115 protein-coding genes, 2 tRNA genes and 1 pseudogene (2 of these 118 cut by a window edge) are annotated in these 112,654 nt (G+C 60.7%); 67 read left to right on the top strand and 51 right to left on the bottom strand.

From position 1 onward, the window contains the following. Window positions 1–969, top strand: partial view of an Eco57I restriction-modification methylase domain-containing protein gene (locus tag B2G88_RS05125; protein ID WP_087714150.1) — the final stretch only. 3,135 nt of this gene lie to the left of the window's left edge; only the last 969 of its 4,104 coding nucleotides appear in the window; the start codon falls outside the window, past its left edge; its stop codon occupies window positions 967–969. Between the two features lie 68 nt (window positions 970–1,037). Here B2G88_RS05125 and B2G88_RS19460 read toward each other — a convergent pair whose 3' ends face one another. From B2G88_RS19460 to B2G88_RS19455, 3 genes are all read right to left on the bottom strand, one after another. Then, window positions 1,038–1,196: a hypothetical protein gene (locus B2G88_RS19460; protein WP_176393179.1), complete on the bottom strand. Its 159-nt coding sequence runs from the start codon at window positions 1,194–1,196 to the stop codon at window positions 1,038–1,040. Window positions 1,197–1,579: 383 nt separating this feature from the next. Continuing rightward, on the bottom strand, window positions 1,580–3,310 hold the full coding sequence (locus B2G88_RS05120; protein ID WP_176393178.1) for a histidine kinase N-terminal 7TM domain-containing protein: 1,731 nt from the start codon (window positions 3,308–3,310) through the stop codon (window positions 1,580–1,582). A 37-nt stretch (window positions 3,311–3,347) separates the two neighbouring features. Beyond that, entirely contained in the window at window positions 3,348–3,557 is a 210-nt protein-coding gene (locus B2G88_RS19455; RefSeq protein ID WP_054863054.1) for a hypothetical protein, read from the bottom strand. Between the two features lie 157 nt (window positions 3,558–3,714). On the opposite strand from B2G88_RS19455, the gene B2G88_RS05115 reads away from it, so the two are divergent. The 6 genes from B2G88_RS05115 (at window position 3,715) to B2G88_RS05090 (ending at window position 7,040) form a co-directional block, all read left to right on the top strand. Then, complete coding sequence (locus B2G88_RS05115) at window positions 3,715–4,041, top strand: DUF5785 family protein (protein WP_054863055.1); 327 nt, start codon at window positions 3,715–3,717, stop codon at window positions 4,039–4,041. A gap of 82 nt (window positions 4,042–4,123) precedes the next feature. Further along, a complete protein-coding gene (locus tag B2G88_RS05110) occupies window positions 4,124–4,891 on the top strand; it encodes a GTP cyclohydrolase III (protein WP_087714148.1) in 768 nt (255 codons plus the stop codon). A 103-nt stretch (window positions 4,892–4,994) separates the two neighbouring features. Further along, a complete protein-coding gene (locus tag B2G88_RS05105; protein ID WP_087714147.1) occupies window positions 4,995–5,609 on the top strand; it encodes a CBS domain-containing protein in 615 nt (204 codons plus the stop codon). Between the two features lie 228 nt (window positions 5,610–5,837). After that, complete coding sequence (locus tag B2G88_RS05100; protein WP_087714299.1) at window positions 5,838–6,341, top strand: GNAT family N-acetyltransferase; 504 nt, start codon at window positions 5,838–5,840, stop codon at window positions 6,339–6,341. 12 nt (window positions 6,342–6,353) lie between these two features. Continuing rightward, window positions 6,354–6,427, top strand: a tRNA-Thr gene (locus B2G88_RS05095). A 331-nt stretch (window positions 6,428–6,758) separates the two neighbouring features. Then, window positions 6,759–7,040: a HalOD1 output domain-containing protein gene (locus B2G88_RS05090; protein WP_054863056.1), complete on the top strand. Its 282-nt coding sequence runs from the start codon at window positions 6,759–6,761 to the stop codon at window positions 7,038–7,040. Window positions 7,041–7,120: 80 nt separating this feature from the next. Here B2G88_RS05090 and B2G88_RS05085 read toward each other — a convergent pair whose 3' ends face one another. The 3 genes from B2G88_RS05085 to B2G88_RS05075 all read right to left on the bottom strand — a co-directional run bounded on the left by B2G88_RS05085 (window position 7,121) and on the right by B2G88_RS05075 (window position 9,083). Further along, window positions 7,121–7,516, bottom strand: a complete 396-nt coding sequence (locus B2G88_RS05085) for an acyl-CoA thioesterase (protein ID WP_245835292.1) — start codon at window positions 7,514–7,516, stop codon at window positions 7,121–7,123. Window positions 7,517–7,598: 82 nt separating this feature from the next. Then, the gene (locus tag B2G88_RS05080) at window positions 7,599–8,357 is read right to left on the bottom strand and encodes a ribonuclease H-like domain-containing protein (RefSeq protein WP_087714146.1); all 759 of its coding nucleotides are present in this window, start codon (window positions 8,355–8,357) and stop codon (window positions 7,599–7,601) included. A gap of 60 nt (window positions 8,358–8,417) precedes the next feature. Continuing rightward, on the bottom strand, window positions 8,418–9,083 hold the full coding sequence (locus B2G88_RS05075; protein WP_054863058.1) for a DUF7504 family protein: 666 nt from the start codon (window positions 9,081–9,083) through the stop codon (window positions 8,418–8,420). 126 nt (window positions 9,084–9,209) lie between these two features. Here B2G88_RS05075 and B2G88_RS05070 point away from each other — a divergent pair, with 126 nt between their 5' ends. Further along, entirely contained in the window at window positions 9,210–10,085 is an 876-nt protein-coding gene (locus B2G88_RS05070; RefSeq protein ID WP_087714145.1) for a DUF7547 family protein, read from the top strand. Here the strand turns inward: B2G88_RS05070 and B2G88_RS05065 are convergent. The 3 genes from B2G88_RS05065 to hflX form a co-directional block, all read right to left on the bottom strand. Next, window positions 10,082–10,441, bottom strand: coding sequence for a PhlB family protein (locus B2G88_RS05065; protein WP_087714144.1), 360 nt, complete (start codon window positions 10,439–10,441; stop codon window positions 10,082–10,084). The genes B2G88_RS05070 and B2G88_RS05065 overlap by 4 nt on opposite strands. Further along, complete coding sequence (locus tag B2G88_RS05060; RefSeq protein WP_054863059.1) at window positions 10,438–11,595, bottom strand: thiolase family protein; 1,158 nt, start codon at window positions 11,593–11,595, stop codon at window positions 10,438–10,440. Before B2G88_RS05060 ends, B2G88_RS05065 begins: the two co-directional genes overlap by 4 nt. 78 nt (window positions 11,596–11,673) lie before the next feature. Continuing rightward, window positions 11,674–12,975, bottom strand: a complete 1,302-nt coding sequence (gene hflX / locus B2G88_RS05055; RefSeq protein WP_087714143.1) for a GTPase HflX — start codon at window positions 12,973–12,975, stop codon at window positions 11,674–11,676. A 461-nt stretch (window positions 12,976–13,436) separates the two neighbouring features. Here hflX and B2G88_RS05050 point away from each other — a divergent pair, with 461 nt between their 5' ends. Then, on the top strand, window positions 13,437–13,757 hold the full coding sequence (locus tag B2G88_RS05050; protein WP_054863060.1) for an FUN14 domain-containing protein: 321 nt from the start codon (window positions 13,437–13,439) through the stop codon (window positions 13,755–13,757). 48 nt (window positions 13,758–13,805) lie between these two features. On the opposite strand, the gene B2G88_RS05045 is transcribed toward B2G88_RS05050, so the two are convergent. The 6 genes from B2G88_RS05045 to tbsP all read right to left on the bottom strand — a co-directional run bounded on the left by B2G88_RS05045 (window position 13,806) and on the right by tbsP (window position 18,403). Further along, window positions 13,806–14,531, bottom strand: a complete 726-nt coding sequence (locus B2G88_RS05045) for a ribosome assembly factor SBDS (RefSeq protein ID WP_054863061.1) — start codon at window positions 14,529–14,531, stop codon at window positions 13,806–13,808. A gap of 177 nt (window positions 14,532–14,708) precedes the next feature. Next, window positions 14,709–15,479, bottom strand: a complete 771-nt coding sequence (gene psmA, locus B2G88_RS05040; protein WP_087714142.1) for an archaeal proteasome endopeptidase complex subunit alpha — start codon at window positions 15,477–15,479, stop codon at window positions 14,709–14,711. A 4-nt stretch (window positions 15,480–15,483) separates the two neighbouring features. After that, window positions 15,484–15,975 carry an Rpp14/Pop5 family protein gene (locus B2G88_RS05035; protein ID WP_054863062.1) on the bottom strand — a complete coding sequence of 164 codons (492 nt, stop codon included), beginning with the start codon at window positions 15,973–15,975 and terminating at the stop codon, window positions 15,484–15,486. 10 nt (window positions 15,976–15,985) lie between these two features. After that, complete coding sequence (locus B2G88_RS05030) at window positions 15,986–16,633, bottom strand: class I SAM-dependent methyltransferase (protein WP_054863063.1); 648 nt, start codon at window positions 16,631–16,633, stop codon at window positions 15,986–15,988. Further along, window positions 16,617–17,321: an RNase P subunit p30 family protein gene (locus tag B2G88_RS05025; RefSeq protein WP_087714141.1), complete on the bottom strand. Its 705-nt coding sequence runs from the start codon at window positions 17,319–17,321 to the stop codon at window positions 16,617–16,619. Before B2G88_RS05025 ends, B2G88_RS05030 begins: the two co-directional genes overlap by 17 nt. 263 nt (window positions 17,322–17,584) lie before the next feature. Then, window positions 17,585–18,403 carry a transcriptional regulator TbsP gene (gene tbsP, locus B2G88_RS05020; RefSeq protein WP_087714140.1) on the bottom strand — a complete coding sequence of 273 codons (819 nt, stop codon included), beginning with the start codon at window positions 18,401–18,403 and terminating at the stop codon, window positions 17,585–17,587. 254 nt (window positions 18,404–18,657) lie between these two features. On the opposite strand from tbsP, the gene B2G88_RS20055 reads away from it, so the two are divergent. After that, window positions 18,658–18,789 carry a hypothetical protein gene (locus B2G88_RS20055; RefSeq protein ID WP_281253838.1) on the top strand — a complete coding sequence of 44 codons (132 nt, stop codon included), beginning with the start codon at window positions 18,658–18,660 and terminating at the stop codon, window positions 18,787–18,789. Window positions 18,790–18,836: 47 nt separating this feature from the next. Here the strand turns inward: B2G88_RS20055 and B2G88_RS05015 are convergent, their stop codons facing one another. Next, window positions 18,837–21,053 carry a hypothetical protein gene (locus B2G88_RS05015; RefSeq protein WP_087714139.1) on the bottom strand — a complete coding sequence of 739 codons (2,217 nt, stop codon included), beginning with the start codon at window positions 21,051–21,053 and terminating at the stop codon, window positions 18,837–18,839. Window positions 21,054–21,301: 248 nt separating this feature from the next. Between B2G88_RS05015 and glyA the strand changes: the two genes are divergently transcribed. Both glyA and B2G88_RS05005 read left to right on the top strand, forming a co-directional pair. After that, window positions 21,302–22,549 (top strand): serine hydroxymethyltransferase, encoded by a 1,248-nt coding sequence (glyA, locus tag B2G88_RS05010; RefSeq protein WP_087714138.1) that lies wholly within the window; start codon window positions 21,302–21,304, stop codon window positions 22,547–22,549. A 178-nt stretch (window positions 22,550–22,727) separates the two neighbouring features. Then, window positions 22,728–24,032 carry a serine hydrolase domain-containing protein gene (locus B2G88_RS05005; protein ID WP_087714137.1) on the top strand — a complete coding sequence of 435 codons (1,305 nt, stop codon included), beginning with the start codon at window positions 22,728–22,730 and terminating at the stop codon, window positions 24,030–24,032. Window positions 24,033–24,062: 30 nt separating this feature from the next. Here B2G88_RS05005 and B2G88_RS05000 read toward each other — a convergent pair whose 3' ends face one another. Further along, window positions 24,063–25,424 carry a cytochrome P450 gene (locus B2G88_RS05000; protein ID WP_087714136.1) on the bottom strand — a complete coding sequence of 454 codons (1,362 nt, stop codon included), beginning with the start codon at window positions 25,422–25,424 and terminating at the stop codon, window positions 24,063–24,065. Window positions 25,425–25,634: 210 nt separating this feature from the next. Here B2G88_RS05000 and B2G88_RS04995 point away from each other — a divergent pair, with 210 nt between their 5' ends. Next, window positions 25,635–26,534 carry a bifunctional methylenetetrahydrofolate dehydrogenase/methenyltetrahydrofolate cyclohydrolase gene (locus B2G88_RS04995; RefSeq protein WP_176393177.1) on the top strand — a complete coding sequence of 300 codons (900 nt, stop codon included), beginning with the start codon at window positions 25,635–25,637 and terminating at the stop codon, window positions 26,532–26,534. On the opposite strand, the gene B2G88_RS04990 is transcribed toward B2G88_RS04995, so the two are convergent. Together B2G88_RS04990 and B2G88_RS04985 are read right to left on the bottom strand one after the other, a co-directional pair. Next, a complete protein-coding gene (locus tag B2G88_RS04990) occupies window positions 26,531–27,256 on the bottom strand; it encodes a DUF7117 family protein (RefSeq protein WP_054863066.1) in 726 nt (241 codons plus the stop codon). The genes B2G88_RS04995 and B2G88_RS04990 overlap by 4 nt on opposite strands. 49 nt (window positions 27,257–27,305) lie before the next feature. Beyond that, window positions 27,306–28,319: a lysylphosphatidylglycerol synthase transmembrane domain-containing protein gene (locus tag B2G88_RS04985; RefSeq protein ID WP_087714134.1), complete on the bottom strand. Its 1,014-nt coding sequence runs from the start codon at window positions 28,317–28,319 to the stop codon at window positions 27,306–27,308. A gap of 218 nt (window positions 28,320–28,537) precedes the next feature. On the opposite strand from B2G88_RS04985, the gene B2G88_RS19025 reads away from it, so the two are divergent. From B2G88_RS19025 to B2G88_RS04965, 5 genes are all read left to right on the top strand, one after another. Beyond that, complete coding sequence (locus tag B2G88_RS19025; protein WP_054863067.1) at window positions 28,538–29,227, top strand: hypothetical protein; 690 nt, start codon at window positions 28,538–28,540, stop codon at window positions 29,225–29,227. Window positions 29,228–29,387: 160 nt separating this feature from the next. After that, a complete protein-coding gene (locus B2G88_RS19450) occupies window positions 29,388–29,534 on the top strand; it encodes a hypothetical protein (RefSeq protein WP_176393176.1) in 147 nt (48 codons plus the stop codon). Window positions 29,535–29,886: 352 nt separating this feature from the next. Continuing rightward, window positions 29,887–31,188, top strand: coding sequence for an MgtC/SapB family protein (locus B2G88_RS04975; protein ID WP_087714133.1), 1,302 nt, complete (start codon window positions 29,887–29,889; stop codon window positions 31,186–31,188). A gap of 116 nt (window positions 31,189–31,304) precedes the next feature. Next, window positions 31,305–32,654 carry an aminotransferase class III-fold pyridoxal phosphate-dependent enzyme gene (locus B2G88_RS04970; protein ID WP_087714132.1) on the top strand — a complete coding sequence of 450 codons (1,350 nt, stop codon included), beginning with the start codon at window positions 31,305–31,307 and terminating at the stop codon, window positions 32,652–32,654. Window positions 32,655–32,872: 218 nt separating this feature from the next. Further along, the gene (locus B2G88_RS04965) at window positions 32,873–33,805 is read left to right on the top strand and encodes a sulfide-dependent adenosine diphosphate thiazole synthase (RefSeq protein ID WP_087714131.1); all 933 of its coding nucleotides are present in this window, start codon (window positions 32,873–32,875) and stop codon (window positions 33,803–33,805) included. A 99-nt stretch (window positions 33,806–33,904) separates the two neighbouring features. Here B2G88_RS04965 and B2G88_RS04960 read toward each other — a convergent pair whose 3' ends face one another. Further along, window positions 33,905–36,091, bottom strand: a complete 2,187-nt coding sequence (locus B2G88_RS04960; RefSeq protein WP_087714130.1) for a histidine kinase N-terminal 7TM domain-containing protein — start codon at window positions 36,089–36,091, stop codon at window positions 33,905–33,907. 57 nt (window positions 36,092–36,148) lie between these two features. Here B2G88_RS04960 and B2G88_RS04955 point away from each other — a divergent pair, with 57 nt between their 5' ends. Both B2G88_RS04955 and B2G88_RS04950 read left to right on the top strand, forming a co-directional pair. Further along, entirely contained in the window at window positions 36,149–36,916 is a 768-nt protein-coding gene (locus B2G88_RS04955) for a DUF7001 family protein (protein ID WP_087714129.1), read from the top strand. A 78-nt stretch (window positions 36,917–36,994) separates the two neighbouring features. Then, window positions 36,995–37,396 carry an acyl-CoA thioesterase gene (locus B2G88_RS04950; protein WP_054863075.1) on the top strand — a complete coding sequence of 134 codons (402 nt, stop codon included), beginning with the start codon at window positions 36,995–36,997 and terminating at the stop codon, window positions 37,394–37,396. A 6-nt stretch (window positions 37,397–37,402) separates the two neighbouring features. Here B2G88_RS04950 and B2G88_RS04945 read toward each other — a convergent pair whose 3' ends face one another. Both B2G88_RS04945 and B2G88_RS04940 read right to left on the bottom strand, forming a co-directional pair. Beyond that, on the bottom strand, window positions 37,403–38,122 hold the full coding sequence (locus B2G88_RS04945) for a class I SAM-dependent methyltransferase (protein WP_087714128.1): 720 nt from the start codon (window positions 38,120–38,122) through the stop codon (window positions 37,403–37,405). A gap of 66 nt (window positions 38,123–38,188) precedes the next feature. Beyond that, window positions 38,189–39,088, bottom strand: a complete 900-nt coding sequence (locus B2G88_RS04940) for a thiamine-phosphate synthase family protein (protein ID WP_054863070.1) — start codon at window positions 39,086–39,088, stop codon at window positions 38,189–38,191. Window positions 39,089–39,217: 129 nt separating this feature from the next. On the opposite strand from B2G88_RS04940, the gene B2G88_RS04935 reads away from it, so the two are divergent. After that, window positions 39,218–39,628 (top strand): hypothetical protein, encoded by a 411-nt coding sequence (locus B2G88_RS04935; protein ID WP_176393175.1) that lies wholly within the window; start codon window positions 39,218–39,220, stop codon window positions 39,626–39,628. A 9-nt stretch (window positions 39,629–39,637) separates the two neighbouring features. Here the strand turns inward: B2G88_RS04935 and dcd are convergent, their stop codons facing one another. Continuing rightward, entirely contained in the window at window positions 39,638–40,243 is a 606-nt protein-coding gene (gene dcd, locus B2G88_RS04930; RefSeq protein ID WP_087714127.1) for a dCTP deaminase, read from the bottom strand. 50 nt (window positions 40,244–40,293) lie between these two features. After that, window positions 40,294–40,845: a YIP1 family protein gene (locus B2G88_RS04925; RefSeq protein ID WP_054863071.1), complete on the bottom strand. Its 552-nt coding sequence runs from the start codon at window positions 40,843–40,845 to the stop codon at window positions 40,294–40,296. Between the two features lie 107 nt (window positions 40,846–40,952). On the opposite strand from B2G88_RS04925, the gene pth2 reads away from it, so the two are divergent. Continuing rightward, the gene (gene pth2, locus B2G88_RS04920; RefSeq protein ID WP_054863076.1) at window positions 40,953–41,291 is read left to right on the top strand and encodes a peptidyl-tRNA hydrolase Pth2; all 339 of its coding nucleotides are present in this window, start codon (window positions 40,953–40,955) and stop codon (window positions 41,289–41,291) included. A 107-nt stretch (window positions 41,292–41,398) separates the two neighbouring features. Further along, window positions 41,399–42,757, top strand: a complete 1,359-nt coding sequence (gene truD, locus B2G88_RS04915) for a tRNA pseudouridine(13) synthase TruD (RefSeq protein ID WP_087714126.1) — start codon at window positions 41,399–41,401, stop codon at window positions 42,755–42,757. 83 nt (window positions 42,758–42,840) lie between these two features. Here truD and B2G88_RS04910 read toward each other — a convergent pair whose 3' ends face one another. The 5 genes from B2G88_RS04910 to B2G88_RS04890 all read right to left on the bottom strand — a co-directional run bounded on the left by B2G88_RS04910 (window position 42,841) and on the right by B2G88_RS04890 (window position 47,143). Next, complete coding sequence (locus tag B2G88_RS04910) at window positions 42,841–44,310, bottom strand: PAS domain-containing protein (RefSeq protein WP_087714125.1); 1,470 nt, start codon at window positions 44,308–44,310, stop codon at window positions 42,841–42,843. A 177-nt stretch (window positions 44,311–44,487) separates the two neighbouring features. Then, window positions 44,488–45,126, bottom strand: a complete 639-nt coding sequence (locus tag B2G88_RS04905) for a 30S ribosomal protein S3ae (RefSeq protein WP_087714124.1) — start codon at window positions 45,124–45,126, stop codon at window positions 44,488–44,490. After that, a complete protein-coding gene (locus B2G88_RS04900) occupies window positions 45,119–45,421 on the bottom strand; it encodes a KEOPS complex subunit Pcc1 (RefSeq protein WP_054863073.1) in 303 nt (100 codons plus the stop codon). The genes B2G88_RS04905 and B2G88_RS04900 overlap by 8 nt, the downstream gene beginning before the upstream one ends. After that, the gene (locus tag B2G88_RS04895; RefSeq protein ID WP_087714123.1) at window positions 45,418–46,665 is read right to left on the bottom strand and encodes an exonuclease; all 1,248 of its coding nucleotides are present in this window, start codon (window positions 46,663–46,665) and stop codon (window positions 45,418–45,420) included. Before B2G88_RS04895 ends, B2G88_RS04900 begins: the two co-directional genes overlap by 4 nt. 7 nt (window positions 46,666–46,672) lie before the next feature. Continuing rightward, window positions 46,673–47,143, bottom strand: coding sequence for a 30S ribosomal protein S15 (locus B2G88_RS04890; protein WP_054863074.1), 471 nt, complete (start codon window positions 47,141–47,143; stop codon window positions 46,673–46,675). Window positions 47,144–47,428: 285 nt separating this feature from the next. Here B2G88_RS04890 and B2G88_RS04885 point away from each other — a divergent pair. Next, a tRNA-Ala gene (locus B2G88_RS04885) sits at window positions 47,429–47,500 on the top strand. 467 nt (window positions 47,501–47,967) lie between these two features. Here the strand turns inward: B2G88_RS04885 and B2G88_RS04880 are convergent. Together B2G88_RS04880 and B2G88_RS04875 are read right to left on the bottom strand one after the other, a co-directional pair. Beyond that, window positions 47,968–48,906, bottom strand: a complete 939-nt coding sequence (locus tag B2G88_RS04880) for a hypothetical protein (RefSeq protein ID WP_087714122.1) — start codon at window positions 48,904–48,906, stop codon at window positions 47,968–47,970. Continuing rightward, complete coding sequence (locus B2G88_RS04875) at window positions 48,893–49,453, bottom strand: hypothetical protein (protein WP_087714121.1); 561 nt, start codon at window positions 49,451–49,453, stop codon at window positions 48,893–48,895. The genes B2G88_RS04880 and B2G88_RS04875 overlap by 14 nt, the downstream gene beginning before the upstream one ends. A gap of 194 nt (window positions 49,454–49,647) precedes the next feature. Here B2G88_RS04875 and B2G88_RS20165 point away from each other — a divergent pair, with 194 nt between their 5' ends. The 6 genes from B2G88_RS20165 (at window position 49,648) to B2G88_RS20050 (ending at window position 55,651) form a co-directional block, all read left to right on the top strand. After that, window positions 49,648–49,947 carry a helix-turn-helix domain-containing protein gene (locus B2G88_RS20165; RefSeq protein ID WP_087714120.1) on the top strand — a complete coding sequence of 100 codons (300 nt, stop codon included), beginning with the start codon at window positions 49,648–49,650 and terminating at the stop codon, window positions 49,945–49,947. Window positions 49,948–50,177: 230 nt separating this feature from the next. After that, the gene (locus tag B2G88_RS19020) at window positions 50,178–51,176 is read left to right on the top strand and encodes a COG1361 family protein (protein WP_140408820.1); all 999 of its coding nucleotides are present in this window, start codon (window positions 50,178–50,180) and stop codon (window positions 51,174–51,176) included. Between the two features lie 162 nt (window positions 51,177–51,338). Next, the gene (locus B2G88_RS04865; RefSeq protein WP_087714119.1) at window positions 51,339–52,652 is read left to right on the top strand and encodes an HNH endonuclease; all 1,314 of its coding nucleotides are present in this window, start codon (window positions 51,339–51,341) and stop codon (window positions 52,650–52,652) included. An 88-nt stretch (window positions 52,653–52,740) separates the two neighbouring features. Next, window positions 52,741–53,736 carry a restriction endonuclease gene (locus B2G88_RS04860; protein ID WP_087714118.1) on the top strand — a complete coding sequence of 332 codons (996 nt, stop codon included), beginning with the start codon at window positions 52,741–52,743 and terminating at the stop codon, window positions 53,734–53,736. Between the two features lie 289 nt (window positions 53,737–54,025). Next, window positions 54,026–55,342 (top strand): glucuronyl esterase domain-containing protein, encoded by a 1,317-nt coding sequence (locus tag B2G88_RS04855; protein ID WP_140408819.1) that lies wholly within the window; start codon window positions 54,026–54,028, stop codon window positions 55,340–55,342. A 183-nt stretch (window positions 55,343–55,525) separates the two neighbouring features. Further along, complete coding sequence (locus B2G88_RS20050) at window positions 55,526–55,651, top strand: hypothetical protein (RefSeq protein WP_281253836.1); 126 nt, start codon at window positions 55,526–55,528, stop codon at window positions 55,649–55,651. A 5-nt stretch (window positions 55,652–55,656) separates the two neighbouring features. On the opposite strand, the gene B2G88_RS04850 is transcribed toward B2G88_RS20050, so the two are convergent. From B2G88_RS04850 to B2G88_RS04825, 6 genes are all read right to left on the bottom strand, one after another. After that, window positions 55,657–55,803 carry a DUF1328 domain-containing protein gene (locus tag B2G88_RS04850; protein WP_087714117.1) on the bottom strand — a complete coding sequence of 49 codons (147 nt, stop codon included), beginning with the start codon at window positions 55,801–55,803 and terminating at the stop codon, window positions 55,657–55,659. Between the two features lie 191 nt (window positions 55,804–55,994). Beyond that, a complete protein-coding gene (locus B2G88_RS04845) occupies window positions 55,995–56,390 on the bottom strand; it encodes a helix-turn-helix transcriptional regulator (protein WP_054862846.1) in 396 nt (131 codons plus the stop codon). A gap of 205 nt (window positions 56,391–56,595) precedes the next feature. Then, the gene (locus B2G88_RS04840) at window positions 56,596–56,826 is read right to left on the bottom strand and encodes a SelT/SelW/SelH family protein (RefSeq protein ID WP_054862845.1); all 231 of its coding nucleotides are present in this window, start codon (window positions 56,824–56,826) and stop codon (window positions 56,596–56,598) included. Window positions 56,827–56,897: 71 nt separating this feature from the next. Further along, window positions 56,898–57,701: a 5'/3'-nucleotidase SurE gene (surE, locus tag B2G88_RS04835; RefSeq protein ID WP_054862844.1), complete on the bottom strand. Its 804-nt coding sequence runs from the start codon at window positions 57,699–57,701 to the stop codon at window positions 56,898–56,900. Between the two features lie 84 nt (window positions 57,702–57,785). Next, window positions 57,786–59,378 (bottom strand): small ribosomal subunit Rsm22 family protein, encoded by a 1,593-nt coding sequence (locus B2G88_RS04830; RefSeq protein WP_087714116.1) that lies wholly within the window; start codon window positions 59,376–59,378, stop codon window positions 57,786–57,788. Beyond that, window positions 59,375–60,157 carry a prephenate dehydrogenase/arogenate dehydrogenase family protein gene (locus B2G88_RS04825; RefSeq protein ID WP_054862843.1) on the bottom strand — a complete coding sequence of 261 codons (783 nt, stop codon included), beginning with the start codon at window positions 60,155–60,157 and terminating at the stop codon, window positions 59,375–59,377. Before B2G88_RS04825 ends, B2G88_RS04830 begins: the two co-directional genes overlap by 4 nt. 146 nt (window positions 60,158–60,303) lie before the next feature. On the opposite strand from B2G88_RS04825, the gene B2G88_RS04820 reads away from it, so the two are divergent. The 3 genes from B2G88_RS04820 (at window position 60,304) to B2G88_RS04810 (ending at window position 64,262) form a co-directional block, all read left to right on the top strand. After that, window positions 60,304–61,035, top strand: a complete 732-nt coding sequence (locus tag B2G88_RS04820; RefSeq protein WP_087714115.1) for a GNAT family N-acetyltransferase — start codon at window positions 60,304–60,306, stop codon at window positions 61,033–61,035. Between the two features lie 63 nt (window positions 61,036–61,098). Next, window positions 61,099–62,163, top strand: a complete 1,065-nt coding sequence (locus tag B2G88_RS04815) for an NAD(P)/FAD-dependent oxidoreductase (protein WP_087714114.1) — start codon at window positions 61,099–61,101, stop codon at window positions 62,161–62,163. 146 nt (window positions 62,164–62,309) lie between these two features. After that, entirely contained in the window at window positions 62,310–64,262 is a 1,953-nt protein-coding gene (locus tag B2G88_RS04810; RefSeq protein ID WP_087714113.1) for an MEDS domain-containing protein, read from the top strand. Between the two features lie 43 nt (window positions 64,263–64,305). Here the strand turns inward: B2G88_RS04810 and B2G88_RS04805 are convergent, their stop codons facing one another. Further along, on the bottom strand, window positions 64,306–65,496 hold the full coding sequence (locus B2G88_RS04805; protein WP_054862842.1) for a M24 family metallopeptidase: 1,191 nt from the start codon (window positions 65,494–65,496) through the stop codon (window positions 64,306–64,308). A gap of 208 nt (window positions 65,497–65,704) precedes the next feature. Between B2G88_RS04805 and B2G88_RS04800 the strand changes: the two genes are divergently transcribed. Further along, window positions 65,705–66,853, top strand: a complete 1,149-nt coding sequence (locus B2G88_RS04800) for a LolA family protein (protein ID WP_087714112.1) — start codon at window positions 65,705–65,707, stop codon at window positions 66,851–66,853. Window positions 66,854–67,197: 344 nt separating this feature from the next. On the opposite strand, the gene B2G88_RS04795 is transcribed toward B2G88_RS04800, so the two are convergent. Continuing rightward, window positions 67,198–67,962: an IclR family transcriptional regulator gene (locus tag B2G88_RS04795; protein ID WP_087714111.1), complete on the bottom strand. Its 765-nt coding sequence runs from the start codon at window positions 67,960–67,962 to the stop codon at window positions 67,198–67,200. Between the two features lie 80 nt (window positions 67,963–68,042). On the opposite strand from B2G88_RS04795, the gene B2G88_RS04790 reads away from it, so the two are divergent. From B2G88_RS04790 to kdgK1, 3 genes are all read left to right on the top strand, one after another. Beyond that, window positions 68,043–68,357, top strand: coding sequence for a TOBE domain-containing protein (locus B2G88_RS04790; protein ID WP_054862840.1), 315 nt, complete (start codon window positions 68,043–68,045; stop codon window positions 68,355–68,357). A 253-nt stretch (window positions 68,358–68,610) separates the two neighbouring features. Then, on the top strand, window positions 68,611–69,765 hold the full coding sequence (gene dgoD / locus B2G88_RS04785; protein WP_087714110.1) for a galactonate dehydratase: 1,155 nt from the start codon (window positions 68,611–68,613) through the stop codon (window positions 69,763–69,765). Window positions 69,766–70,418: 653 nt separating this feature from the next. Continuing rightward, entirely contained in the window at window positions 70,419–71,402 is a 984-nt protein-coding gene (kdgK1, locus tag B2G88_RS04780; RefSeq protein ID WP_054862854.1) for a bifunctional 2-dehydro-3-deoxygluconokinase/2-dehydro-3-deoxygalactonokinase, read from the top strand. 15 nt (window positions 71,403–71,417) lie between these two features. On the opposite strand, the gene B2G88_RS04775 is transcribed toward kdgK1, so the two are convergent. Then, window positions 71,418–72,071: a bifunctional 4-hydroxy-2-oxoglutarate aldolase/2-dehydro-3-deoxy-phosphogluconate aldolase gene (locus tag B2G88_RS04775; RefSeq protein ID WP_087714109.1), complete on the bottom strand. Its 654-nt coding sequence runs from the start codon at window positions 72,069–72,071 to the stop codon at window positions 71,418–71,420. A 129-nt stretch (window positions 72,072–72,200) separates the two neighbouring features. Between B2G88_RS04775 and B2G88_RS04770 the strand changes: the two genes are divergently transcribed. From B2G88_RS04770 to aroA, 3 genes are all read left to right on the top strand, one after another. After that, entirely contained in the window at window positions 72,201–75,392 is a 3,192-nt protein-coding gene (locus B2G88_RS04770; RefSeq protein ID WP_087714108.1) for a glycoside hydrolase family 2 TIM barrel-domain containing protein, read from the top strand. Window positions 75,393–76,066: 674 nt separating this feature from the next. After that, entirely contained in the window at window positions 76,067–77,242 is a 1,176-nt protein-coding gene (locus B2G88_RS04765) for a mandelate racemase family protein (protein ID WP_087714107.1), read from the top strand. Between the two features lie 450 nt (window positions 77,243–77,692). Then, window positions 77,693–78,982, top strand: coding sequence for a 3-phosphoshikimate 1-carboxyvinyltransferase (aroA, locus tag B2G88_RS04760; RefSeq protein ID WP_087714106.1), 1,290 nt, complete (start codon window positions 77,693–77,695; stop codon window positions 78,980–78,982). Between the two features lie 8 nt (window positions 78,983–78,990). Here the strand turns inward: aroA and B2G88_RS04755 are convergent, their stop codons facing one another. Further along, window positions 78,991–79,404, bottom strand: coding sequence for an HIT family protein (locus tag B2G88_RS04755; RefSeq protein ID WP_054862838.1), 414 nt, complete (start codon window positions 79,402–79,404; stop codon window positions 78,991–78,993). Between the two features lie 110 nt (window positions 79,405–79,514). Here B2G88_RS04755 and aroC point away from each other — a divergent pair, with 110 nt between their 5' ends. Then, window positions 79,515–80,666, top strand: a complete 1,152-nt coding sequence (gene aroC / locus B2G88_RS04750; RefSeq protein WP_087714105.1) for a chorismate synthase — start codon at window positions 79,515–79,517, stop codon at window positions 80,664–80,666. Between the two features lie 62 nt (window positions 80,667–80,728). Next, on the top strand, window positions 80,729–81,505 hold the full coding sequence (locus B2G88_RS04745; protein WP_054862837.1) for a PHP domain-containing protein: 777 nt from the start codon (window positions 80,729–80,731) through the stop codon (window positions 81,503–81,505). Here the strand turns inward: B2G88_RS04745 and B2G88_RS04740 are convergent. Beyond that, window positions 81,502–82,230 carry an OsmC family protein gene (locus B2G88_RS04740; RefSeq protein ID WP_054862836.1) on the bottom strand — a complete coding sequence of 243 codons (729 nt, stop codon included), beginning with the start codon at window positions 82,228–82,230 and terminating at the stop codon, window positions 81,502–81,504. The genes B2G88_RS04745 and B2G88_RS04740 overlap by 4 nt on opposite strands. Window positions 82,231–82,518: 288 nt before the next feature. Between B2G88_RS04740 and B2G88_RS04735 the strand changes: the two genes are divergently transcribed. Together B2G88_RS04735 and B2G88_RS04730 are read left to right on the top strand one after the other, a co-directional pair. Continuing rightward, window positions 82,519–84,423 carry a 2-oxoacid:acceptor oxidoreductase subunit alpha gene (locus B2G88_RS04735; protein WP_087714104.1) on the top strand — a complete coding sequence of 635 codons (1,905 nt, stop codon included), beginning with the start codon at window positions 82,519–82,521 and terminating at the stop codon, window positions 84,421–84,423. Between the two features lie 3 nt (window positions 84,424–84,426). Continuing rightward, window positions 84,427–85,362 (top strand): thiamine pyrophosphate-dependent enzyme, encoded by a 936-nt coding sequence (locus tag B2G88_RS04730; protein WP_054862835.1) that lies wholly within the window; start codon window positions 84,427–84,429, stop codon window positions 85,360–85,362. 126 nt (window positions 85,363–85,488) lie between these two features. Here B2G88_RS04730 and B2G88_RS04725 read toward each other — a convergent pair whose 3' ends face one another. Next, complete coding sequence (locus tag B2G88_RS04725) at window positions 85,489–85,815, bottom strand: hypothetical protein (RefSeq protein ID WP_054862853.1); 327 nt, start codon at window positions 85,813–85,815, stop codon at window positions 85,489–85,491. Between the two features lie 120 nt (window positions 85,816–85,935). Between B2G88_RS04725 and lrpA1 the strand changes: the two genes are divergently transcribed. From lrpA1 to B2G88_RS04710, 3 genes are all read left to right on the top strand, one after another. Further along, a complete protein-coding gene (lrpA1, locus tag B2G88_RS04720) occupies window positions 85,936–86,364 on the top strand; it encodes an HTH-type transcriptional regulator LrpA1 (RefSeq protein WP_054862834.1) in 429 nt (142 codons plus the stop codon). A gap of 331 nt (window positions 86,365–86,695) precedes the next feature. Next, a complete protein-coding gene (locus tag B2G88_RS04715; RefSeq protein WP_054862852.1) occupies window positions 86,696–87,172 on the top strand; it encodes an SRPBCC family protein in 477 nt (158 codons plus the stop codon). A gap of 58 nt (window positions 87,173–87,230) precedes the next feature. Next, a complete protein-coding gene (locus B2G88_RS04710) occupies window positions 87,231–88,127 on the top strand; it encodes a DMT family transporter (RefSeq protein WP_087714103.1) in 897 nt (298 codons plus the stop codon). A 47-nt stretch (window positions 88,128–88,174) separates the two neighbouring features. Here B2G88_RS04710 and B2G88_RS04705 read toward each other — a convergent pair whose 3' ends face one another. Both B2G88_RS04705 and B2G88_RS04700 read right to left on the bottom strand, forming a co-directional pair. Continuing rightward, on the bottom strand, window positions 88,175–89,017 hold the full coding sequence (locus tag B2G88_RS04705; RefSeq protein WP_054862833.1) for a BKACE family enzyme: 843 nt from the start codon (window positions 89,015–89,017) through the stop codon (window positions 88,175–88,177). Further along, a complete protein-coding gene (locus B2G88_RS04700; protein ID WP_054862832.1) occupies window positions 89,014–89,232 on the bottom strand; it encodes a hypothetical protein in 219 nt (72 codons plus the stop codon). The genes B2G88_RS04705 and B2G88_RS04700 overlap by 4 nt, the downstream gene beginning before the upstream one ends. Before the next feature lie 337 nt (window positions 89,233–89,569). Here B2G88_RS04700 and B2G88_RS04695 point away from each other — a divergent pair, with 337 nt between their 5' ends. From B2G88_RS04695 to B2G88_RS04655, 9 genes and pseudogenes are all read left to right on the top strand, one after another. Next, a complete protein-coding gene (locus B2G88_RS04695; RefSeq protein WP_087714102.1) occupies window positions 89,570–90,226 on the top strand; it encodes a 2,5-diamino-6-(ribosylamino)-4(3H)-pyrimidinone 5'-phosphate reductase in 657 nt (218 codons plus the stop codon). Between the two features lie 72 nt (window positions 90,227–90,298). Continuing rightward, window positions 90,299–91,210 carry a dihydrodipicolinate synthase family protein gene (locus B2G88_RS04690; protein ID WP_054862831.1) on the top strand — a complete coding sequence of 304 codons (912 nt, stop codon included), beginning with the start codon at window positions 90,299–90,301 and terminating at the stop codon, window positions 91,208–91,210. A gap of 48 nt (window positions 91,211–91,258) precedes the next feature. Continuing rightward, on the top strand, window positions 91,259–91,792 hold the full coding sequence (gene msrA, locus B2G88_RS04685; protein WP_054862830.1) for a peptide-methionine (S)-S-oxide reductase MsrA: 534 nt from the start codon (window positions 91,259–91,261) through the stop codon (window positions 91,790–91,792). Window positions 91,793–91,885: 93 nt separating this feature from the next. Beyond that, a pseudogene (locus B2G88_RS04680) lies at window positions 91,886–92,269 on the top strand (MFS transporter); the annotation flags it as partial. A gap of 223 nt (window positions 92,270–92,492) precedes the next feature. Continuing rightward, complete coding sequence (locus B2G88_RS04675) at window positions 92,493–93,362, top strand: HpcH/HpaI aldolase/citrate lyase family protein (protein ID WP_054862828.1); 870 nt, start codon at window positions 92,493–92,495, stop codon at window positions 93,360–93,362. 121 nt (window positions 93,363–93,483) lie between these two features. Further along, on the top strand, window positions 93,484–94,740 hold the full coding sequence (locus tag B2G88_RS04670; protein WP_054862827.1) for a Glu/Leu/Phe/Val family dehydrogenase: 1,257 nt from the start codon (window positions 93,484–93,486) through the stop codon (window positions 94,738–94,740). A 186-nt stretch (window positions 94,741–94,926) separates the two neighbouring features. Beyond that, a complete protein-coding gene (locus B2G88_RS04665; protein WP_087714101.1) occupies window positions 94,927–97,029 on the top strand; it encodes an ABC transporter ATP-binding protein in 2,103 nt (700 codons plus the stop codon). A 166-nt stretch (window positions 97,030–97,195) separates the two neighbouring features. After that, the gene (locus B2G88_RS04660) at window positions 97,196–97,693 is read left to right on the top strand and encodes a DUF2062 domain-containing protein (RefSeq protein ID WP_054862851.1); all 498 of its coding nucleotides are present in this window, start codon (window positions 97,196–97,198) and stop codon (window positions 97,691–97,693) included. Between the two features lie 73 nt (window positions 97,694–97,766). Further along, on the top strand, window positions 97,767–98,570 hold the full coding sequence (locus tag B2G88_RS04655) for a DUF6517 family protein (RefSeq protein WP_054862826.1): 804 nt from the start codon (window positions 97,767–97,769) through the stop codon (window positions 98,568–98,570). 46 nt (window positions 98,571–98,616) lie between these two features. Here the strand turns inward: B2G88_RS04655 and B2G88_RS04650 are convergent, their stop codons facing one another. The 3 genes from B2G88_RS04650 to B2G88_RS04640 form a co-directional block, all read right to left on the bottom strand. Then, window positions 98,617–98,838, bottom strand: a complete 222-nt coding sequence (locus B2G88_RS04650) for a hypothetical protein (protein ID WP_054862825.1) — start codon at window positions 98,836–98,838, stop codon at window positions 98,617–98,619. A gap of 34 nt (window positions 98,839–98,872) precedes the next feature. Next, a complete protein-coding gene (locus B2G88_RS04645) occupies window positions 98,873–100,054 on the bottom strand; it encodes an acyl-CoA dehydrogenase family protein (protein WP_087714100.1) in 1,182 nt (393 codons plus the stop codon). 80 nt (window positions 100,055–100,134) lie between these two features. Further along, entirely contained in the window at window positions 100,135–101,310 is a 1,176-nt protein-coding gene (locus B2G88_RS04640) for a DUF7544 domain-containing protein (protein ID WP_087714099.1), read from the bottom strand. 156 nt (window positions 101,311–101,466) lie between these two features. Between B2G88_RS04640 and B2G88_RS04635 the strand changes: the two genes are divergently transcribed. The 5 genes from B2G88_RS04635 to B2G88_RS04615 all read left to right on the top strand — a co-directional run bounded on the left by B2G88_RS04635 (window position 101,467) and on the right by B2G88_RS04615 (window position 106,005). Next, a complete protein-coding gene (locus B2G88_RS04635) occupies window positions 101,467–102,273 on the top strand; it encodes an RIO1 family regulatory kinase/ATPase domain-containing protein (protein ID WP_087714098.1) in 807 nt (268 codons plus the stop codon). A 76-nt stretch (window positions 102,274–102,349) separates the two neighbouring features. Next, window positions 102,350–102,805 (top strand): SHOCT domain-containing protein, encoded by a 456-nt coding sequence (locus B2G88_RS04630; protein ID WP_054862824.1) that lies wholly within the window; start codon window positions 102,350–102,352, stop codon window positions 102,803–102,805. Window positions 102,806–102,911: 106 nt separating this feature from the next. Then, window positions 102,912–103,826 carry a phosphatase PAP2 family protein gene (locus tag B2G88_RS04625; protein ID WP_087714097.1) on the top strand — a complete coding sequence of 305 codons (915 nt, stop codon included), beginning with the start codon at window positions 102,912–102,914 and terminating at the stop codon, window positions 103,824–103,826. Between the two features lie 95 nt (window positions 103,827–103,921). Then, window positions 103,922–105,457, top strand: a complete 1,536-nt coding sequence (locus B2G88_RS04620; RefSeq protein ID WP_054862823.1) for an aldehyde dehydrogenase family protein — start codon at window positions 103,922–103,924, stop codon at window positions 105,455–105,457. Between the two features lie 170 nt (window positions 105,458–105,627). Beyond that, on the top strand, window positions 105,628–106,005 hold the full coding sequence (locus B2G88_RS04615; RefSeq protein WP_054862822.1) for a cupin domain-containing protein: 378 nt from the start codon (window positions 105,628–105,630) through the stop codon (window positions 106,003–106,005). An 88-nt stretch (window positions 106,006–106,093) separates the two neighbouring features. Here B2G88_RS04615 and B2G88_RS04610 read toward each other — a convergent pair whose 3' ends face one another. After that, entirely contained in the window at window positions 106,094–106,273 is a 180-nt protein-coding gene (locus B2G88_RS04610) for a hypothetical protein (protein ID WP_054862850.1), read from the bottom strand. A 189-nt stretch (window positions 106,274–106,462) separates the two neighbouring features. On the opposite strand from B2G88_RS04610, the gene B2G88_RS04605 reads away from it, so the two are divergent. The 5 genes from B2G88_RS04605 (at window position 106,463) to B2G88_RS04585 (ending at window position 111,688) form a co-directional block, all read left to right on the top strand. Further along, entirely contained in the window at window positions 106,463–107,776 is a 1,314-nt protein-coding gene (locus B2G88_RS04605) for a cobyrinic acid a,c-diamide synthase (RefSeq protein WP_054862821.1), read from the top strand. Window positions 107,777–107,999: 223 nt separating this feature from the next. Further along, window positions 108,000–109,139: a hypothetical protein gene (locus B2G88_RS04600; RefSeq protein WP_087714096.1), complete on the top strand. Its 1,140-nt coding sequence runs from the start codon at window positions 108,000–108,002 to the stop codon at window positions 109,137–109,139. Beyond that, entirely contained in the window at window positions 109,136–109,759 is a 624-nt protein-coding gene (locus B2G88_RS04595) for a hypothetical protein (RefSeq protein WP_087714095.1), read from the top strand. The genes B2G88_RS04600 and B2G88_RS04595 overlap by 4 nt, the downstream gene beginning before the upstream one ends. Before the next feature lie 56 nt (window positions 109,760–109,815). Next, window positions 109,816–110,688, top strand: coding sequence for a hypothetical protein (locus B2G88_RS04590; RefSeq protein WP_087714298.1), 873 nt, complete (start codon window positions 109,816–109,818; stop codon window positions 110,686–110,688). 106 nt (window positions 110,689–110,794) lie between these two features. Continuing rightward, on the top strand, window positions 110,795–111,688 hold the full coding sequence (locus B2G88_RS04585; protein WP_054862818.1) for a hypothetical protein: 894 nt from the start codon (window positions 110,795–110,797) through the stop codon (window positions 111,686–111,688). A 6-nt stretch (window positions 111,689–111,694) separates the two neighbouring features. Here B2G88_RS04585 and B2G88_RS04580 read toward each other — a convergent pair whose 3' ends face one another. Next, complete coding sequence (locus B2G88_RS04580; protein ID WP_054862817.1) at window positions 111,695–111,910, bottom strand: hypothetical protein; 216 nt, start codon at window positions 111,908–111,910, stop codon at window positions 111,695–111,697. Between the two features lie 212 nt (window positions 111,911–112,122). On the opposite strand from B2G88_RS04580, the gene B2G88_RS04575 reads away from it, so the two are divergent. Next, on the top strand, window positions 112,123–112,548 hold the full coding sequence (locus tag B2G88_RS04575; RefSeq protein ID WP_054862816.1) for a universal stress protein: 426 nt from the start codon (window positions 112,123–112,125) through the stop codon (window positions 112,546–112,548). On the opposite strand, the gene B2G88_RS04570 is transcribed toward B2G88_RS04575, so the two are convergent. Further along, window positions 112,542–112,654 carry the 3' portion of an FAD-dependent oxidoreductase gene (locus tag B2G88_RS04570; protein WP_087714094.1) on the bottom strand. 1,303 nt of this gene lie beyond the right edge of the window, so 113 of the gene's 1,416 nt are visible here — the last part of the coding sequence; its start codon lies beyond the right edge, outside the window; it ends in the stop codon at window positions 112,542–112,544. The genes B2G88_RS04575 and B2G88_RS04570 overlap by 7 nt on opposite strands.

Genomic DNA, 112,654 nt, shown 5'->3' with positions numbered 1-112,654 from the left:
GTTCTCACCGATAAGGACTTCGTCACAAACAAGTCACACCAGAGTATCCTGATAGATAACGATCATTATGGGGCGGGGTATTTGTTGGCAATCCTGAACTCAGCTGCTTTGTCGTATTATCAGGTTCGGAGATCTGCAGTGGCACTGAGAGATGATTTCCCTAAAATTGTTCTATCGGAAACTCGCTCTCTCCCGATTCCGTCGATTGACTTTGAAGAAGAAGAGAACACACCAGATATCGAGTCAATCACACAATACAATAAGAAGTCTTTGAAAAAGAAGTATTCAATCGGGAAAAACCAAGAAACACATGATCTATTGGATGGCCTTGGAAAACACTTAATGGAGAAGTCGAATAGTCGATACGATTTGAATTTAAACATCCATGATCATCTTGGTACATTCGAGGATGGTCATTCACTGAATGAGATTGGCTTAGTGGAACCCCCAAAGGGAGTAGCGAATTCTATCCTCAGCGAGACTACCGAAGAGCGTGAGAACTTGCGGGTTGGTTCCGTTGAGGTTGTACGGAATTCCGAGATTAGTCTTGAGATCCAACTCACCGCGCGCTACAAACCAGAAAACGACGACGAGTATGAAACAGACCGTTGGGGGTACACCGAAACCGAGTTCGAACCCGCACTCCGAATTTCGGACCTCACCGAAACCGAAGCCGACCTGATCGAGGCGTTCGTCCCCGTCGCCGTGGATGAAGCCGGCGGCTTCGCCAACTTCCGCGAAACCGCAACCAAGACCAACTCGCTCGTGGATCGCCTCCAAAAGCTCACCCTGCCCGCCGTCGCAGATGTCGAAGACGGCCTCGAGAGTTACCTCGAGACCAAAGCCCGCGCTGAGGAACTCGAGGCGAAAATCGAGAAAACGGACCAGCTGATAGATGAAATCGTCTACGAGTTGTACGGGCTGACTGAGGAAGAAATAGAGATCGTTGAGGAAGCTGTTGGAGAGTAGCGAACGCAAAAACAACCCGGACAAAAAATAACCGCCACCTCCCAATCCCGAATCCCTAGGGGTCCGCCCTACTCGTCGAACTCGAGGGCGGACGGAATTACCCGACAGCCACACGGGCTGGCGGTGCCAACGGCTGGCTCGGAGACGACGGTGACGACGACGGCTTCGCCGCAGGTGGGACACTCGGGGAACGAGGGGCCTGACTCTGTGTCGTTCTCAGTCGTCATCGCTCCTCGAGCGTGATAGCCGTCGCTGTTGATTCGTGTCGATACGTCACTCGTGCGGGATGTTTATATCCCGGTAGAATGTACGGATTCATGGCTTCAAGCCTCTCGGCTGGAAGCCCGTCTCGGGTGTCTCAGCACCCGGGGCATTTGCGTACCCCCGCGGAGACCGGCTTCCGTGTAATTTGTTGACTGGTTGTGACTTATATCTACTGGTGTGTGGGGTGATTCGGCTCCGTGTGACAGGTCTCGAGATGGGGTTGCTCGAGTCGTGCCGTACTCGAGACGAACAAACGGTCCGGTCGATACCTCGAGCCCGTGTGCTGTCCGGGACTGGTTCCGTGATTGACTCGACGATTTCACAACTGGACACTGCTGACGCCGCCTCAGGCGAGCGACGTCTGCTGGTCGGTCGTCGGCAGCGTGATCGTAAACACCGTCCCGGTGGGCTCGTTGTCCGAGACCTCGACCGAGCCGCCGTACCACCTGATGAACGTCTGGACGAGGTGCAGACCCAACCCGGTGCCACCGCTTTGCTCGCCCGTGACGCCGCGCTCGAACAGATCGTCGCGTATCGACGCCGGGATTCCGGGGCCGTTGTCCGCGATTCGAACGTCGACCTGCCCGTTTGTCGCTTCTACTGAGACATCGACCCGCGGCGTCTCCGCGTCGTTGTGGATCACGGCGTTCCGAAGCAGGTTGCTGACCGCCGACGAGAGCGCGCTGTCGGCCGCGACGTCGACATCCGGCGGGTCGTGCAGTTCGAACGTCGCCTCCGGAAACGCCTCGCTCGCCTTCTGTACTTCCTGGGTCAGCACTCCCTCGAGCGAGATCGACTGCTCCCACTCCTCGGCCGTGGCAACCGGCTGGGAGAGTTCGGTTGCAATCTCAGTGAGATTGACGATGTGGTGAACCGACTCATCGATCCGCTCGAGGATGGGCTCCGCGTCGTCGGCTGCGGGCGTGTCTTCGAGCAGGTCGTCGAGAACCTCTGCCCAGCCGAGGGCGATCATCGTATCGTTGCGGATGTCGTGACGGAGCATCTGGTTTAGCGTCTCGAGTTGCTCGTTGTGTCGCTCCAGGAGCTGGTCGTACTGGACGCGCTTGGTGATGTCCTGGACGACAACGTGCGTGCCGTATCGACCACCTCGAGTGTCGGTAAGCGGCGTCGTTGACACGTCGTAGATGGCGGTGTCGATCTGCAGTGGCGGGTCGCGTTCGCCCGCGATCACGGCGTCGACCTCCGCAGCGGGTTCGGAGAGCGAGGTGAGGGCTCGCCCGACGACCGGTCCCGATACGTCCAAGAAGTCACACGCGACGTCGTTGAACTCGACGACGCACCGGTCGTGGTTGACGACGATCACGCCGTTTGGCGTCGTCTCGAGCAGGAGTTCGAACGGCACGGGCGTCGTCTCGAGCACCTGGTACTTGAACAGCCCCCACGCGAAGACCACGCCGGTGAAGACGTACAGGTACGGCTCGATTTCGACGGTAAACTCGAATAGCGACGGGAGGAGATAGTAGTACACCGGGGGGAGGACGACGAGCGGCGTGAGGCCGACGGCGAGGAGTGCGACCTGGTTGCGCTGGCCGGGCGTCGTGTCGATAAACGTCTTGAACAGAACCAACAATGCGAGAGCGAGAACCAGATAGCTGTAGACGGTATCGACGTGATACCAGATGCCAACCTCGTAATCCAGGTGGGCGATTTCGCCGACGTCAACCATCGTCGGGTTCTGAATAACGAACTCCGGCGTCCAGGGAAACAGGGCGAATACGAGCGTCACTGCCGGCACGACCGCCAGTGCTGCGATCAGCGTGCGCGTTTCCAAATACTCCCGTCGGGTGTACTCCAGCGCGAACAGCAACGCTCCCGGCGGGACGAGGACCCAGCCGAGGTACTGGAGTCGCCACCAGAAGACGCTCCACTCGAGCGAGGTTGTCGCGTACTCGAGGATTTTCGTCCCGGCATAGAGCGCACAGCCGCTCATCATGACCGAGAACGGAACGGCGGCCGGCTGTTCGCGGTAGCGCCACCCGATGGCGGCCAGCACGCTACAGATCACGAACGAGGCGAAAACGAACGGCAAGTACGGTGCCCATTGCAGTGACTCCACCAGAGACCACGGTGACGAGAGAACTCGTTGCATCGGCTTACTCACCCCGCCAAGGGACACCGACGCCGGAAACACACCGACTATCGGGCGGGAACTCGCACGCACCCTGCGGTCGACTTCCACCGGTTTTGATCGCCGTCGCGTCAGCGGTGCCACAGACCCCGACAACGACAACGACGAGCGAGCGTCCGATCTCGAGGGTGACGGATCGCTTCCGCCTCGAGTGCTCGACGGATCGACGCTGCATAGATACCTCATTTACAGTCGGCGTGGGGATAATTCACACGCCTGATGCTGACGCTTCGTCTGTGCCACCGGGCACCGATGGGGCGGTGCCGACCAGTCGCGGCCGACGTGCAACAGTAACCCTTTTGCAAGACCCCTGCACACGTGCGAGTATACCAATGAGCAACGACTGGCCGGTGGACCCGGACGGCGAGGAGGGCAGCGAGGGCGGACGCAAGTACGACATGCGGATCATTGCGGACAAAGTCGACGAAGAAGAGGACTTCCCGCTCGAGCGCGATGCGTTCGTCGAGGAGTACGGCGACTACCCGATCCGAGTCAACTACGAGCGCGTCGTCGCCCTGCGCGAGATCTTCGAGTACGTCGACGAGTCGGAGTTCGAGACGATTCTCGACATGCACAAAGCCGTCGGCAACGCCATGCGCGAGGGTGACTTCTGGGACTACCACCCCAAAGGCGCAAATCCCGAGAAGAAACGCGCCTGAGCCGGCCACTGTCATAGACTCGCGCATCACGAATCTGGATTGCGTATCTCTTATACGATGGGCGTCAAAATGGAGAGCTACAGTGACGAACACGCAGGTTACGCTCGTTCAGATCGACAACTACGGGCCGTGGACGGTGACGCCAGAACCGCGCCGTGAAGCCGACCTGCAGACCCTGCAGTCTCGGCTCTATGCCGATATCTCTCAGTTTGTCGGCAACCGCAACGGCTACACCTTCTTTACGCGCTTTGACAACATGATCGCCGTGACGAACGGCCTCTCGTTCGAGGACCACGCGCTCTTACAGGAGTCCGTCGGAAACCGGTATCCTGTCTCGCTCAGTCTTGGCGTTGCGACCGGCACCACGCCCGCACAGGCGCTGTCGGATGCGACAGAACGGATTCAAGACGCCGGGAGCGCACAGGATAAGGATCGCCGTGAGTGTCTCGAGGGGCGCACAATCGACGACGGCCATCGCACACCGGACGACGTCCAGATTGCTCACTTCGACGTGATCAACGCGACGGGCAACTATACGGACGAACTCAACGCCTTCGATAGCTTCATCGAAATCGAGCAGGGCTACGCCGAACTCATGCGCCACATGCGCCGGGCGCACGATAGCCTCTCGTTTTTCGTTGGCGGCGACAACATCATCGTTACCTGTCCCGATCTCGGCTATGCCGAGTACGAGGAGGCAATCGCCCACGTCGAGGAGGCTGTCGATGTCCGCCTCCAGGTCGGCGTTGGCCGCGGCGAACACGCACACGACGCCGGCTTCGCCGCAAAACACGCCCTCGAGACCTGCCGGGCCGACGGAACGCGAGTCGAACTCGAGTGGGACCACTGACACGATAATAGAGACGCCCGCTGTCGATTCCCCTATCTTCGAGAGCGAGTCGCTTAAGTGTGATGGAGGTAGCTTTTAGCCGTCCTGTGTGTTGTGTTCACACATGGAATCAGAACTGTCGGTGACCGATATTCTGACGAACGACTTCGTCGGTGTCAGTGAATCTGATACCGTGGTCGGTGCAGTGAAACTCATGCGTGAAGAACGCGTGAGTTGTGTTCTGGTCGTCCGCGGTGCAGATCCCGTTGGAATCGTGACTGAGTGGGATATTCTCGAACTCGTCGCGGACGAACGCGACCCCGCTGAGGCGACGATTGGTGACGTGATGACCGCACCCGTAATCACCCTCGCGCCGGATCGCTCGCTCGCCGATGCGGCGACGCTGATGGGACGCGAAGACATCCGAAACGTCGTTATTCAGGGCGAGGGCGACGACGATATTCGCGGCGTCGTCACCCAGCGTGACGTCATCGCTGCGGCTGGCTCGTTCCAGGCCGCCGTCACGCCGAGACGCTCGAGTGTGGAGACGGGCGAGATTGATCCCGGCCAGCCACTCGAGGAGTCTGCTCAGCAAGTCGCTGACGACCGAGCAGAACTGGTTGCAAACGGCGGTGACGAGTACACGACACAGGGCGTCTGTGAGACCTGTGGCTCGCTGGCGGATTCTCTCTGGGAATCGAACGGGCAACTCGTCTGTCCGGACTGCCGAACGGTCTGAGCCACGCCCGCTACACCGCCACGGCTCGAGAACGCGATAGAAAGCCCTTTTGTGACCACTTGCTGATACGGATTATTGTAACGATTTACCGGCGCACCCGCGACCCGGGCGGCGGGTGCGCCGGAAATGACTTACAGTAAACCGTATGAGTGTCGAGACACGGTCCGAACCGAACGCAGCAGGTGCTGACGTGCTGTGACCGACGACGACTCACGCGAGTCGATTCCAATGACTGAGCCAACGATTGCGTATGCGACGAGCGACGATCTCGAGGCGGTCACTGACCGCTGGGTCGACCTCGCGCGCGGCCAGCGAGCGTACGGGTCGTCGATTTATGCCGACGACAATCGCGAGACAATGAGCGAGACGCTTGCGGCCCACCAGTTCACCGATAGCTTACTTGTTGCCCGTCTTGAGGGCAACCTCGTCGGGTTCGCCTCGTTTTCGCTCGAGCAAGGCGCACTCGAACTCGAGACGACACGCGGGATGTTGTCGAATCTCTATGTCGACCCGGCATACCGGGGTCGTGGCATCGGCACGGCACTGCTCGAGGCCGTCGAAGCCGAGGTTGCCGACCGGGGTGCAGATGTCTTGCGTCTCGAGGTGATGGCTGCGAACGAGGATGCGCGTCGGTTCTACCGGAACCACGGATATGATGCGGTCAGAATGACAATGGATCGCACGCTCGGGGCACAATCGGAAAACGATACACACTCAAAGGAGGACACGTAACTAACGGACTGCGCCAGGGGAGCATGGGGGGTTCATGCACTCGACTTGTAATCGAGACTCCCGGGGTTCAAATCCCCGCCCTGGCTTCGTTTTTGCCGTTTGAGGGTGTGTCTCCGTCTATTTCTCCAGTATCTAGTCACGCTGACTGAGACTGATTGCTGTCCCGGTCTCCCGGCACAACGCGATTCGGGGACGGGTGCGCCCGGAATGACAGACAGTATACCGTATGGGGAGTGTGGTATGCATGGATATGTCTCCCTGAAACGTTTCAATGGCAACTATCGTCCTAACATTAGATCTATCCTGACGCCCAAAATATACAGTATTGTCGTATTGCATCCATTGAAGGACGAAATGCTACATTTCGATCTGCGTTCGGACAGCAGATTTATGTCGCATCACAAAAAGAGTCGGCCAATGCTACTCTCAGTCGATGGGTCAGAAGCGAACGCATCCCAGTCGGTAAGCTATGCGGTTATTACTGCGATTGCTGAACGAGAAGGGGTCGATCCGACGGCTATCGAACCGCCCGAGTACGAAGCGCTCTACGATGCGATCAATCCCGAAGCGCTCGATGCACTGTTTGCACCCCGGACAGACGGACAGGTCCGAACCACTGGCCGCGTCGAATTTACGTACTGTGACTATCACGTCATCGTCTCGAGCGACGGCGACGTCGAGGTTCACGACGAGTCCTAATCGGCAGTGTCACACTGACATATACTCACCACGAATAGCGATTAGGTCGATACCGTTGTCCACGAGCGCTGTGTCGGTCGTTAGGTGCCAGTCACATCGATCCGCTCGCGCCACTGCTCGGGAAGCGGTTCCGAGGAGCCGGTCGATTCATCGACCAGCACCTGGACCGTCCGGGCTGTTGCGGCGCGCTCGCCATCCGCTCGGATTTCATACTCGAGTGGGAGACTCGAGGTGCCAAGTTCCGGGACGCCAAGCGCAACAGTGACGTCTGCGTCAGCGCCAATCGGGCGGGTGTAGTCGATCTCGAGACGAGCCAAAACGGTACCGACCTCGGTCAGTGAGACGCCAAGGACATCCTGAAAGTAGGCTTCTCTGGCCTGCTCGAGGTAGGTTGCATACGTTGCGTTGTTGACGTGGCCCATGAAATCGATATCGCGGAGCCGAACGTCGAGATCGACTTCGTAGGGGTACTCCATACACAACATGACGGGCGCATGTACCGTATGTGTGCCGCCTCGCGCAACAGGAAACGAGGGCTGTCGACTGGACCACGCCCAGCTACTGGGACTGCTCGGCACAGGCCGCCTCGAAGACCTCCTCGTGAAGCCGGTCCGTGACAGTCTCGAGCAGTGGCTGCATGTTCTTGGTATCGGCGCGGTTGTACGTGACGAGCGTCTCGAGGGCAGCGTCGTCGCCGCGTTCGTACTCGTGCCAGAGGCGGACGGCGTCGCGGCCGCTGATGTCTGGCATGTCGCGCTCAATTCCGAGGTCGCGTTCGATTGATTTGAGCCCGCCGTCGAGTCCAACCTTCTTACAGGCGTACATGAGATCGAGATGTGGCACGCCGACCTCAAGGTCGTAACACGTCTCGAGGAAGGGAACATCAAAGCGCGCGCCGTTGAAGGTAACGAGCAGTGATGCGTCCGACAGCTCGGCTGCCAGCCGGTCGCTGGTCAGATCGCGGCCGTTGACGAACGTGGTCGTCTCGCCGCCCTGATGGAGACTGACCGTCGTCACGTCGTTGCAGGTCGCATCGAGGCCGGTGGTCTCGATATCCAGAAAACAAGTCTGCTCGCGGACGTTTTCGTACAGCCGCCAGCGACTCGCGGCCGGGAGTTGCGACGCAAACGGTGAAATGTTGCCACGCTCGAGGTGGGTTCGCCCCTCGTCGATGAATCGCTCGATCCGGTCGGCGAGGGTGTCGCCGACGACGCTGCCGTCGAACTCGTCCCAGTGGGTGATCCCGTTTTCCCACAGTCGGCGCTCGGTCGCGTCACCGACGCCCTGGACGGGGATGAAACTGTTCTCGATTCGCACTACCAGTTCCAGGGTACCCAGTGAGTAAAAACGCTTGGATCGCGGGTCGAGACGGTCGTTTTACAGTGGAATCCAGGCTGTCGAGCCCTGCTCGCGGAGGTGCCATCGCTGCTCGTACTGGCCGTCGGCCGCCCTGACTTCGACGACGGCATCGAATAGCGGCTCAAGAAGGCTCACGGCTTCGTGATCGCGGCTGAGTGCGAGATGATAGTGGCCCATTCCGTTGACGTGGGAGACGCCTGAGGTCGTGATGTGCAGCAGTCGAAACACCGTCTCGGCGTCGTGGTCCTGAAAGAGCGTCACAAGCGAGTCGACACAAACGCGAAGTTCTGCCGGCTCGAAGCCATCCGCAGCGGCCTCGAGATCGCTGATCGTGTCGATGATGTCGCTGCCGAGTGACTCAATCGAGACCGTGTCGTCAGCTGCGGCATCTGCAAACTCGATTGCACTGATCGCCTCTGCTGTCTCGGCAAACTCACTCGAGTCCTCAGTGTCCTCGGCTGCGGCGGTTCGCGCTCGGTCTTCGCTTGCAGTCACGTACAGGTGATAGCCATGGCTGTGTTCGCTTTCGTCGTCTGTGCCACAGAGCCGATCACAGAGTTCGTCGTGTGCTCCAGCGGGGGTTGCACCGACGACTAAGACATTGCTCCCCTCCCGTTTGAGTGTCTCGAGTGTGCGTGCAAAGGATGCACCGTCGACTGCGACACTCCCGCGATCACGTTCCATCCATTGTAATGGATATTGGTCGGCGAAATAAAGATTGTGGACGCGTTCGCTGTTTCAAACCGACAATCGTGTGGGACGTTCGCATCCAATCGGCCGACTTTTCATCCTGGCAACCGTATCCCACCCATGGCCGATTCCGACGACGACGAACTCGCCGACGCCGTTCGGGAACTTACACGGACGCTCGAGGCGCTTCGAACCGAACTCGAGGACTCGCACCGACGCCGTGGCCCCCGCTTTCGCCCACCCACGCCACAAGACGTGCTGGCGTTCACAGACAAGGTGGCGATTCCGACCGCCCTCACCGTCCTTAAATCGAGCGTTCGTGCACTCGAGGCCTTCCAACGCGGACTCGACCTCGTGCGAACCGAACGCGAAGTTCGCGACCGAACCACCGACGCGACCGACGTTGCGAGCGAGCGCGCGAACGAGGTCCGCAAAACGACGCTCTCCCGGCTCGATACTGTTCTCTCGGAACTCCAACGAGCGGCCTCGAGCGGCGCGCTTCCGGCTGATGAGGACGCTCGCGACTTGCTCTCCGAAGCGCGCGACCTTCGCGACGACGTCGATGCCCGACTTCGAGACGCGACGAGTGACAGCGAACCGGACGATCTGTCCGCAACAGAATCGTCGTCCGAATCGAATCAGTTCGGCTCCTCACCCGTCGAAATCGATATCGACGACGGATCGCCCGAAGCTGACGACTCGAGTGACGACGAGTCGGACGAATCCACCGACCGCAACCCCGGCTCGGCCGTCGACGTGGATGCCGAACTCGAGACGCTCAAAGATCAGTACAACGAGGACGAATCAGACGTCGACGCCGATGCATCCGACGCTGTAGCCGACGACGAACCGTCTGCTGACGACGAACCCGAGACTGACGACACTGGTGAGTCTGCCACCGGCTCAGACACACCGGACTCGAGTACTGGTGGCGAAACCAAGAGCAACGGCGCTGATGACGACGAAAACGACGAAAACAACACCGGAGACGTCTAAATGGGTTCGAACCGGTAGCCGTCCCACTCCTGACTGTCAGGTTCGCGGATTCCAGCGCCGGGTTCCCGCAGTTCCTCGACGTAGACCGGGCGGACCTCGTCACCGGTTTCGATTTCGTCAGTCGTCGCCTGCCCGATTGCGCGGACTGACTCGCCGTCGACGTCGAACTCGACGATTGCAAGGGTGTTTGGTTCGCGGACCCCGGGTGGCGTCGCCATCGACGTCGTCCAGGTAACGACCTCTGCGGTGTACTCGCTCAAATCAATCGTCTCTTCAGGCACTGTTCCGCCCGGGCCGCGCGGGTGGCCGGGGTAGCTAATCGAGCCGTCTTCGTACCGAATCGCTTCCATCGTCATTGTGCTGCCTCCATGATGGTCGTGATAACGCAGTTGCCGAAGCCGCCGACGTTGCAGGTGAGGCCGACGTCCGCCTCGACCTGTCGCGGTCCAGCCTCGCCGACGAGTTGTTCGTAAATTTCGACGCCCTGTGCGACGCCGCTCGCGCCGAGTGGGTGGCCCTTGGACTTGAGTCCGCCGGACGTGTTGATCGGCAACTCGCCCGTATCACGCTCCGTGTATCCGTCTTCGACGAGTTTCCAGGCCTCACCCTGCTCGGCAAAGCCGAGTCCTTCCATCTGCAGGAACTCGAGAATGGTGAACATATCGTGGAGTTCCGCGACGTCGATGTCGTCGGGGCCGTAGCCACTCATCTCGTAGGCCCCCTTCCCGCTCTCGACGACGCCGCCCATGATCGTCGGGTCCTCGCGTTCGTGGACGACGTGGGTGTCCGTCGCGCCGTCAATACCCGCGATGACAGCGTAGTTGTCCGTATACTCTTTTGCGACGGATTCGGGACAGAGCATCAGCGCCGCCGACCCGTCCGTGATCGGACAGAAGTCATACAGACGTAGCGGGTCCGCGACGATAGGCGACTCGAGGACGGTCTCGAGATCGACTTCCTTCTGGAACTGCGCGTGTGGGTTGTCGACGCCGTTTTTGTGGTTTTTGACGGCGACCTTGCCGAGACTCTCACGGGGTGCATCGAAGCGTTCCAAGTAGTGACGCGCCGTCAGTCCCGCAAAGGACGGAAGCGTGACGCCGGTTTTGTACTCGGCGGGGTGAGTCAGTGAGGCGATTACGTCGGTCGCCTCACCGGTCGTCTTGTGGGTCATCTTCTCGCCGCCGACGAGCAGCGTCATGTCGCTTGCGCCGCTGGCGACGGACTGCCAGGCGGCATAGATGCCAGCCCCGCCGCTGGAACTGGTCTGATCGACGCGCTGAGTGTATGCTGGCACCGCGTCGATATCGTGTGCGAGTGCGTTCACCACGCCGCTTTGTCCCTCGAACTCCCCGCTTGCCATGTTCGAGACGTACAAGTGTTCGACCGCGGCCGCATCGACGCCTGCATCCTCGAGACAGTCGATCCCGGCCTCCGCGAGAAGGTCCAGAACCCACTCGTCGCGTTGCCCGAACTGGGTCATCGACGAGCCGATAATTGCAACACGTTCCATACCCTCCTACACACAGGTCTGTGCTTTATATGGTTGGGATCTGGCACGCATGAACAGACAGGCGACAAAAACACGCCCTCAGGCCGATTCGGCCGACGCAGCCTGCAACTCGCTTGCGCGCGAGCGTGCTTGTGAAATGACTGCGGGTCTGGCTTCGAACGAGACGAGCACGTCCTCGTCGCCGTAGGTGACGTCGTCGACATGTGCGTTGTCGTGAATCCACGACACGACACTCATCGTCTCGTCGGTCATCGGCAGCATGAGCCGTTCTTCCTCCCAGTCTGGGAGTTCTCGGTCGACTCGCTCGAGGAGTTCCTCAACGTTCGTGCCGGTCTTGGCGCTGACGGTGACCGGGGTTGGCGCGAGCGAGGAGAGTGCGGTCTTCTTTTCGGCGAGGTCGTCGTCGCTGACCTGATCGATCTTGTTCAACACCGTCACGATGGGCGCTTCGTTGCGCTCGTAGAGGGTGTCGTGGCAGGTGACGAGTTTTTCGTGAATCTCGTCAACTGGCTCGCTGACGTCGACGACGAGCAAGACGAGATCCGCCCGGTAGACCGAATCGAGCGTCGACTTGAACGACTCGACGAGCCAGTGGGGCAGGTCGCTGACGAACCCAACGGTGTCAGTCACCAGGACGTCCCGCGGGTCGATGTCCGCGCGGCGAGTCGTCGTCCCAAGCGTCGTGAACAGTTTGTCCTGTGACTCAGCCGTCGGATCGAGATCCCGGTGGAGATCCTCGTTTTCGTCGACCGAAAGATCGTCCGCGAGTTGGCGCAACAGCGTCGACTTGCCGGCGTTCGTGTAGCCAGCGAGTGCAACCAGATCGAAGCCCGAATCGCGTCTGCGCTCGCGACGGTGTTCCTCCGTCTGCTCGATGCGCTCGAGTTCGTCGTTGATGCGACTGATCTGGTCTTTGATGTCCCGCTCGCGACTCTCATCGTACTCACCGAGGCCCATGAAGCCGGGGTGTTCGTCGCGTTTTGCGAGGCTCGTTTTGGCCTCCGCGCGCGGAAGTTCATACCGGAGTTCGGCGAGTTCGACCTGCAACTGGGCTTTACGCGTCTGTGCGCGCTGGCCGAAAATCTCGAGAATGAGGGTGAAGCGGTCGATGACCTCGACGCCGTCGGGGAGCAGTTGGCCGAGGTTGTATGTCTGGTATGGCCCGAGTCGATTGTCGAAGATGACGGTCGTCGCGTCGGTTTCGACGGCGCGTTCGGCGAGTTCCTCGGCTTTTCCCTCTCCAAGTTGCAGGGCCGAATCGGCCCGTCTGGACTGCGTGACCTCACCGACGACGGTATAGCCGGCCGCTTCGGCAAGATCACGGATTTCGGTTGTATCTGGCGTTCCGGAGTCGACGCGTTTTGCGATGATCGCGTTCATGCGAAGGTCCTCGTGATGTGCAGGTGCTGGCTTGTGTCGTGTCCGCAGGTCGCTGTCCTCGTGCGCTTGGTCGCGCTATCGTTGCGTCGCCGCCGAAATCGAGTCGTTCCGCTCGAGTCGACCACCGATTCGAGAGCACTGTGTCTCGAGCAACCCCCTCGCGCTCGAAGCACTGCTTGCGCTGGGGCTGGCGTCGAACGCAACGGCTGCTGGCATGGGTGTTGACACGACAACGTATGCCCTGACACGCTAACGATGCCGGCAGTTCACCTCAGTTAGCAGACTGATTGACAGCGTCATGCATACTCGTACGCGGCCAATGCTCTTGAATCCCGTGCTCGCTGCCGTCCGGCGATTGTCGATTGTCGCCGGTGTCCGCTCGGTGTCAGCCGATCCACTCGAGTTACTGGCTAGTCAGCTAATCACAACAGTCATTGGGACCGACTCGAATAGCCAACGTGATGATCGACGTCGATCCGACAACGCTCACTCTCGAGTTCCTTGGCGGTGCGATCCTCGGTGCGCTCGTCGGGTTCGGGACGAAACGAGTTGCAAAGCTTCTCGCAGTCATTATCGGCGTGCAGTTGATGGTCGTGCGCTACCTCGAGTCACAGGAAATCCTCATCATCGACTACGAACGGCTCACGGCGGGACTGATCGGCTCGCAAGAACAGGTCGCGAGTGCCGAGGCCAACGTCCACTGGCTCGAGTCGATTCTGTCGACGATTCCAGTGGGACTTGGCTTCGTCAGTGGTTTTCTGGTCGGCTATCATCGAGGCTGAGAGTCGACTCAGGCCATGCCGGACTGCTAAGCTGAATCGCGTCCGCAGTTACCGGGTCTTCAGATCGTCTTTGTCCTTGATGATCTCCGTTTCTGCGTTCCCACTCGAGTGTTCGTTGACCACGTCGTAGAACTCGTTTTGCATCCCTGCAGGGAACGTGATCGCGCCAACCCACGAACCGTCAGGTTGCCACTCCTCGCGCTCTAAGTCGCCGAACTGGCGAACCTGTGCCTGTGCGCTGCCGGCGTACTCTGCCGGAATCTGGACGGCAATCGTCACTTCCTCGAAGCGGATCGGAATAATCGGCCGCAACTCATCGAGTGCATCGTCGACCTGCGATTCGACCGTCTCCATCGGATCGACGGTAAAGCCCGCCTCCTCGAGGGCGTTCTCGATACGCTCTGGCGGGTGGGGCGCGTTGTCCATCTGCGGGTTGACCGCATTACGTGTGATGGTGTTGATCAACTGCTTGCGCTTTTGCTCTTGCATCTCACGGCGTTGCTCGGCCGTGATCTGAATCTCGCCCTCTTTGATCACTTCCGGGATAATCTCGAGTGGCTCCGTCGTGTCAAAGACCTTCTCGAGGTCGCTTTCGGCCGGTCGGTCACCGCGCGAGGCATCCTCGAAGACGTCTTCAGCGGCGATGACTTCCTCGAGATCACCGTCGAACTCGTCGCGTTTGATCGTCAGTGCTGCATCCGGGTCGACAAGCACCTCAAAGCGCGCGCCATGTGACTCGAGTCGCGCCGTCACTGCCTCGTCGAGTGATATCATACTGATGAGTACCTTCGGCCGGGTAAAAGACCTTTTCCTGCTGGTCGCGAGGTGGAGGGGTGAAGAATCGAACCGCAGTCGGGGACGGCCGTATTCGAATAGGGGTGACCCGTCCCGACTCTTCAACCGCGCCACAGCGCGGCAACCTGTTCGCGTTCGGGTCTCGATTACGGAGCGTTACTCGTCGTCTTCGTCTTCGTCTTCCTCCTCGTCTTCGCTGCCGAGGAGGTCGTTCTCGTCGAGGTGGGTCTCGATTGTCTCGTAGTCGAACTGCTCGAACTGCTCGGTTTCGACGTCAATCGTCGCGAGGCCAACCTCATTTGGGAGCAAAGAGCCGTCGTTGACCGACGCGAGTGCGTCGAGTGCGAGGGCGATGCCGCCGTCTAGGTCTGCCTCGTTGTCGTAGTTCTCCTCGAGGTACTCTTGCAGATCGCCACGGTCGGCACCGACAGCCAGTGCCTTCCACTCGTAGGGCGTCCCCGATGGGTCAGTCTCGAACAGGCGCGGTTCGCCGTTGTCGATGCCGCCGACGATCAGCGCGACGCCGAATGGTCGTGCGCCGCCGACCTGCGTGTACTGCTGGATGTGGTCGGTGACTTCCTTTGTGAGTGTCTCGACGCCGATTGGCTCGCCGTAGCGCAGCTGGTTGACCTGCGTTTGTCGGCGTGCAAAGTCGATCAGCTGGCGCGCGTCGGCCACGTGGCCGGCGCTTGCGATGCCGATGTGGTTGTCTGCTCGGTGAATCTTCTCGACGCTCGAGTCCTCGAGCAGCGGCGATGGGACCCGTTTGTCGACGGCGAGAACGACGCCGTCTTGGGTTCGCACACCGATGCTGGCTGTTCCTCGCTTGACCGCCTCACGGGCGTACTCGACCTGGTAGAGTCGACCATCCGGTGAGAAGATCGTGATGCCGCGGTCGTATGCCTGCTGTTGTTGTTGTCCCTGCATAGTGTCACGCTAAATTTGAATCGTAATCGAGGTCTGTCGCACCCGTGAACGCCTCATCGAGTCGCACGTCTGCGAGATCTTCTCGCACAGCAGCGACTCGCTCCTCGTTCCCGAACACGACGTTTCTCTGTCCAGAAAGTTGCCGGCGGCGTCCTAAATACTTTTCTTCAGCGGCACGTATCGTGCCACTGATACCGCATACCCGAAGGCCGACGGGTACACCGTCAATCTCGCCGATACAGGCGAGTGCCGCTCGAGCAGAGTCCGTCTCGCCGTGTCTGACTTTGACGATGGCTTCACCGACGCCGTCCGTGAATTCGAACTCGACAACCTGTAAGAGCGCGTCGGCACTGCCCGGATCGCCAAGGAGGTTCTGGCCCGCATACCACACTTCTCGCTGGAACGTTCGGCGACTGATCGAGGCATCTGGCCAGGACTCGAGGGCAACGGCAAGATACCGCCAGCGGGGTCGGAGGTGTTTCGGGAGGTGTTTCATCAGTGAGTCCTCACTCGTCCGTTGCCAGACCCGTCTCGGCGTCGGCTGACGGCGCTGGCGTCCGTTCAGCGACGAGGACGCCGACCTGGTCGTGGACGCGTTCGACCGCCGTCAGCGAGAAGCCAGCATCCGTGAAGGCGTCCGCGAGGTCACCGACCGTTGCCGGATCGTCGACCTCGGGCGAGTAAAACGCTGCGTCAGGGTCCGGTTCGCCGAAGAACATCACATCGCCGAGAACGAATTTCTGTGGCTCGAGGCCGGCGATGACGTCGATTGCCTCGCGTTTTTCTGCGTCCGAGAGGTGATGCATCGCGAAGTTCGAGGTGACGACGTCCACCTCGCCGTTGTACTCGGGTTCGCGGAACGTACCGTAGTCGAACTCGAGGTTCTCGAGTCCCTCGGCTGTGGCCTTCTGTTCGGCTTCGTCCATCATCCCCTCACTGATGTCGCGACCGACGACCCGCTCTGCGTCCGGTGCGAGTGCAAGCGCGATGGCACCGGTACCGGTTCCGAGATCGAGCACGATATCGCTCGAGTCGGGCGCGGCGTGTTCGATCACGAGATTCGCACAGGCACGATACTCGTCGGACTTCGACTCGTCGTACTCGCTCGCTTTTTCGTCAAAGCGCGCGGCGTGGTCCTCAAGACTCTTCTTCATATCCTCCTCGTTCGACCCCTGGCTCAATGAACGACTCGGACTGGACGTGCCGGTTGCGCTCGGCGAGTTGTTCCCACTCAGCGAGTCCGTCCTCAACGAACTCACTCGCAAAGCCGATTTCCTCGCCCAGCGCCTGCAGTTCCCGCGGCGCGCGCATCTCGAGGTGTGAACCCGGCCGCGCGCTGACCACGTAGGGCGCGTCGTAGTGGGCGACGATTTCGCGGAGCTTTCGCAGCGATTGGAGCGCTCGCACGCGCCGCCCGCCGTGGGTCCGGAGGACGGGCGAGAGATCAAACTCGAGGCGAACGCCGTTCTCGAGGGCCGCTTTGACGATGACGTGATTGACGTCGCCGTCGCCGGCGAACGGCTGGGCGAGCACGTCGACTTTCTCGTTTTCGACAGCAAAGCGATTGAGTTCCGGAGAGCCGCCGGCAACCGCAACGATGGTGTCGTCGGTTCGGTGGTTCCCGACCGCACCGCTTGCCTGCTCTGGATCTGCGGCGTGAATCTCGACTCCCGAGACTACGTCCACGCCGTACTCGTCGCGAATCGCCTCGGCGTCGTACTCTGCTCGAGCGCCGGATCGATTGCGAACGATGACACCCTCGAGGCCGTAGTCGGCAGCCGTCGCTGCGACTCTGGCGACCGTACTCTCACCATCTGGATACGCGCGGACGGCCTCGTACATACTCGAGTTCTCTCACGGTGGCGACTTGGGGTTTGCGCCATGCGATGGTACCGAACGCTGTTCGAGGGCAGATGTATACGGCCGGGAGCGCGCCTCGAGCGACAGCGAGAGTCGCGTGACTCGGGGGAGGGCAGGCTGTCACTCGTAATCCACCGCGAGCAGCTTGTCTGCTCGCGGGCCGACGACTCTGAGCGAGATCGAAGATCTCGCGAGGTACGAAAGAGCGCGAGCGCTCTTTCGAACGACAGCGCAAAAGTTCGGTTCTAGTTCAGGATGGACTGTGCGACTGTCGCGAGCTGGCCGTTGTCGGCTTCTTGCAGGCGCTCGTCGCCGATTTTCAGGCGCAGGCGCGGACGACCGACGTCGATTGGGACCTTTTCGGTGTCGATCAGGCCCATGTCCTCGAGTTTGGTCTTCGTTCGGCTGAACGTTGCCTTGGAGGCGATGCCGACGTCCTCGCCCCACTTGCTGATGTCGTACAGCAGGGCGTCGTTCTTGGCTGCGACGAGCAGCGAGATAGTGACCTCGTCGAGGCCGTCGCCGTCACCGCGTGCGGTCTCGAGCGAGCTCAGGATGGAGCTGAAGTCGTCTTCGGCGTCAGGGCTGATCTCCTCGGAGAGCGTTTCGCGAACGGCCGTGATCGGTGGCGTTCGGAGGTTGTAGTCGCTGGCGTCTGCCCAGCGGTCGGCGTAGGTGTCGTAGGTGTCCTCGACGAAGCTCTCGTCGTCGGTGACGAGGCCGCCGACGCGGTCACCGGCGTGGACGATGGCGATAACCTCGTCCTCGGTGATGAGCAGCGAATTCTCTGGGGCCTCTGCGAGCGTTCGCAGTGCGAGGGCATCCTCGCTGATCAGGTCGGCCGCGTTCGAGGCGACGATGAAGTCGTCCATGACCTCTTTGAGCGTTCGCTCGTCGGCGAGCATGTGGACTGTTGGCAGTTCGCCCTCGAGGTCGCTTGCGACGCTAATGAACTCCTCGATGGCGTCCCAGGACGGGTTGACCATGTACACGTCTCCGGTTGTGTCCTCGAGGACGGACCCAAGGATATCATCAATCTGATGGTTGAGTAAATTCGAAGTCATTGCTATACAGAAGTAAACGAACACCAGCTACTTAATTTTGGCGGCCAGTTGCACGCCATAAGTTCTCGTCTCACGGATGAATTGGTAATTTTTGATCCTAATCTCTCTACCAGATGACAGTGTTGTTGTCTAATTAATATTTGAAGACTGTGAAGTAAGCGCTCTGTCACCGTTTCACACGCAGAACACAAAAATTCGTTGCCCGACTGGAACGATAGGAACTATTATGTGACCCGTGGTTCACAATAGCACATATGGCTGGGAGCCACACACAGCGTCGACAGTCCGGTCGGTCGATTGCCTACCACGTCACAGCGATTCGAACGCGTCTCGAGCGCGTGTTGGCCTGCCGGACAAAGCGGATTAGTACGTACAGCGGACCGTAGCCCTGCTTTCCCCGTCCCAGAGCACCAAATCAGCCTGACGCAGGCGTCTAAAACTGCGTCGAGAGTTCTCGAGACCAGTACACATCGCCGTTGTAGATCACTGCTGCATCACACTCCTCGAGCAGCGTTGCAACCTCGTCGCGCTCGAGGAGGAAGTTGGATTCGTTGCCACACAGCGTTGCGAGTTCGTTTTCATCGGTGTGGGGCACGTAGTACGTGCCGGTGGTCTGGGTCGAGTAGCAGTCGAAGGTTACGAGAAACTGGTTGGGAACGGCCGTGTCGCTGTCGTCGTCAGGCACTGGCTCGAGTGTAAGGGTCGTGGGTTGTTGATGCTCGCCGTCAGTGAGTGAGTGAGTTCCGTCGCCGACGACGGCGTAGTCTTTGCCCATCATAATCCGACTGCGCGCAAGGCTCATCGCCCGCTCGATGCTAAAGCCGTGTGCGAGAAACGTGGCGAACGACGAGCCGACTTTGAGTGCGTGGTCGTTGAGGACTTTTGTGAACGTGACTGCTCCCGCGACGCTGCCTTTCTCGATGAGCGTCTGGCCCTCATAGAAGGAGCCACAGGCGTTGAGAAAGAACGTCTGGGCCCGACAGCGCTCGAGACTCGAGACGGCGAGGTTGCCGTCGGGACAGCGCAGGCCGTCAGTTTCGCAGTGGCCGATGTAGTGGACGAAATCGTGGTTGCGTTCAAAGACGCGTGCGAGATCGGCTGTGCGGAGTGATTCATCGACTGTGACGTCGATTGAGCGATCCTCGGCGCGGCGACGATAGATCTCGGCGACGGCTTCGTGTTCGCCCGCCATTTCGGGGTCGTTGAGAACAACGTGGATCGACATGGGCGCACTCGAGTTGCTGTCGTCTGCGAGAGCGGCGAGTCGATTGCGGTAAGCGACTGGGTCGGATTTGAAGACGTCAATGGGGACGCCATCGGCGAGCCAGCCATGCGTGCGGCCGTGGTGAAGTTCTGGTTTGACGACCTCGACTGAGGCGACGTCTCCGGCGCTTGCCCGCGTGGCTGATTCGGTCTGTGACCGCTGGTTCCGTGTGGGTCCTGTCCTCGACGACTGCTCGTTCGAGTCACTCGAGGGCTGGCGTCGACTCGGAACCTCGTTATTGTGGTCGCGGTCGGTCGGTGGCACGACCCCGCGATAGAAATCATCGAGTGACCGTTCGACGAGTTCCTGCCCCTCGAGTTCGGTCGTCCGGGGCTGGTAAATGAGGCTCATCCGGTCGAGTAAGAACGGGAGCGTCTCGAGGCGGTCGTAGGCGGGCGTAACGTACGTCGCGAGGTGCCACTCTGGAAGCCGGTGTTCAATCGCCTCGTGGGGGATCTCGAGGTAGGCCGCCAGTCGTTCCTGTGGGGTCGCCTCGTAGAGTTGCTCGCTCTCGAGTCCGAGGGCGTCGACGAGTTTGAGTTCCGAGAGCGTCGTCCCGTAGGGGCCAACGTTTCTGACCAGACAGTCCAGGAAGAACGTTTTCCGGAGCAACTGGGCAACGTCGTCCTCGAGCGTTGGCAGCGGTGCGAGACGTGTTTCGGTGTCGAAATCGGCCAGCCGAAGGCGTGCGTGCTCGAGTCGGCTATCAGTCTGGACGCTTGCCTGCAGGTAGTACGCAAGCGGTGCAGTGCTGTACAGCGCCTCGTATGCCGGTGGAACGACGAGTTCGATGCCAGTATCTGGACACTCGGTTTGGAGGTGAGCTGGAATCTCGAGCGTATCGCCGGCCTCGAGCAGTGGGGGATGGCCCCGAAGTGTTGGATAGGTTCGATCCGGGGTATCCGTTCTGTGGGCCGTGCCGAGATGGGTGATCGCCTCGGCGATGGCGTCGGGATGGTCGGGGACGGTGATTGTCCCGACTGGCAGTTCGTTGCGGCTGCGGAAGCCAAGGATAACACGGGTTTGCTCGGGGAGAGACAGGGTGATTGATTCGAACCCGTCGGTCTGTGTCAGTGTCGCACGACCGTTGAGGCGGACGTAGGTCTTGATCTCCGCATCGATATCGATGACGTACTCATCCGGTGGCAGCGTCAGTGTGCCGCCGTTGGGGTCGAGTTCATATCGCGTGTCGGATGTGAGTGAGAACGCGTAGACGACCGCGTGTGGCAGGCTGAGTTCGCTCGTCGAGACGGCGAGCGTGTCGTCGATTGGGCGCGGGAACGACGTGGAACACGCCGAGACCTGATCGACGCCGCGGACAGCAAGCTCTGCGCTCGCGCTGTCTGTCACACGAAGTGTCGACCCAGTCCGTTCCCACTCGATCATTGGCTCTCCTGAATTGGTCTCTGTTTAGTTAATTGTTTTGAACGTTACCATCACTTATGGCTGCCGGTCGGGCCGACAACAGACACGAGGTGTTTCCAGGACGTCACGTTGATACCTCTGACTGGCTAACTGCGCTGTAATCAGTCTGGTGTTCTCGAGGCGTCTCGGTACCCGGGCGGTCACGACAGCGTGTCCAGCGCTGGCGGCGGAAAGGTACACTTATACAGCCACCAGTCCGCACATCGGATATGGAACACGATCAGGTTCGGGAGGTCGATCCCGACGTCGCCGACGCACTCGAGAACGAGGTTGACCGTCAGCGGTCGTCGCTGCAGATGATCGCCAGCGAGAATCACGTGAGCGAGGCCGTCCTCGATGCCCAGGGCAGCGCGCTGACGAACAAGTACGCCGAGGGCTACCCCGGCGAACGATACTACGGCGGCTGTGAGTACGCCGACGAAATCGAACAACTCGCAATCGACCGAGCAACGGAACTGTTCGGTCCGGAACACGTCAACGTCCAGCCCCACTCGGGCACGCAAGCCAATCAGGCCGTCTACTTCGCCATGCTCGAGCCGGGCGACAAGATCCTCTCGCTGGATCTGACCCACGGCGGCCACCTGAGCCACGGTCACCCGGCGAACTTCGTTGGCCAGCTGTACGATGTCGAGCAGTACGAGGTCGACGCCGAGACGGGTTATCTCGACTACGAGGGGCTTGCCGAACACGCTGAGGAGTTCGAACCCGATATCATCGTTTCGGGGTACTCCGCGTACCCACGCGAGATTGAGTGGGAACGCATCCAAGAAGCCGCCGACAGCGTTGACGCGCTCCATCTGGCGGACATCGCCCACATCACCGGTCTCGTCGCCGCGGGCGTCCACGACTCGCCCGTCGGCATCGCCGACTTCGTTACCGGCAGCACGCACAAGACCATCCGCGCCGGCCGCGGCGGCATCGTCATGTGCGACGAAGAGTACGCAGACGGCATTGACTCGGCTGTCTTCCCCGGCGGCCAGGGCGGCCCACTCATGCACAACATCGCCGGCAAGGCCGTCGGCTTCAAGGAAGCCCTCGAGCCCGAATTCGAAGACTACGCCGAACAGACCGTCGCCAACGCGAAAGCGCTCGGCGAGCAACTCGCCGAGAACGGCTTCTCGCTCGTCTCGGAAGGCACCGACAACCACCTCGTCCTCGTCGACCTGCGCGAGAGCCACCCCGACACCTCCGGCGGCGACGCCGAAGACGCCCTCGAGGCCGCGGGCATCGTCCTCAACGGCAACACGGTGCCCGGCGAGACGCGCTCGGCGTTTAACCCCTCGGGTATCCGCGCGGGCACGCCCGGCCTGACCACCCGCGGCTTCGACGAAGACGACTGCCGCACGGTCGCCGATCTCATTACCCGTGTCATCGACAACCCGACGGACGAAGACGTTCGCGAGGAAGTCCTCGAGGAAGTCGACCAACTCTGCGACGAGAACCCGCTCTACGAATAACGCGTTTTTAATCTTTCTCGAGGACTGCGCGCCACTGCACGTCGCTGTAGCGATGCTCGCGGACCTCCGCCTGTGCTCGGTACAAATTCATGCCCGCTCGAGAGCGGCAGCGAACGCGACGCAAAAGACCAGAATACGCGCGCACCAGCTTTGCCCTGCTCCGTCATGTTCGTTCCCCATGTCGAACGATCACACGACCAGTCGACGGGCGGTGCTTTCGTCGGTGGGCACCGCCGGAGTGGCCGTACTCGTCGGGGCGACAGGATCGGCCAGCACATCTCGAGCAAGCCTGACGAACTCGGTTGAGGACGAAGACGACCCCGAGACGATCCTTCGAGGACTCGAGCGCATCGAAGGCCAGTTTCAGTCCCAACTCGAGGATGGCCTCCACCACGGGGCCCAACTCGCGGTGTATCAGGGTGAGGACCTCGTCGTCGACCTCGCGGGCGGAATCACGGGTACGGAGGACGGCGACGACATGCCGATGGACGAGAGCGAGCCCGATGGGGTTGACACAGAGTCCGACTCGAGATTCGTCCTCTTTTCGAACACCAAACCGCTCGCGGCGGCCTGCGTGCACGTCTTGGCGGACGAGGGCGCACTCGAGTTCGACGACCCGATTGTCGAACACTGGCCCGACTTTGCCGATGAGGATTCAGAAAAGGCTGAGGTGACGGTTCGCCACGTGCTCACCCACCAGTCCGGCATTCCCGAGACACCGGTCGATCAGGCCTACGAAGATTGGACGGACCCCGACGCGCTGGGGGCGGGCGTCGAAGAGGCCGACCTCGAGTTCTCGCCGGGCGAGGAGACTTCCTACCAGTTCTACAGTTTCGGCTGGATTGTCGGCGAGTTAGTGCGACAGGTGACGGGCGAGCGAATCGACGATTTCGCGCGCGAGCACGTCTTCGAGCCGCTGGGAATGGATCGCACACACATCGGCCGCCCTGCGGACGAGGACGTCGATGTCGCGACGCTCGCCGGCTTCGAACCCTACGACCGGGTCGGCGAAGCGGGACTGATGGCCGGCTACACGACCGCGGAGGCCGCGGAGACGTACAATCAGGAGGCAGTCCAGGAAGGACTCAACCCCGCCTGGACTGGTATCGGCCCGACACGGGAACTCGCGCGCTTTTACGCCTGCTACCTGAACGGCGGCGAATTCGACGGCACACGCATTCTGAGCGAGGACACCGTCGAGGAGGTACTCGAGGTTCACGTCGATGAACCACTCGAGGCGGATCTTGGAACTGCGGATCGGTACGGACTCGGCTTTCAGTTCGGCGGTGCGCTGCCGGACCGCCGCGGGGTTCCCTCACCCGAAGGGACGTTCGGACACGGCGGCCTCGGCAGTAGCATGACGTGGGCCGAACCGGAGACTGACCTCGCGTTCGCCTATGTCGTCAATGGGGTCCGGGACGGCTACGAGCACAACGCGCGCTCGGCCATCCTTTCAGAGACCGTCCGCTCGGAACTCTCCTAACGATCTCCATTCCAGTGTCGTTGAATTGTCTCAGTGCCGTCGTACGGTCGCCGTGATCTCGGGCTCCGGCCGGAGCGCAATCGTCGGTGCGAACGTCAGTGGCTCCTCGAGTGCGACCTCGAGTGCGACGCGGTCGACCATCGTTGCCAGCGCGAGGTGCAGTTCCAGTCGGGCGAAGTGCATGCCGATGCAGTGGCGTGGACCTCCACTGAACGGGAAGTAGGCGTACTGGGGCCGGTCGGCGTCGTCGCCCTCCCATCGCGACGGCCGAAACGCCGTCGGCGAGTCCCAGAACCGCTCATCCCGGTGCAACACCCACTGCGGGAGCAGGAGTTCCGCGCCGGCCGGCAACTGGTAGCCGCCGAGAGTCACCGGCTCGGTCGCTTTCCGCATCGTGTTCCACGCCGGCGGATACAGCCGCAGCGTCTCAGCAACGACGTTTCGGTGGGTCTCGAGGTGCTCGAGTGACTCGAGATCTGGCCGTCCGTCACCGACGTGCTCGTCGCACTCCGCGACGAGCGACCGTCGAACGTCGGGGTGTTCATGCAGGAGATGCCAGCAGTAGGTAAGGCTCAGCGCCGAGGTGTCGGATCCGGCGAGTAAGAGCGCGACGAGATTGTGACGGACCTCCTCGAGAGTCAGTTCGCCGCGGTCGTGGGCCTCGAGCAACACCGAGCAGGCGTCGGTCCTGGTCTTGTTCGTGTTTTTGCTCCCGTTCCTGGCGCGCTTCTCGCGGTCCGCTTCTCGCCGCGCCTCGAGACACCGATCAATGTAGTCGTCGAGTTCGGTTACGGCCCGTCGGAACCGACGTTCGGTCGGGGTCGGCACCCAGCCCGGGACCAGTTGACCAGGCCGTCGCGGATCGCTTCGGTCGATGAGGGCGTCCGTCGCGTTCAGGACGACGTCTTCGTCGCCACGGATATCCACGCTCAGGAGCGTCTCGGCGAGGACATCGAGTGTGAGCAGTCGCATCTCTCGATGGAGGTCGATTTCCTCACCGTCGTCCCACATCTCGATTCGGCGAATCGTCTGCTCAACGATCGCGTCCGCGTAGCGATCGATGGTGTCTCGAGTGAACGCCGGCTGGAGCGCCCGTCGAAGCTGTTGCCATCGATTGCCGGCGGTAGTCGTGACGGCGTGATCCTCGATACCCGCGAACGCCCGTTGCTGCTGTGCGGCGATTGTGAACCGCCCGTCGCCGTCGTGGAGAACCTCCTCGACGATTTCCGGGTCAGAGACGAGATAGAACGTCTCACCCGGAAACTCGAGGTGGACGAGATCGCCGCGGTCAGCCCACTGCTCCAGTGCACCGAACGGATCGCGCGAGAACTCGAGGGCGTGACCGAACAGCGGTACGCCGTCTGGTTTCGGTGGCGTCGTTGACTGTCCCATATGTGATCTCGTGTCTAATCACCAATAATTCTACCCCGCGGCTTCCCCGCCGGCAGGTCTGGGGAGGGTACGAAACGGGTTCGTGAGCGAGTGACGAGCAACGCGAACCTCATGGATAGTATGCACGAGTGTGATTATTGGGTGCGTTGATCTGGCTCAATGTGGGCACGAATCCGAGGGTTAATGAGCCTCGCGATTGCCCACTCGAGTATGAGTGAGACCGAGATTATCGACGGTAACGCTGTCGCGAGCGAGATTCGTGACGATCTGACCGACGCCATCGAGACGCTCGCCGACGCGGGCGCACGACCGGGCTTGGCGACGGTGCTGATGGGCGACGATCCCGCCAGCGAAACGTACGTCAACATGAAACAGCGCGACTGCGAGGAGGTCGGCATCGAGAGCTATCACGTCGACGTCGACGGCGACGCCTCACCGGAGACGCTGTACGACGAAATCGCCGCGCTGAACGACAACGACGACGTCCACGGCTACATCGTGCAGGCCCCAGTGCCGGACCACGTCGACTACCGCGAGGTTATCCGTCGCGTCGACCCCGCGAAGGACGTCGACGGCTTCCACCCCGAAAACGTCGGTCGTCTCGTCGCTGGCGACGCCCGCTTCCGTCCCTGTACGCCCCACGGCGTCCAGAAACTGCTCGAGTCGGCTGGCGTCGAAACTGAAGGCAAAGACGTGACAATCGTCGGCCGCTCGGATATCGTTGGCAAGCCGCTTGCAAACCTGCTGATCCAGAAGGCCGACGACGGCAACGCGACGGTGACGGTCTGTCACTCCCGCACCGATGATCTTGCCGAAAAGACGCGCAGCGCGGATATCGTCGTCGCCGCCGCAGGCGCGCCGGAACTCGTCGACGGCTCGATGATCGGCGAGGGCGCAGTCGTGATCGATGTGGGCGTCAACCGTGTCGATGCGGACACCGAGAAGGGCTACGAACTTGTCGGTGACGTCGAATTCGAGAGCGCGAAAGAACAAGCGAGTGCGATCACGCCCGTCCCCGGCGGCGTCGGCCCGATGACGCGCGCGCTCTTGCTGTACAATACCGTCAAGGCTGCAAGCCTGCAGGAAGGCGTCGACGTCGACCTTCCCTAAGGACTGAGTTCGAGACCCTCGAGTCGGTCCTGTGCGCGATTGACGGCGAGTTCGTCACCGCGCAGTCCGTTCGCCAGTTCTCGCGTCGCTTCGACCAACCGGTCGGCCGTCTGTGGGTCGATATCGCCCTCGAGCATCCGGATACGGGTGACGTGTTCGCCAAGCGTCTCAAGGGCGCTGCGTTCGCTCGTGGTCAGATCTGTCTGCTGTTCCTCGAGCCACGTCCGGATGTCGCGTCGATATTCGCGGACGGCGTTTGCGGAGGCGAGGCCGCGGGCGGCCTGCAGCGAGGGCGGGACGTCCTCGGGTGGGGGTCGTTCACCGAGGTCTGCATCGCGGAGTACGGACAGAAAGTACAGTTCCTCGCGGTCCTCGAGGCGGATCTCTCGGGCGACGATATCGGAGACGTGCAGCAGTTCGGTCGCTGCAAGGTACGTCTCGTCGAGGTCGCGCAACTGGCCGGCATTGACGAATCCGCGACGGCGCACGTACTCACGGCAGTGATCGTGTGCGCGGTCGGCGAGTTCGCTCGTTTTCACGTCGTCGATATCGCTCCGGATCGGCGTGAGATCGAACTCGAGTGGCAGGTCCGTGTGTTCGGTACGCTCGTCAGTGCCGACGCTCTGGATGCTCCCGCAGGCGGGACAGCCGATGCTTCCGGTTTCGTAGTACGACCAGCGCGTCCCACACTCCGTACACTCGCGCTCGCCCCGTATTTTCATACTCGCCCGTACGCGCGGGTGCCCAAAAGTCCCATCGGAGTCCTGTCCATTACTCGGCTTGCCGAACCAGGACGTCGACTGCGGCAACGCTTCCAAGCCCAACCGTGAGCCAGTACGTGCTCAGTCGGTAGATGAGTGCGATGGTCAACGCAGCTGCGGGCTCGAGGCCGGCGAGCGCGGTCAGGCCGGCGGTGATCATCGTTTCGACGCCGCCGGTGCCGCCGGGTGCGGGGACGACCGAACCGAGTTTACCAAGTGCGACGACGAGTGCGACAATTGGGAGAGCGAGTTCAGCGCCGATTGCCAACCCGCCAAGATAGACCGGGAGCATGAGAAACGCCATGCCGAGATGGGCGGCAACCGCTGCGACGAGGAGCGTCGGCCGATCCGCCGTGATGCGCTCGAGCGAGCCGTAGAATCCATCGAGACGATCACGGACCGCGCTGGCCTCGAGATGGTCGTCGAAGCGAGTTGTGAACTGGCTAACGACTTGGTAAATTCCGTCTGTGACTGTGAGAACGAGGGTGTAGACGACGCTTGGTCGACGAATTGCAACGAAAACGGCCGAGACGAGCGTGAGAAAGAGGACGGCGAACGCGACCAGTTGGGTACCGAGTCCGCTGCCGAGGGTCCCACGGATCGTGATGATTCCCAGTGCGAAAAAGCCGAACGTGTAGTAGGGGATGTAGTTGAGCACGTCGGCCGAGAGGACGCCGGCGAGACCGTCTTCAAACGCGATATCCTCTCCTCGAGCGACCAGATAGGCGACGAACGGCTCGGTTGCAAGTTGGCCGTAGGGGGTGATGTATTTGATGAACATCGCGGTCAGAAAGACGGCCGCGATCCGTCGGCGCGTGATTGAGGTGTTGACCACCGAGACGAACCGTTCCCAGACAATGCCACGGAACGTAAGCGCACAAAGTCCAGAACAGACGCCGAGTGCAAGGAATCGCCCGTCTGCAGCCCGAAACTGTTCGAGGACGTCCTGGCCACCAATAACGGTGAAAAGGGCCACCAGCAAACAGAGGGCAACGACAAACCCAAACGCGATCCGACGTTTCACGAGTGGACACTCTCAATGAGTCTACAACTATGTTATGACTCAGTGGAGACAGACAGCGAAGTTCCACCCTGAAAGACATACGAGCTGATGACTCTACCCTATTCTGGAGTGTAACGGGGCTGAAACGGTCATCAGCGACCGGATGCTGTTCAATGCGTCATTAACATACGGCACCTGCAGGCCGCACCGAAACCAAGTGGAACGTCCTATCCAGAGATATGTCCCATCAAAGACTGAACCGACGCAAGTTCGTCGCGGCAGTAGGTACAACCAGTGCGCTCGTTCTGGCTGGCTGTGCAGACGACGGCAATGGCGATGATCCCGATGATGAACCACCTGAAGAGGAGGATCCCGCAGTCGACGAAGAGGATGACGACGAAGAGGATCCACTCGATGAAGAAGAGGAAGAAGATGACGAGATGGAGGATGAAGAGGACGAAGAAGATGACGAGATGGACGACGAAGATGGCTACACGCTCACCGTCACCGTCGAAGACGCTGACGGCAACGCTGTCGAAGGCGCAACCGTCGAACTCGAGGAAGCCGACGAGGACGATGAAGACGACGAGATGGACGACGACGAAGATGACGATGAAGAACTGGATGATGAAGACGATGAGGACGAAGACGACGAGGATGACGAGGACGACGATGACGACCTGATGGACGACGAGGAAGACTGGGAAGACGAAACCGACGAGGACGGTGAAGTCGAATTCGAGGACCTCGAGGACGGCGAGTACACGGTCCACGCCGAATACGAGGGCGACGAGGCCGAGGAAGACGTCGAAATCGACGGCGACGACGAGGACGTCACCCTGACGCTCGAGGATACTGAGGTCGACGGCGAGGATGACGAAGACGAGGACGACGAAGACGACGAGGACGACAACGACGACGACCTCTAACCGATCCCCGTAGCGTTCGATTGCTCATCGACTCATCCGCTCCTGGCCGCTTTTTTGCGACGACAGAGACGACGTCGAGAGCTAACTGACCCGTACTGATCACTCGAGAGCCATTGCTGTCCCCAAAGCGGTCTTGGTCATCCGTCCCATAGCATCCCCCATGCGCGATGAATCGGAGATTCGCGAGCAGTATGAGTTCCTCATCGAACACCTCGAGAGCGAGGATATGCGCCACGACGGCGTCGAAGAGATGTTTACCTATTACAAACGCGCACTCGGCTGGGTCCTCGAGGAGGAACACATCTAGCAAACCCAACCTATCACCAACGAAGCCTGTGTCGCAACAGTTAAGTACACCCAGCGAATTTTTTCACCTGACGCTTCGCTTGGAGGGCCGAAGCGTCAGCGGGGACCAATTCAGGGCGGCAAGCAATCGCGTGGCCTTTTTCCGCCACGCGATTTGCTTTCCTGTTTACGAACGATAACTCGCGAGCGACTGCTCGGCCGTTCTCGAACACAGTACACACTAACTCGTGGTGTGTTTCCATCACTGGCTCAGATCTGACAGCCATGATGTTGCATTACCACAGCCGCCACTCATCACGCTCAGGCACTCTTTCAGCACGTCGTTTATATACGCTCCCGATGAACGCTCGAGGGTGAACGAGGTTCCGTTGCAACTCGTCGAGGCGCCGCTCGAGGAGCCAGTCGTCCGAATCGCACTCGCTGGGGCACTGGGAATGTTTCTCGGCCTCGAGCGCGAGTGGTCACAGAAGGCGGCCGGTATTCGGACGTTCTCGTTGATCAGTCTGCTCGCGGCCGTCTTCACAATCCTCGTCGTCGAGTCCGACATCGGCGAGAGCCTCCTCATTTTGGGCGGCCTGCTCGTCATCGTCCAGGGTGTGTTGCTGGCCGTCAAGGGCTTGCTCGGCGAACCGGACGCCAGCGAGGCCGGACTCTCGCTGACGACCTCCGTCTCGATGCTCGTCGCCTACGGCGTTGGCGCGCTCGTCGCGGCCGGCTTCATCGTCGAGGGCGTGACCGTCGCCGTCCTCTCGTCGCTGCTGCTCGTCCTCAAGCGAGAACTCCACGAGTTCGCCTGGGGACTCTCCCGCGAGGAAATGCGCTCGACGACCGAGTTCGCGATTCTCGCGTTCGTGATCTACCCATTGTTGCCGCCGGAGTATCCACTCGACCTGGGCGCGACGACGCTCGACCTCGAGCCACAGGTGATCTGGCTCATGGTCGTCGCCGTCGCCGGTATCGGCATCGTCAACTACGCCATCGTCTCGAGTTACGGCGGCCGCGGGATCGCCGTGACCGGGTTTTTCGGCGGGCTTGCGTCCTCGACAGCCGTCGTTGGGACAATGCTTGATCACGTCCGCCAGCGCCCCGCCGCCGCATCCTACGCCGTCGCCGCCATCTTGCTCGCAAATGCGGCGATGGCGGCTCGTAACCTCGCGATTGCGGTCGGCTTTACGATTGGCAGTGGGAGTCCGATCCTTTTCGAGGCCGTTGTCCCGCTCGGTGCCGTCATCGTGCTCGCGTTCGTCATCGCCGGCCTCACCGCCGACTGGCGTCAATCCGGCGAGATGGAACTCGAGAGCCCGTTCTCGCTGAAAAACGCGCTCGGCTTCGGCGCGGTCTTTTTCGGCGTGCTCGTTTTCGGCTCGCTCGCTGAAACCTGGTTCGGCACCCTGGGATTCTACGCGACCGCCGTCGCGAGTGGGTTCGTCTCGAGTGCGGGTGCAACGACCTCTGCAGTCGTCCTCTACCGCGGCGGAGAGCTCGCAGCCGCCGAGGCGACGATTGCCATCTTGCTCGCGACGGTCTCGAGTATCATCGTCAAAGCGATGCTGGCCGCGACGTCGTCGAACCAGCGATTTCGTCGCCAAATTGCGATCTACAGCGCCGTGTTGTTAGTCGGCGGTGCGGTTGCCTCGGTCATTTTCGTCATCTAGGCGCCGAGATTCCACCATTGGTACTCAAAATCCGCCTCGAGCGGGACAACGTGAACAAATACTCATATTTGTAGACCGTTCGGATGAGTTTTGGTCTATCCCGTTCTATCATGCCTATGGATCGTGACACGGTCGAGCCGTCGGTCGAGACTATCCCCGGCGAGCGCGCAACGCGGTGGGCCGAGTACCACCACACGACTGCCGCGCCGAGTACCTACGTCTACGAGTTCGTCTGGGATGCGAGCGCGCCGGCCGTCGGGCCGTTCTGTACCGACGTCGACGGCAACATCCTGCTGGACTTTACGAGTCACGTCGCCGCCGCGCCGCTCGGCTACAACAATCCGGTTCTCCGCGACCGACTCGAGGAGTTCGACCTTGTCGATCCCCTCAAAATCGCCGGACAGGACTTCTACGTGGCTCTCGAGGGATCAGATCACCCACGTGAGACCGAGTTTCCCGGCCCCTCACAGCTGATGGACCGCCTCGTCGCCGCGACCGACCACTACGACATGGACCGCGTCTTTCTCTCGAATTCGGGGGCCGAAGCCGTCGAAAACGCGATCAAGATCTGCTACGCGTCGGGCGGTCACCGCGGAGCCACCTTCGAGGGCGCATTTCACGGGCGCACGCTCGGCGCGCTCTCGCTCAACCGCTCGAAGACCGTCCATCGGCGTGGCTACCCCGAGATACCGGGCATCATCGCGCTTCCGTACCCGGCGAGCCGAGAGGCCTACGAAACCCGGTGGCTGACCGACGGTCCCGGCGGGAACGTCCTCGCGGACACGCTCCACCCCGACACCGGCGTTATCGACCCCGACGAACTCGCCTACGTCATCCTCGAGCCGATTCAGGGCGAAGGCGGCTACCGCGTCGCTCACGAGGCGTTCGCTCGCGACCTCGAGACCCTCCGCGAGCGCTATGGCCTGAAAATCGTCGTCGACGAGATTCAATCCGGCGTGGGCCGAACCGGGGAACTGTGGGCCGTCGACCACCTCGAGTTGACGCCGGACGTGATCGCCGCGGGCAAAGGCCTGCGCGTCGGCGCGACGATTTCGCGCTCGGACGTGTTTCCCGAGGAAACGGGGCGACTCTCCTCGACGTGGGGCGCAGGCGACATCCTCGCCTCGCTGCAGGGCGCGTTGACACTCGACGTGATCCACGAACAGAACCTGCTCGCGAACGTGCGTACGCGTGGTGAGCACCTCCGACATCGGCTCGAGGAACTGGCCGCCGAGCACGAGCGCCTCATCGACGTTCGCGGCCGCGGCCTCATGCTCGCCGTCGAGTTCGATACCAAAGCCCACCGTGAAACCGTCCTCGAGGCAGCGTTCGAACGCGGTCTCCTGACGCTTGGCTGTGGGTACAAAACGCTGCGATTGCTCCCGCCGCTGGACGTGACCGAGCGCGAGATCGACCTCGCGATGAGGCTACTCGAGGATTCGCTCGAGGCGACTGCCGAGACGTGAGGAAAGGGTGAGTCTCTCGTCTGTATCTCAGTGTACTGACTCTCGAATGCCTCCAATATCTATAGTAGCCACTGCAAGTCAGTACACACCTGATCGCCAGACAGGTGGGCGATCAGTGTGTAAATAGTTGCAGTTGTTACTATAGTCCCACATCATTATTCCGTCGAGAACGACTGTTACGACATCTTTTTCACCACCGACTGCTACCACCTAGTTGTATGAGCGACTTCGACAAGTTCAGTGACGTTGGCGAGGCGGACGTAACGCGTGCAATCGGGCAAGAATGGACCCAGGAGTTCATGGACTTCTCCGACTCGGACGTCATCATCGTCGGTGGCGGTCCCTCGGGACTCACCGCGGCGAAAGAACTCGCAGAGCGCGGTGTCAAAGTGATGGTCGTCGAGAAGAACAACTACCTCGGCGGTGGCTTCTGGCTCGGTGGCTTCCTCATGAACAAAGTCACCGTTCGTGACCCAGCCCAGCAGATTCTCGACGAACTCGACGTCTCCCACAAGCAGTCCGAAGACAGCGAGGGACTCTATGTTGCGAACGGCCCAGAGGCCTGTTCCGGCCTGATCAAGGCCGCCTGCGACGCGGGCGCGAAGATGCAGAACATGACCGAGTTCACGGACATCGTCATCCGCGAGGACCACAAGGTCTCTGGGATCGTCATGAACTGGACGCCGGTCCACGCGCTGCCACGCGAGATCACCTGCGTCGACCCGATTGCGGTCGAAGCGGATCTGGTCATCGACGCGACGGGCCACGACGCGATGGCGATCACGAAACTCGACGAGCGCGGCGTGCTCGACGCACCCGGCATTCAGGATGCCAAAGAACGCGGCAAAGTCATGGACCAGACCGACGACAACACCTACGGCGCACCCGGTCACGACTCGCCCGGCCACGACTCGATGTGGGTCGGCAAGTCCGAAGACGCCGTCGTCGAACACACCGGCCTCGTCCACGATGGCCTGATCGCGACCGGTATGGCGACCGCGACGACCTACGGCCTGCCACGCATGGGTCCAACCTTTGGTGCCATGCTCGTCTCCGGCAAACGCGCCGCCCAGGTCGCACTCGACGAACTCGAGGTTGACGCCGAACCGGTCGACATCACCTCGCGCGCTGCCACGCCGGCCGACGACTGAGACGGACTCCTGTACGTCAGTGTCGGCCCGACCACAACCTCCTGCAGTCGGACTGGCAAATCGATACCGGAGCGGAGCGACTCGGTGGCGCGAACACAATCACTTAAACGAGAAGCGGGCGCTGTCGGCTGCGTCCTCGTCGGGAGCCGTCGATTCGACTGTGGCGTTCGAGTTCGTGTGGGTCGAAGCCATGTCCTCGTCGAACTCCGTGACGTCGTCCTCGCCCGTATAGGCCCGTTCGACGGTCGAAATCTCGAATCGTGCCCCGCCGTTCTCGCTCTGGGTTACTGACAGTGACCACCCGTGGGCAGTCACAATCGAGGAAACGATTGACAGCCCCAGTCCCGTCCCCTCCGGCGTTGAGGAGTAGCCGTACTCGAAGATCTGATCTCGGTCTTCCTCGGGAATCCCTGGCCCGTCGTCGCTGATTGCAAATCCGGTCCCCGTCTCGAGGGGTTCGACCCAGACTGTCTCGCCACCGTGATCGGCGACGTTCCGAAAGAGGTTCTCGAGCATCGTCTTGACTCGCGAGGGATCGGCTCGAATCCGGTAGTCGGGAGCAACCTCGTTTTCGAAGCGCAACTCGCGTGTATCGCTCGTCGTCCACGCGTCGTCGACGAGTGATCGAAGCGCAACGAACGTCGTTTCGTCAATCGATTCACCCTCCCGCGAGAGCGTCAGCAGGTCGTCGATCGTCTCTTCCATCCGCTCGAGTGCGATCTCGACGTCTTCCAGGTGGTCGAGGTCGCCGGTTTCACGGGCGAGATCCGCGTAGCCGTTCGCGATCGAGATCGGATTTCGAAGATCGTGAGAGAGGACGCTGGCGAATCGTTCGAGCTGGTCGGTCTTGTGCTCGAGATCGACCGCGTATCGCTCGAGTTCGGTCACGTCGCGCATGATCAACGCGTAGCCGCGCGGTTCACCGGCGTTCGTGATTTCGGAGGCACTGATTCGGATCGTTCGCGAGTTATCCGCTCTCGAAATTCGAATGGTTCCGGCGAAGGGTGCATCGAGCGTCCCATCGACCTGTTCGACGATGGCTGTTGCACCGCCACCGTCGGCACAAGACTCGTCTTTCTGTGCGACGAGGGCCGGGTACGCGTTGTCGAGCGTGTCACCGATTCGGTCCTCGAGGTCGGGAAACAGGTCGCTCGCGGGTTCGTTGAAGTCGGAAATTCGTCGGCTTGCGTCGACGACCACGATAGCGTCGTCGATGGAGTCGAAGATCGTCTCGTGTGCAAGCGGCGTGACGTCGAAAAGTTGCGTTCGAAACAGCGCGACTGCCACGAAGACGCCGAAGATGCCGTTGCCGTAGTGGACGTATGGGAAGCCGGGTACGGGGGCGAGACTGGTCTCTGCGATTCCGCTCGTGATCCAGATCGCGATGATTCCGACGACCACGACACCAGCCTTCCAGCGAGACCGTCGTCGCGGAAAGATGAGCATGTGAACGAACAGTCCGAACGCGAACAGTGGGTACATCCCGAGCAGGCCGAACAGCACGAACCAACCGGTGGTAAACTGGGGAACGAAGAGTTCGAACGGCTCGGTCTGGAACGTGGAATCCACGATTGCGAGTCCGAAGACTGGGTCTGTGGCCCAGATGAGGATCGGGACGACTGGACTGGCGAGTATCGCCCCCCAGATCGGCTTCGTCAACCAGTGTTCCCGTCCTGTGTAATACACCGCGAGGACGAACCAGACGATCGGTAACACGAGGCTGACGAGAAATGCCAGTCGGTACCAGAACGCCTGCCAGGTCACTGTCGATCCGAGCAACTGGATGGCAGTGAGCAGCGCGACCGTTCCGTGACCGACCAGCAGAACGATCATCGCTGTTCCCGTTCGATCCTGACTCTGCTGGTGAACCCACCATGCCGCAAGTAGCGAGATCAAGGCTACACCGACCAACGCAATAAGATGAGCGGCATAGAGCATTACCCTATATTGATTCTGGACCCCAATACTGTTTGTGGCTTTCTTCCGCCAATGCTCGAACACACCGGAAGCGAGCCGACGGTTCGTGTCTCGGTCGTCCGAGAGGGCTCGGCGACGATCCTCGAGTGAACTGACGATGGCCCCGACATTCCCGACCACGAGATCGACGTTCTCGAGGAGGGGCGCGAGACGGCCCTCCAGCACAGCAACGGGATTGGTCTCTGGCTGGTCGACTGGGTCGTCGCCCACTCCGGCGGCGAACTGTCGTTCGATAGGGCAACCGACGGGACGACCGCCACAGTTCGATTTCGGTCGGCTGAGGCCGAGGGCTCGTAGGACATCCCACATTTGAAGCCACCTGCGGTGATCGTAACTGTTTCACCGGGTGGTACCACTACCTTGTATATGGTCGAGCACGTGATTTGCTATCGAGCGCCGACGACCGTCGTCGATGTCGAAGCCATCGCAAACTGGCTGTCCGAACGGCTCTCCGTCCCGGTCACAGTTCGCGACCGATTTCTCGATGTCCACCGGAACGACGACACTGACTTGGCCGAGCGATTCGCTGAAGCACGCGTTCCCTCACCGTACGAGCGCGAGACCGGTAACACAATGTTGGGAACGATTCGCTACGAAGAACGCGCCCTCGAGCATCCCGAGCGCAGCGGTGGCGTCCTGTACGACGGCGTACAGGTCCAGCGCGCACTCAACGCCGCGTTGCCGGCCGACGAGCGTGGGCTCGAGACGGCACACGTCGCGTTTCTCGACCGGGCAATCGGGACCTGGGGCGACCACGATGGGCGCTGGCATAAACGCGTCAACGTCCTCGGCCAGCCAGCGCTCATTTCGGTTCCCGGCCTCTACGAGGCCCCGGCCAAGCCGGAGGAATACTACAAGGAACAGCAGCGCCATGCACTGCTGTCGGGCGACACCCCGCCGCGGGAGGTCCTCGAGAATCAGGTCGAGGGCGAGTTCCTGATCGAGGACGATCCCCGGAGTACGGACGCCCTGCGAGGATACGCCCTGCAGGCCTCCCACTATCTCGCACACGGCAAAGCGTTTTGCGACGAGGAGGGCTGTTGCCTGTTCAACGCCCACTATCACGAGGAGCTACTCGAGGCACAGTTACGCGACCCGTTGTTCTGTGCGGACCACGAACAGCTGTACGGGTGAGTGACTCACTGTGTGGAGCCCGCCGTCACGGTCTCCGACCACAGCGTACTTTTGTCTCGCTCGCGTGAGAAACGAACAATGAGTGAGAAGTTTACAGTCGAGATGCCCGTTCGCTTTCGCGACCTCGATCCGCTGAATCACGTCAATAACGCGGTCTACGTCAGTTACCTCGAGTCGGCCCGCGTCGCCTACGTCGAGGAGGTGTTCGAATCGAGTCTGTCGGATATCTCGTTCGTCGTCGCCAACCTCGAGATTTCCTACGAGCGCCCGATTACGATGGACGACGACCCAGTCATTGTGCTCTGGACGACCGACCTCGGCACGAGTAGTTGTACGATGGCCTACGAGATCCGCGTCGACGGCGACGTGGCCGCGACGGCCGAGACGGTCATGGTCTGTACCGACCTCGAGACGGGACGTCCAACGCCGATCCCGGACTCGGTTCGCGAGCGAGTGCAGGCATACGACGACCTCGAGTAGCCCGAATCATCGCTGTGCGATTTCACCACCAGTCAAGCGAACGACGCCGAAGACGTGGGTTTCGTCGGCAATCGCCGCGGAGCGTTCTCGAAGCCGTGCGTGGGCGGCGTCGATTTTGCGGTCGAGACGCAGGTGTGGCTCGTTTTCGTAGCGCAACTTCATCGTTGGTGGCGTCGAGAGTACGACAATCGCCCGGAAAACGGCGTTGACTGGCGGTGCATACCACTCGTCGCTCCGAGCAGCGTTCGCGAGGACGACGTGCCCGTCCGGGCCGACGAGATCACACCAGTCGTCGACCGCCCCTGCGGGATCTGCGAGCATGCCGACGACGAAGGTTGCGAGCACGGCGTCGACGCTGGCGCTAGTGTCTGTGTCGTGTCCGGTTTCCTCGAGTGCGGCGAACGGCGGACTGGTTGCATCGCCGCGAACGACGTGAACGTTGTCGTACTCGCTGGTCAGATCGCGCGCTCGCTCGAGGACGGGGCGCGTGAAATCGACGCCGATAACCGTTCCCTCGGGGCCGACGCGCTCGCGCAGGTAAGGGAGATTCGCACCCGTGCCACAGCCCATCTCGACGACGGTATCGCCCGACTCGAGTCCGCAGGCGGCGGCTGCTCGGCCGCGGAGGCGTGGAATGCCGGGCGTTCGACGCGCGATCAGATCGTAGAGGCGCGCCCAGCGCCCGTAGAATTCCTGGGCGGATTCCGAGTTCGTACTCGCGCTCATACTGCTGCTTGGCGTTGTGTCACCATAATCGGATGGCCACCGTCTCGCACAGCGATGAGATGAGGCTTAGATGAGCGCTCGAGCGGCGTCCGCGACCGACTCTGCGTCCGGCCCGAGCACGTAGATCAGCGGCTCGATTCCCATCCCGCCGGTCTGGTACAGCACCGTTGCGTCGGGTTCGCTCTCGATGGCCGCGCTAACGCTCGAGACGATGTCGTCCGATTCGTCGAACTCGGCGGTGACGTGGCCGCGTTCTTCGAGCGTGGCGAGTGTCGACTCGTCGTAGGCGATGTTGAGCGCCGCGGAGACGTCAGCGCCGTGGCGACGCGCTGCGAGCAGGACCGTTGCGACGTGCTCGGAGACGCCGAACTCGGGGTCTGCCGGCACCGTTGCCTTTCCTTTGACGTCGAAAATCCGGCCGGGAACGCCGGCCACGTCCTCGACATCGCTCGCGTCCGGCGTGCAAGCGACCAGATTCGAGCCGACGGCGGGGATCAACGTTGCGAAGCCGCTCGCGTTCTCGAGCAGGCGAAGCCCGCCGCGCAGCGACGAGAGGACGCGCTCGCTGGTCCGAAGAGCGCTTTCGGGGTCGTGAACCCGGAAACTCGCGTCGTAGTCGGCGAGTTCGGGAACGGCGTCCTCGTGGAGGTCCGCGAGGAGGTCGCTTCCGCCCTCGAGCGTGCGGATGAGGACTTCGATTTCGATGAGCGCCTGGACGGGCGTGACGTCGCCAGCCGCGAGTCCCTCGGCAAGTTCTTCGACGAGGGAGACCACGCGCTCGTCGCGCTCGATTCGGTCGTTTGTCGCCACGTCGCCGTGGGCGTACTTCGAGACTGCACTCTGGCTGATTCCGAGTACCTCCGCAACGTCGCTCTGTGTGAATCCCTGCTCGCGGAGTTCGCCGGCCAGCATCGACCGGACCGTCGGCAGGAACTCGTCGACGACGATCTCTTCGACGAATTGCATTTGTCGGCGCTACGCACGCCGCCGGGATAACTCATTGGACCTGTCGCCAGTCGCCGTCTGTGCCGGCCCACCACCTCGAGTCCCGCCAGGTGAACACGCTTATTTCGGGCCCGCGACAACACTCGAGCAATGTCCGCCAAAGCAGGCGCGTTCGCGCTCATCGCGGGGTTGGTGACCTTTTTCGGTGTCGGGCTGACCGTCACCGGCCTCACCGAACACTGGGTCAACTACTCGCTATTGCTCGGGCTGTTTGCGGGCACGGCTGCCAGTCTCGCCGTGACCACGAGTGTCTCGGTCGTACTCGGTGAGGACGTGCCGGCACAGAAGCGCCGAATCGCAGGAATCATCGCCGGCTTCGGCGGCGGGCTCGTCGTTGGACTGCTCGGGGCTGCATGGCTCGAGGGGATTGGTCCGGTCGCCTCGATGGGAATCGGCTTCGCAACTGGCTGTCTCGTCGCCGTCGGCGTCGGCCTGATCGACCCGTTCGGCAGTGACACACCGCGAGAATCGACCGATGACGACCGCGACGCTCGAGACTAAACTGGCGCGTTACTCGCCCGTCCGCTCGAGTTGGTCGCCGCCGAACTCGTCGTCGCTCTGGATGCGCGAGGCCTGTGGCCCGTCCTGGTCCTGATACTTCGAGCCGCGGTCGCTGCCGTAGGGGCGTTCGGCTTCGGTTTTGAGTTCGGTGAAGGTGAGCTGTGAGATGCGCATTCCCGGCGTGAGTGCAACAGGTGCGCTGCCGAGATTCGAGAGTTCAAGGGTGATCTGGCCGCGATAACCGGGATCACAGAGTCCTGCGGTCGCGTGGACGACGACGGCGAGGCGGCCAAGCGAGGAGCGGCCCTCGACGTGGGCGATCAGGTCCGCCGGAATCTCGACGCGCTCGTGGGTCGTTCCGAGGACGAAGTCGCCGGGATGAAGGATGAAGTCGTCACCGTCTTCGACGACGGTTTCGGTGACGTACTCGTCGACTTCGTTCTCGGAATTCGGGTGAATACAGGGGATGTTCGTCCGCTGGAACTCGAGGAACTCCCGCCCCAGTCGCAAGTCGACACTCGCCGGTTGAATCTGCAGTTCCGGGTCGTCGAGGGGTTCGACAACGAGCGAGCCGTCCTCGAGTCGGTCGAGAATGTCCGCATCGGAGAGGATCATATGTCTGCTCTCGAGTGGCCCGTTCTAAAAAGAATCCGAATCGGTTTGAACTACACGAGCCACGGCCAGAAAAACCACACCGCACAGAGACCGACACCGAGCGCCGCAGCGGGTGTCGCAACGGCTCGCTCGAGGCCGAAGGCATGGCGAAAGCCATCGCGCCAGCAGTAGCCGATCCAGATGCAGGCGATGGCACCAGCGGCGATGACGACTGCGATGTTCGTCGCGGGCGTTGCCTCCGACCCACCGACCGGACCGAACTCGAGGATGAGAAATCCGCTTCGGGCGAGGAGTGCGGGAACGAGCCCCCACGCGGCGAGGACGAGCGCGTCCACGGGTTCGCCGTCGCCGCCTGCGGCCTGTCCGATGACGTACGCGATGAGCGTGAACACGAGCAGCGTGAGCACGGTTGACTGGAGGGTGTGATAGAGCAACCTGCCGTACTCGTTGGCCCATTCGGACGCAATCGCGTACCGCATGAGCATGCTGATGGCGACACTCGCTAGCCAGTACGCGATAATCGGACCAACGACTTTCCACGGAGAAAATGCGTCCGAGCGGGCGAAGTAGTCGTTGGGAAAGACAAGCGGCGTTCGGACCATACAGCAACATGACACGAGGTTCCGATAAGTGTTGCGTGAGTGACTTCACAACGAGAAACCCGTCCGTAATCGCCGCGGCTATGGGTGTCGGCGTCGTCTGCGGGCGTATGAAACAGGCCATCGTCGCCCGCACCGACATCGGCATGGGACAGGGAAAACTCGCCGCACAGGTCGCTCACGCGTCGCTCTCTGCATACGAAAAGGCAGATAGCCAGCGTCGGAGCCAGTGGAAACAGGGCGGCCAGAAGAAGGTCGTCCTCAAAGGGACCAGCGAACGGCAACTGCACGAACTCTCCGAAATCGCTGATAGCAAGGGGATTCCGAACGCCCTGATTCGCGACGCCGGCCACACCCAACTCGAGCCCGGCACCGTCACGGCGCTGGCCGTCGGCCCCGCAGCGGATGACGACGTCGACAGTGTGACAGGCGAACTGTCGCTGTTCTGATCTCGGACGCGCGCTCGAGTCGTTTTCCGTCGACCAGTCATCGTCCGCCACAGCGGCGACTGCGAGAACGAACCGATTTATCCCCGGCAGCCAAAGCCACGCCCAGTATGCGCCCGGCCCACCCCACGGAACAGGCTGTCGGCATGGAGTATTACGTCACTGACGCCGACGGCGTCGGCGGTCACCTCCGCGAGGACGACGAGGAGTTTCGCGTCCGCGAACTCGAGCGCTTCGACACCGAGCCGGTCGATGCGCCGACGGACGCCTACCCGCACCTCGTGTTCCGAGCGACGCTGCGAGGCTGGGATACGAACGACTTTGCCTCTCGGGTCTCCGACGCGCTGGGGATCTCCCGCGAGCGGGTCAACTGGGCCGGCACGAAAGACAAGTACGCCGTGACGACGCAGCTGTTTTCGGTCTACGGCGCTGATCCCGACGACCTGCCTGACGTCAACGGCGCTGAGCTTGAGGTCCTCGGGCGCGCGGGCCGAAACCTCGAGTTCGGCGACCTCGCGGGCAACGCGTTTACGCTCGTCGTCAGCGATCCCGAGCAACCCGACAACGCGGCAGCGATCACCAACGAGTTACAGGCCTTCGGCGGGCTCGAGAACGCCGTCGACGGCGATGACGAGCCGACGCCCGTCGGCGTGCCCAACTTCTTCGGCCAGCAGCGATTCGGGAGCCGTCGGCCGGTCACCCACGAGGTCGGCCTCGAGATTGTCCGCGGCGACTGGAAGGGCGCGGTCATGGCGTACCTCGGCCGTCCCGCTGACGCCGAACCCGAGAGCACGCAGGACGCCCGAACGTTCGTCGAGGAGACCGAAGACTGGCAGGAAGCCCTCGAGGGATTCCCCAATCGCCTCCGCTACGAGCGTTCGATGCTCCATGGCCTCGTCGAATGTGAGGGCGAACCCGAACCCGACGACTTTCGGGCCGCTCTCGAGCGCGTCCCCTCGAACCTCCAACGGCTGTTCGTCCACGCCGCCCAGTCGTATGCGTTCAATCAGATGCTAAGCAAACGCCTCGAGCGCGGGCTTCCGTTCGACCGCCCGGTCGCGGGTGATGTCGTCTGCTTTGCCGACACCGACGCGCCCGACGAACTCGAACTACCCGACACCGACCGATTGCAGCGCGTCGACGACCGGCGCGTCGACTCCGTCACTCGTCATTGCGAGCGTGGGCGGGCGTTCGTCACCGCGCCACTGGTCGGCACCGACACGGAACTCGCAGACGGGGAACAAGGCGAGATCGAACGCGAGGTACTCGCTGACCTCGACCTCGAGCCAGGCGACTTCGATCTACCGGGTGAGTTCTACTCGAGCGGGACGCGACGCGCGATTCTCGTTCGGACGGACCTCGAGGTGGGCCTCGAGCCGCTGTCGCTGTCGTTTGCGTTGCCGAAGGGATCCTACGCGACGGTGATGGCACGGGAGTTCCTGAAAGTCGATCCGGTCGACCTCGGCTAACAGCAAGTTGGTACAATCGATTTGTGTCAGGTCTGGCAGGTCCAGACGTGCTATCGGGGCCTCGAGCAGATTCTCCTTGGCTATCACGTGGATGAACGAGGAAGAGTCACTGTGATCGTGTTTCCGTCGCCCTCGGAGCGCGAGAAGTCGACCCAGCCGTTCGAGAGGTCGACGACCCAGTAGACGAGCCACAGCCCCAGCCCCGAGGTGTGATAGACGTCGGTCATCTCCCACTCGCCGGTCAGGACGCGAAACTCGAGTTCGGGAATCGGCGGGCAGTTGTCTTCGACAGTAATCGCGACAGCACCGTCTCCGGTCGCTTCGACCGTGACCGAAACCGCTGGCTCGTCGCTCGGGGCGTGTTCGACCGCGTTCTCGAGCAGTTCGTAGATCGCTGCCTCGAGTTCGGTAATCGTGATCGCTCGGGCAGCGTCCGGGAGGTCGGTCTCAATTGAAACGTCGTGGGATGCTCGGATCTGCTCGATAGCGTCAGTGACGACGTCGACGATATCCGTTGGCGAGCGAACGGGGGCGTCTGCCAGCAAATCGATCACCCGACGTTGTTTGGTAGCACTTTCGAGCAGTTTTTCGCCGTACTCGCGAATGACGGCTGCGTGTGCCGAGACGGTGTCTGGCTCGAGTGGTGGCGTGTCATCGTCACGAGTGTCTGGCGTCGCTCGAGTGAGTTCGTCGGCGGTGCCAAGAATAACGCACATATCGTTGCGAAGGTTGTGGCGCAAGAGCGTATCCATCACGATGAGTTGCCGTTTGCGTCGTCGCCGGTCAGTGATATCGCGTGTAAAACCGACGATGCGCGTGACCGTGCCGTCTGTGACGACGGGTTCTGCACGGACCCAGACCCAGCGCTCATACTCGAGGTCCGGGTTCACCCGATACTCGACACTGGTCGGTGTCCCGGCCGAAAGCCGTTGCATCGCCTGCTCGACTGCCGGGACGTCGTCCGGATGAATCACATCCAGAAACGAGTGTGGATCTTGCTCGAGTTCGGCGACCGGCTGCCCGAAGATTCGCTCGTACGCCGGATTGACGAAGAGCAGTTCCTCCCAGTCACCGGAAAACAGCCACAGGACGTCACCGGTCGTCTGGGTGATCGTCTCGAGGCGCTCGCGTGCCTGTTGTCGATCCCGTTCGGCGGCCACCTGTTTGGAAATGTCACGTGAACTCACGACGTATCGCTTGCCTGTCTCTCCATTCTCGGTCGCGTTCGCATCGATCTGTGTGCCAATGTCGACGTTCGAGAGCCGACTCTCGAGCCACGTCCACTCGCTATCTGCCGTTCGGTGCCGATATCGAACCGTTATCGTCTGGTCCGCAGCAGCCGCCACAAAGTGGTTGAATCGCTGTTTGATGGCCGCCACGTCGTCGTCGTGGATATACTCGAAGACTGTGTCGCCGATCAGTGCCGCTGGCTCGAACCCGAGTATGTCTGTGCTTGCCTCGTTGACGTAGACATACTCGCCAGTGTCCTCGATCACGGCGATTTTGTCCTGTGCACACTCGAGCAGGAGTTGTGCCCACTCATCGACCACCATTGATAGACACATAATCCTTCGTGTATAATGGTTATAAACGTGGTGCCGTCGCTGTGCACTTTTCGTCGATCTCTGTTCCCCACAGTATCACGGACACCCGTGTCGCCATCAAAAAGACGATGTCGAACATCGTCGTGTCACATCGCCGCGAGTGGCGCTGTGAACAGTGTACTCGCGTTATTCGGTTGCGACGTCTTCTTCGTCGACGTCGACAGCAGTCGCTTCCTCTTCGGCGACTTCTTCGGGGTGGGCCTCGAGGGTCGTCTTCTGAATCTCGACGCGGCGAAGCGGGTAGATCGTCTTCGCTTCGCCGTAAATACCCGAGGAGAGGCGGCCTTCGACGACGCTGTCGATCAGCTCTTCGAAGGTGCGTTCGGCTGCAGCCTCTTCGATCATTTCGACCATCTGGTTACGGATGGCCTTCTCCTGGCTTGCATCGGCCTTCTTCGTCGTGAATGCGACGGGCTGGATCTGGACGCGGTAGTCATCCGTCGTGAGGACGGTGACGTAGGCCTCGATCTTCGAGGCACCGCGACGGACCAGCGAGCGCAGGTAGTCTCGGGTCAGCGAGTGCTCGACGAACTCCGTGTATGCCGAGTCGCTGCCAACATCGTTGATCTTGAAGGTCAACTTGGTGTTGTTCTCGCTGGCGTTGTTGTTGAGTTCGCCAAGCGTGGTCTCGATGGTTCGGCCGTAGACTTTCTCCGGTTCGTCAGCGGGGGTCTCGCCGAGCTCCTGCCGGTCGAACTGCTCCGGTGCGAGCACGGTGTACCACCGCTTCTCCTGTTTCGCGCGTGAAACTGAACGTTCACTCATTGGTAGTAGTGTTAGTGTTGTGAGCTGCATCGGACGCTCGCCCGCGTCCGTCGGTTGAATCAACTGTCCCGCTTGCTCCTCGGTCGAGAACCTCGAGTGCAACCTCGAGATTGACCACGTAATCGTCGGCCGTCGCCTGGAGTCCGCTGGTCGAATCGCGTTCGATGGTTGTGACGAGCGTGTCGCCGTCGACACCCGTCTCCATCTCGTCTGTGTTATCCGGACGCAGCGCTCGTGCGAGCCGTCCCGGCTCGTCATGTCGCGTCCGAATCGTCACGCTTGCTCGTCGACTCATTGGTACTCCCTCACTGTCTCGATGATCGTCGTCTCGTCGACGGCAGGATCATACTGCAAGTAGCCACGCCGACCACTGGCAGTCACGTCGTACGTCACGCCCTGGTCGGTGGCGTCGCCAGTGCCCTCGAGTACACTCTCGAGATCGCGTGCAACGCCCTCGAGCGGCGGCAGCGTCCCCTCTCGAGTCGCCAGTGCTGCCTCGCCAGCGCCGACGGCGAGGACGAGTGGCTCCGGCGACCGGAAGGCTGTGCTGAGTGCTGCGACCGCCTCGACGGGTCCATCGTCGATCCCGACCACGAACAGCCCGTCGTAGCGGCCGGTCGACGCCGCCTCGAGTGCATTGTGAGCGCGGCGACCATACTCACGCCAGACAGCCAGTGCTGGCTCGCGGGCATCATGGCCCATCGCCAGCGCAGCGCCGGTTCCCGGTTCCGTTTGGGCCGTTGCCTCGAGTACGTCGGCGTAGCCGCCAACGGTCTCGAAAGGCGCGTCTGGCGTTGCATACGGTTTCAGCACGCGCTGGATCGACTCGGCTGCGGCGGCAGTCGCCGCCTCGGCGCTGACCGCATCGAGTGCCACGACCGACCCGAGCGCGCGATGATCGGTGTGCTCGAGCGTCGTGCCTGAGGCATCCGCATCATCCGCACGGTCTGTCTCCGCCTCGAGATCGGCTCCGATTGCGTCCGAGAGCGTTTCGTGTGTCGCATCCACGTCGCCCGACCACGGTGCGCTCACTCGCGTCGAGTGTGCAAGCCCGTCGACGGGGTCTGCCGTTGGGATTGCGACTCCTGGTCGGCGCTCGACGAGTCCGCGCTCTCGAGCCGTTTCGATGAGCCACTCGCTTTCACCGGCTCCTGGCTCGACGCCAGCAGCAACGAGACCAGCGAGTGCGAGCACGAGATCCGGCGTTTCGCCGAGATCGCGAACGTGATCGACAGCTGCCAGCGTCGCCGGCCGGTCGTCGGTATCGAGTCGCGTCGCATTCGTGGCGTCGGTCGATCCGACAACGAGCGTCAGATCCCCGTCGCCCCCGGTCGTCGCCTGTGCGCGCTCGGTGCGTGTCGCAACCGTGCGGCCGACTGTCACCTGAAACGGCGTCCCGCGCGCAGCCAGCGCTCGCGCGACGAGCCCACTCGCTGCGAGCCCGTCACCATCCGCTTTCGTTACGAGGCGGACGAAGCTCGCGCTCTCGAGTGCGCTGGCGGTCGTCGAATCGGACGCGGAACGGCCGTCGGTAGACATCGGTCAGTTAGTTCTCTTCGAGGAGTTCGACTGCGACGTCGTAGGAGTACTGGAAGTCTGCCTCGAGTTCGTCGCCACGGTAGTAGGCGACGAGTCGACGGACCTTCGACTCCGTGTTCTGCAGGGATCGCTTGTTCTGGTAGTCCTGTGGGTTCTGCTGGACGTGCTCGCGCAGACGCACGGCGCGTTCCATCAGGTTCCGAAGATCCGCAGGAATGTCCGACTGTGCGTCGTTCTCCTCGAGGATTTCGGTGAGCTTCTTGCCGGTCGCCAACTTGACGTCCGGGACGGGCGTCCCCGTGACACCTTCGTCACGCAGTTTGATCCCAATCTGGCTTGGGTCGTGGCCCTGCTCTGCCAGTTCGACGACGCGGTCTTCGATCTCGTCGGCGTCGACGTCGCTCCACTCCGGTGGTTCGTCTGCCGTGGGCTTGTCCGAACCGGACGAGCCGCGACGGCGGGTATGCATTCGTGCCATTGGTTGAGGATAGGAATCGCACTGACCGCTGAGTCATACAACAGCCCGCTCTCGACTCGAGGCCGGGCTGTCGGTGCACTTCCGCAATCCCAAGCCACCCGAAACAGTGGGTGACGAAGTCAGATTTGCGGCCGTGCGCTTCCCACCGACGCTTTCTCCCTAACGAACTAAAGGGTTTCTAGTCACTCGACTGGCCAGGATCGTCCGTGTGAGTCACTCACAACGCTGGCTCGAGAGTTTCGAGGGGTTTATTTATCCGCCCGGAAAAAGACCGATTGCGAAGGAGGGCTCGTAGATCAGCGGTAGATCATCCCCCTGGCACGGGGAAGGCCGCGGGTTCAAATCCCGCCGAGTCCACTCCTCTCGGTTCGTTTCACTCACCTCGAGCAGTGGCCTCGACGAACATCGCAAACGCTTCGCGTTTGCTCAATCCCGCCGAGTCCACTATTTTTCGGCGCGAACAAATCCGTGAGCGCCGCGAATCGTCGTCGAAGGCGGTATTTGAAGCCCTACCAGTCGCGCGCAGCGAAAGCGAGTACGCCTCCTGTACTCACATTCGTCTGACGACCGTTCTCCAGAGGTGTCTCCACAGAAGCCACGATCCCAGTCGTACGCTTTGTTCTCTGGACGGATCGCCCCCCGGAGACAGTTGGTGTCCCCAGACAGCCCCGCCTCGAGTGTCGACACACATGACCGCCGACGACCGCTCGAGCGTCGGACCCACAGCTATCGGCCCCATCGAACGACCGCAGCGGAGTGGTTAAGCGAATGTCACTCGAGCGCGGAGACTGCTCTCGAGGGGACAATCGGGCGCGTGGACACCCCTAGCCGTGGACGTCAGTTGTCTCTGGGTCGGGATCTGTGTCTGCTGATGGCTCCTGTGCTGTCTGCCTCGAGGTGCCGGGGATCGCAGCGTCATCTGGGAGGACCACGCGGCGTTCGGTGTACTCGAGGCCGTTCGCTCGCTGTGTCGTTCGCCGGACAGCGAGGCGGTTCCGCGAGAGTTCGAGAATTGCATCGATGGTTCGAGAGACGAGTTTCTTCGCGTAGCTCTCGCTGATTCCAGTTTCTTGGCGTCGGATCCAGTGTTTGAGATCGCTCGCGGTGACGTACTCGGCGACGTCTTTGCAGCCGCTGTTCCACGGATTGTCACCAACGCTCGGATCGGTGCGGGCCTGCCAGAGCGTCGCGGCTAATCGCGTCGGGAGGGAGCTTGCCGCCGAGCGGCGCATATCCTCGTCCATCCGTGCGAGTTGCTGAATCGGTAGGAGGTCGCCGTAGGCGAGGGACACGTCACCGCCGCGCTCGAGCGGGTCGGCACTCTCGGGTAGCCGGTAGTAGGCGTTTCCATCGTCCTTCTCGATGCGCTCGAGGCGTCCGTCCGCGACGGAAATCGCGTGCTCGTCGACTGAGTCTACACGGAGATGTGCCCCTTTCTCGAGTTCGCGTGACTGGAGTTCGGCGATGCGTTCCTTGTTTGCAGTCGCTTTCTTGCATGCTGCGTTGGCGAGACTCTCAAGGCGGTCGGTGGTGGTTTCCAGGCGCGACGTTTTGGTCTCGAGATCCGCGACACGCTGTTGGAGGTCCGCAACGGTGTCAGTGAGTTGGTCACGGTCAGCTTCGAGCCGGTCGCGGTCGGCCTCGAGTCGGTCCGTTTTGCGCTCGAGTCGCTGGATGCGCTCGTCTTTGTGCTCGAGTTTCGTTTCGAGTCGCTCGAGGCGTTCGTGAAGCTGCTCGAGGTCGCCGTCACTACGGTCCGGCATAGGTACCTCCGGTTTGTCCGGGCTGATTGTCCAGGTGGACAGCGAGGTTCGAAATGGATTGCCTGCTGGTTTCTCGCCACCCGCCACCGTGACGTTCGTGGGTGATCCGGCGCGCGTCGTCACCATCGGCTGCGTTCGCGTTCGTCGCCGGAACGTACGTCACGCGCTGACGACGGCCGTCCATCGTCGTATACGTGATCGTGAGTTCGAACGCGCGGGCGGCGGGTGTGTCCCGACCGCCGTCGGTTACCAGCCGCGGATCGGCAGCGACGCGCTCGAGGGTGGCGACACAGGCGCGGCAGTAGTAGCCAGCGGGCGCGGCGACTGCCTTCCAGTTTGGACAGCCCGGCGTGTCGCAGGAATAGAGTCGGTGGGTTCGGGTAGGATGTGCTCGAGCGCTCGCACTCGAGCGACAGGCGGGCTGGGTGCGGTGGGCGTCGTCGCCGTCCGGGGTCGCGTCGCACGCGCAGCGAGCGTCAGAGCTTTTGGATGGCGATGCCTCGTGGCGTGTGTGGGGTGTACTCCCCACGGAAGCTTCGGAGTTCATGCGTGATCGACGGAGCTACCTTCTGGGCGGCGCTGGCACGCCGCCCGGTCTCACAGACCGACACAAGTCATCTTCAGGCGAATTGATAGCTCCCTACAAAACTCTAATGTCCTAGAGTTGCATAAATGTACTGCTGTGTCTAAGAGGTACTATTCGAGGCAAATAGGAATCTGTACGGCATAAAGGGTATTTGAATGCGAAAATCTGGATCATGGATGACGATTTGGGATGATCGTATACTCGAGTACATTCGTGAGGAAGAATCTGGATCGCCGAAGAAACTCAAAGAGAGTGGATATGTGAGAGTCTCTAAATCACATATCTCTCGCCGTCTCAGAACACTTGCAGAATATGGTCTATTGAATCATCTCGGGAATGGTGTTTATGTGATTACAGATTGTGGCGAGGCCTATCTCAATGGGGAATTGGATACGAGTGAAGATGCATCGGAATCTTCCTTTAATGTATTAGATGAGAACAATAACGGGGAATAATGATTCGATCATGTTGCGTGACAGAACGCCCCAAGAAAACAGCAATGTAGATGTAGCAATTCGGTGATTACAGTACGGTAGTACCTCAATTGATAACAAAATCTCCTCAAAGATAGACTTCACAGCCGTTAGTACAAAGGTATTATAAACTTCAGATATAGGATTATATGAGAATGTATTGGCAAATAGGGTTTTTCGAATGGATTCTTAAGTGGAGTGATGTACTGTTGATGGCTGGTTCACTCCTCTTATCAGGTGCTCTCGTATATTTCTATAAACAGATGCATGATGTGCAAAAAATGCAAGCCAATATCCAAGATCGACAAACAAAGTTAATCAAATCTCAAACAGAAATCAGTCGAGCTAATCACGAACCAAAATTACGTCACACCAACATCTCGTTCGGTAACCGAGACCAGATCAAATTAACTCTCGAAAACATTGGAAACGGAATCGCAACTGATCTAACTTTAACCTGCGTCTTAGTAACCGAGAACGAATATTATAGAATAGAACCAGTGCCGAATTCACTTTTTTATATCGGCGATTCAGTTAGCGATCAGTACCGAAGTTTGACACCTGGTGAAAAGGAGAAATTCAATGCACATCTATTCCTGAGTCTCAGAAGCAATAGATTCTCAGATACCCGTTCGTGGTTTACAACTGCCACTGGAAAGTTACATCACACTGGAACAAAATCTGCTACAGTTCGATTAATTCTTCAGTATAAGAACATTCTCGGAGACATTCAATCAGAAGAGATTATTTCTGCCCCATTCATGGTTCATGGGTCAACCTCAATAGAAAATGCTCTACAAAACTCAATGGATCCTGTCGCAGAATCTGTTCCATATAAAAATCCAAACGCACCAATAGACTTGAATCATCTTGGTCAAAGAGAACCTCCTGCTAAGCTTGATGAAATCGATATTTCATTCAATTCAATTGATATGATCTTGAAGCATAACTTATCTCTTGATATCGAATTACCAGAGGAACTAGGGTGTGAAGTTACGAGGAATGGACGAACGGTAAAATCATTTACAACTGACCAGACACTATCTTTTAATGGTAACAATAACGACCATTTAGAACACGGTGATCTCGTCCATGTGTTTGGTTGTGATGGGGATGATAGCTGGCAAGTAGATATTATTGGAGCAGGGGATCATCCCCCAGAAGGACCAAAGCATGCCTCAATACTACAACGTCAAATGAAGTTAAGTTAAGTACTATTCAGACACACCACAATCATATTTTATATTGTTTGGAGAGGCATCCACTCTTGTCGTAAAACCTTGCAGTCAAATCTACATATATTAATTATATCTATTCAGAAATATAAATCCTATCAAACAGATTTATCTCCGATACGTAATATGCTGTGCATCATGACTCGAATGACCGCTGAACGATTTTTCGGCGGGAAAGACCATCGGATTGAGAATCTTCACTCGACGCTTCGATTTGTCTCGAGGCAAACCCCTACAGAACACGAGCTAACCAACTGGCTACTTGAGAATACGTCCGCTGGCTCGGAATCAACTATCTCGAAAAACATCTCTTTTCTCGAGTCGATTGATCTGCTCGAGCACACGCCTGAGGGCTACGAGCCAACGAACAAGGGCGAGGCCTTCTGGAGACACGACGAACCGCTCGTGATGTATGAAGGGCTCGCAACGGCTGTTGACGGATTTCGGGAAATCGCTCGAGCGATTCCGAATGGCCATCGAACGATCACGGAGATTCAAGAGCAACTCCAAGACGCCTATCCCGATCACGTGCTCCCAAACGATGTCGTCACGCGTCATCTCGGGTGGCTCGAGTCCCTCAATCTGGTCACCAAACAAGACGAGAGCTATTTCATCCCAATCGAAAACGGCGAGTTCGAGGTCGGCAAGACCTACAGCCGGTGGTTCATTCACGACGTGCTCAAAGGCGGGCGATACAAGGGAATTGCGACGCCAAGCGAGCACCCGCTCATTTTCATCTTCACGGGCGACGCCGGGAGCACCTACGGCTATCAGGACGAGTTTCTCGAGGACGACACCTTCCTCTACACTGGCGAGGGAACGGAAGGCGAGATGACGATGGACGGCGGGAACGAAGCGATTCGCTCGCACAACGCAAACGGCGACGACCTCCATCTGTTCGAGAATACCGACCTGCCCTGGATCAGTACCTATCTCGGCGAGTACGAGTACGTCGGCCACCGCAGGACGGAGTTACCCGACGAGAACGGCGACCTGCGAGACGCGTTTCGGTTCGAACTGGCTCCCATCGGCGGCACGGATGTTGAACTCGAGACCACACCGACTGCACTCTCGGATCAAGAACTCTTCGAGAAGGCAACGCAGAGTTCGCCAGCAGGGACACAACCAGGCGAACCCGAGGAGACACCGACCAACTCGAGCACCAGCCGATCCTATCCTCGATCCGATATCGTCCGCAAATTCGCGCTGCGAGTCGCGGACGGCGTTTGCCAGGGCTGTGAGGAGGCGGCCCCGTTTCGAAACCCGAGTGGCGACCCCTTCCTCGAGGTGCACCACCTCACGCGCCGAAGTGACGGCGGGCCGGACGACCCGGAGAATGTGATCGCACTGTGTCCGAACTGTCATCGACGGGTGCACGAAGGCCGCGACGGTGACGAATTCAACCGCCGACTGAAAGACGAAGCTAGCGTGCGAAACAAACGCTATCGGTAAGTGTTGTTCTCGAGTGGCACCCAAACGCACTCGAGAACCTCCGTCGATGCGAACTGTTTTGCTATCGCGATGACGAGGACACAGCGGGATGGATACGGGACTCCCGAAGTCAGCAGTCAGTCGTCCGTTGCAGCAACTGGATGGCCACGAGTTCGAGCACTTCGTTGCGGACCTCTGGTCTCGTCGCGGGTGGGACACCGAGGTGACGTCCCAGTCGAGTGACAAGGGGATCGACGTCGTCGCCACGAAAACGTTCCCGTATCCGAAGAAGCTCCTCATCCAGGCGAAGCGATACGCCGAGACGAACGCCGTTTCCGGGCCTGAACTACAGACGTACGCCTCGCTGAAACAACGCGAGAACGTTGATGAAGTCGTCGTCGTCACGACGAGTGGGTTTACGAGCCAGGCCGAAACCATCGCCGACGATTTCAACATCAAACTGGTCGACGGCGAGACCCTCGAGCGACTGGTCAGAGAGATGGGTGCCGAGGATCTGGTTGCGACCTACGCGGACGGGACCGATATCTCGAGTCACGCATATACCGAATCCATCAGTGCGTTCGACTCGAGCGAGCCGACGACTGTCGTTGCCGAGTGCGACCTTTTCAGGGCGACGCTCGTCGGCTACGAGTGGGTAACGTCGTCGGACCCCGACGTGATCGAGCCGACCGAATTCGACGGACCGTTCTTCGCGTTCGAACTCACGAATCTCGTCGACTATGATCTCGTGCTCCATCCGTGGGAAGATTTCACCGTCTACGACGATACCGGGCAGTCCTACACTCAGTCACTCGGCTTCTCGCGGAACAGTTTCTTTCCGGGTGACTGGCAGGTCGCACAACCCCGAATTCCCGCTGCGGGAACAGCAAAATTCGTCTTCTACGTCGGCGGCGTCAACAGCGCCGTCTCCAGAGTCCGATTCCGGAACACCACGCATCTCCTTCTCGAGGAGTACGACCGGGAGGCAGACGGGATCTCGAGGGCGGATTTACTCCAGAAGGTGGAGTGGATGCTGTACCTCTCCGAAGCGCAAAAAGACGCGCTGCCAGGGCTTCCGCCGGAGTTGGCAGCTGCGGTCAAGTGAGACGGACTGTTGTCCCCTGGTCGCGCTGATCCCCGACCCTGTTCCGGTGTTTGTAGGAAGTGACTATACTCGGCGAGATTGCACACTCGCGTTCTGCGCCTTTGAGGGCAAATTAGTGCTGAAACACCCCTTCAGTCAGACCTGTCCACGGTCGGTTGACCGAGTGGCGCTGGGACTCCACAGCGTCGTTCCAAGATGGCGATGCCCACGCCGAACTGACGTCGATGTTCTCGTCATACTGACTGTCAGTGGGTACTATATGATCCGAGCCAGTGTTGGTGCAAACAATATGGACTCGAGTGCGCCTCGAGACGACGACCAAATACAGTCTGGCGACGGCGTGGAACTCCCTGGCACCGAGTTCGCGATTCCGGACGACGTCACGCCAGTTTCGGAACGTATGCCACAGGCCGACCCTCCGCACGTCCTCGAAATCGGCGACGGTGAGCGAGTCGAATCCGCAACCGCGTGGCGCGAACAGCGCCGACCACGACTGAAAGCGCTTCTCCGACAGTATGTCTACGGCTACGCGCCGCCGGCTCCAAGGCGGCGCTTCGACGTCGACGAAGTACACGAGTCCGTGTTCGCCGGAGCCGCGACGCTGAAACGGATCGCCATTCGATTCCCGGACCTCCCCCAAGCGGCCCCCGAAATCCGCCTCGCCTTATTCGTTCCCACGGAAACCGAGACACCGAACCCAGCCGTGTTCGGGCTCAATATGGCCGGGAATCACACGGTCGCAGATATTTCTCACCTGTCCGTCCCAGCATGGGCTCGAGAGCGCGAAACTGCGGCCGAACATCTCCTCGAGCGGGGGGAGCGGGCGGACTACTGGCAGGTCCGGGAGACAATTGATCGCGGGTACGCGTTCGCGACGGCGTGCACCTGGGATATTCACCCGGATACCCCTGAGATGGGACTCACGAAGTACTGCTGGCACCACCACGGGGATGTCCCAGGGGCGCTTCGAGGCGGCGCACTCGCAGCGTGGGCGTGGGGAATCAGCCGCTGCGTCGAGTACCTGCTCGAGGATCCCGACATTCGAGACGACGCTATCGCCGCGTTCGGACACTCTCGAGCGGGGAAAGCGACCCTGCTGGCGGGTGCACTCGATGAGCGAATCGCCCTGGTGATCCCACACCAATCCGGGACGGCGGGCGTTGCACTCTCCCGCCGCGAAGCGACGGCCTCGAGCGGGGAGACGGTTGAACAGATCGCGACTGCGTTCCCCCACTGGTTCAACGGGTACTATCCGATGTTCGCTACGGACGTGGGTCGGTTCCCAATCGATCAGCACCACCTCGTCGCGCTCGTTGCACCTCGAGCAATTCTGGCGACGGAAAGCACGCCCGAGGCGGATGCCTGGACGAATCCGAACGCTGCACGGCTGTCAATTCGACGCGCGAGCACGGTGTGGGACCTGCGTGAGGATCAGACCCTGAGTGACGACGAGGTCTCTCAGGAGGGTGGCTCGATTCCGGACGACGCCCCGCCGATTCTGCACTATCGGCGTGACGCCGAGCACACGATGACGCCGGAGTACTGGGAGGCAGTGTATGACTTTGCGGACCAGCATCTCGAGCACGGATCAACTCCATCCAGATAGCACGGACCGACAACGCCTGAATAGCACGCTCGAGCGCGATGACCAGTCTATTCGGTCACCGGGGTCTCGAGCGATCCATGAACTGCCGAAGCGGCCATGTTTATAAATCAGAACGTCCCTGATCAGTGAACAATCAGTGAATCGCCCAGTAGCATTATCACGAAGTATGGTGACTAGTCACATATGGTTGGCCGACTCGTTGCACTGTTCGTTTTCGTGTTGCTCGTGGTCTTTCTCGTCGCTGGACCGACGTTCGCCGAAGTAACAGCCGCGGGTGTGTGTGAGTTTGCCCCGGCGCTCGAGTGCTAACCCGTCTATAACAGCAGAGACACGATAGCGAGGACGACGAAAATCAACACCAACCACTTTGCAATTGCCATTGTGAATCCAGCAACGCCGGTCGCGCCCAGTGCCCCTGCGATGATTGCGATGACGAAGAACAGTATTGCAAGTTCTAACATACCTCTAGTAGAGAGCCGACAGTGGATAGGGATTTGGCCTGAATACGCCGCCGAGAGGCACCGAATCCAGTGGTTTCGACACGTGAGGGACTGTACGGTCCTCGAGATATTCCGCTGGACAGAGCAGACGCTCCGAAATCGGAAAGCGCACAGAAACTCCACCCACCCACACTGCAGTCGTCCTCGAGTTGCTACTCGTTGAGATGTGATCGGTAGCCTTTGGGCTCGAAGCCGCGCCGGCAGATGACGCGTTTTCGCCCCACGGTAATGGCACTGATTTGGTCGTCGTCTTCCATGCGGTCGATGACGGCCGAAAGGCGCTCATCTGCCCAGCCTGTTTCTTCGCGGACGGTCGCTTCATCGACGCGGCCGCCGCGTTTGACGAGCAAGCGCAGGATTTTGTCGTCGTCTTTGAGATCGCGTTCGTCGACGCCATACTCGATCTCTTCGGCATAGCTCAGCGTCTGATCGTCGCTTGATTCATCGGTCGGTTCTTCGTCTGTCGTTGTGGACTCAGCTGTCGTCTCCCCGGTCGAGTCGGTTGACCAGAGAGAAGCGAGGCGAGCCCGAAGTGCACTCAGTACCATGGTTGGGGTGTTATCGAGTCAATCAATCCCAGACTGTCGTTACGATACTCTTCTGTCTCATCGGTTATATTTGTGCTGCTGGCACGTCGGGAGTGGGGACCGTCAGTAAATCGTGACTGCAGCCATCTCAAAGGACACCCACCTTGCACGCCGCAAGTCCATTCCAGTCGTCCTTGCTGAGATGTCACGGATCGTCTGTGACAAATCATAGCGTATGGCGGGTATTACGGACGATTTCGTCGACATCGTACGCATCTTCACTTTTGTCGAAGATGACAGTCTCGTTCACCCGGACGACAAAAACACCATCGGTACCCGTTGTTAGCGTGACCGCCTCGAGGTCGTCCCCGAACGTCGTCAACAGCGCGTGCTGGACGTCTTCTGCTCGTGACAAAAACCCACATGGGACGCAGTATTCGATTTCAACCGTTGCCATACATGAGTGTTCAGCGTCACTGTACAAATCACTCAGGGTTGGCCGCAGGCGGTGACAGCCATTCGAACGGATTACAGCTCGGTCGGAGCCGCATTGTCGGCGCAATAGCGCTCGAGGAGGGTCTCAAGTGTGTCGTGGGTACTCGTCGTGTGGGGTGCGGTCAGCGGGCTGATACTGATTCGGCCTTCGGCGACGGCTCGGCGGTCGGTCCCATCGGGATCGGGAATCGTCTCGGGGTCCATCGACTCCCAGACGCGGTCATGAAGGTGAATCCGCTCGCCGTTTTGTTCGGCGTCCATCTCGTAGCGCTGTGACGGGCGCGTGACCTCGACCGGTGCTGGCTCGCCGTTAGCCACGGGGACGTTGACGTTGAGATACGCCGCGTGATCAAAGACACCGGACTCGAGGGTGTTGTCGGCGAGATACGAGGTGATACGAGTTGCTTCGGCGTAGTCGTCGACGCTGAGATCGACTGCATCGAGGTCGTCGCCATCGACGGGGACGTACATCGAAGTTGCAATCGCTGGGATATCGAAGAAGGCGGCTTCGACGGCGGCGCTGATCGTTCCCGAGCGTCCAAGAAGGTACTCGCCCAGATTTGCACCCTTGTTACAGCCAGCGACGACAAGATCTGGTTTCGGGCCGAGTTCGGCCAGCCCGGCGATAACACAGTCAGCGGGCGTGCCATGCACCGCGTAGCCGAGTTCGTGCTCGGAGACGTCGACCTCGTGAGACATCGAGCGCCCGCAGGCGCTTTGATCGGTCGCCGGGGCGACGACGGTTACGTTCGCATGCGACGCGAGCGTGTCGTGGAGGGCACGGATACCCGTGCTATCGATCCCGTCGTCGTTCGTCAGGAGAATCTCGAGGGTCATACCGAGTGGGTTAGAGGCTGGTGCGAAAAGCCCACCGCTTTGTGGTGTGATAGCTGTCACCGACGGACTGTCTTCGTCCGGCGGTCACATGATGTGGTCGACGATAGTCTCTTCGTCGACGACCAGATTGTACGCCTGCTCGTCATCGTTCCAGAGGACGAGAATCTGCTCGAACGAAAGGAGGGCTCCGTAGTCCGCCTCGAGCAGTGGGCGGTTGAGCGAGGTTTCGTTCGTGAGGACGGCGTAGTGGTCGATTGACTCGCTGCCGTCGCTGATTTTGAAAACGGGATTCGACCGTGACTGGCCGTAGTCGTCGTCATCAGCGCTTAGTGAGTGACTGAGTTTTGCTGCGGTGAGGTCGATCCGATTCGTGACGTGGCGGTCCATTTCGGCCATTTTCGCCCAGTCGCTGGTCTCGAGTGCAATGTCGATCCGCCGGGTGCCATCGAGGCGCAACAGCGACGCGGAGTACTGCACGTCGACGTTGACGAACTCGCCGGGTGCGTGGTCCTCGTCGTGTTCAGGCGTTGCCTCGTCGAGTTTGCGCTGGAATTCCGGCACCTCGAGGTCCGGGCGGACGTCGAACGACCAGCCGCGATCCGAGGGGCGCTCGCCCGGCCAGAGCCGGACGGTCGGGCTGTAGACCGTAACGGTACCGCGTCGGTGCTGTCGTCGGACGTCGGCGTCGGTCTGGTCACTGGCCTCGCCGCCACCCACCTCCTCGTCGTCGAACACCGACTGTGTGAGCAGGCGTTCGTCTTCGAGCGTGCGCTCGAGGTCGCGCAGTTGGACGCTTGTGTTCTTGTCTGCGGGGGCAATCGCAACCAGCGTGCCATCGGGTGCGAGCAACTCGAGATAGTCCCGGAGCACGGCCTCGGGGTCTGTGAGTTCGCTTAAGACGTTACACGCGAGGATCAGATCGAAGCCGTCGTCGGCTGCGGTCGGATCGAACGGTGTGGCTGCGTCCGTCTGTTCGCCTCGCGTGACGGTCGCCGGATCGAACGCCTCGGCGGTCGTTCGGTGGACCGACGTGTGGACGTTCCGGCCGGTTTCCGGCAGGAGGTCCTCGAGGATGTCGGCGGCCGAACTTGGCTCGAGTGCGTGATACTCGAGCAAGGCGTCATCAGGGAGGTAGTCTGCAAGTCCGAGGGCGGGGCCGCCGACGCCGGCACCGACATCGAGGACGCGCATCGTCCGATCCAATAGGCCGCGGTCAGCGAGATCCTCGAGTGCGTACTGGATGGCAGCGTAGTAGGCAGGCAGATGGTATATCGCGTAGCCTGCGGCGACGTCTTCGGTGTACTCGACGGCGCGGCGCTCGAGATAGCTGGATTTGAATCGACGGATAGTCGACCGCAGGAGGTCGCCCGTTGCGTCCTCGTGCCAGTTGACGCCGTACTGGTCGACGAGGAACTCCTCGAGGGCGTCCGCATATGTCGACGGGAACGTAGTGACGGGCCGCAGGTTCGGTCGAATCGGCTCCTCGGGGACGGGTTCGAAGGTGCCATCCTCGCGTTCGATCAGGCCGAGGTCGACCGCATCCTCCCGGAGGTGCTGGCGAACGACCGCGGGGTGTGGGTTCCCCTCGACGTACTCGCAGATCTCGTCGGGATCGATTGGTCGGACGTTGCGCAGATACTTCGCGTTGGATCGGATCGCCTCTCGCTGGTCGCTCATAGTGAATCAGTGTCGGCTTCGTGCCACGTCCGCGTCGCTTCGTCGTACAGCGCCTCGAGTTCGGCGCTGTCGGCGTCGGCAACGCTCGCGGCTGCGTCGGCGACGGCGTCGGCTCCTGCAAACGTCTCCTGAATGTCGGCATAGACTCGCGGCGTGCCGCCGGTCATCTGCTCGGCGAGTGTCGACAGTTGGTCATAGATCGGCGTCTCGAAGCCATCTGGCACGGGTTCGGCGGCGAGTGCAAACGAAAGGACAGCCGCGTGGGTTGCCGCCTGGACCGTCTCCATTGCTTCGTCGTGTTCCGTCGCCGTCGTCTCGAGGAGGCTGTTACCACGGGCCTCGAAACTCGCGAGAAGTGCCTCGGTCACTGGCCCAGATTCGTCGCGGACGACAGCGATTGAGCCCGGTGCGCGCTCGGGCGCAAACAGCGGATGCAGGCTCACACGCTCTCGATCTGGGGCGTGTTCGGCCATCGCCTCGAGTGCAGGTCCCATCACACCTGAAACGTCGACGACGGCCTCGGTGGCCCGATCAGCGTGGGCAGCGATTGCATTGGTGACGTGGACCATCGGGACTGCCAAACAGACTAGATCGTACGCTGGCTCGAGTCCGGGTAGCCCCTCATCTGTCGGCTCGAGTGACACAGCGGTTGCGTTGGGAACGGTCTCGGCGGCCGCGACGGCGGCGTCAGAATCGACATCGGCAAACGTCACCGACGCGTCGACGGCGCGCCCGACCCACGTCCCCATTGCCCCCGCGCCGACGATCAGTACGTCCATCACCCTGTGGTAGCCACCGCCGTTGCAAAAGCCGTTCGATCAGATACGTCGGTCTCTCCCTCTCGCCGTCGGCTGTGATCGACACCAGGCAATGTGGGATGTTACCGACCGCCAAATAATAACTCATCGGGACGCATACAGTCACTATGGGAGCGTCCGACCGCCCAACGTTTGCGTCCGATGCCAGCCGCCAAATCTACGAGTACGTCGAGCGCCACGGCACCGTCGACCGCGACAAACTCCTCGAGTTCGTTGCACTGCCCGCCGGCGAGTTTCGGACCCACCTCGAGGGGTTGATCTCCGACGGCTATCTCGAGGAAGATGACGGGACGTTGCGGATTGCCGTCGAGTTCGGCGCAGTCGAGGAGTACGACATCGACGACCTCGAGTTCACGATTCGGCCGGCACATCACGACGATTTTGACGGGCTGATCGAGACGATTCGAGATGTGACCGCCGCCGAGACGTACGTCGTCGCAGAGAGCATCGCGGAGGAGTTGCTCTACGAAAACGCGATCATGCGCCACAATTCCGTCCGCTCACGGATGTTCTTCGTCGCGACGGTCGAGGGCGAAGTCGTCGGCTGGACCCACCTCGAGTTACCACAGATTGATCGTCTTCAGGGGACGGCTCAACAGACTGTCGGCGTTCGCCAGGCCTACCAGGGCCACGGCATCGGAAGCACCCTCCTCGAGCGCGGCATCGAGTGGGCCGAAGCCAACGGGTTCCGGAAGGTGTACAACAGCGTTCCAGTCACCAACGAGCACGCGCTCGCGTTCCTGGCTCATCGCGGGTGGGACACCGAGGCGATCCGGCGAGACCACTACGTCGTCGGTGACGAGCTGGTCGACGAGGTGATGATGGCGCGGGAGTTGTGAGGCTCCCCGCCTGGACAGCATGTAAGGCTGTGTACTCTTATCCGGTCGACCCGAACACCAGTCATGACACGGATCGGCATCGTCGGCGCTGGTGCAGCCGCCGCAGCCGCCACTGACGCCCTCGAGCGACGAGACGCGGAGACAGCGATCACCGTTCTCGAGAAATCCGGCGGTGTCTGCGGTCGAGCGGCAACGCGACGACGAGAGGACGTGACCTACGACTACGGCGCAAACTACGTCACAGACGATGACGAGCGCGTGACGGAACTGCTGACAGAGACACTCGAGACCGAGGGGCTCGTCGATATCGGCGACCCCATCTGGACGTTCGACAGCAACGGAGACATTTCGGAGGGAAGAGACGCGGACGACCATAAGTGGACCTACCGCGAGGGGCTGACCCAGATCGCAAAGCGATTGTTCGCGCGCACGGACGCCGAGGTTCAGCTCCGAACGCGAGTCGAGCGGATCGACCGAGTCACCGCTGGTGCGGACGGCGACTCGCCCACTTGGGTTCTCGAGGATGACACCGGCGAGACGTGGGGGCCGTTCGACCGATTGCTGCTCACCCCGCCAGCGCCACAGACGGCCGAGTTGCTCCGCTCAGGTGAGTGGGGCGACCGCGACGGACTCCGGGCGGACCTCGTCGACGCCATCGACGACGTCTCCTACCGATCCGTCTGGACCGGCATCTTCCACTATCCGTTCGAACTCGAGGTGCCCTACTACGCGCTGGTCAACACCGACAAAGCTCACGAGATTGGCTGGGTCGCCCGCGAAGAGTGCAAGCCGGGACACGTCCCAGATGGCGACTCGCTGCTCGTCGTTCAGGCGAATCACGAGTGGTTCGTTGCTCACATCGACGAGCCACCGGCCGAGACGCTCGAGAAACTGGCCACCCTCACGGCCGACTTACTCGAGGACGACCGCCTAACCGACCCAGAGTGGACGGACCACCAGGGGTGGCGCTATGCGTTGCCCGAGGATGGCGTCGATTCGGACCCGCTTCGGGCAGCCGAAACCGAGGGCTTGTACTGTCTCGGCGACTGGGTCGCCGGCGAGGGTCGCCTCCACGCTGCGCTTCGATCCGGTCTCGAGGTCGGTGAGCGACTCTCACTCGAGCCGTAATTCATGACGATATAGACTTCGAGACCTGGCGGTACTGGCCCTGTCACTCGAATCTCCGGGGGCCGTCACTCGAACACCAACATGTATTGGCCGGCTTCTTATTACCGCTGCTCCACTTTTCCAGATAATCGATCCTCGTTGCCCTCATGAGCCAGCCTCTTCAGTCCACACAATCCGACGTCCTCGACCTCGAGAGTCCACTTGATGCGCTCCAGCAAAGTCCGCAGTTCAACGGCCCGGTCGAGTCGCCCAACGGCGAGTTCTGCAACGATCACTTCGCATTGATCTACGAGAGCAGAGACGAGCAGTTCGCGGCTGCGGTGCCGTTTATCCAGCAGGGCCTCGAGCGCGGCGAACACTGCCTGTACGTCCTTGACGAGGCTTCGGAGCCAGCGGTCCGAGACGCCCTTCAATCGGGCGGGATCGACGTCGATGACGCCGTCGAATCCGGTGCGCTCGCGTTTGCAACCATTCAGGAGACCTATCTCGAGAACGGGTCGTTCGACGCCGACGAGATGATGGACCACTACGCCGAGCGCATCGAGGCAGCTACTGCGGAGTTCGAGGCGTTGCGACTGGCCGCCGAGATGGACTGGATCCTCGAGGCCGATGTCTCGACTACGGAGTGTATGGCCTACGAGAGCAAGGTTAACGCCCTCTTCGACAACAGAGACGCGATTGCGGTCTGTCAGTACAACCGCGAGGCGTTCCCGCCGGGTGTTCTCTGCGACGTTATCCGAGTCCATCCCCACCTCATCTACGACAGCACGGTCTGTCACAACTTCTACTATACGCCGCCCGAAGAGTTCTGCGAGGGCGGGCGCTCCTCGAAATACGAACTCGAGCGGATGCTCGGAACGCTGCTCGACCGAAGCAAAGCCAAGAGTGCGCTTCAGGAGCGCGAACAGTACCTGCAGCGACAGAACCAGATCACCGCGGATCCTGATCGGGCCTTTGAAGACAAACTGCAGGCGCTGTTCGACCTAGGATGCGAGCGATTTAACCTCGAGATCGGCGGAATGGCCTTCGTCGACGTCGACAGCGACTGGTTCAAACTCGAACACGTCAGCACCGACGAGCACGAACACTTCCAGACCGATATCGAACTCCCGCTCTCGGAGACGTACTGTACTGCCGCCACTGATATCCAGTCCGTTGGCAGCGTCACGAGTCCCGAATCAGATGGCTACGATGACATCACCGTGTATCAAGAGTTTGGCATCCAGACCTATTTCGGGGCCTACATCGGCGTCGACGGCGGCACTGATCGCACGTTCTTCTTTCTCGATTCTGACTCCCGGTCCGAGCCGTTTACCGCCGACGAGAGCGCCTTCCTCCAGTCAATGAGCCAGTGGGTGAAGTACGAACTCGAGCAACACCAGCGCGAGCGCGAACTCGAGCGGACGGTCGACCGCCTCGAGACCTCGAACGAACGACTCGAGCAGTTCGCCTACGCCGCCTCCCACGACCTGCAGGAACCGCTGCGGATGGTCTCGAGTTACCTGCAACTGATCGACCGACGCGCCGACCTCGACGCGGACACCGAGGAGTTTCTCGAGTTCGCCGTCGACGGCGCTGATCGCATGCGCGAGATGATCGACGGCTTACTCACGTACTCCCGAATCGAAACCCGAGGCAAGCCGTTCGAGCCAGTCGAACTCGCGGACGTGTTTGCAGATGCCTGCGAGAACTTACAGTTCAAACTCGAGGGCAGCAATGCGCAACTGTCGGTTGGATCGCTTCCGCGTGTCGAGGGCGATCCCACTCAGCTCCGGCAAGTGTTCCAGAATCTGCTGTCGAACGCGGTGAAGTATGCGGGTCAGCAGCCGCCACGTATCGAGGTCACAGCACGCAAAGACGGAACCCAGTGGGTGATTTCAGTCCACGACGAGGGAATCGGAATCCATCCCGATGACCAGGATCAGATCTTCGAGATTTTTGATCGACTCCACAGTCGGTCCGAGTACGACGGTGCGGGAATCGGACTCGCACTGTGTGAGCGAATCGTCGAGCGCCACGGCGGCCAGATCTGGGTCGATTCCGACGTCGGTGAGGACTCGACGTTCTCGTTTACACTGCCAGCGACGACGGACCAGTAAGCGCCGGGGACGTTCGAGGAGCCGAAACCGACCACGTTGACCGTTACTCGGCGACGGGCTCGAGTCCGATCCGATACTCAGTCAGATTCTCGTAGCCGTCCTCGGTGACGACGACTAAGTCCTCAATACGGATGCCACCGACTGCGGGGTCGTAGATCCCCGGTTCAATAGAGATCACGTGACCAGCCTCGAGTTCGCCGCCGACGGGCGAGACGCTCGGTTGCTCGTGAATGTCGAGGCCGACGCCGTGGCCGGTGCTGTGGATAAAGCCGGTATCGGTGCTCGGATCGCTTCGCAGGGTTTCGTAACCCGCTTTCTCGATCACGTCACAGGCGACGCCATGGACTTCCGAACCGGTGACGCCGGCTTCGACAGTCTCGAGAGCAGCCTCGAAGGCGTCGTGGGTCACGTCGTAGCGGCGTCTGGCTTCCTCTCCCGGATCGCCACGGGCGAACGTGCGCGTCATGTCGCCGAAGTAGCCGGTGTCCTTGTCGCGCGGGAAGATGTCGATCACGATGAGTTCGTCCGCAGAGAGCGGGCCACTCCCGCGGTCGTGTGGGTCGGCACCGTCCTCGCCGCAGGCGACGATGGTTTCGTCGAGCCCGCAGCCGTGGTTCAAGAGCGTGATTTCGATTTCCTCGGTGACGCGCTCGCTCGTCAGCGTCTCGCCGTCGTGGACGAGCGTGCCGTCCTCGTCCACGTCGGCGGTCGCGATCAGTTCCTCGGCGGTCGCCATCGCCGCCTGATTTGCTCGCTGTGTGGCCCGAATCTGGTCGACTTCCCACTCAGTTTTCGTCGCCCGAATCACCTCGACGACACCGTCGGTTTCGACAGTAACTGCGAGTCCCTGCTCGCGGAGGCCATCAGCAGTGCCGGTCGGGAAAGTCCGCGGAACAGCAATCGAGTCGACGCCGTGGTCTTCACAGAACGCTGCAATCGTCTGTATCGTTCCCTCGTAGGAGCCGTGTTCGGCGACGCGTTCCTGATACTCGTATTCCGAGCGACGCGATACCGTGTCAGCGCCAGCCTCCGAGTTTGCCCGGCCGTATTCGAGTCCCGAGACGAGTAGGTGGACCCCGTCGTCGGTAACAAGCGTCTGATACGGGTCAGGTGCGCTAAAGCCGGAGACGTAGCGCTGGTCGGAATCCGACGCGTCGTCATCGATGAGATAGCCATCGACCTCGAGCGCCTCGAGTGCGCCTCGAAGGGCCGAAAGGTCGGGATCGACGTTCATGCACATCTGTGCGGCCGGCCGACACATATAGTATTGGCTTCGCCGAATTTACACGCCGGTCTCGGGTGCATCCCCATCCTACTCGAGGGGCCGGGACATCCGTTCTCGTCCTATGGCACACTGAGATAACAGGGCGTCTCACTGGACCTGTTACAGAGCGCTACACAACTCCTGCATACTTATCAATTTTCGAGCCACTTGTTCGAGTATGCGCCGCCGTCGGCTGTTGACTGCAGGCACAATCCTTGGACTCGCTGGCTGTGTGTCGGTCCCCCAGGCCAGTTCGCCCTCGAGCGATCAGTTACTTCAGGAGGCACTCGAGACGCGTCGTACCCTCTCGACGCTCGAGACACGTCGGCGAATGGTCATGGAAACACCGACGGAGACAACCGAACGTCTCGACCGCCTCATCCAGCGCCCGCCGGGCGAACAGCGACTGGACGTCCTCGAGTCGGACGATCCCGACGTGGTACCGGGTGCCGTCTCTGTTCGGAGTCGCACACTCACCTCGGAGTACAACCCGGAGACGAACATCGTGACCGAGCGCCACCACCCAAATCGCCTCGTGATCGACCGAATGCGCCAGGTCCTCGAGTCGGTGCGGACGGAGTACGACCTCTCGTATGCCGGCCTCGAGACAGTCGATGGGCGCGAGACACACCGAATCGACGCCCACCCGGACGACGACACTATCGACGGCCGATCCATCGATCTGCTCATCGGTGAGACAGTGTATCGCATTCCGTTCGATGGGTTCTCGAGTGAGGAACTGGCCGATGCAACCGTCGAACGGTCGGTCTGGATCGACGATGAACATCGGTATCCGATTCGAGAACGCGATACTGTCTCCAGCGAAGACGGTATTCTCCACCGGGTAACGGTCACCTCCGAAGACCTCACAATTGACGGCGGCCTCGAGCAAGGAACCTTCAGGTACGACCCGCCGGCCGAGGCAGAGGTCGTCACGATTGGCACCGAACCCGAGGGTGTCTACGAGACCCGTTCCGAGGCCGCAGCCGTCGTCCCTTACGACCTTCCTGACCCGTCGATGCCCGACCCGTTTGTCCTCGACCGAGTGACCGTCGTTGAACACCCCGACGGCTACCGGACAACGCTCTGGTACACCGACCCGGATGCCGCCGGCCGAGAGCTATTCCTCGCCGTCCGAGAAACACAGCGGTTCAATCCGTCCGCCCTCGAGCAGACGACACTCGAGTTCGACGGCCAGCCAGTCTATCGCCGCGATGGTCGAATCGAGAGCCTCTTCTGGACGTGTGATGGGCTCTCGTTCGAACTCTCGAGTCCGACTGCGGACCTCGAGTTGGAGACGGTTGCAACCTCAGTTGGTTGCTCCTAACATGTCTATGACTATTATTCTGGATTGAACGTTCTATTCGGAGTCAATTCAGACGCTACTAAAAATGTCGAATATCCGGAGGGCAATATGCGCGCTGTAGGGCGACAGTACCCGCAGATATCCGTGTCAAACCACTCCTCACACTATTGTTTATTCGTCACCCGGAAAACGTTCGATGCGAAGAATATTATAGTAGTCCAAATGGTGAATTCAAGCGTGAGTTAGAAAACTAATTAGCTATTAGTGACTTTATCCTGTTTTCATCTCGATTATATTCGACAAACTCGAATTCATACTCTCCCTACTCAAATATACCTCTGAAAACATATGGCTTCTAAATGGTATCAGTCTCTAAATAGTTCGAGTTCGATCTCGTTCGTCGTGCTCACGACCAATCCAGCGAGGTCCTCCTCGAGTTTTTTACCGCTCATCTGATCGATGCTACCGGAGACGCTGACTGAGCCAACAGGGCCGTCCGCGGTCGTAATCGGGGCGGCGACACACTGGACGGACGGGAGGTGCTCGCCGCGTTCGAACGCGAGGCCGCGGTCCTGAATCGAACGCAGTTCACGACGGAGGACATCCCTCGAGTCGATGGTTTTGTCGGTCATCTTCGGCAGGCCGTTGGCGTCGATGATTGCGGTGATTTCGTTCCAGTCCATCTGCGAGAGAATTGCCTTCCCGCCCGCCGTTGCGTGGAGGTGGACGCGGTCACCGACGACTGGCAGATAGCTGTTCATGTTGGTTGTACCGCTGGTTGCGCGATAGGCGTAGACGCCGTACCCGTGCTCGACGACCATGAGATTCGTAACCGCACCGGCCGTACTACTGAGACTGTCTACGGCCGGCTTTGCGGCCTGTACGAGTTCCCGCTGACTCCGGACCTGATTCCCAATCCCGAGAAACCGCATGCTGAGCGAGTAGCTCGTGCCGTCCTTTCGCACGTACCCAAGTGACTGGAGCGTATCGAGGTGTTTGTGGACGGAACTGTTCGAAATCCCCGTTTGCTCGGACAGGTCAGTAATCCCCGCCTCGCCGAGGTCGTTCACCGCCTCGATGATCCGAAACGTCGTCGCGACGGAGCCAACGGGATAGTCCGGCTCTGACATACCCCACAGTTGGTGCCAGCCGGCATATATTTTCCTATGAGGAAAACGGTGGCTGGTTGACTCTCGAGAATTGACTCGAGATGGAACTTGACGAAACTCGCCTCACGCTTGGTATCCGTCCGGAGAACGACTCGCTCAGCGACCTTGGATCGAAAAACACCGTCGATGCAGCAGTCGAGGTCGTCGAACTCGTCGGCTCTGACACCCACATCCACCTCGAGATCGGTGAGTCGTTCATCGCTCGTGTCGATTCGGACATCCAACCCGAGGTTGGCGAGACGATATCGATCACGTTCGACGAGGACAACATCCATCTGTTCTCCCAAGAGACGGGCGACGATATTCTCGCGGACAAACAGGAACGAGAGAAGGCAACGGCTGCGTCGCTGTCGTAATCGCTTACATTACAGTCTCTGACCCAATTACTCGACAATTTGTTTTCTTGTCTGGTGCTGTTCGACCGAGCAGTCACCCCTCGCCCAGCGGTGAGGTATATTTATATTAGACGAGGCTAATCGTTAGCAACACATGCACTCACGTTTCCGACAGCGTAGCCACTCTCTGGTCACGCTCGAGTGGACTGAGTCAGGCCGACAGTCGGCCATCAACCGCTGTTCCGACTACACAACGCATACAAACAACTGATCCATGTCCGAAATCGTCGATTATGACCTGTACGAAGTACCGCCACGATGGCTCTTTTTGCGCATCGAAACAAGTGACGGCCTCGTCGGCTGGGGTGAACCAGTCGTCGAAGGTCGCGCTGCAACCGTCCGAACGGCCGTCGAAGAACTGATGGATAACTACCTGATCAGCAAGGACCCATCACGGATCGAAGACCACTGGCAGACGATGTATCGCGGTGGCTTCTACCGTGGCGGGCCGATCCTGATGAGCGCAATCGCCGGCATCGATCAGGCACTCTGGGACATCAAAGGCAAACGCTTCGGCGCGCCAGTCCACGAACTCCTCGGTGGTCGCGCTCGAGATCGCATCCGCGTCTACCAGTGGATCGGTGGCGACCGCCCCTCCGAAGTCGGCGACGCAGCCGCCGAAAAGGTCGATAACGGCTTTACCGCCCTGAAGATGAACGGCACCTCGGAACTTCGCCGCGTCGACAATCCGGCTGCCGTCGAGAACGCCGTCAACCGCCTCCGAGAGGTTCGAGAACGTGTCGGCCCAGAGATCGACATCGGCGTCGACTTCCACGGCCGCGTCTCGAAGCCGATGGCCAAACGACTCGCAAAAGCGCTCGAGCCCTACGAACCCTTCTTCATCGAGGAACCCGTTTTGCCAGAACACAACGACGAACTCGGTGATATCGCCCAGCATACGACGATTCCAATCGCGACGGGCGAGCGGATGTACTCCCGCTGGGACTTCAAAGAGATCTTCGAGAGCGGCGCGGTAGACGTGATCCAGCCGGATCTCTCGCATGCGGGTGGCATTACGGAGGTCAAAAAGATCGCCGCGATGGCCGAAGCCTACGATGTTGCACTCGCCCCACACTGTCCGCTCGGTCCAATCGCACTCGCCTCATGTGTCCACGTCGATACCATCTCGCCAAACGCACTGATTCAGGAACAAAGCCTGGACATCCACTATAACGAGACCAGCGACGTCCTCGATTACCTCGAGAACAAGGACGTCTTCCAGTACGAGGATGGGTATATCGAGGTGCCGACCGATCCGGGTCTCGGTATCGAAATCGACGAAGACTACGTCACACAGCAAGCAGAGAAGAACGTCAACTGGCACAACCCTGTCTGGCGCAGCGAAGACGGGAGCGTCGCAGAGTGGTAAGCTGCCGGAATCGCATCGCACGGGTGAGAACGGAGCCAGTTCGAACGGTGGCCGGACCCGACTCAGCGGACAGACAGCAATCATCACCGGGTCGACTCGCGACATTGGAGCGGGTATCGCCGGCCGATTCGCCAGCGACAACGTTGCGTCATCACCGACTCGTCGATTCTCGTCGACGGGGCCGATCAGTCGTGATGCAAGACGAGGACCTCCGTGCGTACAAACAGACGGTGCAATAACCGGTCCACGATGAGACGGACCGCCGCCTCTTGACCCACACTCTGTGCTCGAGAAAGAAATTTGTGAGCGACTTGTTTAGTATCCTTTATTCCCTCTCGTCCCTGCTCGGAGACTCTGTGTGGCTACGTCAGACACAGGCAGCGTGCCAGCAAGTCCATCGCCCACTATTTTCCCATGTGGAAAAACGTGTGCGCAATGGCAACGAGAGGGGCTGGTTTTGCGGGCTACACGATTGTACATATTTGTGCTGTCATTGTCATCTCTCTGTCGCACCACTCAACTTTTACACCAGTATGTATGTATAACCAAACGCCTCAATAGTGCATCCATTTCCCATGTGGAAAAGTGGTGCTGACTCGAGGCCGGTTCAATACGAAAGTGTATATATGCCAGTCCGAAAATCACTGTATAGAATGTCAACATTGGTCACGTTCGGCGAAACAATGCTTCGCCTGTCGCCGACGGCAGGTGATCGAATTGAAACAGCAACGCAACTGGACTTTCGGACTGCTGGCGCCGAGAGCAACGTCGCAATTGCAGCCTCGAACCTCGGCTGTGAGGCAACGTGGGCATCGAAACTCCCGGATTCGCCGCTCGGACGGCGCGTCACGCGCGAGGTTCGAAGTCACGGCGTCGAAACACATGTCGCCTGGACCGACGAGGCCCGACAGGGTGCATACTACATCGAGCAGGGCAGCCAGCCACGCAGCACCGACGTTATCTACGACCGCGCTGACGCTGCGATTACGACCGCAACGCCCGCCGACCTTACCGACGGCCTCGAGTTCGAACGGGCCGATGCGGTCTACACCAGCGGCATTACGCCTGCACTCTCCGACCAACTCGAGGAGACGACCGAAACGCTGCTCGAGCGCGCGAACGCTGCTGGCGTGACGACCGTCTTCGATCTGAACTACCGCTCGAAGCTCTGGTCACCAGCCGAGGCAAAGGCGTGTTGTACCAGCCTGCTCGAGACCGTCGACATTCCGATTATCGCGGCTCGAGACGCTCGCACCGTCCTCAAACAAACCGGCAGCGACGAGGAGATCGCCCGTGAGATCGCCGAGGCGTACGACGCCGAAGTCATCATCATCACGCAGGGCGAGGATGGCGCGCTCGCACTCGAGGCTGGCGACGGTGACGGTGACGACGGAATTCTGTACGATCAGCCCGCCTATCCTGCAGAGACTGTCGACGCAATCGGGACCGGCGATTCGTTTGTCGGTGGCTTCCTCGCGCGCTATCTCGAGGGCGACGAGCGGAACGTCGAACGCGCGCTCGCGTACGGCTCGGCCACGGCGGCGTTGAAACGCACGCTCGAGGGCGACCTTGCCGTCGTCACGCCCGAAGAAGTCGAGGCGGTTATCGACGACGCTGACGGCGGGATTGCGCGGTAAAATACAGTCGCTTTTTTATTCCGCTCGAGCGTCCTCGACGGCGGCGACGAACTCGCGGGCGGTCGCTTCGACCTGGTCCATGTCGTCGTCGGCGATGGCGTCGTAGTCGACGATGGCGCTGCCGGCCCCGACGGCGACGGCACCGGAGTCGAAGAAGTCCTCGACGTTATCCGGCGAGACGCCGCCGGTCGGCATGATGTCGACGTCGCCGAGTGGTCCCTGCAGCGCGCCGATGTGTCCCGGCCCGACCGTGGTCGCGGGGAACATCTTGAGCATGTCCGCGCCGGCTTCCATCCCGGTGACGGCTTCGGTGGGCGTCATGACGCCGGGAATCGAGACGACGTTCTGTCGGTTACAGGTGCGGATCATCTCGGGGTTGCAATCCGGCGCGAGGACGAACTCCGCGCCCGCGTCGATCACGGACTGGGCGGTCGGGGCGTCGAGGACCGTTCCCGCGCCGACGACGGCCTCGGTATCCGCGAGTTCGCGGTCGACGGCGGCGATTTTCTCGCTCGCGCGTTTGCCGTCGGCCGTGACTTCGATTGCTGTGACGCCGCCTTCGTAGATCGCACGTGCGACGGGCGCGATCTGGTCCTCGCTAATACCGCGAAGGACTGCCACAACGCCGCTGTCGACGATTCGGTCCTGCACCGCGTTCGTGTTGGCCATACGCATGCTTGGACCATCGCCCCCTTTAAGCTAGTGACTTGCCCGGCGTAACTATCACGATTTGTCCACGCTCCGGGAGCGAGCGGCGGATCCGCGTGATTTAAGATACTGCTCTGGCCTTGTGGATATATGTCTCGAGCGCCGACTACCATCGATTCTCTCTCGGAGTATATCGAGAACCCCGAACGGCTGACAGAGCACACGGAACCGGTGCGTGCGCCGACGATCCCCTACGAGTCGGTCGCGGCTGCACTCGACGCGAACGAGCACCTGACCGAACTCGAGGAGCGCTGGGACCAGTCACCGTATTTCGAGCGCCTCGACGGCGAGTGGGACTTCTGCTGGGCGGAACGCCCCGCCGACGTACCCGCCGCACTCGCTGCAGACGAGTGGGATACGATTCCCGTCCCGTCGGTCTGGCAACTGCATGGCTACGACCGCCCGATCTACCGCAATCACGCGCTCACGTGGGAGCGACTGCCGGAGGTCGACCCGCTGCCGGAGGCTCCCGAGGTTCCCGAGACGTTCAACCCGGTCGGCACCTACCGGCGCTCGGTGAGCGTTCCGGACAACTGGACCGACGACCAGCCCACCTACCTGCACTTCGAGGGCGTCAAATCCGCATTCTTCGTCTGGATCGACGGCGAGTACGTCGGCTACGATCAGGGCTCGATGTCGCCCTCGGAGTTCGACGTCTCCGACTATCTCTCGCCCGGCTCCGAGCACGAACTGATGGTTCAGGTCGTGCGCTTTTCGGACGGCAGCTACCTCGAGACGCAGGACATGATCCGCTTTAGCGGAATCTTTCGTAGCGTCTCCCTCTACGCGACGCCGCCCGCACACGTTCAGGATTACGACCTCCGGACCGACCTAGACGCCGGCTACGACGCGGCGACGGTCTCGCTCGAGGCCGACGTTCACGGCGCGGACCGACTGGATGGGGGCGAGATCGCTCTCGTGGCGCACGTGTTCGACGCGGACGACGAACTTGTCACGTCGGTCGAGACGGCACTCGAGCCGGCTGCCGAAGCGACGGCAGGACTCGAGGCGACGCTCGACGAGCCCGACCTGTGGTCCGCCGAAGATCCAACGCTGTACACGCTCGTCCTCGAACTGCAAGATGGGGACGGCGAGACGCTCGAGGCGATTTCTCATCGCTTTGGCGTGCGCGAGTACGAGATCGTCGACGGCGTCTTGCAGGTCAACGGCGAGCCCGTCACGATTCGGGGCGTCAACCGCCACGATCACGACCCCGACGGCGGGCGAACGGTGCCGTTCGAGCGCGCACTCGAGGATCTGCAGCTGATGAAGCAAACCAACATCAACGCGATCCGGACGGCCCACTATCCCCACGACCTCTCGGTGTACGCGCTCGCGGACGAACTGGGGCTGTACGTCTTCGACGAGGCCAACGTCGAGACGCACTTTGACCTCGAGTTCGTCCACAAATATCCGGCGTTCCACGAGTCGTTCCTCGAGCGGTTCCGCCGGATGGTCGACCACCACAAGAACATCACGAGCATCGTCGCCTGGAGTACGAGCAACGAGGCGGGGACGGGCGAGCCCCACGCGGCGATGGCCGACTACGCCCACGAGGTCGACGGCACGCGGTTCGTCTTCCATCAGGGCGACGGCGACGCGCCTTACGCGCAGTTCCACGAGTCGATGACCGGTACCGCGCCGTTTACCGACATCTCGGGGCCGCGCTATCCGGTTCCGGACACCATCGCCCAGTTCAGCGCCGTCGATGACCGGCCGATGATCATGGGCGAGTACGCACACGCGTTCTGTAACAGCCTCGGCCATCAGGAAGCCTACTGGGACCTCGTCGACCGAATCGACAGCCTGCAAGGCGGCTTTATCTGGGAGTGGTGCAACCAGACGCTGAACGCGGACGTGGTCGCCGACGCCGACGCGGAAACGGACCTCTGGTTCGGCGACGACGCCTTCCTGCTCGATGGTCTCGTCTTCTCGGATCTCTCCCCACAACCCGTCCTCGAGCAGGTCAAGTGGACCCACCAGCCCTTCGCCCTCGAGCCGGTCGTCCCCGAAGACGGCGTCGTGACGATCACGAACAGCCACGACGTTACGAACCTGAGCGACCTCGAGGCCGTCTGGGAACTCACCGCCGACGGCGAGGTGCTCGAGGAGGGAACGCTCGAGCTCGATGTGCCGGCCGGCCAGACCAAAGGTGCGATTATCCCGTTCGACGACCCGGATGTCGAGCCGGGACAGCGCTGTTACGCGACGATCCGACTTCGGTTACCAGCTGATACGGACTGGGCAGACGCGGGCCACGAAATCGGTTTTGAACAATTCGAAGTGCCTGTCGACACCGACCCTGCGCCCGCTGTTGGGGCAGACGAGGATGGGGACGAGGGCGACCTCGAGATTGAATCCACCGACGACGAGATCACGTTCAGTGGCGACGGCTTCGCGTACACGTTCGACGCCGCCAGCGGCCAGTTCAGCGAACTCGCCGTCGACGGCCACCCGGTGGCGACCGGCGGTCCGCAGGTCGATGCATTCCGCGCGCCGGTGCCGAACGAGGGTCGCATCCAGAGTTCGACCGAGTGGGGCTACGAAAACCAGACCGAGTGGGAGTCACTGGGGCTGGACGATACGCATTCGGTTGTGCGCGACGTGACACTCGAGGAGCCAGGGAGCGATCACGCCCACCTCGTCGTCGACACCGAGGTCCAGAACCCGGACGACGAGACGCTGTTCGGGGTCACTACCACGTACGACGTGCACGCGAGCGGCGATATCGTCCTCACGACCGACATCGAGCCGACGGCGTTCCTCCGCGAGGAACTCGAGTCGTGGCTCCCTCGTCTCGGAATCGACTTCGACCTGCCGTCGTCGGTGACCGACCTCGAGTGGGTCGGCCGTGGTCCACACGAGACGTATCCGGATCGCTCGGCGAGCGGCGAGATCGGGCGCTACAGCGGCTCGATTGCGGACCAGCACGTTCCGTATCGTGTGCCACAGACGAACGGGAACAAGACGGACGTGCGCTGGGCAAGCCTCACCGGTCCGCAGTCGGGACTGCTCGTCTTCGCCGACGAGTCGTTTTCCCTGCGGACGGATAGCTACGAGAACCTGGCGACAGCTGATTCGCCGGCCGACCTCGTGGAGCGAGACGGTGCTCGACTCTCCATCGACGCGGCGGTCTCTGGTGTCGGCGGAACACCAGTCAAACCGCTCGCCGATCATCGGGTTAGTCCCGAGGCGACAACGCTCACCGTAACCGTGCGTCCATACGAATTAGCTGCTGTCGACCCCGCAAAACTGGCTCGCCGTACCTGCCTCGAGCAGTAGTGGTCTATACGTCAACATTATGATTTGATGAAGGGTCTGCTCGAGTAAGGAGATGAATAGACGCTTGAACTAGCGGATTACTCGCATTGGTCGTTTGCTAACGATATATATATATCTGGTTTTGCTGACTCGTTCCGCGGTGGGACGAGGCCGATAGGCGTCACAGTCGGAATCGTACTCTTACTGATGTGGGTTTCAATCGGTGCAATTAGATTCTGCGGGCGAAACGTAGTATTAGTTTTGGGACCGCTTCTCGGTTGCAATTGCGAGCACACCTATCGGTTCCATATTCCACTCTGAAATCAGATATATCTATCCAATACGTGTAATGTACCACTCACGATTCCACTGGATAATAGAGAAAAAGCGCCTTCAGGAACGGATTTAGAGCATATCCGTTGTTATACCTATGCGCGTGGTTTAGAATTATCTATACGCACACGAAATGTCGTATAAAACCGCTCTTAGCCTGGTTTGATACTGAATCCCATTAATGTGCCCGATATATAATAATTCTGTTACTATTAACTTCCTACTAGCTCTCGAATCAATTTGTTCGTCAACTCCTCTCGCTTTTTGGCACCTGCTGTCGTCGTCTGGGACCGGTACCATCCTGTCGGCCAAATCCTCATCACGCACGTAGTTTTAAGCCGATCCGTGGACCGTCGTTACGCATGGGACCAACGATCACCAAAATCGAGAGTCGGGAATTCCGATACCCGCTCGAGGATCTTGGGACGGACGAGCACGGCTTTAACCTGATCTACGAACCCGGTGAAACGACGTGGCGAAAGCTATTCGGGATCAAAATCCACACGGACACCGGCATCACCGGCGAGTACGTGGGCGGCAACTCCCCTGGCGCGGCTCAGATCAACATGTTCGCAGACTACCTCGTCGGGAAAAACCCGCTCAAGCGCGAGAAACACTGGAGCGAGATCAAGCGGGCGCTGCGAAAGTACGACCGCATGGGAATCGGCCCCATCGACATCGCGCTCTGGGACTTCGCGGGCAAGTACTACGACGCGCCGATTCACGAACTGCTTGGCACCTATCGTACGTCGATCCCAGCCTACGCCTCGACCTATCACGGCGACGAAAACGGCGGCCTCGACTCGCCCGAGGCGTTCGCCGACTTCGGCGAGGAGTGTGCCGACCGCGGCTTCCCGGGGTACAAAATCCACGGTTGGGGTGGCAGCGACAGCAGCCGCGACCTCGAGCGCGAACTCGAGGCAATCCACGCCGTCGGCGAGCGCGTCGGCGACCGCGTCGACCTCATGTACGATCCGGCCTGTGAGTACGAGACGTTCGCCGACGCGCTCAAAGTTGGCCGCGCGCTCGACGAGGAATCGTTCTGCTGGTACGAAGACCCCTACCGCGACGGCGGCATCTCCCAGCACGGCCACCGAAAGCTCAGAGAAATGCTCGAGACGCCGATTCTCCAGACCGAACACGTGCGCGGGCTCGAGGCCCACGCGGATTTCGTCGCGAACGGCGGGACGGACTTCGTGCGCGCCGATCCGGAGTACGACGCGGGGATCACGGGGGCGATGAAGGTGACGCGGATGGCCGAATCGTTCGGCCTCGACGTGGAGTTCCACGCGCCGGGGCCGGCCCAGCGCCACTGTATCGCCGCGACTCGGAACACGAATTACTACGAACTCGCGCTCGTCCACCCTGACTGTCAGAATACGCAGCCACCAGTCTACAACGGCGACTACTCGGATATGATCGATACAATCGACAGCGACGGTCACGTGCAGGTTCCGACGGGGCCAGGACTCGGCGTCGACTACGACTGGTCGTACATCGAAGACAACCAGACTGGCTCACTCCACATCTACGAGTGACCTAAACCACTCTCAAATCAGACTGTATTTTCACACATCAGAATTTCAGGACTAGAGCTATTCTATACATGCCCTAACGATTCTTGGTTTGGAGTGATAAGTATACTATGAACATCGAAATGTGCGATATATGTCTTGGTCTCTGTGGAGTTTAGATGCTATTGTGGAGATAGTACTTTAGAAAAATTACCCTCTTGTCGAGATTTCTCGTCTTCGTTTGACTATGTGGGAAAGGAGTCAAAACTGCAGAAAGGCCCCACGTTAAGCTCGAGTGTAGCAGTGAACTGCTGTCTCGAGCTGTTATCGCCGTATCTTTAGAATTGCCCGTTTAACAAATTACAATTCTAAATACATATTATTTAGAGCTATTACGTCCCACCGTGGCTGTACGCACTCGAGTCATTTGCTCGGATCGGTATCGGTATAGGGCGGCCCCGACACGTAGGGCGTATGAACGTCACTATCACACCCTCGAGCGTTCGAGGAACGGCACGCGCACCGCCGTCGAAGAGCTACACCCACCGAGCGATTCTGGCCGCTGGGTATGCCGACGGCGCAACGGTTCGGGACGCACTCTGGAGCGCCGACACGCGGGCGACCGCTCGCGCCGTCGAGTTGTTCGGCGGGACCGTCGAGCGCCAGTCTGACGGCACCCTCGAGATCGAGGGCTTCGACGGCCGACCCGAGGTCCCGGCGGACGTGATCAACTGCGACAACAGCGGGACGACGATGCGACTCGTCGCCGGCGCGGCCGCACTCGCGGACGGCATGTCCGTGCTAACGGGCGACGAGTCACTGCGCTCGCGTCCACAGGGGCCGCTGCTCGAGGCCATTCAGGAACTCGGCGGCTGGGCCGAGAGCACCCGCGGGAACGGGCAGGCTCCCTTGGTCGTCACCGGGCCGATCACCGGCGGCGAAGTGTCGATCCCCGGCGACGTTTCCTCGCAGTACATCACCTCGCTGCTGATGGCCGGTGCAGTAACTGCGGAGGGAATCGAGATCGACCTCGAGACCGAGCTCAAGTCCGCGCCCTATGTCGATATCACGACGGAGTTGCTCGCGGACTACGGCGTCGACGCCGAGCAGACCGACCGTGGCTTCACCGTGGCGGGCGGGCAGTCCTACGCGCCGGCGGACGGCAAGTACGCGGTTCCCGGCGACTTCTCGTCGATTTCGTACCTGCTCGCCGCGGGCGCAATCGCCAGCGAGGAGGGCATCCACGTCGAGGGAGCCCAGCCGAGCGCACAGGGTGACACCGCCATCGTCGATATCGTCGAGCGCATGGGCGCTGAGGTCGAGTGGGACCGCGAGAACGGAACGATTGACGTTTCGAAGGCCGAACTCGAGGGGATCGAGGTCTCCGTCGAGGACACGCCGGATCTGCTGCCGACGATTGCCACGCTCGGTGCTGTCGCGGAGGGCGACACCCATATCACGAACGCAGAGCACGTCCGCTACAAAGAGACCGACCGCGTGAGCGCGATGGCCGAGGAGTTAGGGACGATGGGCGTCGAGACGACCGAGGAACAGGACTTGCTGACGATCCACGGCAGCGAGTCGACGCTCTCCGGCGCGACCGTCGACGGGCGGGCCGACCATCGGATCATCATGTCGCTCGCGCTCGCGGGGCTGGTCGCCGACGGGGAGACGACGGTACAGGGAACGGAGCACGTCGACGTCTCCTTCCCCGGCTTTTTCGACCTGCTCGAGGAGTTGGGTGCGGACGTGACTGAGGCGTAAGCCACAGATTAGGACAATTCCGCGCGAATCCGCTCCGCGAGGTCGGCTTCGACTTCCTCGGTGAGCGTCGTGCGGTGGAGGCTGAGCGAAATGTCGTCGTCCTCGTACCGCGGCAACAGGTGAACGTGTGCGTGTTCGACCTGTCCGACAATCGACCCAGTTGAATAAAAGACGCTGAAGCCGTCCGGCTCGAGGGCGGTTTCCATCGCACTCGAGACTCGCTGGACGGTCTCGAAGACGGCGGTCGTGGTCTCCACGTCGGCGACGAGCAGGTCTGGCCGATGGGCAGTCGGCACGACGAGCGTGTGACCAACACACGCGGGGTTCTCGTCGAGAAATGCGATGGTTCGGGCGTCCTCGTAGACGACGCGGTCGTCTTGCTCACCCTCGAGGAGGCGACAGAACGGACAGTCCTCGTCCATACGCGACTCTCACACCAGGGGTAAGTAATGGTTCCGACACTTTCTCGAGGAGCGACTCGAGGGGCGAGAGATTGCAAAACCTAAATGCCAGGCCCTCCCACGGGTGAGTAATGAACGGCAACTCGTTCGGTCGCCTCTTTCAGGTGACCACGTTCGGCGAGAGCCACGGGGACGCAATGGGCTGTACCGTTTCGGGGGTTCCAGCCGGCCTCGAGCTCTCCGAAGAGGATATTCAGGACGATCTCGACCGGCGAAAGCCGGGCCAGTCGATGATCACGACCAGCCGCGGCGAACCCGACGCCGTCTCGATCAAATCGGGCGTCCAGGACGGCTACACGACGGGCACGCCAATCGGGATGGTCATCCAGAACAAAGACGCGCGTTCTGGCAAGTACGAGCCCTTCATCACCGCACCCCGGCCCTCTCACGGCGACTTTACCTACTCGGCCAAGTTCGGGACGCGCAACTGGGGCGGCGGCGGACGCTCCTCTGCGCGCGAGACGGTCAACTGGGTTGCGGCGGGCGCAATCGCGAAGAAACTGCTCGCACGCGAGGGCATCGAACTCAAGGCCCACGTGAACCAGATCGGCGACGTCGAAGCGCCCGAGGTGAGCTTCGAGGAGATGCTCGAGCACTCCGAGGAAAACGACGTTCGCTGTGCCCATCCTGAGACGGCCGAAGAAATGCAGGAGCTGATCGCTGCGTATCAGGAAGAGGGTGACTCAATCGGCGGTTCGATCTACTTCGAAGCGCAGGGCGTGCCGGTCGGCCTCGGCGCGCCTCGATTTGATTCCCTCTCGGCCCGCCTCGGCCAGGCGATGATTGCCGTGCCGGCGACGACGGCTTTCGAGTTCGGTCTCGGAACCGACGCCGCCGAGTGGACGGGCAAAGACCGAAACGATGACTGGGAGTTCGATGACGACGGCACCCCGGTTCCCGTCGAGAACGACCACGGCGGCATTCAGGGCGGTATCAGCTCCGGCGAGCCGATCTACGGCGAAGTCACGCTGCACGCGCCGACCTCGATCCCGAAGACCCAACAGACCGCAGACTGGGAGACGGGCGAACTCAAAGAGGAGAAGGTCATCGGCCGCCACGACCCGGTCCTGCCGCCGCGTGGCGTCCCCGTCGTCGAGGCGATGCTCGCACTGACGCTCGTCGACTTCATGTTCCTGTCGGGTCGGATGAACCCCGACCGCGTCGACGATCAACCCGGAAAGTACGATACGGACTATCACCCGAGCAACCCGGCGAACGAGTGAGCCCACTCTCGAGACGCACAACCCGACACAACACCTAACACCTCGACGCTGGTTCGGGACGTATGAAGTGTTTCCACGCCCACTCGAACTACTCCGACGGCGAGTTTCTGTTCCGGATGGCTCGAGCAGCCGCAGATGCGGGTCTCGAGGGAATCGGCTTTGCCGACCACTGCAACGTCGCCTCGCGTGTGGCTCCGCAACAGGAACGACAGCTCCTCGGGTTCAATCTGGATTTGACCTACGAGCGACGCCGGCAGGCGCTCAATGAACTCCGCGAGGAGTCACCAATCGAGATCTACGACGCCGTCGAAATGGATTACGTTCCGCGCGACGAACCCGCGATTCGCTCGTTTCTCGAGGAGGGGAACTTCGACTACGCGCTCGGGAGCGTCCATCAGATCGGCGAACAGAACGTCCAGAACGCCTCGAATTTCACCGCGCTTTCTGACGACGACCGTGACGAGATTGTCACGCAGTATTTCGACAATCTGGTCGCACTCGTCGAGTCGGAACTGTTCGACGTCGCAGCCCACGTGGACCTCCTCGAGCGTACGCCGCCGCTGCGGGGCCGGTCGACGACCGAGCAGTACCGCCGCGTCGCCGAGGCGTTCGCCGACTCGAGGACTGTACCAGAAATCAACGCTGGCCGCGCGCTCACCGACGCGGCAATCGTCCATCCCGGTCCCTCCTTTCTCGAGATCTTACAGGAGTACGACGTGTCGGTGACGGTTGGGACGGACTCACACGAGCCGGCAGAGATCGGCAAGCGAGCAGAGTTCCTCGCGGACTTTGTCGCCGAGACTGATCTCGAGGTCGTCGAGCCGCCGTCGCTCTCTTAAGTCGTTGTTTCGCCCCGCTCCCAGTTGATGGTCGGCCCGTACTCTGCGCGAAGCAACTGCGAGACGTGACAGCCGCGTTCCGCTAGATCGACGAGGTGGTCGACAGTCTCGTCGTCGGCGTCCGTCTCGAGTCGGATCGTCGCCTCGAGCGTCTCGACGGGGCCGTGATCGGGCGTTGCCGTTGTGGTGACAGCAATCTCTCCAATCGCGACGTCCCGTTTGTCGGCCTGATACCGCACGCTCAGTGAGAGACACGCCGCGAGCCCGCCGAGGAAGATATCGACCGGCGTCGGCCCGGTTTCCGTACCGCCGTACTCGGCGGGTTCGTCGTATCGCCACGCGAACGATCCGGCCTCGAGTTGCCCGGAGAGACCGCCATCAGTCGAGGCCGTCACGGTCCGATTGGGCATGCTGGTGTCTCGTGCGTGGGTGTCTATATCCTCGAGCGTTTGCTGTGCCTCGGCCACGCAGTCGTCGATGGTCTCATCTGGGACGGCGACGACCCCAATGGGGGTTCCCGGCGGGACGGACTCGCCCGCCGTGACGAACTGTCGGCGAAACACGCCTTCTGCCGGCGAAATCACAGTCTCAGTTGCGCCCGCAGTACCGACGGTTGCGATGGGGGCAGCGGCTGTGACTGTGTCTTCCTCATCGATCAGCCACTCGAGGAGAGTCCCGGACGATGCTCCAGGCTCGAGTGCGGCCATCCTCAGGACGTGGCTCATAGACAAGATCGCGATTCCAGCAGCAAAAAGTGTTATAGAACCGACTGCAATAATTCACACATGATATATTATATGTAGCATTAGATATGCAGTGGTGCTGTCAGTTGCGCTGGCATGGCAGTTCCGCCAGTACTGTGTTTTCGCGGCGAATGTTCCATGATCAATCATTTGATTATTTTGTGGCACACTCAATCCTTCACGAAAGATCCTTGGTAATCTATAGCAAAGGCTTTAGGTTTGGTGGGGCAAAATTCCGCTACGGTTGGCCCACAGGCCACTGATTTACCTATGAGCGACGACGAACTCATCTGGCGAATCGCAGGCGGTTCCGGAGACGGGATCGACTCGACGAGTCAGAACTTCGCGAAGGCGCTAATGCGCTCGGGGCTCAACGTATTTACACACCGCCACTATCCATCCCGGATCCGTGGTGGCCACACATACGTCGAGATCCGTGCCGCAGAACGGGAGGTACAGTCACGAGGAGACGGCTACAACTTCCTGCTCTCACTGGGCGACTCATTCGCCCGGAATCCGCAGGAAGAGGCCTTCTACGGCAACGAAGAGATCAAGCCCCTCTCGGAGAACTTAGACGAACTCCGCGAGGGCGGTGTCATCGTCTACGACTCGGGTCTCATCAGCGACGAAGATGTCGCTGACCTCAACTTAGAGGAGCGAGCCGAAGAGAACGGCTGGCACGTCTACCCGGTCGACCTGCGCGGCCTCGCCAAGGAACACGGCCGCGAAGTCATGCGAAACACCGCTGGTGTCGGTGTCACCGCAGCCCTGCTCGATCTCGACCTCGAGCACATCGAGGACCTGATGTCCGATGCGATGGGCGGCGACGTGCTCGAGGCAAACCTCGAGATTCTGCACGACGCCTACGAGATGACCGAGGAAGACTTCGAGTTCGAACACGACCTGCGTGCGCCAACGGGCGACCACGACACTGAGCAGGCGCTGCTGTCGGGCTCGAACGCAATCGCCTACGGTGCCATCGACGCCGGCTGCCGATTCATCGCTGGCTATCCGATGACACCGTGGACGGACGTCTTCACCATCCTCAGCCAGAACTTCCCCGACATGGGCGGGGTCTCTGAGCAGGTCGAAGACGAAATCGCTGCCGCAGCACTCGCAGTCGGTGCGAGCCACGCCGGTGTCAAGTCGATGTCCGGCTCCTCCGGTGGCGGATTCGCGCTGATGAGCGAACCGCTCGGTCTCGCAGAGATGACCGAGACGCCGCTCGTCCTGATCGAATCCATGCGTGCCGGTCCATCGACCGGCCTGCCGACGAAACCCGAGCAGTCCGACCTCGAGTTCGTCCTCTATACGAGCCAGGCCGACTCCCAGCGCGTCGTCTTCGCGCCAGGGAACATCGAAGAGGCCTACGAGCAGACGCGACTGGCGTTCGACATCGCCTGGGACTACCAGATTCCGGCAATCGTCATCTACGACCAGAAGCTCTCCGGTGAGAACAAAAACGTCGACATCGAGTTCTTCGACCGCGAGGTCTCGCCTGACCTCGGCTCGACACTCACCGAAGACGAACTGCGCGAGGCAGCCCACGACAACTCCGGGAAGTTCAAGCGCTTCAACTACGAGGACGCCGAAGACGGCGTCTCACCGCGCTCGATCCCCGGACAGAAAGGCGGTCGCTACCTCGCGACGGGTAACGAACACTCGCCTGTCGGTCACATCAACGAGGACCCCGACAACCGCGTCGCCCAGATGGAACGCCGACTCGAGAAACTCGAGGCGATCCGGACGGAACTCGACGAGGAACGCGACTCGACCCAGACCTACTTCGGCCCCGACGAGGCCGACTACGGCATCATCACCTGGGGCTCCTCCCAGGGTGCCGTCGAAGAGGCTATCGAGCGCCTGAACAACGATGGCCACTCGGTCAAGGGGATCAGCGTCTCCGACATGATGCCGTTCGCCGAGAAAGAGGTCACGGAGTTCTTAGAGAGCGTTGACGAGGCGATGGTCGTCGAGATGAACGCCACCGGGCAGTTCCGCGGACTGATCCAGAAGGAACTGGGCCGATACGGCGATAAGATGACCAGTCTGCTGAAGTTCAACGGCAACCCGTTCGAGCCCGGCGAAGTCGTCGAGGGCTACGAAGTCAACGTTGCCGAGGAGGACCAGCAGCCAGACGCACAGGTACGAATCGAACCCGCTGCAGGTGACTAACCAATGAGTGCATTCAACGCAATCGGTGAAGAACGAGAGATCGACCGGGACGAGTTCACCCCCGGTGTCGAACCACAGCCGACCTGGTGTCCTGGCTGTGGCGACTTCGGCGTCCTGAAGTCGCTCAAGCAGGCACTCCCGGAAGCCGGCAAAAATCCTGAAGAGGTGCTGACCGTTACCGGAATCGGCTGTTCGGGCAAACTGAACAGCTACCTCGACACGTACGGCTTCCACACGATCCACGGCCGCTCGCTGCCCGTGGCTCGTGCTGCCAAACTCGCGAATCCGGAACTCGAGGTCATCGCCGCTGGCGGTGACGGTGACGGGTACGGCATCGGTGGAAACCACTTCATCCACACGGCTCGTGAGAACCACGACATGACCTATATCGTGTTCAACAACGAGATCTTCGGCCTGACGAAGGGCCAGACCTCGCCAACGAGCCCGAAGGGTCACAAGTCCAAAACGCAGCCATCCGGCAGCGCGAAGACGCCGATTCGGCCACTGTCCCAATCGTTGACCGCGGGCGCGAGCTACGTTGCCCGCACCGCTGCGGTCAACCCGAATCAGGCAAAGGAGATCATCAAGGAAGCCATCGAACACGACGGCTTCGCTCACGTCGACTTCCTCACCCAGTGTCCAACCTGGAACAAGGACGCCCGACAGTACGTCCCATACATTGACATTCAAGAGTCCGACGACTACGACCACGATGTCAACAGCCGCGAGGAAGCCGCCGAGATCATGCGCGAGACCGAGGACGTGCTCAACGAGGGCACCGTCCTGACTGGTCGGTACTACGTCGACGACGACCGCCCATCCTACCAGCAGGAAAAGAAGGCCGTCGGCGAAATGCCCGACGAACCGCTCGCAGAGCGTTACTTCGACGACGACGCCGAGTGGGAACGCAGCTACGACCTACTCGAGCGCCACAAGTAACCCACGAGCGTCCCTTACGGGACTTGCGGAGCGATTCATTTTTCGCACACTTCGGCCTCGAGACGGCCGTCTACGTGTCCGCGTGAATCAGAAACGGGCTGCTGACTCGAGTCGATGAAGAGTTGATCAGGTGCGGGTATCGCGATACCCAACGCCGCGTGCGAACAGTTTCGTGATGTAACTCAGGATGAGCAGGGCAACGATGAGGATGGCCAGTGCGTACGGATGGAAGCCATACAGCATCTCTCGGATGCCGTAGCCGACAACCAGTGTACCCATTAGAAAGGTCGTCCCGCCAACCCAGCGAGAGACGAAGGCCGGATCGACGCTCTCGTCGTAGTTCGCGTGCAGATCCGCACGCCCTTGTAGGCCGATCTTGTAGGTCCCGAGATACAGAATCAGCGCTCCACAGAGGACCCAGACGCCACCGCTGATGTAGTTCGGATCGACCATTCCGTACACAGCGTCCGGCCAGCGAGCGAATAAGTCCGACGATTGCTGCAGCACACGGATCGGTGAGCCAACGTTTTCGTATACAAAAGATATTTTCCCGTCGGAGCAAAACAGTACTGTATGAGCACGCAGGCAACGGAAGATCGCATCCTCGAGGTCTTAGAAGAGGATGCACAGGCCTCCTATTCGGAGATCGCCGACAGGGCTGGGGTATCGAAGCCAACGGTCAGAAAATACATCAATCAACTCGAGGACAATGGCGTGATCGTCGGCTACTCGGCCGAGATAGACCCGAAGAAACTCTCGAGTCAGACGATTGCGCTCGTCGGCCTCGATGTCGCGAGCGAACGCTACGTTGAGGCGACCAAGACGCTGAAGAACCTCGAGGAAATCGAATCGCTCTACAGTTCCAGCGGCGATCACATGCTGATGGCCGAAGTCCGGGCTGAAGACGGTGACTCGCTTGGGGAATTTATCTCTGCGACACTCCTCGAGATCGATGGTGTCACCGCTGCTCACCCGTCGTTTTTGCAGGAGCGCCTCAAATAAGCACGCGTCGCGTCTCGGACTCGAGTGGACGGTCACTCTGTGGCCCCGGATCCCGGCGCGGAGTGGTACCGCGTGTAGACATCGATCACAAAGCGATCCGAGGCCATTCGAAGACAGTCCCTGCACGCGGAAAGCCGTGGTACTTGGTATCTCATGGGTCCCCGCCACACCGGCCTGTCGAATCGCTTGTTGCTGTACTGTAAGCAACGCGAAACGCGACTCCTCGACGCATAGCCCCGTCGTTCAGCGTGAAAACTGACGCTGGGCTAGCCCACCCACAGCACAGCCACTCGAAGGGAGAGTTTTCACTGTCGGGGCCATACCAGTGACTATGCCCGTCTACGAGCGCGAAACTCGAGTCGACGCACCACTCGAGGACGTCTGGAAGTTTCACTCGAATGTCTCCGGTCTCGAGATGCTGACACCTGACTGGCTGGGATTGGACGTCGAATCGGTTGTTGGGCCTGACGGCGAGGCAGATCCCAACATCCTCGAGGCAGGATCGGAAATTTCGCTGTCGCTTCGGCCGTTCGGCGTCGGCCCGCGCCAGCACTGGACGTCGGTAATTCAGGTTCGAGAACGGACGAACGGCGCGGCGTACTTTCGCGACGAAATGGCAGACGGTCCCTTTGATACCTGGCGTCACACGCACACGTTCTTCGCGGACGGCCAGGAGACACTCCTTCGCGATCACGTCGAATACGAACTGTTCGGGCCGGTTGGTGACCTCACCTCACCAGTTTCGATGATCGGCTTCGAGGCGATGTTTCGTGAACGACACCGCCGGACGAAAGCCGCACTCGAGTAGACAAAACTCGATGGCGTATTTCGGAACACGTTTGCAGCCGACGCGTCCTTGATCGGTTGTGAGTGGCACCGACCTCGAGACGACGCCGTACGCCGCGCTCGCGTTTGCGGTTCTGGCCGCGAGCACGAGCGCGATTTTGGTTCGCTGGAGTCACGCGCCGAGTTCGGTTGCGGCCTTCTATCGGGTGGTGTTTACGACGGCGATCGTCGCGCCCATTGCGCTCGTCTGGTACCGCGACGAGTTCGGGCGACTCTCGAGGAGCGATCTCGCCTTCGCAGTCGTCGCAGGCGTTGCGCTGGCGGTCCACTTCGCGGCCTGGTTCGAGAGTCTCAACTACACGAGCGTCGCTGCGAGCGTGACACTCGTCCAGACGCAGCCAATCTTCGTCGCACTGGGTGCGGTACTGGTCCTCGGCGAGCGCGTTTCCCGGACGACTGTGTTCGGCATCGTCGTCGCCATTATTGGTGCGGCCGCGATGTCGCTCGGCGATAGCGGGCAAGCACCCCTTGCAGACGCCACGATGTACGGCAACGCGCTGGCACTGCTCGGTGCGGTCACCGTCGCAGGCTACGTGCTCGCCGGACGGTCCATCCGCCAGCGCGTCTCCCTGTTTCCGTACGTTACTGTCGTCTACACCGCCTGTGCGGCCACGCTGTTCGTCCTCGTCGGTGCACAGGGCCACGACTACGTCGCCTATCCAACCAGCGAGTGGTTGCTCTTTCTCGCCATGGCCATCGGCCCCGGCGTCTTCGGGCACACGGTGATCAACTGGGTCCTGAAACACCTCGAGTCGGTCGTCGTCAGCGTCGCCTGGCTGGGCGAACCGCTTGGTGCAACGCTACTCGCGCTCGTCTTGCTCGAGGAACTTCCAGACGCGATCACAGTGGCCGGTGGACTCGTCGTGCTCGTTGGAATCTACGTGACGACAATCGAGCGAGAGCGTACGTCAGGATGATAACAACGGCGTGAGAGAGAGAGGTCCTATCGCAGCTCCCTATCGTATCAAAGAGACAGACACTCCCGCGCGGTCGACGGCGTCGCCACGTCCCGACCGAGTTCTTCCGCAAGATGGACGACCCGTTCGACCAGTTGGGCATTGCTCGTTGCGAGTTCGCCTCGGCGATAGTAGACGTTGTCCTCGAGTCCGACCCGGACGTGACCGCCACAGAGCGTCCCCATCGTCGCAAACGGAAGCTGGTGGCGACCGAAGCCGAGCGTGTTGAACTGTGCGCCGTCGGGAAGGTTGTCAATGGCGTTCAGGAAGTTTCGCGGCCGTGGCGGCGTCAGCGTGCCGGTGCCGAAGATAAGCGTCGCGTAGACGGGGTCGGCGAGATTGCGTCGCTCGAGTAACCCGTGGACCTCGTTCAGGTGGCCGTCGTTGAACACCTCGAGTTCCGGCTTAATGTCGCGGTCGACCATCTCCGCGTGCAGCGAGTCGACGAGTCCGCGGGTGTTCTCGCTGGTGAGGTGGTCGTAGCGGTTCAGCGGCCCCATGTCAAGCGAGGCCATCTCTGGGGCTGGCTCCGTCCGCAGCGGCAGGTGGCGGTCGGCGTCCGGCACGCCCGTTCCGCCAGTCGAGTGCTGGATGATGATGTCATCGGCGTGCCGCCGAACAGCGTCGTCGATTTCCTGAAACCGTTCCGTGGCGAACGTGCGCTCGCCGTTCGGCTGCCGTGCGTGCAGGTGGACGACCGATGCGCCGGCCGCCTCGACTGCCGCGGCTGCTCGGCCGATTTCGTCGGGCGTCTCGGGCAGGTTCGGATTCGCCTCTTTGCCGTGAACGCCGCCGGTCAGCGCTGCTGTGATGATCATCGGCTCACCCGCGAGATAGTCGTCGTAACTCACGATGGTTCTCCATCGGTAGCATCGCCATTGCGTTCCGAGTCGGCGTGCTCGAGGAAAATCTCACAGTTGCGGTCGTGAGCGAGGTCGTACCGGTCGGCGCAGATGTCAGCGCGCATTGGCTGGACGAACTGGTTCGCCACCATGCAGTACGCGCGAGCGGTGTCGAACGAGTGGCCGTCTGCGTTCTGTCGATACTCGAGATACGGACAACTCATGCGTGTCATACTCGCCGATTCGTGTTAATAGTTCACGTAGAACGGGCGCTAGTCACGGCCGAGCGCGTTCCGTCGCTGGTCGTGGTCTCAGTCGAGTCGCGGCCGTTGGTCAGCGTCACGCGAACCGTTTCGGGAGTCCACCCGTATGCGTGCTGGATGCGAACCAGTCGCCCCTGCGGTGTACTACCGAGGGTTGCGAGGAGGCGTGGCGTCGCATGTGTAGCGCTCTCGTGTCCACATTCGAAGGTGTTTCCCGTTTCCGTGCTGGGCGACGATGTCCCAACCTCGAGTCGTCGGCGGGCGGTGCGTTCATTGTGCCGGCCAACACAGCAGACGTATGCACGTCGTCGTCAACGCCGCCATGAGCGCGGACGGAAAACTCTCCTCGAGGCGCCGCGAACAGATTTCGATCAGCGGTGAGTCGGATTTCGACCGCGTCGACCGCCTGCGAGCAGACCGCGATGCTGTCGTCGTCGGCGTCGGGACCGTTCTCGCGGACGATCCACGCCTCACCGTCAAAGATGACGCGCTGTGCGAGCAGCGTCGCACAGATGGACAGTCCTCCCAACCCGCTCGAGTCGTCATCGACTCGAAAGCCCGCACGCCAGTCGATGCTGCTGTGCTCACAGACGAGGCCGAAACCTATGTCTGTGTCAGCGAGGCCGCTCCTGTCGGGCGACGGATGGATCTCGCCGATCACGCAGAACTCGTGACCGCGGGCGACGACCGTGTCGACCTCCTTCGCGCGTTCGCGGCGCTCCAGGCCGCCGGCCTCGAGCAGATCATGGTCGAAGGCGGCGGGGAACTCATCTTTTCGCTGTTCGAAAACGGGCTGGTTGACGAACTCCGCGTGTTCGTCGGGCCGACGATCATCGGTGGCCGCGACGCGCCGACGCTGGCCGACGGCGATGGGTTCGTCACCAACTTTCCGACGCTCGAACTCGAGACACTCGAGCGACTCGACGACGGCGCGCTGTTGGTCTGGAACTCATAACGAACATGCGAGTTAATTTTGGTGACTACATAGCGATAGATTAATACGATATTTCCGCGACCGTCTCGACAGATGACGTCAACAGGACCGACTCACGACGTATCGATACGCGGTGTCATTCCGCCGACGATCACGGCGTATACGGCCGATGAAGAACTCGACCTCGAGGCGACGGCGGCTCACGCCCGATTCGTCGTTGACCGCGGTGTTCACGGGGTGTTCCCGCTCGGGACGAACGGCGAGTTTCCGATGCTCAAACCCGACGAGCGCGCGGCGGTCATCGGTGCTGTCGTCGAGGAAGTCGGCGACGAGGTGCCGGTGATCGCCGGCGTCAGCGCGCCGAGTACCCGAAACACCGTCTCGTATGCTCGAGATGCCGAGGAACACGGTGCAGACGCTGTCGTCGTTGGGATTCCCTACTACTATCCAATCGATAGCGAGGCCATCGTCGAACACTACGAGCGGGTCGTTGACGCGGTCGATATTCCGGTGTATATCTACCACTTCCCAGCGCGGATGGGCAACAAACTCGAGTTAGAGACGCTCGACCGCATCGCTGCTATCGATGGCATCGTCGGCGTCAAAGACTCGAGTGGTGACGTCGCATGGCTCGGCCAGGCTATCGACCAGAATCCGGACCTGACATACCTCGCTGGACTCGACTCGCTGTTGTTCGCTGAACTCGAGATTGGCTGTACGGGTCTCGTTAGTGCCGTCTCGAACGTCTTTCCGGAACTGACTGTCGACCTGTATGAGTCCTACATCGACGGCGAAGAGGCACGCGCTCGCGAACTCCAGAGCACCGTCTTCGATATCTGGAAGGCAATCGACCGTGGTCCCTACCTCGGCGGCGTGAAGTCCGCACTCGACTTACATCCCGAGGTCGAGTTCGACCCCGGCCCGATGCGCCGGCCGCTCCAGCGCATGAGCGACCGGGAAGAAGTCCAACTCGAGCGAACGCTTCGGACGCTCGATCTGATCTAACAGGCCGCCATCCGTCACCCCTTTCCTCGCTCACCTCCTAGGACGGGTATGGCCCACGCAACGTTTGGCGGCGGATGTTTCTGGTGTGTCGAAGCCGCGTTCAAGCAACTCGAGGGCGTCGACGCTGTCACCTCTGGGTACGCCGGCGGCCACGTCGAAAACCCGACCTACGAGGCAGTCTGTTCGGAGTCGACCGGCCACGCCGAGGTCGTCCAGCTCGAGTACGAGACGGACGAGATCACGTATCCTGACCTGCTCGAGGTCTTTTTCACGATTCACGACCCGACGACGAAAGACCGAGAGGGTCCTGACGTTGGCTCGCAGTATCGCTCGGCGATTTACACCCACGGCCGCGACCAACTCGAGACTGCGACCCAGTTCGTCGAAGCGCTCGAGAACGATGGGCTGTACGACGGAATCGTGACTGAGATCGAACCACTCGAGGAGTTCTACGAGGCGGAGGAGTATCATCAGGACTACTTCGAGAAGAATCCAAACGATGCCTACTGCACGATGCATGCCGCGCCGAAAGTTGAGAAAGTGCGCGAGCAGTTCGGCGAGAACGCGCCGACGAGTACGTAATCGACCGACGGATGTCGGTCTCTTTCTGGACCACTCACTCGAGGCGTATTTCGGTTCGAAATACCTATGTAGCGGGTGACGAAACCGGCGAGAGTGAACGAGGACCGGCTACAGTTTTGGACACTCTATCTGTCGCGATTTGCAGAAGGGTTTGGCTTTATCACGCTCGTAACGCTGTTACCGTACTACATCAACGTCCTCAATCCGAGTGACACGACTGTTCTTGGATTGACGATCAGTGCGGGTCTCATCGTCGGGTTGTACACGTCCGGGTACACCATTGCACAGACAATTGCTGTTATTCCGCTCTCGTGGGCTGGCGACCGATTCGACAAACGCTACGTCCTTCTGACTGTCCTTGGCATGGGGATTGCGGTCTATGCGCTCTTTCCCGCAGTCGACTCGAGTGCGTCGTTTATCGCTGTGCGAGCGCTGCAGGGAATTGTCGTCACTGGCACCGGGTTGATGACGCTCTCGAGGCCGCCTCGAGATCGGCTGTGGCTGTTTCTCGAGTCTGGGCATTTGCAACGTACCGCTTTTTCAGACAAGTTCTCGTCGGCGACCCTCGTGCGGCAACGATACCCTCGCTGAACGACAGTCGGCGACACGTTCTACCCCTCAGTTCGGTCGGGCCGCTGGCACTCATCGTCTCCAGCAGTCTCTGCCATAGTTTCACAGTGCCGGCCGTTCATATGTGACTATGGCTCGCAGAAGCGTCCTGTTTTCACCCGGCGACCAGCCAGCACTCCTTCGGAAGGCAGTCCAAACTGACGCTGACGTAGTCGTCTTTGACCTCGAGGATGCCGTCTCACCCGCACGGAAGGCCGATGCGAGAGCAGCAGTCAGGGACGTCCTGACTGACCCATCGTTCGACCCGGACTGCGAAGTGTGTGTGCGGGTCAACGCCGAGCCTAGCCAGTGGGAGACTGATCTCGAGCAGGTCGTTTCGGCGCGGGTGGGTGACGCCAACGAGTTGCGACTCGATAGCGTCGTCTTGCCGAAAGTCGCCGACCCCGACGCTGTCCGTGACCTCGCCACTGCACTCGAGTCTGCTGACTACCCGTGTCCGATCTTTGCGCTCATTGAGCAGGCACGCGGTGTCCTTGCAGCACCCGAAATCGCTGCGGTTCCGGCGACGGATGCGCTCGTCTTCGGTGCTGAAGACCTCGCAGCCGATATTGGCGCGACGCGGACTGCTGAGGGAACCGAGATTCTGTACGCACGCGAACGCGTTGTGCTCGCAGCAGCGGTTCATGACTGTACAGCCATCGATACGCTCGTGACTGATTTCGACGACGAACAGGCGCTACGCGAGGAGACGGCTTTCGCGAACGAACTCGGCTACGACGGAAAACTGGCGATTCATCCCGCACAGGTCGGGCCGATCAACGACGGCTTTACCCCATCCGTTGCGGACCGCGAGTGGGCCAAACGCGTTCTCGCGGCGGCTCGCGAGGCCGAGGTGGCCGGTAAGGGCGTCTTCGAGGTCGATGGCGAAATGATCGATGCACCACTACTCGCACAAGCACAGCAGATCCGAGACCGTGCCGTCGCAGCAGCCGTATGGTAATCTCGAGAGAGCCGACAGATAGTGTACAATATATAATCTAGTGAATATACCTTATATTGTTATTTTATGACTATGAGGTGTATTCGCCACGTTTATTTTGGTTTCCTCGTAACCCACTCACATGGCTCCTGACGTAAATCCGTTCGAAAGTCTGCAATCACAGGTCGATGAGGCTGCGACCCATCTCGATGTCGAGGACGACGTCATCGAGCGCCTCAAACACCCCGAGCGCGTTCTCGAGACGAACCTCACCGTCGAACAGGACGATGGCACACTCGAGCGTTTCAAGGCGTTTCGCTCGCAGTTCAACGGCGACCGTGGTCCGTACAAAGGGGGCATTCGCTACCACCCACACGTCTCGCGCGATGAGGTCAAAGCACTCTCCGGTTGGATGACCTACAAGACTGCAATCGTCGACATTCCACTCGGCGGCGGCAAAGGTGGCATCATCATCGACCCGGCCGAGTACTCCGAGAGCGAACTCGAGCGTCTCACCCGAACGTTCGCAAAGGAACTGCGCCCGATGATCGGTGAAGACCGTGACATCCCCGCGCCTGACGTAAACACGGGCCAGCGGGAGATGAACTGGATCAAAGACACCTACGAGGACCTCGAGAACACCACCGAGCCAGGAGTCATCACGGGCAAAAACCTCGCCAGTGGCGGCAGTGAAGGGCGCGTCGAGGCAACCGGTCGCTCGACGGTTATCGCCGCTCGCGAGGCCTTTGATTATCTCGGGAAGGACCTCGAAGGCGCGACGGTCGCCGTGCAAGGCTACGGCAACGCCGGCTGGATCGCCGCGAAACTGATCGACGAAATGGGAGCAACAGTTATCGCCGCCAGTGACTCTTCCGGCGGGATTTACAATCCAGATGGGTTCGATCCTGTCGCAGCCAAGCACCACAAGAACGAAACCGGCAGTGTCGTCGGCTACGAGGAAAGTCAGGAGGAGATTACGAACGAGGACGTCCTCACGCTCGATGTCGACCTGTTGATTCCTGCCGCCCTCGAGAACGCAATCAACCGCGACCTCGCCGAGGACGTCACAGCCGATGTTATTTCCGAAGCCGCAAACGGCCCGCTGACGCCCGAAGCGGATCGCGTCCTCGAGGACAAAGGCTGCTTTGTTATCCCGGACATTCTCGCTAACGCCGGCGGTGTCACGGTCTCGTACTTCGAGTGGGTCCAGAACCGCCAGCGCTTCTACTGGACCGAAGAGCGCGTCAACAACGAACTCGAGGCGATCATCGTCGAGGCGTTCGATGCACTCGTCGAGAGCTACGAGGAACACGACCTCGACAATCCACGAACGGCTGCCTACGTCGTTGCAATCGAGCGCGTTGCAAACGCGTTCGAAGAAGCAGGCACGTTCCCGTAATTACGAACGTGGCGGGAACTGACCCGGATCCGAACATCAAACGTATGCGACCGTTCTCGAGTGCCAGTCAGTGGTGTCTCGCGATTCGATTCTCTGTAACTTGACTCTCGCTGTGAGCGAGAGGAAGTGATCGTTTCCGGTTGTGAGTCATTTTTTGAGCCCAGACCTGAAGCCCGCTTACGACACATGGCAGACGCAGATCCACACGGGAGCTTCGACGAAATTCGCGATGAAGTCGACGGCAACCCGATGGCGAAGCTAATCCAGTATGCGATTCCGTACTGGCTACCGCTGTGTATCGGCTTCGTCTCGACGATGATCAACCGTGCCGCGCGGCTGTTTCCGGCGCTGATGCTCGCGGCGGCAATCGACCTCGTTATCACGCAATCGGGCGGAGTCGATCAACTCCTTGCGGCGACAGGGCTTGTCCCGACGGAGCCAATCCCAGAGGGACAGACCGGTGACCGTCTCTCGCTGCTGTATTATCTCGGCGCGTTGACCGTCGGAGCATACGTCGTTCAGGCGATCACACACTATCTCTCGCGGTACTTCTTCCAGACGACGGCCCAGCACATCCAACACGACCTCCGAATTGACACCTACGACCACATGCAACAACTCTCGCTGTCGTTCTTTAACAACCATCAGACCGGCGGCATGATGGCCATCCTGAACAGCGACGTCAACCGCCTCGAGGAGTTCTTCAACAACGAACTTCGACAGCTGACGGAGGCTGCGATGATCTTTGGACTGGTTGGTGGCTACATGCTCTATACCGCGCCGTGGCTGGGCGTGCTCGTGTTGCTCCCGGTGCCGATCATCGCGCTTGCGACGGCGAAATTCATCATGTGGATCGAGCCGAAGTACAAGCGTATCCGCGAACGCGTCGCCCAACTCAACACACGGCTGTCGAACAATCTCAGCGGGGCAGCAATCGTGAAATCGTTCGACCGCTACGACGTCGAGAACAGCCGCGTCGCCGAACAGAGTGAGGGATACCGTGACGAGAAGATCAGCGCGATCACCGTTCGAAAGGCGTTTTTTGCCTCGCTTCGGCTACTCGTCGGCGCGATGTTCGTCTCGATTCTCGTCGCCGGTGGCTACTCTGTTGTCACCGCAGGCGGACTAACCGCCGGGACGTTCGTCGTCTTCTTCATGTACCTCCGGGAACTCGACGGCCCGATGACCCGCATCGGGAAAACCGCGAACAACTACCAGAAGGCCAAATCCAGCGCCGAGCGCGTCTTCGGTATCCTCGCGACTGACTCCGACATCCAGTCGCCACCGGACGCGACGGCACCCGATCACGTCGCCGGCGAGGTCTCGTTTGACAACGTCGAGTTCAGCTACAGCGACGACGGCGAGCAGATTCTCGAGGGGGTCGACCTCGAGGTTGACGCGGGAGAGACGGTTGGCTTTGCGGGAACCAGCGGCTCGGGGAAATCGACGCTCCTGAAGCTGGTGCCACGATTCTACGACGTCGACGGCGGGTTCGGCCACGAGAGCGACACGCGAGCGGACGGCGGTGTCGACGTCGACGCTGGTGGCGCTGGCAGCGCTGACGTGGACGAAGAACTCGGCTGGTCCGACTCCCCAGACGACTCGAGTGCGGTTCGAATCGACGGCGTCGATGTGCGTGAGTACGACCTGCAGACGCTGCGGAATCGAATCGGCGTCGTCGAGCAGGATCCGTACATGTTCTCCGGGACGATCCGCGAGAACATCGCCTACGGTGACGGCGAGACGTTCCGAACTGTTCTCGAGGCCGACGACGGCGACGAGGTGCCGGATCGGGTCGATGAGCAAATCCGCGATGCGGCGGTCGCGGCGGGCGCAGACGACTTTATCGAGGATCTTCCAGAGGGCTACGACACAATGGTCGGCGAACGCGGGGTCAAACTCTCGGGCGGGCAGCGCCAGCGCGTTTCGATTGCGCGGACAATTTGCAACGATCCCGACGTGATCGTTCTGGACGAGGCGACGAGCGACGTCGACACCGAGACGGAACAGGTGATCCAGCAGAATCTGGACGAACTCACGGCCGACCGGACGGCGTTCGTCATTGCACATCGACTCTCGACGATTCAGGATGCGGATCGAATCGTCGTCATGGACGATGGCGACGTCATCGAGACGGGGACACACGAGGAACTGATCGATGCAGCCGGGACGTACGCCGATCTCTGGGACTCACAGACGAGCACGTCAGCCGCTGCTGGTGGGAGCGATGGCGAACGCACTTCACTCAGCGCAGACCACGAGCCGTCGGCGCTCGAGGACGACGACTGACCGGGCTGGTGTACCGGATTTCTGACGCGAGTGTGGAGCAGTCGAGGACATGCCGGAACTGATGGACGTCAGCGTCACCGGAAACGTCACTAGCGATTGAATCGAGAATGTGTGTCTCGGAATCTTTTTCGCTCTCTGTGCGGACGGACTGACAGAGCCGACTCGAATGGTCCGCGAGCAACTTGCACTGTACCGCGACCGCACACGGCAGAGACTCGAGGCTGCGTTCCGCGAGGAGCATACGCCACATCAGGTCGGGGCCAGTTTCTCGATTGGTATTTTCGTGACCGCGCTGCCGACAGGCGGGCTTGGAATCGGGCTCTTTTTCGTCTTTACGTCGCTGTGGTCGTGGATCAGCAAGCCCGCGCTCTTTGCGTCCATCGCCGTCCTCAACCCGTTCATCAAACCCGCCGTCTACGTCTCGAGTTTCCAACTCGGCGGCTGGGTCCTCGGGACAAGTCCGCTTCACAGCCCCAGTGTCTCGCCCGATGTCGCTCGAGATGCGATTCGCCAACTGCTGGTTGGCAATCTGATTATCGCACTCATCCTATCTGCACTCAGCTACGTCGTTGTCCGCCATCTCACCCGCATTCATCGTCGTCGGTCGCTGACTGTGCTTCCATCACCCGCGCGCTCGAGAGTGCGCGAGTGGTTCCGTCGCTAGTCAAGTACGTATTCGTTTGACAGACTAACCTGGAACGAATACACTCATATGAACCGACTATAGATTGGGCGCTATGGATCGTCGAACGCTGCTCGCAGGGGTCGGTGCTGGTGGACTCGCAAGTCTCGCTGGGTGTCTCGGTGCGGTCGGCATGGCCGAACACAGCGCAGCGCCAGCCGGCGTCGAGCAGGCTGTTCGCGAGGAAACGGGCTACGAACAAGTCGCAGTGGAGGATCTCACAATCGAGGAGTCAGTCGGCGTTAGCGGCGTTTCGGAGACAGTCGTCGCCGAGAACTATCTGACTGACCACGAAAAGGCAGTCGAGATCGCTCCGCTCGGCCGTCAACGCGCAGCCCAGTTCACCGTCCTCACCACACCGAAAATCGGATTCCTCGGGATGGAGTTCAACCCCGTCGAGGAGATGAACGCACAGGAACTCGTCGAACTCATTGCGGACAACTACGACGAGATCGGCGACATTTCAGCCGACGGCAGTGACTCGATCACGATTCTCGAGCAGTCGACGACTCGCTCGCGGTTTACCGCAACTGCGCAGTTCGACGGGGCGGATATCAACGTCGACGTACACGTCACCGAAGCCGTCGAGGCCGGCGACGATCTGGTCGTGACGATTGGTGTCTATCCACAGGACCTCCGCCAGCGCGAAGAAGACAACGTTATCGACCTAATAGAGCACGTTATCGAGGACCTCGAGGCGGCTGCGGGGGACGATGCACCGGACGAAGGGGACGAAAACGGCGGCGATGGGAGCGATGACACAGACGAAGACGACGGCACCGAAGACGACGACGGAACTGACGGCGACGATGACGCAGAAGACGACGGCGATGACGATGGTGGGCTTCTCACGCTGTAGCCCTCACAGTGTGCTTGGCCGCGACTCGAGAGTCACGCGAGTGTAATTACACCAGTCCGTAGACGATGAGTCCGAAGCCAACGAACGTGATGACGGCGGCAGTTCCTTTCGTGATCTTCACGCGTTCGTCCTCCTCGAGTTCGTCAGAGTCGAACAGCGCGACCTCGAGTCGGTCTTGTGCCTTGACGACGGCTGGGGCGTAGTGAACACCGGCGAGACCGAAGACGATGAACATGAGTCCGACGATGAGTGCAACGAGCGTGAACATGAGCGTCGATGTGTACGCTGTCGGCTCGGTCCTCTTAAAGACCGAGTTCTCGACCGATCACGAGATGTTGGATTTCGCTCGTTCCTTCGCCTATTTCCATGAGTTTGGCGTCTCGGTAGAACCGTTGCGGGGCGAAATCGGTTGTGTAGCCGTAGCCACCGAGGACCTGGACAGCGTCTTCGGCGACCTCACGGGCAGCCTCGCTGGCGTCGAGTTTTGCCAGCGCTGACTCTCTCGTCACTGGTTCGCCCGCGTCGTACAGCCGCGCAGCGCGGTGGGTGAGCAATCGGGCGCGCTCGGTTTTCCGGTGCATGTCGACGATTTTGTCTCGAATAGCGTCGAACTCCGAAATCGGCTGTCCAAACTGTTCGCGCTCCTGGCTGTACGCTTTCGCGTGCTCGTAAGCACCCTGTGCGAGTCCCGTCGAAAGCGCGGCAATCGAAATCCGGCCGCCATCGAGTGTCTGTTTGGTCTGCTCCCAGCCCTCGCCTTCCTCACCCAGCAGGCGGGCTGCGGGCAAGCGGACGTCATCGAAGCGAATTTCGCAGGTCGGTGACGCATTGAGTCCCATCTTGTCCCAGGTTGTCGTGACCTCGAACCCGTCGTCTTCGCGTGGGTCGACGATAAACGTCGAGATACCGTCGTAGCCCGCGTCGGGTTCAGTGACGGCTTTGACGAGAATCGAGCCAGCCTCGCTCGCGTTCGTGATGAACTGCTTGGTGCCGTTGAGAATCCATTCGTCACCGTCTTCGGACGCGTCGATGTCTGAGCCCTCCGCGGCCGACCCTCTCGTCGCCGTCGTATTCATACTCGAGGCGTCTGACCCACTCTCGGGTTCAGTTAGCGCCCAGCCGCCGAGGTATTCGCCTTCTGCGAGTGGGCGGAGCCAGCGTTCTTTCTGCTCGTCAGTGCCGAACTGCTCGAGTGGTTTCGACGCCAGCGAGGTGTGTGCGACGTAGGAGAGCCCAATCGACCCGGAGACGCGTCCCAGTTCCTCCGCGACGAGGGCGTACATGAGCGTATCGCCGCCCAGTCCGCCGTACTCCTCGCTGATGGGGACGCCGAGCATGTCGAGTGCGGCCAGTTGATCGAAGATTTCTTCGGGAAACCGGTGTTCGTCTTCGATCTCCTGTGCTATCGGCTCGATTTCGCGTTCACAGAAGTCCCTGACGGTCTCCTGGATCATCCGGTGTTCGTCGGACAACTCGAAGGCCATACGCAATACTTGCCGGCAGAGTGAATAAACGCACCGCCGGGTCGCACGGATAGCAGAGACGTAGTGTGGCTGTTCGGACGTTACCAGCCGCGGTCGTCGTCGCTCTCGTCGCGATCAGTTCGGTCCCGATCATCCTGGGAATCCCAGTCACTCGAGTCCTCAGACTGGTCCCAGAGCGGCGTGTCGTCGTCGGACTCGTCCCAGTGGTTGCCATCAGGTCCGTTTCGGCTATCACCGTTCGGTCCGGCTGTCCCTGGTGGACCGTTTCGACCGCCGTTGCCGCCCTGGCCGGCCGCATCAGCACGGATGGTCGCTCGCAGGTCCGAAATCAGGTCGAGGTCCGTGTTTCGGTCACCAAGCAGTAACAGCGCGTAGTACTGGAAGTACGTCCGGATCGGCATCTGGACGAGCGAGACGAACAGCACCACCAACGCGAGCGCGATCACGGCGAGGGCTCCCGCAATCCAGAGACCAATCTCACCGAGCATCGTCGCCAGGACTGCGAGGATAATGAACGGAATCGCAATCGCGATCACACCGAACAGAATCACGAATCCCGCGGCGAAGTTGATCACGAACTGCAGGATCCAGACCAGGACGAGATAGACAGCAAACTGGCCGAGATTGCCCGTCAGCGTCGGCCAGAATCGACGCCACGCAGAGAGGACGCCGCGCTCCTCGAGCAACATTACCGGCGCGACGAACTCCGAGGTAAACCGCATCAGGATGGCATAGATGAAATAGACGGGAATCGCGAGCAACACGAACGGAAGCAGCGACTCGAGGGCACCAGCGACCGACTCTGCCTCGAGCGCGACACTCAGTGCCGGGATGGCGACGATCCCGAGGGCAATCGCACCGACAACGAAGCGAAAGCCAAGCAGTCGCAGCCCGCGCCAGATATTCTGGCCCATATACCGCCGCACCTGGACCGTTCTCGAGCGAAGCGATTCGATGAAAACGAACTCCATGATCGCACTGATGACACTGTAGATGAGCCACAGCACGAGTGCGATGGCTACGAGGCCTGCAGCGAGTGCAATAACCTCATCAGGAATCTCGTCAATCGGTGTCTGGACCGTTGTCTCGTCGGCTACTGGGCCGACATCTCCGGCGGGGACGCCGCCGCTCATCCCGAGACCACCACCGATGAAGAAGACGACGATAGCGAGTTTGAGCCACAATCCAACCTGCACCGGCACTAGTAACTCTCGTGTCGCGTCAATCGCGTCACTGAGGTCGTCGACAGCATCCATTCTTATATGACCTGTTGATTGCCACGATGAAATACTGTTTGGGTCGTTTCTTGCTCCTGAACGGCGCTCGCCAGCGTGTCCCTCCCACACGGTTTCTCTCGCTCGCTGACAATACTTCGAGACGCATTTAACCACGAACCCCGTTGTACCCGCTACATGGATATCCGCCAGCTCGCCAGAGGCACGGTCGAGTGGGACCGTATCGAGCGCGTCATCCACACGCTGGCGGACCGACACGACCGCGAGTGTGTCCGCGTCGAATTTCTCGAGGCGGACAACTGGCTCTCGACGCCCTGTGTGATCGACGATACGTGGTTCGTCAAGATTGTCTCCCGACAGAACGCGCTCGTCCACGCCCTGCTGACCACCGGCCGAAACGTCGGCGCAGTCTCGGCCGGCACCGGCGGCTTCTTCGACCGCTTCGATACCCCGCGTGAAATGGTCGAACACGAGTACGACGCCACCCAGCGGATGCGCGAAATCGGCGTCAACGCGCCCCGCCCAATCGAAGCCTTCGAAGTCAACGGCCTCGGCGTGCTCGTCCTCGAGTATCTGCCCGAGTTCGAATCGTTCGGCACCGTCTCGGATCGCGTCGTCGCCGACCGCGCCAGCGAACTGTTCGAAATGCTCGCGGCGCTTCACGATCACGGCCTCGCCCACGGCGATTTGCGGGGCGAGAACATCCTGCTCTGTGACGGCGAACTCTACTTTATCGACGCCACGAGCGTCCACGAAGACCGCGTCGCCGAGACGACGGCCTACGATCTGGCCTGTGCGCTCGCCGTCCTCGAGCCCCGAATCGGCCCTCGAAACGCAGTGCAGGCTGCCTCGAGCGTCTACAACTCTGCGGAACTGCTCTCGGCGCGGCGATTCCTTGACTTCGTCCGCCTGCGGCCCGACCACGAGTTCGACTCGACGCAACTGCGCAGCGAACTCGAGAAAATGGCGGATCTGAGCCAGTAGCCGTCTCTGCTCGCTCACGCCACAGCTGTTGTCGAAAGATTTACACAACGTCGCTCCGTACTCGAGCAATACACAGATGGACGACGGAGTCAGAGCAGGCCTGTTCGCGCTGGTTCTTGGTTTTCCGATGGTTACCTTTAGCCTTCTTCTCGGTGCGTTCTGGAGCGCATTCATGATGGCGACAATCATTGTAACGATTGCAGTGTCGTTCGTCGTGGCAGCGCAGTTCAGTCCACAGGAGGAATCGACTGCAGCGAGTCATGAGCAGGCACGGAATCGCTCGCAAACGGACGCACAACAGGACGACACCGCAGACGCCCTCGAGACGCTGCGCGAACGCTACGCACGTGGTGAACTCACCGACCCGGAGTTCGAGCGACGCGCCGAACGGCTGCTCGAGACGGAGACCGTCGACGCTGCCAGGGAACACCTTTCGGCAGATTCCGGGCCTAATCAGGCTGAAACGGACGTTTCTGACCAGCACGAGGCCACGACCAACCGAGAGCGAGAGACCGAAACCGACACCCGCTGACTCGAGTCGACATACTACTCGAGTCCAACATTCTGCTCGAGTCCGTCACCCCCTCGAGTGCAGTTTCAGGTAGTGCGTTTTCGGTGATGACCGTCGTATAGCGACTATGGCACGTGGCATCGGCGAGTTCGACCTGATCCAGGGGTCGATTCCTGACTGGCTGGCCGTCGTCTTTGCCCTCCTGACGCAGTTGGGCGACATCTGGTTTCTCGTGCTCGTGCTGACGGCGCTGTACTGGTTCGACGCGCGGGAGCGAGACGACGTGGCGACCGTTGCCGGCGTCACGCTCGCCGGGATGGGACTGTACAAAGGACTCAAGGAAGTGTTCGGCCTGCCGCGGCCCAAACAGCCACTGCTCGAGCCGGCAGTGCTTCCCCAACTCGTTCAGCCGCTGTACGAGGCAACGGCGACAGCCGGCGGCTACGGCTTCCCGAGCGGGCACGCAGTCAACACGACGGTCGTCTACGTCGGGCTGGCAACGGTGTTGTCGGTCGGGACGGCCCGCCGTCGCTACGCGCTCGCCGGCGCGCTCGTCGCGCTGGTCTCGTTTACCCGGGTCGCACTCGGCGTCCACTACCTCGTCGACGTCGTCGTCGGCGTTCTCGTCGGATTCGCGCTTCTTGGGGCTGCGTGGGTGCTCCTCGAGCGGGAGTTTTCTGATCGTCCGACAATCGCGTTCGCACTCGGCATCGGCTTCTGTGCGTTCTTTTTCGTGACGAGTGATGGTACTCGAGACGCGCTGTTCTTACTCGCCGGATCGTTGGGTGCCTTTGCCGGGTGGCAACTCGTGATGCTCAGCCGAGAGCTAGTATCTCGAGCGGAGGGACAACGCGGTCGCTCGCTGATCCGTCGTGGTAGCGCTGGGGCGCTCGCGATGGGGCCACTCCTTGTCGCACTCGCAGGACCGCTCGAGTTGGTGACGACCGGTGCCGGCCTTGTTGGGCTTGCGACCGCGCTCGTCGTCGTCATCCCGGTGGTCCAACAGGCGGATCAGTTGTCGTCACTTTCTGTACGAATGTAGTCTACTCTATCCGTTCACCACCAGATCTGTCCGACGATTTCACGGACGTGTGGACTACCACTAAGGTTTTCACGTCCTTCGTTGTCCCTTCGAGTATGGGAGAGACTGACACCGACGAGGTGTACGGCCACTATATCAATGGCGACTGGACGGCGGGACACGGGTCTGAGACGTTCGAGAGCCAGAACCCTGCGACCGGCGAGTCGCTAGCAACGTTCCAGCGCGGGACGGCCGACGACGTCGACGCCGCACTCGAGGCCGCTGAAGACGCCTTCGAGGAGTGGCGCGAACTGTCCTACATCGACCGGGCAGAGTACCTCTGGGAGATCTACCACGAACTACGCGACAGACACGAGGAGTTAGGCGCAATCGTCACCAAAGAGTGCGGCAAAGAGATTTCAGAGGGGAAAGCCGACGTGACCGAAGCCTGGCACATGGTCGAGTGGGCGGCGGGCAACGCCCGGCATCCACACGGCGACGTGGTGCCTTCCGAAGTCGCGAGCAAGGACGCCTACATGCGCCGGAAACCCCGCGGCGTCATCGGTTGTATCACGCCGTGGAACTTCCCCGTCGCGATTCCGTTCTGGCATATGGCAATCGCCCTGGTCGAGGGAAACACCGTCGTCTGGAAGCCCGCCGAACAGACGCCCTGGTGCGGCCAGATCATCGCCGAGATGATGGCTGACTCGGGCATCCCCGACGGCGTCTTCAACATGATCCAGGGCTTTGGCGACGCCGGCGCGGCGATCACCGAAGACGGACGAGTCGACACCGTCCTCTTTACTGGCTCTGCGGAAGTCGGTCAGGAAATCGCGAGCAAGGTCGGCGGCGAACCCGGCAAACTTGCGGCCTGCGAGATGGGCGGCAAGAACGGGATCGTCATCACCGAGAAGGCAGACCTGGACACCGCTGTCCACTCCGCGATCATGTCGAGTTTCAAGACGACCGGCCAGCGCTGTGTCTCCTCCGAGCGCCTGATCGTCCACACGGATGTCTACGACGAGTTCACAGACCGATTCGTCGACCTCGCTGAAGACGTTGCAGTCGGCGACCCACTCGAGGAGTCGACGTTCATGGGACCGGCAATCGAGGCCGAGCACGTCGAGAAAATACGGCGGCACAACGACCTCGCTCGCGAGGAAGGCGCAGAGGTGCTCGTCGACCGCTTCGAACTCGAGGAGTCCGAAATTCCAGACGGCCATAGTGAGGGCCACTGGGTCGGCCCCTTCGTCTACGAACTCGAGTACGACACCGACCTGCGCTGTCTGGAAGAGGAGTGTTTCGGCCCGCACGTCGCCCTGCTCGAGTACGATGGCGACATCGACCGGGCACTCGAGATACACAACGACACGCCCTACGGCCTCGCGGGGGCAATCATCTCGGAGGACTACCGCCAGATCAATCGGTTCCGTGATCGTGCCGACCTCGGACTGGCCTACGGCAATCTGCCGTGTATCGGCGCGGAAGTGCAGTTGCCTTTCGGGGGTGTCAAAAAGTCGGGTAATGGCTATCCGAGCGCCCGCGAGGCAATCGAAGCCGTCACCGAGCGCACCGCCTGGACGATCAACAACTCGAGGGAGATCGAGATGGCACAGGGGCTCTCTGCCGATATTACGACCTCAGAGGAGTGAGTTGAACCTGACCCCACAGTGTCGTCATTTTCGCCAGTGTTTCAGACGGTCTACTGTCAGTCAGTACCGCCGCACTCAGGACCCGTCCGCCGAGTACGGCGGTACACAGTGACAGCAGTCCGTCTCACCGATCAGTATTGTTTTATCCATATCTCTCCAAGAACTCACATATGTCCTATCGGAAGGTGAACTACGAAGACGTCGAGCAGGTCTCGAGTGCGATGCACTTTCTGTCCGATCCGCTCGAGACCGAGCACGTGGGGGTGACGGTTGCACGGTGTGATCCCGGCTGGAAGAGCAAGCCACACGACCACACCGACAACGATCACGAGGAGGTCTACGTGCTGATCGAAGGCGATGCGACGGTTATCATCGACGGCGAACCGATTGCGATGGAAACAGGCGATGCGCTCTGGATCCCGCCGGAATCGACCCGTCAGATCAGAAACGGCGACGACGAAAGCGCGTTCGTGCTCGTCAGCGCCCCGAGTATCGGTGACGATGATGACGACGACGGCGAATGGCTCCTGACCGGCTTCGCTGGGTAACCGGCACGGTCCTCGCTCGAGTACAGCGTCTCCGCTCTTGTTCTCGTTCTTCTACAGCCAGAATGCTCGAGGTTTGCCCTGCGATACGTCATTCGTCGTGTTCGTACTCCCGAAGCACCGACGAAACCGTCCGCGACACGTCCTCGAGTGCAACGGCGTTCGTCTTTCGGAGATCATCAGCCTCACTCGCCGCCCCCAGGTGTTGCAGTGCTTCTCGGAGGTGGTACTCGACATCTGGATCCGTCTCGGAGTCGTGATCGTCGGTCATCGGTTCGACGCGTCGTAACTGACGCGAGCGGGTAAGTCCGTCGGCGATCTGCGTCCGTTCTGTCGACCCTGCACGGACGCAACACGCCACCAACGCATTCAAGACCGCAGCGACAGACTCGAGGATACGAATGCGACTGCGTTTCACAGGCGGACGGCAGACAAACTATCGAGACTGGAGGCGACCGACGTGAACGGGCTCGTGATCGGCGGCGTCAGCTCCGGCGTCGGCAAAACCGTCGCGACGCTTGCAATCTGTCAGGCACTCGAGGACGCTGGCCACGGCGTCCAACCCGCCAAAGCAGGACCCGATTTCATCGATCCGAGCCATCACGAGGCGGTCACGGACCGGCCCTCGCGAACACTCGATCTGTGGCTCTGTGGCGAGGACGGTGTCCGGCGCAACTACCACCGCGGCGAGGGCGACATCTGCGTCGTCGAGGGCGTCATGGGGCTGTACGACGGCGACGGCTCGAGTACGGCGATGGTCGCTGAGGCACTCGACCTCCCTGTTGTGCTCGTCGTCGACGCCAGCGCCGGCATGGAAAGCGTCGCGGCGACCGCACTCGGGTTTCAAACCTACGCCGACGAAATCGGTCGGGATCTCGAGGTTGCGGGGATCATTGCCCAGCGCGCCCACGGCGGCCGTCATGAGCAGGGAATCCGCGATGCCATGCCGAACAGCCTCGAGTACTTCGGCCGGATTCCGCCGACACCCGACCTCGAGATACCGGACCGTCACCTCGGCCTCGAGATGGGCGAGGAGACGCCGGTCTCCATCGACGCACTCCGCGAAGTCACGGACGCACTCGAGGTCGAGCGACTGGCCGCGGTTGCGAACGAGCCACGCGCACCGAGTGTGTCGCCCGAGCGGACAGCACCTGAGGATGTCGACGCACGAATCGCCGTCGCCAGTGACGCTGCCTTCTGTTTCCGGTATCCGGCGACACTTGAGCGATTCCGCGAGCGTGCGACGCTCACCACGTTCTCGCCAGTTGCGGGTGATCCAGTCCCCGATTGCGATGCGGTCTACCTTCCCGGCGGCTACCCCGAACTCCACGCCGACGCGCTCGAGTCGGCCGGCACGCTCGCCGAACTCGGCCAGCGTGCGAGCGACGGACTCCCCGTCCTTGGAGAGTGTGGCGGCCTGATGGCGATGAGTCAGTCGCTGACCACGGCCGACGGCGAGTGCTACGAAATGGCCGGCATACTGCCCGCAGACGTGACGATGCACGAGCGCTACCAGGCCCTCGATCACGTCGAACTCGAGGCCACAGACAGCACGCTCACCGCTGCGTCCGGCGAGCGCGTGCACGGACACGAGTTTCACTACTCGAGCGCCGCTGTCGATAGCGATGCCCGATTCGCGTTCGAAACCGTCCGCGGCGATGGCATTGACGGCGACCACGATGGCCTGACCGAATACAACTCACTCGGCACGTACACCCACGTGCATCCCGAAAGTGGGGCGTTTGATACCTTGCTCGAGCGAGTGGATTACTGACAGAGACGTGTTTCGCCACCTCCGCGCAGCGTGGGTCTAGGTCGCCAGTCTAGGCAGTTGCAGATAGATGTACGAACGCACACGCAAGGCAAATCACCACAACGCTGCCGCTGGTCTGTTTGTCCGGATATAACGAATGAGCCGAGAAGATCACGGCTCTGAGGACACTCTGGAATCAAGAGTGGGCGGTGGTTCCTCGAGTGTTTCTCATGACCAAGACGGGATGGAAGAATCAGTACGCCGAGTGCTGACCGATGGTGGTCAGGCAACGGCGGAAGAAACAGGTGATGACTCCGAGACGGAAGCGGAGACAGCCGAGAGCGACGCGGAGGCATCGGAGAGTGATGACGAACCCGAAGCCGATGAGTCGGATTCAGCGGCGGACACGGATGAGTCCTCGGGTGAGAGCGACTCGGAAGACAGTGGCGATGAGAGCAACGAGTCAGAGCAAGAGTCGGAATCCGAACCAGAGTCGGAGTCGGAATCCGAGAGCGAAGGGAACGACGATGACGAGGAAGACGAAGAGGACGAAGCAGATGCTACGGAAGGTGGCCACGACCAGGGTGCAGAGGACGTCTACGACGACGATGACGCGAGTGGCGTCTTGCATCTCGACCTCGATGGGCTGTACCTCGATTTGCTCGGACTCGAGGTGAACCTCAATCCGGTTTCACTGGATGTGTCTGCGCGCCCGGGTGAGAACAATCTGCTTGGGAACTTGCTCTCGGCAGTTTCAGGGCTGCTCGATGGGCCGAGTGCCCTTCTGAAGAAGGTAAAATCACTGCTCGGAAAACCTAAAGAGGTGCTTCAGTCGCTGTTCGAGGGAGCGAAAAGCAAACTAGGCGCACTCGCAAGCAAGCCAGCCAAACTTCTCAAATCGTTGGTGAGCAAACCAGCTAAGTTCCTCAAATCGTTGGTGAGCAAACCAGCTAAGTTCCTCAAATCGTTGGTGAGCAAGCCACTCGAGTTCCTTCGGTCGCTTGCGAGTAAGCCGGCTGAGCTTCTCGGTGGTGGCGATGAGGGTGAAGCGGAGGCCGAGGAGGCTGACGAGGAGGACGAGGCGGAGACAGAGTCAGAAGAGAGCACAGACGAGACAGCCGAACCGGAGAGCGAGGAGGACTCAGAATCCGACGAACGCGGCCGAATTGCGGGCGTAATCGGGCGAGTTCGATCTGGTATCGCATCGGCTGCAAGTTGGGTGAAAGAGAAACTCATTGGGTTGATTCCCAACTTGCCAATCGAGGATCTCATCGCAACAATCGTCCGCGAAAGTATACGGGCGTTGATCGAACAGGCAGAGAAACAGGCTGGTGACCAGTCGAGCGACCAATCTGACGCTGAGCAGGCGGAGGCCCAATCATGAGTGACGATACTGCAACGAGTTCTGACGACTCGAGTATAGACGCACTGGCGGATCGAATCGACTACGAAGCGATTACCGAAAATATCGACATCGCCGACCTCGTCGAGGGAACCGAGTGGGAAGACGAGATCAACGACGAGCAGCCACTCGGCGAAGCGCTTGGCGGGCTGATTGGTGCTGTCCTCGGCCGAAAAATCGGCGAGAAACTGGGTCGGACCGTCGGCGAGGTTGCACTCGAGGAGTTGCTGGGTGCTGGTGACCCTGAACTCGAGGACGGTGAAGAAGAGGGAGATGAGAGCGAGGCCGACGATTCTGAGGAAGAAGAGAGCGAAGACAGCGAAGACGACGAAGACGGAGACGAGGAGGACGCAACTGAAGACGAGGATGACGAAGGCGAGGAAGATGAGAGTGAGAAAGACAGCGCGGACGATGCGGACGAGTCGGATGGGGAAGGGACGGACGACGAAGGCAGTGCAGACGATGAGTCGGCTGCGGACGATGAGACGGACGCGGAGACAGACGAGTCAGAGGCTGACGAAGGAACGAACGACGAAAACGAGGCGGAAGCGAGTGAATCCACAGACGCCGACAATGAGACGGATGATTCTGAGGAGGAGTAACTCTATGAGCGCCTGCATCACTGTAACTCGAGTGCCTGTCCCTCGAGGTGGACACGATGAGTGAGACACAGGGACTGAAAGAAATCATCACCGAGGAGGTCAGCAACCAACTCAGCGTTTCGAACCTGCTTGGCGATGGCAGTCTCGAGGACGAACTCGACGGTGGTGACCTCGGCGCGGCAGTTGGCCGGCAACTCGGCGAACAGGTCGGTCGGGAACTCGGTGCGTCGATTGGCCGCGAGATTCACGAGACGATGACCGAGCGAGTCGCTGCAAGCGATGACAGCGATGAGTCGGACGAGGACTCTGTGGACGTCCCTGAGTCGTTACGGTCCGATGTCGGACGCGCAGTTCAGGCGGGCGTCAGTAACGCAGTCACTGACAGCAACGTCGGCGACTCTATCGCTTCGCTGGCAGCGGCCGCGACTGGTGATGAGGATGACGACGATGGCCTTCTCGAGGAGGCCCTCGATCAAGAACTCGAAATTGGTGAGTCCGGCGAGTCCGACGAATCCGACGAATCTGCCGAGACGGACGATGAGGCCAAGGATGAGTCGGCCGATGACGAAACGGACGAGACAGAGGAGTCGGCTGACGAAGACACAGCAGATGACGGGAAGACAACAGACGAGGGCGACGAAGCGGCCGGTGACGACTCGGGGGCGGACGCAGACGATCTCGAGGGGCTGCGCCGAGACACGCTCGAGGATTTCCTTGGGCTGATGTCCTATGAGGATCTCCAGTCAGTTGCAAAAGACGTCGGTGTGAAGGCGAATCTGAGCCGCGATGAAATGACCGACGAGATTATCGAGACAGTTTCGGACGGCGAGACGGAGTCGGAGTCTGACGATGAACAGGAGACACAACGCGATAGCAGTGACGAAACCGAAAGCGACGATAACGACAAAGCGGAGTCAGAAGCCGAGTAGTCAAGCGTCGCGCCTCGTGTCTCGAGGGAGAGAGTCCAGATCGGGCGGGGCCGTCCCTGCGCACCCCGGCACATAACTAACCCGCGAGGATGCCGAAGAGACAGCTATGAGCGAGGACCTTCACGAGGAGATTACGGACGTACTGGATCGTGCATCAGGCGAGCGCGAGTCGCTGCTTCCGTCCGGCGAGCAGTCAGGTGAGGAAACAGAGACGGAGTCGGCCGCGCTTCTCGAGGCAGCCGACGATGCCAGTGATCTCCTCGAGTCGGCCGATCCGGAAGACCTCCTCGAAGCACTCGAGTTGGATACGCTTCCCGACGGGAGCACCGCGTCGTCGATTCCCGAGGCGATTGCAAAGGGAGAGTCAGCGGCTGTTGCCAGACTCCAGCAACTGCTTCGACTCGCGAAATTCGCCGACCACGACGCTGCTGACCTCGATGGGGCACTCGAGACACTTCGTGACGGGATCGGAAATGGCACAGATGACTACGACGCCGGTGAGGATGAGACGGCCGACAGTGACGTGAGCGAAAGCGAGACTGACGACAGCGAGGCCGACGACGGTGAACACGAGGAGAGTGATGACAGCGAGATTGACAAAACCGAACACAAGGAGACGGATGACAGCGAACGCGAGGAGACGGACGAGTCCGATACCACATCCGAGTTGACGGAGCAACTTCGCTCGTCGATGGAGTCCTCACTGAGCGCGTTCAGCGAGGACATTGGGTCCCTCCAGGAGGGACTCGAGGCAGTCCAGTCGGGACTCTCCGATACAGACGAGAGTGACGCTGACGAGGCTGATGACGAGGAGCACGCGTCTGACAGTGATGAAGAAGACGATGGCCTGCTCGAGCCAGACCTCGAGGCGGACCTCGGTGGTGAGCAGGGAAGCAGCGCTGGCGGGGACGGCACTCGACATTCGACGATGGCACCGCCACCATCGGAGCGTGCGGATATGAAAGGGACGGCACGGTTTTCGACGATGCCGGACCGATAGTGGCGGTCACTCCTTGTTTCTGTCCTCGAGAAAAAGGCGTGCGCCCATCACTGGGATAAACAGGAAAAACGCGAGCAACATCGTCGCAACCAAGGTTGCATTGAAAAACTGCGGTGACAGCTGTGGGGACAGCATCCACGATGCGAGTGCGATACCACCGCCGAGCGAGAGAACAACCAGCGCGATCAGGTCGCGCCGTCGCACCGGAACTTCCTCTTCCATACTGTCCCGTGAGAAGTACGGACATATAGTGCTACGAGTTTTCCAGCCGAAAGCGTCATACTGTCGGACAGAAGTCAGTGAGAAGCCGGTCGCGAATTCGCGGCCGTCGCCCTCGGAGACGGCCGCAGTGGAGCGACCGATCTTCAAATAGTTCTGTCCAACAGTATCACAAGCAGGACTAGGGCTTTGTCGCTGGCACGCCAGGAACAGGTATGTACGAGTCAATTCTCGTCGCAACCGATGGCAGTGATGGGGCCACGACCGCCGTCGAGCACGCACTCGGCCTCGCTCGCCAACTCGAGGCACCACTCTTCGGCTTGGCCGTACTCGAGAGTCGAACGGCATACGACAACGCAATTGTCGACCCGACGGAAGCCACCGAGCGCCAACGCGAGCGTGCTGAAGCCACACTTTCAGAACTCGAGTCGATGGCGGCAGACATCGATGTCGACACAGCCATTCGGACGGGCGTCCCTCACGAAGAGATCCGAGCATACGCAGCCGAGATCGATGCGGATGTGATCGTGATCGGTGCTCGCGGACGCTCAGCGTTTACGGGTGCACTACTCGGGAGTACCGTCGACGCCACGCTCAGACACGCCGAGCGGCCGGTTCTCGTCGTCGAGACATCTCAGTGAAGGTCGCCGGCGAGCACCTTTGCAGCGACGAGTACGGGATCCCACGTCGTGTTAAACGGCGGCGCATACGCAAGGTCGTAGTTCTCGAGATCGAAGACAGTCGCGT

The sequence above is a fragment of the Natronolimnobius baerhuensis genome, assembly GCF_002177135.1.
Taxonomy (GTDB): domain Archaea; phylum Halobacteriota; class Halobacteria; order Halobacteriales; family Natrialbaceae; genus Natronolimnobius; species Natronolimnobius baerhuensis.
This window is presented reverse-complemented; position numbering and strand designations above follow the sequence as displayed.

Coding starts and splice junctions, on each gene's coding strand:
- B2G88_RS05045 (WP_054863061.1), bottom strand. CDS start 14,531: ATGATATCACTCGACGAGGCAGTGACGGCGCGACTCGAGTCACATGGC.
- B2G88_RS04925 (WP_054863071.1), bottom strand. CDS start 40,845: ATGGTCCGAACGCCGCTTGTCTTTCCCAACGACTACTTCGCCCGCTCG.
- tbsP (WP_087714140.1), bottom strand. CDS start 18,403: ATGACTTCGAATTTACTCAACCATCAGATTGATGATATCCTTGGGTCC.
- B2G88_RS04945 (WP_087714128.1), bottom strand. CDS start 38,122: ATGAGCGCGAGTACGAACTCGGAATCCGCCCAGGAATTCTACGGGCGC.
- B2G88_RS04620 (WP_054862823.1), top strand. CDS start 103,922: ATGGGAGAGACTGACACCGACGAGGTGTACGGCCACTATATCAATGGC.
- B2G88_RS04825 (WP_054862843.1), bottom strand. CDS start 60,157: ATGGACGTACTGATCGTCGGCGCGGGGGCAATGGGGACGTGGGTCGGG.
- aroC (WP_087714105.1), top strand. CDS start 79,515: ATGAACGGCAACTCGTTCGGTCGCCTCTTTCAGGTGACCACGTTCGGC.
- B2G88_RS04575 (WP_054862816.1), top strand. CDS start 112,123: ATGTACGAGTCAATTCTCGTCGCAACCGATGGCAGTGATGGGGCCACG.
- B2G88_RS04935 (WP_176393175.1), top strand. CDS start 39,218: ATGTCCGCCAAAGCAGGCGCGTTCGCGCTCATCGCGGGGTTGGTGACC.
- B2G88_RS04615 (WP_054862822.1), top strand. CDS start 105,628: ATGTCCTATCGGAAGGTGAACTACGAAGACGTCGAGCAGGTCTCGAGT.
- B2G88_RS04815 (WP_087714114.1), top strand. CDS start 61,099: ATGACACGGATCGGCATCGTCGGCGCTGGTGCAGCCGCCGCAGCCGCC.
- B2G88_RS19460 (WP_176393179.1), bottom strand. CDS start 1,196: ATGACGACTGAGAACGACACAGAGTCAGGCCCCTCGTTCCCCGAGTGT.
- B2G88_RS04745 (WP_054862837.1), top strand. CDS start 80,729: ATGAAGTGTTTCCACGCCCACTCGAACTACTCCGACGGCGAGTTTCTG.
- B2G88_RS04910 (WP_087714125.1), bottom strand. CDS start 44,310: ATGGTGGTCGATGAGTGGGCACAACTCCTGCTCGAGTGTGCACAGGAC.
- B2G88_RS04725 (WP_054862853.1), bottom strand. CDS start 85,815: ATGGTCGATCCGAACTACATCAGCGGTGGCGTCTGGGTCCTCTGTGGA.
- B2G88_RS05070 (WP_087714145.1), top strand. CDS start 9,210: ATGGCCGATTCCGACGACGACGAACTCGCCGACGCCGTTCGGGAACTT.
- B2G88_RS04635 (WP_087714098.1), top strand. CDS start 101,467: ATGGATATCCGCCAGCTCGCCAGAGGCACGGTCGAGTGGGACCGTATC.
- B2G88_RS04790 (WP_054862840.1), top strand. CDS start 68,043: ATGGAACTTGACGAAACTCGCCTCACGCTTGGTATCCGTCCGGAGAAC.
- B2G88_RS05050 (WP_054863060.1), top strand. CDS start 13,437: ATGATCGACGTCGATCCGACAACGCTCACTCTCGAGTTCCTTGGCGGT.
- B2G88_RS04905 (WP_087714124.1), bottom strand. CDS start 45,126: ATGAGTGAACGTTCAGTTTCACGCGCGAAACAGGAGAAGCGGTGGTAC.
- B2G88_RS20055 (WP_281253838.1), top strand. CDS start 18,658: ATGGCTGGGAGCCACACACAGCGTCGACAGTCCGGTCGGTCGATTGCC.
- B2G88_RS04890 (WP_054863074.1), bottom strand. CDS start 47,143: ATGGCACGAATGCATACCCGCCGTCGCGGCTCGTCCGGTTCGGACAAG.
- B2G88_RS04810 (WP_087714113.1), top strand. CDS start 62,310: ATGAGCCAGCCTCTTCAGTCCACACAATCCGACGTCCTCGACCTCGAG.
- B2G88_RS04740 (WP_054862836.1), bottom strand. CDS start 82,230: ATGAGCCACGTCCTGAGGATGGCCGCACTCGAGCCTGGAGCATCGTCC.
- B2G88_RS04940 (WP_054863070.1), bottom strand. CDS start 39,088: ATGCAATTCGTCGAAGAGATCGTCGTCGACGAGTTCCTGCCGACGGTC.
- B2G88_RS04660 (WP_054862851.1), top strand. CDS start 97,196: ATGGTCCGCGAGCAACTTGCACTGTACCGCGACCGCACACGGCAGAGA.
- hflX (WP_087714143.1), bottom strand. CDS start 12,975: ATGAACGCGATCATCGCAAAACGCGTCGACTCCGGAACGCCAGATACA.
- B2G88_RS04665 (WP_087714101.1), top strand. CDS start 94,927: ATGGCAGACGCAGATCCACACGGGAGCTTCGACGAAATTCGCGATGAA.
- B2G88_RS04625 (WP_087714097.1), top strand. CDS start 102,912: ATGGCACGTGGCATCGGCGAGTTCGACCTGATCCAGGGGTCGATTCCT.
- B2G88_RS20165 (WP_087714120.1), top strand. CDS start 49,648: ATGCGAAAATCTGGATCATGGATGACGATTTGGGATGATCGTATACTC.
- lrpA1 (WP_054862834.1), top strand. CDS start 85,936: ATGAGCACGCAGGCAACGGAAGATCGCATCCTCGAGGTCTTAGAAGAG.
- glyA (WP_087714138.1), top strand. CDS start 21,302: ATGGAACACGATCAGGTTCGGGAGGTCGATCCCGACGTCGCCGACGCA.
- B2G88_RS04895 (WP_087714123.1), bottom strand. CDS start 46,665: ATGTCTACCGACGGCCGTTCCGCGTCCGATTCGACGACCGCCAGCGCA.
- pth2 (WP_054863076.1), top strand. CDS start 40,953: ATGAAACAGGCCATCGTCGCCCGCACCGACATCGGCATGGGACAGGGA.
- B2G88_RS04640 (WP_087714099.1), bottom strand. CDS start 101,310: ATGGATGCTGTCGACGACCTCAGTGACGCGATTGACGCGACACGAGAG.
- B2G88_RS20050 (WP_281253836.1), top strand. CDS start 55,526: ATGGTTGGCCGACTCGTTGCACTGTTCGTTTTCGTGTTGCTCGTGGTC.
- B2G88_RS19450 (WP_176393176.1), top strand. CDS start 29,388: ATGCGCGATGAATCGGAGATTCGCGAGCAGTATGAGTTCCTCATCGAA.
- B2G88_RS04650 (WP_054862825.1), bottom strand. CDS start 98,838: ATGTTCACGCTCGTTGCACTCATCGTCGGACTCATGTTCATCGTCTTC.
- B2G88_RS19020 (WP_140408820.1), top strand. CDS start 50,178: ATGGCTGGTTCACTCCTCTTATCAGGTGCTCTCGTATATTTCTATAAA.
- B2G88_RS04775 (WP_087714109.1), bottom strand. CDS start 72,071: ATGGCCAACACGAACGCGGTGCAGGACCGAATCGTCGACAGCGGCGTT.
- B2G88_RS05015 (WP_087714139.1), bottom strand. CDS start 21,053: ATGATCGAGTGGGAACGGACTGGGTCGACACTTCGTGTGACAGACAGC.
- B2G88_RS04840 (WP_054862845.1), bottom strand. CDS start 56,826: ATGGCAACGGTTGAAATCGAATACTGCGTCCCATGTGGGTTTTTGTCA.
- B2G88_RS04670 (WP_054862827.1), top strand. CDS start 93,484: ATGGCTCCTGACGTAAATCCGTTCGAAAGTCTGCAATCACAGGTCGAT.
- B2G88_RS04805 (WP_054862842.1), bottom strand. CDS start 65,496: ATGAACGTCGATCCCGACCTTTCGGCCCTTCGAGGCGCACTCGAGGCG.
- B2G88_RS04600 (WP_087714096.1), top strand. CDS start 108,000: ATGGAAGAATCAGTACGCCGAGTGCTGACCGATGGTGGTCAGGCAACG.
- B2G88_RS04990 (WP_054863066.1), bottom strand. CDS start 27,256: ATGAAAATACGGGGCGAGCGCGAGTGTACGGAGTGTGGGACGCGCTGG.
- B2G88_RS04960 (WP_087714130.1), bottom strand. CDS start 36,091: ATGTGGGATGTCCTACGAGCCCTCGGCCTCAGCCGACCGAAATCGAAC.
- B2G88_RS05090 (WP_054863056.1), top strand. CDS start 6,759: ATGCTACTCTCAGTCGATGGGTCAGAAGCGAACGCATCCCAGTCGGTA.
- B2G88_RS04830 (WP_087714116.1), bottom strand. CDS start 59,378: ATGAGCGACCAGCGAGAGGCGATCCGATCCAACGCGAAGTATCTGCGC.
- B2G88_RS04865 (WP_087714119.1), top strand. CDS start 51,339: ATGACTCGAATGACCGCTGAACGATTTTTCGGCGGGAAAGACCATCGG.
- B2G88_RS04585 (WP_054862818.1), top strand. CDS start 110,795: ATGAGCGAGGACCTTCACGAGGAGATTACGGACGTACTGGATCGTGCA.
- B2G88_RS05065 (WP_087714144.1), bottom strand. CDS start 10,441: ATGACGATGGAAGCGATTCGGTACGAAGACGGCTCGATTAGCTACCCC.
- B2G88_RS04580 (WP_054862817.1), bottom strand. CDS start 111,910: ATGGAAGAGGAAGTTCCGGTGCGACGGCGCGACCTGATCGCGCTGGTT.
- B2G88_RS04695 (WP_087714102.1), top strand. CDS start 89,570: ATGCACGTCGTCGTCAACGCCGCCATGAGCGCGGACGGAAAACTCTCC.
- B2G88_RS04860 (WP_087714118.1), top strand. CDS start 52,741: ATGGATACGGGACTCCCGAAGTCAGCAGTCAGTCGTCCGTTGCAGCAA.
- B2G88_RS04765 (WP_087714107.1), top strand. CDS start 76,067: ATGGGACCAACGATCACCAAAATCGAGAGTCGGGAATTCCGATACCCG.
- B2G88_RS04965 (WP_087714131.1), top strand. CDS start 32,873: ATGAGCGACTTCGACAAGTTCAGTGACGTTGGCGAGGCGGACGTAACG.
- aroA (WP_087714106.1), top strand. CDS start 77,693: ATGAACGTCACTATCACACCCTCGAGCGTTCGAGGAACGGCACGCGCA.
- B2G88_RS05105 (WP_087714147.1), top strand. CDS start 4,995: ATGGAATCAGAACTGTCGGTGACCGATATTCTGACGAACGACTTCGTC.
- B2G88_RS04690 (WP_054862831.1), top strand. CDS start 90,299: ATGACGTCAACAGGACCGACTCACGACGTATCGATACGCGGTGTCATT.
- B2G88_RS04590 (WP_087714298.1), top strand. CDS start 109,816: ATGAGTGAGACACAGGGACTGAAAGAAATCATCACCGAGGAGGTCAGC.
- surE (WP_054862844.1), bottom strand. CDS start 57,701: ATGACCCTCGAGATTCTCCTGACGAACGACGACGGGATCGATAGCACG.
- B2G88_RS05000 (WP_087714136.1), bottom strand. CDS start 25,424: ATGGGACAGTCAACGACGCCACCGAAACCAGACGGCGTACCGCTGTTC.
- B2G88_RS05035 (WP_054863062.1), bottom strand. CDS start 15,975: ATGAAACACCTCCCGAAACACCTCCGACCCCGCTGGCGGTATCTTGCC.
- B2G88_RS04855 (WP_140408819.1), top strand. CDS start 54,026: ATGGACTCGAGTGCGCCTCGAGACGACGACCAAATACAGTCTGGCGAC.
- B2G88_RS04955 (WP_087714129.1), top strand. CDS start 36,149: ATGGTCGAGCACGTGATTTGCTATCGAGCGCCGACGACCGTCGTCGAT.
- B2G88_RS19455 (WP_054863054.1), bottom strand. CDS start 3,557: ATGCAGCGTCGATCCGTCGAGCACTCGAGGCGGAAGCGATCCGTCACC.
- B2G88_RS04645 (WP_087714100.1), bottom strand. CDS start 100,054: ATGGCCTTCGAGTTGTCCGACGAACACCGGATGATCCAGGAGACCGTC.
- psmA (WP_087714142.1), bottom strand. CDS start 15,479: ATGCAGGGACAACAACAACAGCAGGCATACGACCGCGGCATCACGATC.
- kdgK1 (WP_054862854.1), top strand. CDS start 70,419: ATGTCAACATTGGTCACGTTCGGCGAAACAATGCTTCGCCTGTCGCCG.
- B2G88_RS05030 (WP_054863063.1), bottom strand. CDS start 16,633: ATGAAGAAGAGTCTTGAGGACCACGCCGCGCGCTTTGACGAAAAAGCG.
- B2G88_RS05025 (WP_087714141.1), bottom strand. CDS start 17,321: ATGTACGAGGCCGTCCGCGCGTATCCAGATGGTGAGAGTACGGTCGCC.
- B2G88_RS04995 (WP_176393177.1), top strand. CDS start 25,635: ATGAGTGAGACCGAGATTATCGACGGTAACGCTGTCGCGAGCGAGATT.
- truD (WP_087714126.1), top strand. CDS start 41,399: ATGCGCCCGGCCCACCCCACGGAACAGGCTGTCGGCATGGAGTATTAC.
- B2G88_RS04850 (WP_087714117.1), bottom strand. CDS start 55,803: ATGTTAGAACTTGCAATACTGTTCTTCGTCATCGCAATCATCGCAGGG.
- B2G88_RS04770 (WP_087714108.1), top strand. CDS start 72,201: ATGTCTCGAGCGCCGACTACCATCGATTCTCTCTCGGAGTATATCGAG.
- B2G88_RS04800 (WP_087714112.1), top strand. CDS start 65,705: ATGCGCCGCCGTCGGCTGTTGACTGCAGGCACAATCCTTGGACTCGCT.
- B2G88_RS04755 (WP_054862838.1), bottom strand. CDS start 79,404: ATGGACGAGGACTGTCCGTTCTGTCGCCTCCTCGAGGGTGAGCAAGAC.
- B2G88_RS04880 (WP_087714122.1), bottom strand. CDS start 48,906: ATGCCGGACCGTAGTGACGGCGACCTCGAGCAGCTTCACGAACGCCTC.
- B2G88_RS05060 (WP_054863059.1), bottom strand. CDS start 11,595: ATGGAACGTGTTGCAATTATCGGCTCGTCGATGACCCAGTTCGGGCAA.
- B2G88_RS04950 (WP_054863075.1), top strand. CDS start 36,995: ATGAGTGAGAAGTTTACAGTCGAGATGCCCGTTCGCTTTCGCGACCTC.
- B2G88_RS04820 (WP_087714115.1), top strand. CDS start 60,304: ATGGGAGCGTCCGACCGCCCAACGTTTGCGTCCGATGCCAGCCGCCAA.
- B2G88_RS04595 (WP_087714095.1), top strand. CDS start 109,136: ATGAGTGACGATACTGCAACGAGTTCTGACGACTCGAGTATAGACGCA.
- B2G88_RS05115 (WP_054863055.1), top strand. CDS start 3,715: ATGAGCAACGACTGGCCGGTGGACCCGGACGGCGAGGAGGGCAGCGAG.
- B2G88_RS19025 (WP_054863067.1), top strand. CDS start 28,538: ATGTCCCATCAAAGACTGAACCGACGCAAGTTCGTCGCGGCAGTAGGT.
- B2G88_RS05100 (WP_087714299.1), top strand. CDS start 5,838: ATGACTGAGCCAACGATTGCGTATGCGACGAGCGACGATCTCGAGGCG.
- B2G88_RS04610 (WP_054862850.1), bottom strand. CDS start 106,273: ATGACCGACGATCACGACTCCGAGACGGATCCAGATGTCGAGTACCAC.
- dcd (WP_087714127.1), bottom strand. CDS start 40,243: ATGATCCTCTCCGATGCGGACATTCTCGACCGACTCGAGGACGGCTCG.
- msrA (WP_054862830.1), top strand. CDS start 91,259: ATGGCCCACGCAACGTTTGGCGGCGGATGTTTCTGGTGTGTCGAAGCC.
- B2G88_RS04735 (WP_087714104.1), top strand. CDS start 82,519: ATGAGCGACGACGAACTCATCTGGCGAATCGCAGGCGGTTCCGGAGAC.
- B2G88_RS04900 (WP_054863073.1), bottom strand. CDS start 45,421: ATGAGTCGACGAGCAAGCGTGACGATTCGGACGCGACATGACGAGCCG.
- B2G88_RS05075 (WP_054863058.1), bottom strand. CDS start 9,083: ATGGAACGTGATCGCGGGAGTGTCGCAGTCGACGGTGCATCCTTTGCA.
- B2G88_RS04875 (WP_087714121.1), bottom strand. CDS start 49,453: ATGAACTCCGAAGCTTCCGTGGGGAGTACACCCCACACACGCCACGAG.
- B2G88_RS04970 (WP_087714132.1), top strand. CDS start 31,305: ATGGATCGTGACACGGTCGAGCCGTCGGTCGAGACTATCCCCGGCGAG.
- B2G88_RS04700 (WP_054862832.1), bottom strand. CDS start 89,232: ATGAGTTGTCCGTATCTCGAGTATCGACAGAACGCAGACGGCCACTCG.
- B2G88_RS04630 (WP_054862824.1), top strand. CDS start 102,350: ATGGACGACGGAGTCAGAGCAGGCCTGTTCGCGCTGGTTCTTGGTTTT.
- B2G88_RS04845 (WP_054862846.1), bottom strand. CDS start 56,390: ATGGTACTGAGTGCACTTCGGGCTCGCCTCGCTTCTCTCTGGTCAACC.
- B2G88_RS05005 (WP_087714137.1), top strand. CDS start 22,728: ATGTCGAACGATCACACGACCAGTCGACGGGCGGTGCTTTCGTCGGTG.
- B2G88_RS04730 (WP_054862835.1), top strand. CDS start 84,427: ATGAGTGCATTCAACGCAATCGGTGAAGAACGAGAGATCGACCGGGAC.
- B2G88_RS04655 (WP_054862826.1), top strand. CDS start 97,767: ATGGATCGTCGAACGCTGCTCGCAGGGGTCGGTGCTGGTGGACTCGCA.
- B2G88_RS04795 (WP_087714111.1), bottom strand. CDS start 67,962: ATGTCAGAGCCGGACTATCCCGTTGGCTCCGTCGCGACGACGTTTCGG.
- B2G88_RS04675 (WP_054862828.1), top strand. CDS start 92,493: ATGGCTCGCAGAAGCGTCCTGTTTTCACCCGGCGACCAGCCAGCACTC.
- B2G88_RS04715 (WP_054862852.1), top strand. CDS start 86,696: ATGCCCGTCTACGAGCGCGAAACTCGAGTCGACGCACCACTCGAGGAC.
- B2G88_RS05085 (WP_245835292.1), bottom strand. CDS start 7,516: ATGGAGTACCCCTACGAAGTCGATCTCGACGTTCGGCTCCGCGATATC.
- dgoD (WP_087714110.1), top strand. CDS start 68,611: ATGTCCGAAATCGTCGATTATGACCTGTACGAAGTACCGCCACGATGG.